Consider the following 115343-nt stretch of genomic DNA (forward strand, 5'->3'; position numbering starts at 1 on the left):
CTACGTGTTACTCACCCGTCCGCCGCTAACCATCAGGAGTGCAAGCACTCCATCAGGTCCGCTCGACTTGCATGTATTAGGCACGCCGCCAGCGTTCGTCCTGAGCCAGGATCAAACTCTCCAATAAGGATCGGAAGGAATCTCATACCCGAAGGTGATGAGGTGTTCCATCCTATGTTTGACTTGCTCATTTCTTAACTGACGAGAATTTGTTCAATTCTCTATTTCAACTCCCCACCAAAGTGGTTCGTTTTACTCACTCGTTGTTCAGTTTTCAAAGATCAACTTCTTTGTCTTTCGCCGAAAACTCATTTTCAGCGGCGACCTTTATAATATATCATGGTGCCCATCATTTCGTCAAGAACTTTTTTTGAAAACTTTTTTAATTCGACATTTTCTTAACCGAATTATCAAAGTCCCTTTCGAAGGGGCGAGTTATAATTTATCACAGAAACAGGTGGCTCGTCAACATGATTCGCCAATTTTTTTTCGACTTCTTGTAACAAACGTTCTGACACATTTTTGCATGACTGATACATCCTATTATCCACACTAACGTTAGATACTGTTTCCTGAGACGCTGTTTTATAACCGTTATATCCAATACTTCGGCACAAAAAAAGAAGGACTCGCGTCCTTCCTTAGTCGGTGTAGTACCGAATGGCTTCTGTTCCGTAAGACCGAACACCTCTCCACATCGGAACTTCCTTCACAAGCGATTGATAGACCAGCTTGCGCATCACGATCGGCAGTTCCTTGGATACAGGTGCCAGCTCAGGGTGGAGAATAAGCTCCTGTATCGTCCAGGGATTCCGTCGGCTTCTTAAAACGCGGAGCAGCAGCGCTGCTGAGCTCTCCAGCTTGGATATCATAGAGAATTCATAGGCCAGCAGGGCCAACTCCACTCGCTGGCCGAGCGTTTCCGTACTGACCGTAAGTTCTTCATATAATTTGCGGACGGGTGTATTCAATCCTGTAATCTGCTCCCAAACAGCCGATTCCGGATGAATTCCCCGCTCGATCAGTTCAAGCTGCCCCCAATGATGCAGGCCTTCTAATAGAGTATGGTAAGCATCCAGACCCCGCTCTTCCTTCAAGAGCATCTTGGCATCCATATACTTTTGCAAGAAGTGGGCAAATCCAATAAACAATTTTTGCTCCCGGAACGGTTCAGCAAACCTTAGGAAATCACGGCGCAGATTGGACAGGCGATCTTGGTCGTCTTTTATGATATCTCCTTCTAGGAAGCATTTGATCAATACTTTATGTGTGCCGCTCAGAAGCTCCCGATGCAAATCATCCAGCCCAATGCTTATCACCTGGCAGCGTTCCCCGCCTACAATAGAATGCTGGATGGGAGGCTCATCAGGTGTTCTGTCATACGCTACAACAATATTGACCTCAAAATCATAAACAAGCAATCCTTGCTGCCTTTTGTCCGAATTACGGTATGCTATCGCCCCTACAGCATCCTCATCAACCGTATTTCCATAATAAAAAGAAAAGTTGGTTAATTCCACGTTTCCCTCCATACATTCCTTGGCGAATTTCAGCCATTTCAGTTATAATGTAATTCTACATGTCCATGTAAGTTCCTTCTTTTAGGAGATAAGATCTTATGAAGGCGATAAACGAATATACCAGATTTCATTTCTCGGTTCACGTTATTTCATAAACAACTATTTGAATGACAGGAGTTTTCGAGCCATGATCTTTAAGAACGCAAAAATCAACGCCTTCCGCACTTGGGGATTGCTGCTGACGATGTTGGGTATGGGCCTTATGGTGCTTGGTACAGCCGGAATCGTATTCTTCGGCCAAGCAGGCAAAATATTTGCCGGAATCGGATTGGTGTTTGGCCTGATTATGATGCTGGGGAGTCTCGGCATTTACTTTTGGGCGGGTATGCTATCCACGAGTGCCGTCCAAATTCAGTGTCCGGAATGCAATAAATTGACCAAGATGTTGGGTAAAACCGACCGCTGCATGTTCTGCCATACGATTTTGACACTGGATCCAAGCCAGGCCAACATCACAGCAGAAGAGCTTGAAGCCCAGCAGACCAGATCCTAAAGTGATATGCAGAAACCTGCTACTCAATAGGATTTGCAACTCGTAGGACGATTAAACACAAAGAACCCGGTTATCCTCGTGATAACCGGGTTCTTTATTATGATATGAAAATAAGTTCTACTAATCCTTAATCATGTATGGTCTTCAGAACATGCCAGGTTTCCGGAATGGCAAAACTTCGGTTCCACGAAGCAATGCCGCCAAGCTTCAGCTTTTTGGCCATATTCACTCGGGATTGCAGAGAAGTGCCGTCCTCCATCCATATTTTCTTGATGGATTCTCCCTCAGTGAATTGGACATAATTCTGTCCTGTACCGGCATCAAGCGTACCTTTCACCTTCTGTTCCTTAAGCAAGGCCTGCAGCTTCTCCATGCCAATCGCTTTGGAGGACACCTTCGTCTCTCCCGCTTCGCTTGTTTCCGTCCAGACCCGTGTATATAGCGGTACGCCCAACACCAGCTTGGATGACGGTACCGCGTCCTCTTCCATGATTCGCCTTACCGACTGCTCGGCCCATGGCAGCGAGGATACGGATCCCGCTTTCGGACTCGCGGCCCAGTGCTCGTCATAAGCCATCACCATCATGTAATCAACCGTCTCTCCGAGTCGTTTCCGATCGAGAAAGAGCGACCACATCTCGCTGTTCGATTTTGGCGTAACATCGATAGAAACGATAAGCCCTCTGGCTTTGGCCAGCGGCTTCATCTCCCGGACGAACTGAACGACATGATCCTTATCTTTGGTATGAACATTTTCAAAGTCGATATTGATTCCGTCGAGTTTATATTGTTTGGCATAAGCCAGCATCTGCTCGATAATATGCGATCTTCTATCAAAAGTAGACAGCGCCTCGGTTGTCATATCCGGATCGAAGCTGTTGTCCATCAGACCCCAAACCTCCATGTTCCTGTTATGGGCCCAGCTTACATACTGCTGAACGGCTTTAGATTTGACCGTGCCTTCACCATCCACAATGCTGAACCAGGTCGGGCTGACCACATTGACACCGGGCAGTTCGCCAATGCTATCTGTGCTGGGATTTTTATTATAAACAGCTTCCCATGCCAGATTGACCGCCTTGTCCTTCCATTCCAGCTCGGCCCGCGAAGGAGTCTGCGCAAGCATCGGAATTTCCTTTACGTCCCCAAGTTTAACCTGCTCTTTGGGAACATATCCCGTATACCCGTTATCTGCCTGAACGAATAACCGCCCCGCTTCTTCACGCCATACGCGAAGCCGCTCACCGGCCGGCATGTCCAGTACAATCGGAGACTTCTTCTCCCCGCTCTCACGTAGAGCCACGGTTTCCTCAGGATTACCGGGTGCTGCTTCGGCAAGCTGAATCGAATCCCCCGCACGCATCAGAATAATGGCGCCTGTCGCCGAGTCTTCGTGAACGGTCACGCCATAATGCTGTTTGAGCGGCTTAATCGGAACATAGGCAATGCCGTCAATCAGCTTAGGTGCGTAGGGAATGGTAACCGCCTTGCCATTCAGCTCGCCCTTCGTGCTCTCCATCTTCATGCGGAATACGGATTCCGAAGTCGTTACAAGGACGGATTCTGTTTCTTCCTCATAACGAATGTTGGCATCCACGCTCTCCTGAATAACCGTTATCGGCAGCAGCAGCTCTTCACCGGAGCCCCGGGCAGGCTGTTCCTTTAGCTCTCCCTGAACAAAAATCGGCTTGTCCATTCCACGCCAATCCGGCACGGTATAGGTCTGGTTCGGAAATAATGTGGTGACAACCCACCAAGCGCCCGCCGCGATCAACAACAACCCCAGAAAGAAAGAGCCCCCTCTCGTGCGCCTCTTCTTTCCCCGATATCTTCTTCTTGCCAAACTACTCCCCCATTTCACTCTCGCTCATTACTAACTCCTTGACGCCGAATAGCGCCCTTAAAAATAAAAACGTGTGGAATGGTTCATTCCGCACGTTTATTTATAACAACCGGCGTCTATTGGCAGGACTTGCAGAGCCCATACAGCTCCATTCGTAGTCCCTTTACTTCAAACCCGGTGCTTTTCTCCGCTTGTATTCCAACATCTTCAAGGGACGGATAGCTGAAATCTTCAATTTTACCGCAACTCTGGCATATGACATGATGATGATCCGATACGTTAGCGTCGAAACGACTCGAGTTGTCCCCGTAGGTCAGCTCACGCACCATGCCGGCTTCAATAAACATTTTTAGATTGTTGTATACTGTGGCTACGCTCATACTAGGAAAATTAGGTTCTAGAGCCCGATAAATATCATCCGCTGTCGGATGGCCCATAGATTCCACCAGATACGTTAAAATTGCATGACGTTGCGGCGTGATACGGACACCGGTCGTTTTCAGTTGTTCCAGCGCATGCTGTACGGACGTTCCCATGGTTGCCCACCGCCTTTAAGTTTAACTGGTTTTTACAAAACCTATAACGTTCTTAGACTTCATTGTACGGCGTTTCTTGGAATGTTGTCAATCCGGCAGAGGCGTCCAGCCCCCGCTGTTCCGGCCTTCCTCCTGTTCCGGATAGCTTCGGAAGATGTTCAGATTACTGTTTCCCTCTATATGAATGGAATGTTCGCCTGTACCGGATTCGCCGGAAATGGTTTTCTGTTCAATTAGAAGATTGGGCAGCGTTGTCAGAATTCTGCCATAGCTAATCGTCCCTTCAAGCTTGTAATCACCCTCGAGCGGAACGTGAAGGTTCATCTCACCAACCGCACTATACACATTCCAATCGCCACCAATGCGGGATGACCGTATAGCCACTCCACCATTGAGGGATTCAGCGCTTAATTGCGACTCTGCCCCGCTGATCAGAATGTTGCCGTTTCTCGTCTGAACCCGGATATGATCGTTCGTTCGCTTTACCGTCATATTCCCCACTTGCGTGGTCAAATCCGTTTCGCCCGTAATGTCGACGGCCAGCATATTCCCCCGGTTAGTCGACATTTTAATATGACCGGTAACGCCGCGCGCCGTCATGTCGCCATTTAAGGTCTTGCCCGTAACATTTCCGTAAATCCGATCCATCGTAATGGGCCCGTTACCGCTCTCCAGCAAAATATTCTCAATCGCTTCCACGCGGTTTAGGGTTATGGCACCGTTCATCGTCCGTATCTCAAAATTGAATCGTCGATCATCCGGAACCGCGATGTTCACATTCATACGGGGCTGCCGTTTGCCCGATTCTCCATAGGCCTTCCCCTTGGACCGAATCGTAATCGTCTTGCCTTCCCCCACTTCGATCGTCGACTGCTCGGCGATCGCTTCGGCTAAACCGGGCTGCTCCTGATCGACCCATACTTCCGTCTCCACCTTGATATCGTCTACATCCTGCCTTGTGATGGAGATGTCCCCGTTTAAGTGATCGACGATGATTTTCTCGGTTTCAAGTTCAACGGGAATCTCCAGTATCGGCTTCTCGAACCGGTTACCTTCAGCTTCGCTGTAATCCACTCCCGCCGCCGTCAAATTCAGGCTCACCCGATTCCAGAGATGGAGAAAATGCTCCTGCTGGGAAATGACGAATACGGAGGCCGTAACAGCCACTGCCAGCAGAATCCCCCTCAAGTCAGGCCGAAACCGAAATTCTTTGCGTCTGCCCAAGAGACGCGACAGCGTGTACCTGACTATATATTCAACACCGAGCAGGATAAACAACAGCGGCCACCAGCGCTGGAGCATAAATATATAATCCGTGCCTCTCCACTCGTCCAACAGCAATAAAACGCCCGTGCATACAAGCAGCAAGGCGGCTGTATATCGTCCCACTCTAATTTTATGTTTCATCCGTCTCCTCCCCTCATCGGTTATCACCGTACCACTGTATGCGTTATAGGGATTTGCCCTTGTCTCTTCGGTGGCGGAGAGCTTCCCGGATCCCCGCCCATATCCCGATAACGATCAGCATGATAGCAGAGGCTTCCGCACCATAATCGCGGATTCCTGCCTGCAGCCAAGGCGGCTTCTGGTGAAACAAAATGAGCAGCGCCCCGGTAACAACCAACATGAGGCCAAAAGCGATTCCCCGCTCACCCCTGAACGGATGATTCCGTCCTGATCCGTCCTCGGAAGCAGCAGCCGCTGCCTCACCGCGTCTTTTTCGGGAAATAATATATTCCGCTGCCTGCAGCACGTCATACACGTTATAAAAATACCCCACCGGTATCAGAAGACCCAGAACGACAAGCAGCGGTACATTGATCTGCATTCCAATGGAAGAAAAATATAAAAGCGCCGATATGTCCAGCAGCAGCAACATTATAAATGTTATCCCCTTACGGTACATACCGAGGTACAAATGACCCAGACCCGGAATGAGAGCGGCTAATAGAAGTGCGTATAATTTCCGCTTTTTTCGCTGCAGCCCCGGGTGTCGCCTAACCTGGACCTGATGCCGTTTCTTCTTGCTGACTTGGGTTTGTGGTTCGGGTGTTGGATTCATAACCTTCTCGCCTCCTTCCAAACATCCTGGGACAGGCGTTGTTTTACGATGTTTTCTTTGATAGTACCCCAACAAGGAGCTGAAGTAACTGGCAAAAAACTGGATAGACCGTCCGCAGAAAGCTGGCAAAGCTACAAAAAAACGGCACCGCCGGTGGTTCAGCAGTAGCCGTTTGTTATGCTTCATTCCCTACCCTATTCAGCCGTTACCATCGTTACATGGCCGATTCCCCGCAACTGCCGGGTGATCTCCATCGGTTCGAATTTGCGATCGGTCAAGACCTGCAGCGAGATTTCGAGCCCTAATACCGCAGGCTGCAGCTCCCCGTATGCCGCACCGCTTCGTTCGTTAACGATAAGCTTCTTGATCACGAATTCCTGTTCCTCCAGAACAGCGGATATGTCATCCAAAATATTCGGCGTATTCGCTGCGTGGACAGTAATCAGATGCAGTTTGCTGCCGCGGATGTAACGCTGCTCCAGCTTATTGAAGACAACCAGATTAAGTAGAATTAGCACCGTCGATACGATCGAAGCAAAATAAAAGCCGGCCCCAATCGCTAACCCCACGGCCCCCACAACCCAGATGGACGCAGCAGTGGTTAGTCCGGTAATGGATTTACCTGTAAACAGAATGGTACCGGCACCCAAGAAACCGATCCCTGTAATGACGGCCGTTGCCAAGCGCGCTGGATCAATCCGAACGTTAATCTCGTCTACAAAATCGGAGAAACCGTAAATGGATAACAGCATAATAAGCGTAGAACCCAAACATACCAATATATGCGTGCGCAGCCCTGCAGCATGGTTCGAACGTTCCCGTTCAAAACCGATCAAGCCGCCAAGCAGCATAGCCAGCAGCAATCTTAATAAAATGGATACATTATCTATCACCCAAGGATTATTCAAAAGAACGATACTCCCCTCACGTCTGCTTCAGTCGCTTATGCTTTATCATTCATTGTATATGAAGATGGAACTCGGTCAATTCCACACCCGGAGCAACCTCAAAAGCGTGATTTTTAACAAACCCGAATTTCTCATACAAGGTTACCGCAGGCGTATTGCGCGTCCCTGTTGAGACTACGAACATGGGCGCCTCCTTATAGGATTCCAACACGTGGCGGATTAATGTCCCCGCGATCCCTTTGCGAAAATGACCCGGATGGACCATCATTCGTGATATGGTGACCTGCTCCTGTTCCGGCTCGACTGCGATTGCTCCGATAAGATCGCCTTCTTCATTAATATAACCAAAAAAGGTTTCCCCGCTCGAACGGATCGTATCGAAGGTATCCTGCAGCGGAGGGATTTCCGAGAATCCGATTAATTCAGCTTCCAAAGGGTACGCCATGTGCTGCAGACTCCATATCTGCTGGACGGTATCCCTATCCTCCAAAGATAATGCTCTTATCATATATTCATCCCCTGACCAAGTTATTATAAGAAAAACGTCTATCGACGTGCGCTCAAAAGAAGAAAGACCGCGTTAAGGGGTAGTCTTTCTTGCGATATCAGGCAGCAGACCCTCCGATGTTTATACTTTCCGATATCTTAAAAAGGAACTTGCCCCTGATGCGGGGCAAGCTCCCATTACCTAAAAAACAATTCGAAGAACATGGCGGATACACGTTGATTATCCGTTCAGCACCTCAACCAGCAGTTTGTTGGCCAGCGCAGGATTGGCTTTTCCCTTGCTCTCTTTCATCACTTGACCCACCAGGAAGCCGATCGCTTTCTGTTTACCTGCCTTGTAGTCCTCCACGGATTGCGGATTGTTTGCAACCACCTGCTCGACAATGCTCTTGATTGCTCCTTCATCGCTGATTTGGACAAGGCCCTTCTCCTCGACGATTTGCGCAGGCAGCTTGCCGCTCTCCAGCATCTCTTTGAAGACGGTTTTGGCGATTTTGCTGCTGATGGTTCCCTTCTCGATCAATCCGATCATCTCGCCCAGGCCTTGGCCCGTGATCTTCACTTCAGACAGCTCCAGATTGTTCGAATTCAAATAACCCAGCAAATCTCCCATGATCCAGTTCGAAACGGATTTAGCATCCTTCGTATAGTTCAAGCTGTCCTCGAAGAAGTCGGCGAGCAGCTTGGACGACGTGATGACCGCAGCATCATAATCCGGCAATCCATACTCCGAAGCATAACGTGCCTTACGGGCATCCGGAAGCTCCGGAATCGTTGCACGAACGGCCTCTTTCCACTCTTCGCTAATATGCACCGATACCAGATCCGGGTCCGGGAAATAACGGTAGTCGTGCGCCTGCTCCTTCCCGCGCATGGAGAAGGTTTTTGCCTGCGCTTCGTCCCAGCGGCGGGTTTCCTGTACGATCACGCCGCCCTCATCGAGAATTTCCGTTTGCCGGTACTGCTCATATTCCAAGCCGCGCTGTACGCCGCGGAAGGAGTTCATATTCTTCAGCTCGGCCTTCGTGCCGAGTTCCTTCTGTCCCCATGGACGAAGACTGATGTTAGCGTCGCAGCGAAGCGACCCCTCTTCCATCTTCACGTCCGATACGTCGCAGTATTGCATAATCGCACGCATTTTCTCCAAATAAGCTTTGGCTTCCTCCGGCGTCGAGATCTCAGGCTCAGACACAATCTCAACCAGCGGCGTTCCTACGCGGTTAAAGTCAACCAGCGAGGCATAACCGCCATCCACGTGCGTGAGTTTACCGGCATCCTCCTCCAGATGGAGCCGGGTTATCCCGATTCGCTTCGTCTTTCCGTCCACCTCAATATCGATCCAGCCGTTCTCACCGATCGGCTGATCGTACTGGGAAATCTGGTATGCTTTCGGGGAATCCGGGTAGAAGTAGTTCTTGCGGTCAAATTTGCTGACATCGCCGATGGTGCAGTTCAGCGCCATCGCAGCTTTCATGGCATATTCCACAGCCTGGCGGTTTAATACAGGCAGCACGCCGGGATGGCCCAGACAGATGGGACATGTATGTGTGTTCGGCGGGGCTCCAAACGCAGTGGAGCAGCCGCAAAATATTTTGGAATTCGTATGCAGCTCTACGTGCACTTCCAATCCGATAACCGTTTCATATTTTGATGTAGACATCGATTGTTTCCCTCCTTCTCTGCCGCCGGTTTACAGTTCAGGCCGCCGTTTGTGGTGTTCAGTATTTTGCTCATAGGCATGCGCGACGCGCAGTACGGTCGACTCATCAAAGGCTTTGCCGATAATTTGCATACCTACAGGCAGTCCGTCCGCGAACCCGCAAGGAATACTGACTGCCGGCACACCTGCCAAGCTGACAGGAATCGTCAGGATATCATTCAAATACATCGTCAGTGGATCGTCCACCTGAGCTCCGAGCTTGAAAGCCGTAGTCGGAGCTGTAGGTCCGATGATGACATCATATTGCTCGAATACTTTATCGAAGTCCTGCTTGATAAGTGTACGGGCTTTCTGTGCCTTCAAATAATAGGCGTCGTAATAACCCGAGCTAAGCGCATAGGTACCCAGCATGATGCGGCGTTTCACCTCATCGCCGAAGCCTTGGCTGCGGGACTCATGATACAGGTCGATCAGGCTGCCTGCATTGTCGGAACGAACGCCATAGCGCACGCCGTCAAAGCGGGCCAGGTTCGACGAGGCTTCCGAAGAAGCGAGCAAATAATATGTTGCTACCGCATAGTCGGTATGCGGGAGGGAAACTTCATCCCAGGTAGCGCCCAGCGCTTCGAGCACCTTCAGTGCGTTCAGGACGGTTTCCTTCACTTCAGCGTCAACGCCCTCGCCCAGGTATTCCTTAGGCACAGCAATGCGAAGACCGGTAACGTCTCCGGATAATGCGCTCAGATAGTCGGGCACGTCCACTTTGGCAGATGTCGAATCCATCGGATCGTAACCGGCAATGGCTTGCAGGACATAAGCGGAATCTTCCACATTTTTCGTCAAAGGTCCGATCTGATCCAGCGATGATGCAAAGGCAACAAGGCCGAAACGGGATACGAGGCCATAGGTTGGTTTCAGTCCCACGACACCGCAATAAGAGGCAGGCTGCCTGATGGAACCGCCTGTATCCGACCCCAGCGCAAAGTAAGCTTCACCTGCAGCTACGGCCGCAGCCGAGCCGCCGCTTGATCCGCCGGGTACCCGCTCTAAATCCCATGGGTTGCGCACGGGATAGAAGCTGGAATTCTCATTGGAGCCTCCCATTGCAAACTCGTCCATGTTCAGCTTGCCGATTGTCACCGTATCCGCTGCACGTAGCTTACCGACAACCGTTGCATCATAAACCGGTGTGAAATTGGACAAAAACTGACTAGCGCATGTGGTGCGAAGTCCTTCTGTCACGATATTATCCTTGATTCCGACAGGAAGCCCGAACAACAGTCCGCGCGTTCCCTCTGAAGCCAGCCTCTCATCCAAAGCCTTGGCGGATGAACGAGCGCCTTCTTCGTCCAAAGTAATAAATGCCTTCACCCGATCCTCACGTTCGGAAATACGAGTAAAAGCTTGGTCAACCAGATCGGTTACGGAAAGCTCCTTATTCTGCAGCTTATTATGTATCTCCGTTAACTTGTAATCAAACAGACTCAAGTGTGTATCCTCCCTTCAGGCTATTCCAATACAGCAGGTACTTTAATTTGATCGTCTTCTTCATCCGGTGCGTTAAGCAGCACCTTCTCGATAGGCAAGCTCTCGCGTACCTCGTCTTCTCTCATGACATTGCTGAGATGAAGCACGTGTGTAGTCGGCTCAACACCTTCTGTATCCAATTCATTTAACTTCTCGGCATATTGTAAAATCGCATTCAGTTGGCCGGTAAACATCTGCTCTTCTTCAGGCGTCAAATTCAAACGGGCCAGCTTCGCTACATGCTGAACATCCTTATCGGTAATGCTCATGGCTTTGCATCCTCCTTCATGCCCCTATCCAGTTAAAGGGGTAAAGTCTGTCACGACAACTTTTCTCATTATATTGTAGAAGCATGCAAGATTCAATCCAAACAGCTTGATGCTTGCTGCTTCGGAGCTACTTTTCCATTCCATCAAAAAAGAGTCGGCCTCAGCCGACTCTTCTAAATCCAAGCACGAAGATTCACTTGTTTGATGAAATCCGCCTGGGATATTGCTTCCTTGGTTTCTTCTTCCTCTTCAACACTTTCCAACTCGCCGTTCATCACTTGATGAAACAGCTTCTCATTATATGTCGACAGGGCGAAATCGATGAGCGCTTCCCGCTCGACCCGCTCAGCTTCCTGCTTCAACACGATTGATTCCAGCTCGACATCATCTGCCGGAACAAAAAAATTACGGTTGAGGCTCGGAATCCGAATGACGTAATCGAACGCATTGTCCGGATTTCGGTCATAGGCGATGATATAACCGTATTGACCGATTGGAAGATTCTGCTCAAAGGCGTCCGCAACGATTGTAATCTTTTCCCCTAAACGCAGCATCGTCTACCTCCTGAGTTGTCTATCCTTTTTTAAGAGATAAGAAAATATAAACTTCAGAGGCTTATCATCCTTATCTCGCAAGAAAAACTTCCGCTAAATACGGTCTCTCTTCTGATAACGTACGTCGATGACGTTTTTCTTGTCTTCATAGTCTACTAAAAAAAGATAGAGATGTCCATGTGATTCAGATAAAACCTGAATCTCCCATGAAAACTAGGATTGCGGGGACAGCGGACTCCTTCTAAGCAGCCTCGCGGCAACGATAATCGACACCGCCATAATCAGCATGGCAACGAGTATCGGTGACCACGCGCTGCTCCCTGCGCCAAGAATTCGCTCAGCGGCCATGCTGCTTAAACGACCCGGGCTCCATAGAACGCGGGAGGGCAGCAAACCGGATAAGAGCGAAAGTACGCCGGCAACTGCCAAGCTGATGAAGGCCGCAGCCGGCCCGCGAAGGACGGCACCGAGGGGCAGCACAAGCGTTACGATCCAGGCCAGCCATACAGCATATAAGCCCCCGCCGCTGGTAACCGATCCCCATTCCAAAGGACCGATGAGCTGATACGTGTAATATGCAGCACCGCCAAGTCCAATCGCAAAAGAAACGACCAGCAGCGTCATCAAGGCGGCCCATTTGGCAGACATCATGGGAATCGTGGATACCGAACGGGCGAGAACAAGCTCAGCCGTGCCGGTGGCTCGCTCCCCTGCTACCGTGTTCATTCCCGCCAGCACAAGCACCAGCAGGCCGATGGTGCTGAATTGGCTCAAGGTTGATGCCATAACATTCTCGGCGGACGGGACGGTAAATAATGCCGCCGCTTCCGGTGGCAATTCCCCGGCCATGGTCAGGATATCCGGCAAATAATAGGTGGAAACCGGCTGCATAATGCCAAGAAGCAGGAAGACTGCAGGCACCCAAATCCATTTATAGGTCCGGCTGGCCTCGAGCATTTCTTTTTGATAATAAATCCAGAACGACTTCATGAGCCCACCACCTTCATAAACATATCCTCGAGCGAAGACGTGCCTGCTTCAAAACGAAGCAGCTCGATTTCGTCATCGGCAAGCTCCTTGATTAAAGCAGCCCGTGCAACATCCATATCCGTCACCATCAGCTTGGCGCCGCGTTTGCCGAGTTCGATCTCATGCACATAAGGACGGTTCACAAGACTGTCGAGCCAAGCAACCTCCCGCTCCCCCGGTTCAACCTCAATCGATAGGACCGGCTGGCGATATTTCGTGCGAAGTTCGCTAAGCGCCCCTTTCTCCGCAATTTCCCCGTCTACCATCAGTACCATGTCATCGCAGATTTCCTCCGCATCGTGAAGCACATGGGTTGAGAACAGAACGGTGACTTCCCCGCGCAAGCGGCCCAGCAGGTCCATAACCTCACGACGCCCGATCGGATCAAGCGCCGATACCGGCTCGTCCAGCATGATCAGCTCAGGCTTATGCACCAGCGCTTGAGCAATGCCAAGCCGCTGCTTCATTCCGCCGGAGTAACCGGATATTCGGCGTTTGGCCGCCTGCTCCAGGCCAACCATTTCGATGACTTCCCGACTTCGCTTATTAGCCTCTCGTCCAGATAATCCCGACAGCTTGGCGCTGAAAGACAAGTACTCCATGCCCGACATCCAGCTGTAAAACTTCGGATACTGAGGCAAGTAACCGATCCGGTGACGCCAGCCGTTCGTTTGCGTATCGGCTGAACCATATCGGATCTCACCCCGGGTTGGAGGTATTAATCCGGCCAGCATCCGCAGTGTAGTTGTTTTGCCGGCACCATTAGGACCAAGCAGGGCCGTACAGCTTCCTCGCTGCAATTCAAATGAAATGCCCTTAACCGGCGTGATGCTTCCTATGCTTTTCGTCAATTCATGAATGCTTAAAATTTTTTCCGTCAAGCTTCCCGCCTCCCTGCAACAAAATAAGCAACGCTGCCAAGAAGGTTACCCAGCAGTATAATCAACACCCATACCCATCTCGGTCCACGTATGTTTGCTGGCTCTGCCCGAAACAAAGATATCAGCCCCGTTACTGCGAGAATGGCTTGCAGTGCAAGAATCGGCCAGATCAATCCCCAATTAATTTCCATAATAATCCCCCATGTTCCGTATATAATGAAGAAACTTAAGACTTGCGGTCATCTTTGTGGATGACGAATATCCAGTAAAAGAGCAGCGGCATCGGCATTGTCGTAGACCCCCATATCCCCCAAAACCAAGCCATCTTGCCAAGCCCCCGCTTCCTCGCATCCAAGAAAAGCCATGTCCCTTGAATCAGCACAAGCACAACGGCAAGGATGATCACTCCCAGCGGACTCTCGTTAACTTCATTCATCAGATCCCCTTCTTTCCGGCAGATCTCAGACTCTTGGAAAATACAAGAACGGAAATCCCGGCAACCATGCCGAACCCGTGAATAAACAGTAGGATCTTCGGCGCCGCCAAGGCAGCCATCAATCCGCCACCAACGATAAAGAGTGAAATCAGAAGAAAGAGCAGCAATTCGTATTTCATCCGCCGCCGCTTGCGCTCCAAAGTATGAACGGCCAGCGTATGCAATCCTTCCAGGGATGGGGATGGCGCATCCTCAAACAATTGATCCACCCGCTCCATTTCTTTGGTAAATCCTTCAATCCATATTTCGTCCTCATGCTCAGGTCCTTTGACCATCGTCACCCATCTCCTTTCGCAGCTGTTTGATACCATAGGCTGTTCGTGATTTCACCGTTCCTTCGGGAATACCAAGCATCGTTCCGATTTCATCATAGCTATAGCCGTAATAATGCTTCAGCAGGATGGCAATCCGGTGATCCTCAGATAAGCGGGATAATCCATTCAGCATATCCGTCCAATCCTCTCCCCGCCGCTCCATCTGCCAGCGCATCCGCCTTGCCGATTGAACGGCTTCCTGCTCCAGCCATTTCTTCTCCCGTTTCTTTCGCCGGGTGCTATCGATGAACAACCGGGTAGCAATGGTAATCATCCAGGAGGAGAAAGACGAAGTCCCGTTATAACGGTTCATATTCTCCATGCATCGAACAATGGTATCCTGTGCAGTATCCTCTGCAACCATCGGGTCCATCGTCACCTTTAGCAAATATTTATAAAGATAGGAATAATGCTGCTTGAACAGCAGCGCCATAGCCGCTGCATCTCCTAATTGCGCTTGTTGTATCAAACCCTCTTCATCAGGGATCATGAAAAAATCATCACCTTCTTTCGCATTCCAACCTTAATACGATTAACAACAGCCAATCGTTCAAATGGAGTTTTATATTTATCCTGTACCGAATGATATCAATTATTAAAACCTATCATGACGGTAAGAAATTCATCGATATCTGTAAAAAACTCAAAAAAAAGCAGCCGACTAAAAATTCGGCTGCCCTCTCCAATAGAAAGAATCCATTCAGTTCATGATGAGGGTGTCATGTTCGCATGTCGATCTATTGATTAAATCGTATAACCTGCAGCCGATGATGCCATGGCTGCTGCGCGATCCCTTCATCCTTCACCAGCCTGTCCCAGACAACGGAGGATATTTCCGTCTGAATCTGCCGGTGGAACTCCGGTTGTCGATCAATCGCTTCGCTTCTTGTTACACTCCCGTTCAACAGCGATAGATGATCTTTCCTCACTGGCGCTTCCCCCTAATCACGTCCATGCCAAAAAACTCCCCATAAAATAAAAGAACGCAAACCGGGATGAATTCCACAGTCTGCGTGCTTCGCAAGGGTAACAATTAATTAACCGTATTGTATCAATGTTGTCCAGGTTTGTCCAGACAAAGTTTCCCGATTTATGTCGGAAGCTATCTTATCGTCTGGCAGGAACGTAAGGATTCCGCTGCTTTTCATAACCGATGGTTGTTCGAGGACCATGGCCGGAATACACAACGACCTCATCCGGGAAGGTATACAGCGTATTTTGAATGGAATTAATCAAATCACGTTCACGGCCTCCAGGAAAGTCCGTTCGCCCAACCCCGAGACGGAACAGCACATCGCCGGAAAACAGATCATTTCCACACTTGAAGCTTACGCTTCCCGGGGAATGTCCCGGTGTATGAAAGACGCTGAAGGTATGTCCGATGAGCTGCAGCTCAAGTCCATCCGCCAAATCGTACTCAGCCGGCTCGGTGGACAGCGGTTCCGTTACCTGCGGCCACATCATCGAGCCGTTAAGCTTCGGATTGGTCAGCCATTCACTCTCCAGGGTGTGCAGGTAAACAGGACAGCCCTTCAGCTTGCGGATCTCCTCAACGCCCCCCATGTGGTCAAAATGCGCATGGGTCAGCAGGATGACTTCAATCTCCAAATCGGCTATTCGCTTCACAAGCGGCCCCGGGTTCATGCCAGGGTCGATAATGATCGCTTTGCCTTCAACAGGTCCTGTCAGTAAATACGCATTCGTCTGTAGCGGTCCTAAATTAAAGGTTTCAATATGAAGTGTCATGATTAGAACCCTGACATCAGTTCACGCAATTCCTTAATGATGGCAGCGTGGAACTCATACCCTTCCCCGTAGGCTTGAAGAATGCTTTGCCGCGTGACGGCAAGATTGTCCTGATAGTCCGACGCTTCGCGATCCGGATTGTTCTGCTTGAACTCAATCATAAACTTCTGAACATGCGCCGGACGCGGTCCCCACGTGCCGAGAACATGTCCCCCGGTATCCGAAATGATAACAACCGGAATGGAACGGGCACCCATGGTCAGGAACTGATCCATGACGTCCAGATTCTCTTCCATAATCAGCACTTCCGTCTCAATTCCCGCGGTCTCCATCGCGCGAAATATGACAGGGATATTGCGCGCAACATCGCCGCACCAATCCGCTGCCAGAATGAGGACCCGCAGATCATCCCTGAAATTGAGGCTTTCAAAAAACTCTTTATCCTCTTCACTCTCCCAGACAAACTGTTCATATCCTGCCTTGAACGTCTCCTGGTTCTTCTGCATGCCGTCCATAAATCGCTGTGGAGATATGCCTGTCCCCAAATGATTTGCCATATTCATACTCATTCGTTATTTCGACCTCGCTTTCGATGATTTTATCCATTTTATCAAAAAATAAAGAATCATGACGGCCAATGCCCCCAGCAGAATTTCCTGCACGTATGGCCCTGCCTTCTCGTCAATATGCTCCCATTGATCGCCCAGAAGCAATCCGAGGTATAAGAATAATGCCGTCCATGGGATAACGGCTAGGGTGGTCAGCAGCGTAAACCTTCCCACAGGCATCTTGGATATGCCTGCCGGTATGGAAATCGCATGCCGTACCACCGGTACAAACCGTGCCGTAAATATAACGCCGGTACCATACTTGCCGAACCATTCTTCAGCGTAATCGATATGCTTCTTCTTAATCAATATGTACTTCCCGTACTTCTCCAAAAAGGGCCTGCCTCCGTAACGGCCGATCCAATAAATAAACAACTGTGCGAGCACACCGCCAACGGTACCAAAAATCATGGCTCCGATAAAGTTAACTTCACCTAGGGATACCAGATAACCGCCATAGGCAAGTACGATCTCGCTTGGAATGACCTCCACCATTAAACCTATCATGATTCCAAAATAGCCCAGCTGCTGGATCCATTCAAACAATCTGGCTACAGCCTCGTATAAGAATTCCACGCTTGTCCCCCGCTTTCTTCCTGCGTTGATTTCTTATACTAGCCTATTCTAACACAGCTCAGGACATGCCTTCTACTGCGCCCAATTATAGGCGGCACAGTGACTTTCGCCCGTTTCGGGACATATGGTGAAGCAAAGGAGTGAGTTACGCATGCATTCTCCCCATGCCAAACAACCGGGCAGCAAGCCCCCCTCCCCGCGCGGTATACGGCGGGCCTGCAGCAAAGAATTATACCGCACGACCAAACGTCTCAAGCTGTACCTTCCTCCGGAATCCTTGAAGCAGGGCGAAGAATTGTATTACCGGAAGGTGATCGGCAATTTGATCTGGATCCACGAAAACTACAGTAATAAGAAGCTTTTGTGCGACTGGTGGGAAAAGGAAGTCTGCGGCGAACTGGCCGAGCTATGGGAGGTTCCGGAACGTCAGTTGGCCTCGGCCTTCCGGGATGCCTTCGGCGGATAACACTGCGCTTCCTTGTACTAGCAACTATCCTGAACGGGCAGGCACGCGATAAGCCGCTATAGATAGCGACACACGATTCACGTTAGCGGCGGGCGGGGATATCTGCCTGTTCAGGCTGCCTTGCCGCGTGCTTTCGTGTTCCCCCATTCAACGTTTTTTCCAATCGTGTGGTTTGCCTTACCGCAAGTATAGACAGATCGAATTCCCGGTCATTCCGATGAGAATCCATCTCATGAAGATTTGCCGCAAGGGAACGATAGCGCTTCAAGATATTCAACCCGGTCCGGGCCGCTTTAACCGATCTGACGGATTCACCTGCCGTCCGGTGCCAATCTGCGAGGGAAGCCAGCTTCAGCACGGCTCGGGTTTGTTTGACATCATTGAACCGATCCTGATCGATGGCCGCTAGATACCAAGCTGCTGCTTCTTCCGATTGGCCTCGGAGCGAGTAAGCCTCTGCCAGCTTCCAGCTCAGCTCCGGGTGATTCGGTGCATACACCATACTTCGCTTCAGCAGCGGGATTCGCTGGCTTGGGGGAAGCCAATCCGCCAGGCTCAATGCTGCCTCCGTGTTGGCGGGGTTCCACTTTAACGAGGATTGGAGGAGCGCTGTTTGCGCTCCCGGCGGTTCCGAAGCGGCCCTTCGCTCTTTGACCTCGCTGATGCCCAGCGCAGCAGCGAGAAGAACCCAGCCCGCGAGCAGAATGATCGCCGTAACCCGGAGCAGTGACAGCGACTGTAACGGCGGATATTCCCGCTTCGTTTTATAAACAGCTAGCCGCTTCCTCCCTATTTTGAACCGTTTGCGTCTTTGAGTTGTATGAGGTCCGTTTTGCACTTCCCGACCAGAAGGAGTCGTAGCGAAGCCCATTACCTTAAGCCACAACAGCAGCAGCCATACCAGCCCAAAGCTCCAGTCAAAATCCACAGCCGCGTGCACGATCAGCACAAGGACAGCGGGCATGAGCCGGGAGCTCACAGTTATAAGCCTTGCCACCATAAAGCTAACCAGAGCAAGGACAAGCAGCAGCCCGATCACTCCCGTATTCAGCAGGATATCCATATATCCGCTGTGCACCTCGGCACCCACGTAGGGCTGGGACTGAATGGCAAGGTAGGACTGCCGCCACGTCTCCCCTCCCCGTCCCAGCCACAGCGACGACCGGGCCAGCTGCCATGCGTCGCTGTATAGGAGGCGGCGCGCGCTCAGCGTTGCCGAGCCGCCAAGTGTCCGATCCTGCACCTGATGCAGGATCAACGCTCCGGCTGCGGCAGCCAGCAGTGCCGCAGCTCCCAGGGCCCCTGGCGCGGCATACCGCCGCCGCGGGCCCCCGCTGTGCCGCCAGCGGCACAGCAGCAGGCCGGCGAGGACGCCGCCGGCCCAAAGCCCGGCCAGCCACAGCAGGCCGGGCAGCACCTCTGGAGCCAGCTTGGCATCAGCCAGCTGGCGGTACAGCAGCGCCGCGCTCGCCAATGGCGCGGCGGCGGCCACCAGGAGCGGCGCGAAGGCACGCCGCTCCTTAGCGAAGCCGGCCGCGCACGCGAGTGCGGCCGCGAGCCAGGCGCCGCGCGACTCCGTCAGGAGCAGCGCGGCAGTGTAGGGCAGCAGCGGCAGCAGGGCAGCCGCTGCGCGGAGCGTGCCCGTCCGGGACCGCAGGACGGGCGGCAGCGCGAACAGCCGCTCCAGCAGGAAGGCGGCCATCACGGCCCCGAACGTGTTCGGGTACTGAAGCAGGCCGCCAAGCCTCGCGCCGGACGCGCTGATGTCCGCATCCGCCGTATGATAGATCCCATACGGCAGCTCCAAAAGCCCATATACGGCAAGCAAAGCGCTGCCGCACAGCACAGCGCCCAACAGATGCCAGCCTATTTGCATCAATCGTAAGCCGTCACCTGTACGGCTTATACGCCAGGCAACAGCTGTAAAAGAGGCATAACTTCCCCACAGGATGATCTCCTTCATCGTGCCTTCCAGTGAGAGCGGTCGCCCGATCCCATGAAGCACGTACATGAGAATCATGCCGCAGATGCACCCCAATACCACTCGCAACCCTTTATCTAAATTAACCAAGCCCAATATCGTGCCCGTGCCAGGAATTCCCCGGCCTTGGATTCCATCATGCCGTTTAGCTGCCATCATAAGCAGCAGAAGCATCCCAAACCCTGCTCCGACCCCATAGACATCCCCGTCAAAAAACATCCCGCTCCGGATACCTGCCACAAAGACAAGTGCAATCAGCATCATCCCGCAAATACGATGCAGGGTCCTCCATGCCATGAACCAGCGCCCCCGTTCCGATGCATAACCATTCATCCCCGGCTGCTCCTTACAGGGCATCCGTCCTTCGTGGCCAAACCATCTATTAGCATTGTGGGCAAGGACATACGTTGTTATTCTTGTAGCAGCGGCGGGGAACTCATCGGCGCTATAAGGCCGCTTGACCCCCGAAGTTTATACTTTCTGACTATCTAAAAAAGCGATGAAAATGCAGTCGCACTTTCATCGCTTTTTCCGGAATCCGCATGATGTGATTTTACGTATCCGGCAGCAAGTCCTTGCACGCCCGTTCCAGATATGGCGAGGCGCTTAAAAAATCGCGGAACGCGGTATATTCCTGCTACAGCTTATCCCGATCTCCCGCAGAACCGCTAACCGCCCGGATCAATATATTCTTCGGAGTATGTTCCATATCAATAAACTCCAGCAGCTGCGTCTTGTAACCCATCAGATCGAGGAGCTTGGCTCGAATGGCGTCCGTGGCAAGGGCCGAGAAGCGTTCCTTCAATATACCGTGGGACAGCAGCGGCTCCATAACAGGGCTTTGGACTTGGGAGAACAGCTCATGCTGGCAGCAAGGCACCGACAGAATGACTGAAGCGCCCCAACGGACCGCTTTTTCCAGCGCAGCGTCTGTTGCCGTATCGCATGCATGCAGCGTGACCACCATATCCACCTGCTCCAGTTCGTCATATTCCGCAATGTCCCCGACAAGAAACTGCAATTGAGTGTAGTTCAGTTTTTTCGCCAGCATACTGCAGTGTTCGATGACATCCGCCTTGAGATCCAAACCGACAATATTCAGCTTTCTGCGCGCAGTTACCGCCAAATAGTGATATAAAGCGAAGGTCAGATAGGATTTGCCGCAGCCAAAATCAACGATCGTCAGTGGACGGCCCTCCGGCAGATGGGGAAGCACATCCTCAACCATCTCCAAAAACCGGTTGATCTGTTTGAACTTATCGTATCGGCGGGCAAATACTTTGCCCTCTTCACTCATGATGCCGAGTTCCACCAGAAACGGAACAGGCTCTCCCTCTTCAAGGATATATGTCTTTTTCCGGTTATGGGACAAATCCGTTTTTGTCTTGGAGGGGGATTTGGTCAGAATCGAAACCTTGTATTTCTTCGAGATCAGAACCTGATAGTCCGCTTCCGGCGTATACATCATCGCTTGCCGGAATACATTCTCGAACATGTCAACCAGCACGGCCTCCGCCTCATCGGCCGGCACGTTCTGATGGGTGACTTTGGTTCCGGAATAATAGGCAAACTGATAGTGCAGCTTGTTCTTGAGCTCTACGGGCTTAACCGTTACTTTGCTGTAGGTCATGCCTTCCCGCTTGCGGAGCTGGCTTAGCGTAGCCGTGATCAATGATCCTTCTTCCATGATGTTGTGAATCAATTTTCTTAATGCATCCAAAAGGTACATCTCGCTTTCTTTATATGATAGACAGGTTAATCCCGCTTAGGTCAACGACTTGTCGCCGTTCACCGCTTCATGCGGAAAACGACGCTTAAGCTCATCCATTCCTTCATGGACTTCCTCCAGCGGAAGCCCGCCCTTCGCCAAATCCTCAGGCAGCTTCAGCTGCAATCTTTGATAGAACTGCACAGCTTCGCCATATTCCATCTTGCCATTATCCAGCAGTTGGTAGAGGGTGTTCTCCGCTTCTGCGTACATCCCCTGCTGCTCCGTATACGCATAGTAATCCCGCATCGCTGTTTCTGGCCATGCATACGACCTTAAACGTTCTCTCACCATACCGATCCGTTCCGTCAACCCGATCAGCTTCAAATCCGCTCCTTGCAGGGCCGACTTCAAATATAGCTGAAAGACCTTGGTATAGAGCATAACGGCTTCTTCTTCACGCTCCAACTCAAGCAACAGGGACGCTTCCTCTTCCATTAGCCTGGCGGCGCTTTGCAGCTTGTCCGCTTCCAGATAACCGTGACTGCGAAATAGCTGCTCAATATCGGCAGCGGACAATGAGCGAAGCAGGTCTGAATTCAACCGGAACTGCCGTTTGAAGAGCTCATCAATCTCCCATAGCGCTTCTGTGTGCTTCCGCTCCTGCTTAAGCGAAAACACCTTGGCAATCATCTGTGTCATATCCTCAATTAGCCGCACGAGATAATCCCTGCGAAACATACGCGCACCCCCAACCTGCATCCATGACAGATGCAGCATATTCCTGATCTTCATCTTTACTATACTGCGTTCAGCTGCCAAGAAACCAAGAAGGAATGCCGGGGCAGCCTTTAGCGAATCATCCTTTACAAGGGAGAAATTTGCCGGTTCAAACCCAAACGGGATCACGATTAAATTGTAGGCTATCCGGGGCCGGAATTCCAGTTCCCGGCCTCCCCCTCCCATTCTCGCTCTGCTTCGGCCGGCCATGCATACGAGGTATGGCGCGTCTGGGCACAAAATAAATAAACGGATATCCCGCTAGGAGGTATCCGTTCATTATAAACTATTGAAAGATTCTCATGCGTTATTCATTCGTAAGCCGTCCCATAAAAGAAGTGATGACCTCGCCGAGCTTCTCCGGCGTCTCCATCATACTCATATGTCCTGCGCCCTCGATTACATATTGAGTCACGTTGTCATGGTCTGTCGTAAAGGTACGCTCTGCCGGAATCAACCCGTCCTTCTCTCCTGCTACCAGCAGGATAGGCAGCGTGGACGCGGAGAGCACATCGCGTCGGTCCGGACGCTCACGCATCGCCAGCGCCGCTCCGATTGCTCCCTGAGGTGGCGTTAGATAGCCTATCTCCTTCGCCCGCTGAATACATTCCGGCTTGTTATCCTTCGTATCCGGAGCGAATAAGCCGGGCACCAATCCGTCAACAAAAGCCGTAATGCCCTCCCCTTGGATGGTGCTGACCGCCTGCACCCTCTTCTCCTTCGCTTCGTCCGAATCCGGGTAGCCTGTTGAATGAATCAGGCCGAAGGCGTTCAAACGAGAAGCGTAACGCTGGGCAAAGGAGAGCGCGATATATCCTCCAAGGGAATGACCGAGTAACGCTGCCTTCGGAATGTCGAGCTCATCCATCAATAACAGTACATCGTCTGCCATCTGTTCAATGGTATACGATCCCATCGGTGCATCAGATCGCCCGTGACCACGGAGATCCGGTACAATGACTCTGAAGCCTTGAAGAAATGGCAGTACCTGTTCCCAGTAGGCGGAGCTTCCGCAGAAACCGTGAAGCAGAATGATCGGCTCACCTTGTCCCTGATCAACATAACAAATCGTGCTGCCGTTGCATTGTACTTTTTCCATAGCGATACCCTTCTTTCTATTCAGCGGATGCCATGTGATAGACACCCATTATTTTATAAAGAATGATCTATTATTAAACAAAAACAACCCCGGCTGAAACGCCATGTCTTACGGCCTGAGGCCAAAGGCAATAGCGGCTTGCTTCGCTATCTGCTCCGCCATCCCCATGACTTGGTATAGGGACGTCACTTGGAGAGTCCAATACGGCTTCGGTCCATGGACGTTCACAACCGCTGCCACGCTATAATCTCCCACTGCCGGAAGCCTCCCGCCGACGGACTGGGCAGGCGTCAGTGGACCCTCGCAGGTAAAGAAATATCCGACTGACGAGGATTGTCCCAAGCATGCATCAATGGCAATAATCGACTTATCCTCAGGTATGCCTTGAAGTCTTGCCTCAAGATTAAAAGCGTCACACGGTTCGGGCAGCGTCCCGATCACATGCGGGAAACCGTATTCCGATAGCCGGCTTCCTGTCAGCGGTCCGAGTGCATCTCCTGTGGAACGGTCAGTGCCAATACATAAAAATACGATGCTATCCAGCGCATGCCGCTGCGAAATCGTCCGAAAAAAATCCGCCAGTTCATGCCCCGACATTTTAGCTTTTACAGCCTGTACGCCTGGCGTCTTGCCGGCTTGTTCGCTCATGACGGACCTCCTCCTTGATTACATCGCTTAAAACCTTGCTTTTTACAGCCTAAAAACCTTTTTTTCCTGATTTTAACCTATCTCTGTCTCCGATGGCAAAAACATTGGTCGAGCCGCATGGTAACATGGTACAATACAGGGATGAAAATCGTAAATCCGCCTATGAGAGGATGGTGTTAATCCATGGATTTGAGTGAAAAATCACAAGCTAATGTCGAGTATATGATTGAACAGATTAAAACCAAGCTTCGGATGGCTACCGGTGCTGCCATGCAAGCCTCCGCCTTCTCGGTTAACCAATATGATGATATTTATGATTTGTACGATATGGTCATGAATAAGCAAAACCTGAGTATATCGGAAGTGGAAGCAGTTGTATCGGAGCTCGGGCAGCTGCGCGGAAACCAGTAGATTATCATTAGCCCTTTTATAGCAAAGCCCCCGGAACTTCGCTGATCCAAGCGATGTTCCGGGGGCTTTGTTGTCCTTCTCTACGGCATATCGATCATCACCACTTCCGAGGTCCCCTCACTTGAGTTCCCTCGAAATGTCAGCTCGTGACGCCGCTGTATCCTGGCCGCGTCACCCGCAGTAATATTAAACATGCCGTCTTCCGACGATATTTCGACTTGACCGCTAATGACGTACAGGTGCATTCTCCGATCCCCTGCCAGGCTGTACGTCAGTTCTTGTCCAGTCTCCAGTATGGTACTGTACATCACAACATCCAGCGATTGGGGCAAGCTTGATTCACCATGGCCCGACCCGATGATCGGAAGCATCTGGTTCAACCGCTGTTCCTTTGTAAAATCGCTTTGATGGTGACTGGTCTCAAGGTCTGGCTCCGCAGGTAGAAACCACATTTCCAGATAGCGTACGTCCTCGGAAGACGAGGCATTCTTCTCTGCATGGTACACGCCGGAGCCTGTATTCACGACATGAATCGAACCGGAAGTCAGCTCCATTTCTTTCCCTGTATCATCTTCATACGTTAACGTGCCTTCCAGCACCAAATGGACAATGATCAAATCATGATGAAACCTTCGATCAAAACCCTCCATCGGTTTAAGCACATATTCATTATGTGCCAGCAAGCTTCCAAAATGCTCGTTATGCGGATCTGTATAATCACCAAAAGAAAAGCTGAATTCACTATGAATACCGTCTTTATGGGTAGTATGTCTTTCCGCTGCCGTCATGATCTTAATCATGGCCGGTCACCTCCGCCTTTTTTACTATTCAATACCCCGGCGGTTTCCGGTCTAATCAGTCATGCTTAAGCACGGTTCAGCATAAACGCGGTTTCCACCCTGCCTACTTTCAGGCCCTCATCGTTGCACAAATCTTTGGGATACGCGGATTTCAAGCGATCGATGGTTGTTTTGTTGCTATACCCGATTTGCTCCAATATGGACTCCGCTACCCAGCCCCATTCTTCTTCTGATCCATCTGCAATTTTGAACGAAATGCCGAGCCGCTCCTTCTTCAGACCTAAGCAGTACACGCCTTTAAAGCCTCCTTTGGCCACAATATTATCGTCTTCCAGGAGAAGGGTGTCCACCTTTTGATTTCCTGCCACCATATAGGGAGATGCGTGCATGGCCTCCGTGATTCGGATGACCGCCCTTTTTGTTGGCTCATCCTCGATAAGGTCCGGGGATGCAAGCTTCATATAGGCTGTAGCCAAAGCGCGAAGCGGCATGGCGAATACCGGCAGGCCGCAACCGTCCGTTCCCAATCGGATATCAGAGGGAGCCAGTCCCGACAAATAGGAGACCGTCTGAAGGATCTCCTGCTGCAGTGGATGTTCAGGCTGATCGTATCCGAGCAGCGGATACCCTTTCATCTGACAATAGGCCAACATGCCATAATGCTTCCCGGAGCAATTATGGAACCATTTGCTCTTGTCTCTCTGTGCTCGCAGAAGAGTCTCCTTATTTTCCTCATCCAGCGGCCAGCACGACGCGCAAACCATATAAGCTTCACTAATATTGACCTTGCGGGCAAAGCCTTCCAATACTTCGATATGAGCCGGCTCCGCCCGATGCGAAGCCGTCATGATCGCGATTTCCTTATCCGTCAGCCCATAATGGTCAGCAAGCCCGCCCCGGATGGAGGGGATTGCCTGCATCGGCTTGGCCGAAGAACGCGTAAATGCGACATATTCCGGATCTCCCGCGTATGCCTGTATGCTTCCTTGTTCATTAACAATACATATATGTCCATTGTGGACGCACTCCAAAATGTCCGCCCGATATTCCTTCACTAATACAGTATCCATGTTAAATAACTCCTTCTATAACCGTCTGTGACCATATGCCTGCCTTAAAAACCTGTGTATATCTGGTACCAATAATCCTCGATCATTCGGGGATTGTTGCAAATCTGTATTCAGTATAGTACAAAAATCTGCAAATAACAGCAGGCGATCATTCCGTAGGGGACGGACACTTCATTTTATCTCCCGTTTAACGTTGTCCTGTTTCACCATGTGGCCTTAGGTTTAATTACGAGATAAGCAAGCCCACTCGAAAAACATTGCTCTTTAAAAAGGAGGCGATCGTATGTGGGGAATCATCATCAGCATCGTAATGGCAATCATCATCGGGATCATCGGGGATGCGCTGGTTGGTCATGAAATGCCGGGCGGAATTATCGGGTCCATGATCGCTGGTTTCGTAGGCGCATGGCTCGGACCATGGCTCTTCGGAGCATGGGGGCCTGTCATCGGCGGATTTGCCATTGTGCCCGCGATCATCGGTACAGCTATCTTCGTATTCTTGCTCGGTCTTGCTGCCAAGCTATTTAGACGTACAGCCTGATTCTCGTGTCTATATTCTTTTTATATTAACTAAAAGGAGTGAAAGTTATGAATCACACAGAACAAGAACATCCAGTACAAAGCGGTTCCACATTCTTCAAAGGTGCTTTCATCGGTGCCCTGGTAGGAACGGCGGCAGCTCTGTTGTTCGCTCCAAAGCCAGGCCGCGAACTGCGCGGGGATTTGTCCGAGAAACTGAGCATGGTAACGGATAAAACGAAGGAAGTTGCTTATACCGTAGGCGATAAAGCTTCTGAGCTTGCGAAAACCGTGGGCACCAAAGCCTCCGATGTGATGGCCACCGTGAATGAAGGCCGCCAAAGCATTATGTCCAGCGTCAAGGAAGCATCGGCAGACGTGTCCAGCGAGGTTTCAAATGCTTCCAAAGACGTAAAGGATAAAGCGATGGACACTTCTTCCGATGTCAGCCGTGAAATGAAATCGACAACGAATGTTTAATTCGTGAGGTCACGAATAGCCAGCTGACACAGCTGGCTATTTTTGTGCCAGATCGTGACAGTCAGCTTGTAAGCATCATTGGATTGATATGTGAAATGAAACGGCGTTTCTGCCTGGAAAGCGGGGAGATCTTATGAGTAAAGCGAACCCATATCATAGCGGCTCCAGTTTCTCGACCCGGAGCGGCGATCGTTCGAGACAACGCGATGAGCCACGAATGGAATCCGAAACAAGCGAGGAAAGGCGCTCCCGGGAGGCGGATGATATCCAGGAGCATCCCTTTGAACTGCGTCACGAAGTGAAGAAACTGAACACCCGTCTGGACAAAATTGCCACCACCCTGGAGAAGTCCGAAATGAAGGACATGATCGAGAATTACATGAATCCCAAGAAACGCATCATCGCCAACCTCACAGCCGGACTATCCCGGGGACTAGGCTTAACCCTTGGCACGGCACTTGTGCTGGGTCTTCTGGGTTACATTCTCAGCTTCTTTGTCAACGTACCGATGATTGGGGACTTCATCTCGGATTTGCAAGGATATATTGATCAATCCCGATCCTAGGGTATCTTTAACGCATGCAAACGCCCGGTGCCTGTAAAGGTCACCGGGCGTTGTGATCATTGTTGCTGCCATTCATGGATCACCATTATGCCTCAAAGATTTTTATTGCTGGACTTTACTTGAAGCAGGTCTCCCGTCCATCCCTTCGCACGCATCCAAAGATACATGCCTCCAGTCCACAGCAGGGTACAACCGCTGACTACCGTAAATCCCCAGAACGTCTTAATGGCGGGCAAATTTTCAAAGTTCATCCCCCATATGGCTCCGACCACGGTTGCCGGTGTAAGCACGACCGTAAAAATCGTCAATGTCTTCATAATTTCATTACCGCGGAACGCGGAGATTGCATCGTCTATCGAAACCAGCGTATCGATTTCGCGCTCATAATGATGAATCAGCTTCTCCATTCTTTCCACTCGATGTAGAAGCTGTTGAAACGAGCGACTGCTATCCAGCTCGCCATGATACCCTTCCTTTGCTGCAGCGATCAGCTCCTGAAAAGGAATAAACAGATTGCTCCACTCCAACAGCTCAAACCGGGACGTCAGAATGCTGTCCATTAAAGACCTCCGGTTGCGGGTACGCATATCGCTTTCGACAAGACGCAGGTTATGCTCGAATTGATCCATTCCCGCATGGTAATAATGCAAAATGGCCCGAGCCAGCACAAACATGCCGTCGACGGGCTTTTGGCATTGATGAAGCATGGAAGCTCTTTCGGACTTAGCCATCACGCTTCGGGTATGGTCATCCAAATTGATGGTGATCAGCACTTGGTCGTCCGTATAGAAATAGAACTGTTCCGACTTGTAATGATCGGCATCATCCGTTACCTTATAAAGCATGGTTCCCATAATGACCGGCTCCACCCCATCCTTGAATCGGACGGATAAATAGTTTCGTTCCTTTAACGTCGACGCCTGATCGAACCATTCGGCTGTATAAGGATAGCGCGTCCGAAGCTCGCCGATCCAGGAGGATTGCCAGTTATCCGTTCGAACATCGTACCACTTCCATCCCCCCGCAAAAGTATAAACATCCTGACCTTCCATCCTATCCGGCCCCAGCATGTTTTACTGCCACTCCCTTCTGTAAATACAAAATCGCAAGGTTCCAAAAAGGCACGCTTTCCCGTAATGGAGGAAGCGTGCCTTATGTTGCTATACGTCTGTTACTGTTACTACGAGGCTTGTCCATATCAGTAAGAAGAATTGGACATGATCTGCTTCAGTTTTTCCGTTGCCCGCTTCTGTATACGCGACACACTCATTTGCGACACGCCTAACCTCTGAGCGATTGCTCTCTGGGACTGTCCCTCCTGAAATGCCAGCAATAGCACCTTCTGCTCTTGTTCCTTCAACTGGCTCATCGCCTGCTGAAGATCCATGCGCTTCTCAACGGAATCAAAATCATTCACATCCGAACTGATTAGCTCTCCAAGCGTCGCTCCGGTTTCTTCCTGGGATAAAGGGGAATCCAATGATACATAATGATAGCATTCACGTCCGGCCAACACTTCGACCGTTTCCTCAACGGAAAGATCCAAGTAGGATGCGATCTCATTCACATCGGGAGATCTCTCCAGCTTCACCATTAATTCATCAATCGCCTGCTGAACCAAGGCACCCTTTTCCTTGATCCGCCTTGGCACTTGAATGTACCATGATTTATCGCGGAGAAAGTTTTTCATATGACCGATCATGCTTTTCATGGCATAGGGCTCAAATGGAATCCCCAGGCTGATGTCATATTGCTGCAGAAGACGAATTAATGCCATTTGGCCAACCTGATACAAATCCTCGTACAGGTCGGGCCGATTCCGGGCAATCTTGCCTGCCGCCATTTTGACCATCGGTTCATATTTCTTAATCAGCACCGTTGCGATATCGTTATCCTTCGTTTGCTGATATTGTTCAATTAAATGAACAGCTTCATCTCTGGACTCTTGGGGAGTCGCTTTATCACTCATACGGGCTCCTCGCTTCTTGCGAGACGCTTCGTCAGCGTAACCTCGGTTCCCTTTCCAGCCTGGTTTGTCACGCTTACCTCATCCATAAGCGCCTCCATCAGGTAGAAGCCTAGTCCTCCGATTTGGACCTCGCTGAGATCTTTATCATGAAGTGTACGGTTGCCAACCGCCCCCATACTGTCGAAACTCTCCCCTTCGTCTCGGACCGTGATGGATAGCGAATCGCTGGTCACTTGAAATAAAACCTCTACCATTCCGCCTTCCTGACTATAAGCATACAAGACCGAGTTATTACAGGCCTCCGACACCGCAACCTTCATATCTTCAATCTCTTCATAGGAAAAGCCCATCTTGGAAGCTATTCCATACAGATTCAGTCTTACAATATCCACGTATTCAGCACTGGCAGGCAAATTAAGCGTTACTCTTTGAACATCTGAATTCATTCTTTTCGATCCTTTCCTATTGGGAATTCTTCTTACGACTGAAAGAACTTCGCAATACCCGTCATATCGAACAGCTTTTGAATTTGCGGCGGAACTTCCTCGACTGCAAAGCGTGCTTCCATGCCATGTCTGGCTTTCAGTATCGACAGAAGAATACCAATACCCGTACTATCAATATATGTCATGTCCTTCATGTTGACGATCAAGTCTACTTCGGAATTGCCGACAAGAGGCTCCATCACTAATCGAAAATCAGGAGCGACGGACAAATCAAGTTCACCGCTCAGAAATACCGTGCATACGCCCTCGTTCATCTGGGTCTTAGCATTGAACTTATCATTCGTTTTTGTATTCATAGACACTCTCTCCCAATCATTTGTTTTCCCTTTACATAACCCGTTATCTCGCTTGTTGAAACAGGTTAAAGAGGGTTATGGGCACGCTAATATATGGGAATCGGTTTCAGTACTAACCGTTGATGATGCGAACAGGGCTTGCGGGCATATCCCATCCTTCCGGTTCTACCGGTACATACCGCGATATCAGGTGCTTCACACAGCTGATTTTTACCGGCTTGCTGATATATTCATTCATGCCTGCGTCAAAGCAGCGCTTCTGAATCCCGTCCATCACATTCGCCGTCATCGCAACCAGAACGGGAGCCTCAGTTTCCGGCTTCATCTGGCGGATCAGTCGCGCCGCCTCAAGACCATCCATTACCGGCATCTGCAAATCCATGAAGATCATGTCGTAGACTTTAGGACCTGCAACCATCTCAACTGCCTGTCTGCCGTCCTCCGCCATATCCGCTTTCATCCCCATCTTTTCCAGCATACTGTCCATCAGTTTTCGATTAATCGGATGATCGTCCACGATCAGGATGTTCGGTTGCCTCTCCCCATGCACACGATATTTTGCCGAACGATCCTCTTCCCGGAGTCGTTGATGCTCTTCCTCATGTGTATGAACGCAGATCGTAAATACGAAAGTGGCTCCCTTGCCTTCCTTGGACTCCACCGCGATCTCTCCGCCCATCATCTGTACGAGCGATTTACAGATTGCCAGCCCCAGTCCTGTTCCACCGTACCGCCTTGTCATTGAGGAATCCAACTGAGAGAACGGCTTGAACAACCGATCGATTTTTTCGGATGAGATGCCAATTCCCGTATCCTTCACCGTGAATTCAAGGGTTAATCGGTCTTCTTCAGCTTGGGCAAGCGAGACAATCAAATACACACCACCCTCATTTGTAAACTTCACGGCATTGGATACCAGATTCACCAATACTTGACGAAGGCGTCCCATATCACCGAATACGATCGCAGGAATTTGATCCTCAATGTAATACGTAAGCTCCAGATTCTTCTTGGAGGCTTCTCCGGAGAACAAACCAAACACTTCCTGAACGCAGGACTTGAGATCAAACGGATATTCCTCCAGTTCCATTTTGCCTGATTCCATCTTGGAGAAATCCAGAATGTCATTAATGATGTTAACCAAGGCATCCGCACTGTTTCGGATAATGGCTGCATATTCCCGCTGCTCATCCTGAAGATCGCTGTCCATCAGCAAATCAATCATCCCGATGACGCCATTCATCGGCGTACGGATCTCATGACTCATCATCGCCAGAAATTCCGTTTTGGCTTTGGCGGCAATCTCCGCTTCTTCCTTGGCCAGCACAAGCTCTTGATTAATTTTTTCAAGCTCCTGGGTCTTCTGATGCAATTGCATGGACTGAATCTTCAGCCTGTTATTGGTCCGGTACATATCGACAAAACCCTCGATCTTGGACTTCAAGATTTGAGGGATAAAAGGTTTAACCATATAGTCGATTGCCCCTGCGGAGTATCCTGCAAAAAGATGCTCCGCGTCCTTGCTGTTCGCGGAAATGAATATAATCGGAATATCCTTCGTCTTGTCTCTCGCCTTGATCAGCCTTGCTGTTTCGATACCGTCCATGCCGGGCATTTGTACATCAAGAACAATCACGGCAAAATCATACTTCAAGAGATATCGTAAAGCCTCTTCCCCCGAAGTAGCTTTAATTAGCGTGTATTGTTCGCTGTCCAGAACAGCTTCGAGCGCAAGTAAGTTTTCAGGGCGGTCATCTACCAACAGAATATGAATCGGTTCGTGAAACCCCATGAGATCCTCCTACAAAACTCTATTTAATCTTCCGGTATATTTTCTCCACCCGGTCCAGCGTCTCATAAGCTTCACTATAATTCGTAAAGTGTATGGACTCTTTAGAACCCAGTACGAGAATACCAAAATGGCTTAGACTCTCGTGAAATAATCCGTGTACGTGATCCCTCAGCTGATCATTAAAATAAATCATGACGTTCCGGCAAAAAATCACATTAAACTCGTTAAAGGAACGGTCTGTTGCCAAATTATGCTCGGCAAATATCATGTTTTTCTTCAAAAACGGTTGGAAAATAACCGAATTGTACTTCGCTGTATAATATTCAGAGAACGAGCGGGTACCGCCCGCCTCCATATAATTCTTGGTATACTGCTTCATGAGTTTAATGTCGAATACGCCTTCCTTGGCCTGCTGGAGCGAACGCGAATTCATGTCCGTCGCATAAATCCGGGACTTCTCATACAATCCCTCTTCATGAAGCAAAATGGCCATGGAATACACTTCTTCTCCGGTCGAACAGCCTGCATGCCAAATCCGTATATAAGGATACGTACGAAGCAATGGAACTACAGACTGCCTGAATGTCAGGAATAGCTTCGGATCCCTGAACATTTCCGTAACCGGAATCGATAGATTATATATAAGCCGCTCAAAACAAGAACGGTCGTGAAGCACTTTATCCTGTAGGGCTGATATGGTGGACACGCCCTCGGCATGAACATGATGCCAGATTCTCCGCCTCAATGAGGGAATGGCGTAATTGCGAAAATCGTAACCATAGAATCGATGAATACCTTCCAAAAGAAGCTCAATCTCGATCTGTTCCAGCTCACGTTCGCTTTCCTCTGTTAACAACAGTTGTTCTGATTCCATATGGTCACTAGATGACATCACGCTTGCACCGCTTTCCCCGTGTTTATTTGCTACTTGTACTTTACCCACAAAAGCGGCTTACGAATACAACCAAACCCTCATAAGCGAAAGAAGTTGCTCCGTTTGTATCGGTTTCTTCATATAATCGGAAGCTCCCGCTTCAATACATTTTGCACGATCCTCTTTCATGGCTTTGGCTGTCAGGGCAATAATCGGCAGTTTCTCGAATTCCGGCATTTCGCGTAAACGCCGCATCGCCTCATAACCGTCCATCTCCGGCATCATCATATCCATTAACACCAGATCAAATTCCGGATGATCCTGAAGCAGCTCGATGGCTTCCCTGCCGTTTTCCGCAAAGGTAACTTCCATATTGTAACCCTCCAGCACGCTGGAGAGAGCAAACACGTTGCGGATATCATCGTCCACCAGCAGAATCTTCTTGCCTTCAAACAGCTCTTCCTTATTGTGCAGCTTCTGCAGGATTTTGCGTTTATCTTCCGGCAAATCAGCCTCGACCCGATGGAGGAACAGCGTCGTTTCATCCAGAAGCCGCTCTGGCGATTTCACGTCTTTGATGATGATTGACTCCGCATATTTGCGAAGCTGCATCTCTTCCTTCGAATCCAGGTCCTTGCCTGTATAAATAATGATCGGCAGATCCACCAGGTTCTCGTCATCGCGGATCTGATCCAGCAGCTCAAAGCCTGTCATATCCGTCAGCATCAGATCCAGCACCATACAATCATAGCGCTGTTTGCGAAGCTCACTGAGTGCTTCGGCGCCTGTGGATGCCGCCGTAATCGATACATCGTCATGACCAATCAATTCAATGATCGAATTCCGCTGAATGTCGTCATCCTCAACAATCAGGAGATGTTTCATCGATTTTTCCGCATAGGATTCGATATGCGTAAACGCGTCCTCCAGCGCTTCTCTCGATGACGGCTTCTTCAAGTAAGCGATCGCACCCATCATTAATCCTTGCTTCACTTCATCCACGACGGAAATGACATGCACTGGAATGTGGCGCGTAACCGCAGAGCTCTTCAGCTCGCCCATGACAGACCAGCCGTCAATAACCGGAAGCTGGATATCCAGGATAATGGCATCCGGTTTGTACGACTTGGCCATCTCCAGACCGATATCCCCCTGCAATGCAACCAAGGCCTTGAAGCCGCGGCCTCTGGCCATATCCAGAAGAATTCTGGCAAACTTCACGTCATCCTCAATGATAAGCAAGACTTTATCTGTCGGTCCGAGCTGATTGCGATCGTCATCCACTTGTACGGATGGCTGAACCTCTTTTGTAATCATCTTCGCTTTCGGTACGATCAGATTACTCTCCGGTGGTGCCTCAATTGCTGCAGCTGCTTCCTGTGTACCTTCTACCAGATCCGGATGACTGGCTGGCAGGAAGAGCGTGAAACAGCTTCCCTTACCTTCTTCCGATTCAACCAGAATGCCCCCGCCCAGCAGACGGGAAAGCTCGCGGCTGATGGATAAACCAAGCCCGGTTCCCCCGTATTTTCGGCTAGTTGTGCCGTCTACCTGCTGGAAGGCTTCAAAGATCAGATCCGTTTTATCCGCCGGGATGCCGATTCCGGTATCCCTGACAGCAAAGGCTACATAATCCGTTTCGGCATTCAGATAAAGCGGAAGCTTCTCCTTGTCGGCCTTTTCCACATGCAGCTCGACGGAGCCGCTGTTGGTAAACTTGAAGGCATTCGACAACAGATTGCGAAGAATTTGCTTCACGCGATGGCTGTCCGTGACAATGCTCTGCGGAATATCTTCACTGATATGCACACCCAGGTCAATATGCTTGCGTGATGCCACGGCGGCAAAGTTCTGCTCCACGAAGGCTTCAATATCCGGAAGCTGAACGTCCTCATAATGGATCTCCATTTTCCCGGCATCCACTTTGGACAGATCTAGAATCTCATCAATCATTTTGAGCAGATCGGAGCCCGACATGTATATGGTCTGTGCATATTCAATCTGTTTATTGCTCAGATTTCCATCCTTATTCTCCGACAACAGCTGTGATAATATCAGCAGACTGTTTAGCGGGGTCCGCAGCTCGTGAGACATATTAGCCATGAACTCCGACTTATACTTCGTTGTAATCGAAAGCTGCTTCGCTTGCTGCTCAAGCTGCATTCTCGCCTTCTCGATCTCATCGTTCTTCTCTTCCACTTCCTGCACCTGTTCCTCAAGCGCACGCGTCTTGGCAACAAGCTCGGTATTGTAATGCTCCAACTCTTCCTGCTGGCGCTGCAGCAAGTCTTCGGAACGCTTGAGGGCATTGGTTTGCTCCTCCAGATTTTCGTTGGTGCGGCGAAGCTCTTCTTGCTGAGTCTGCAGCTCTTCCGATTGAACCTGAAGTTCTTCGGTCATGGCCTGCGATTCGCGCAGCAGCTGCTCTACCCGCAGACGACCTGTAATATTGTTCAGAATGATGCCAAGCGATTGACTCAGCTGAGATAAAAGCTGCTCCTGCAGTGATGTTGTTTCTTCAAAGGCTGCCAACTCAACAACACCCAACACTTCATTCTCAAACAGAATCGGATAGATCATGACCGATATCGGCTTCGATGATCCCCAAGCGGATTCCACATTCATGTAATCCTCCGGCGCGCTTTTCAGTACAATCGGTTTCTTGTCGAGCGCAGCTTGACCTACAAGCCCTTCCCCGATCATGAAGGAAATCTTCGGCTCTTCGCCGCCTTCATGGGCGTAAGAACCTTTCATCTCCAACTTATTCGGATGTTTGTCTTCTTGACGAATATAGATCGCTCCATAATGAGCACCTAAAATCGGCGTAAATTCGCTGATAAACCGCTGACCGACTTCCTCCAGGGAATTGATCCCCTCCAGCAGCTCCGTGACTCTGGCCATATTCGAGTTGAGCCAGGACTGATCACGCTGCGCCTGGAGATAGGTTTCCTCGATGCGCTGCTTCTCGATAATATCTTCGGACAGGTCTTTAAATACCCGGGCCACATCGCCAAACTCATCCTTGGACGTAACTTTAATACGACGGATCGCCTTCAATCTGCCTTCTCCAAAGCTCTTCAACATCATGGAGACTACGTTGATGCCTCGGGTAATGCTTGGAAGAATCCATAGAATGACCAGCATTCCTAATAACAAACCGCCAGCCATGATATAGATAAACATTTGGACAGAGCGGTCATATGCTGCTTTCGCTGCTGTTATATCATCATTGATCTTCTGGTTCTCGTAACTGCTAAGCTCGTTCAAACTCGTCAGCATCTCTTCCTGGACAGCTTGTCCGGTCGAATTACGAAGCAGGTTAGCTTCCGTTGCGTTGCTCTTTGCCAGCAGCTCCAGTGTCTTATTTTGATAAACGATATATTGATTCACCGCACGCTCAATCCGAACTAACAATTGCTGCTCTTCCGCGGCATTTGCACTTTCTTTGATCGCTTTAAAATACGTTTGAGCTCGTGCTGTCATCGTTTCCAGTTCCTGTTCGGACACAGCATACGTAGACTGATCATTGCTCAAGATCATGTTCGTAAGCTCCCGAGCCATATCGTTGACTTCTCCGCGCATTGCGCTGGAGTTTCGTACCTTTTGGTAGCGATCCTGATAGATCTGGTTCAACTGGTCGTTCATATAACTGATTCGGTCATAACCAATCAAGGTCAGAACCAGCATGAGCGCCAGCAAAGTCGTAAAACCAATAACTAACTTGCTCCTAAGCTTCATTGATTGGTTTCCTCTCCTTTTTTAAGAGATATCCAAACCAGGCATTTATCGTCCTCTCGCTCCTGCGATGGATCATCCACAAAATATTGCTTCTTCATCTCATCTTCTCTCCAATGATGACGGCCTCCCAAATGCTCCTTCAGATAATCCAGCTTCTCGTCATGACCGCCCTCCACCAGTTCGAGCAGGCCGTCCGTATACATAACCAAATGTCCTTCACCTTCATATTGAAAGCTTCTTGGCTCCATGTCTTCGATCCGGTCAAACAATCCCACCGGGCAGCAGCCTTGATCCAGGGTCATCACATCCCCGCTCTCTTGAAAGAAGAGAGCCGGCGGATGCCCTGCGTTGACGTAGTCCACCCGCTTTAAACGGGTATCCACAACAAGATAGATCGCTGTAAAATAGTACTGTATCAGCTGTTCGCCGAGGTTTAACTGATTGAACCTGCGGTTCAATTCCTGAACCACCTTCTCCGGTTCGACATAAGTCGTCACCGTGTCCTTCAGAACCGAAGCGATGAACATACAAAATAGGGACGAAGTAATCCCGTGTCCCATCATATCCAGCAGAATCACGCCATAACGGCCATCACCAAGCGGGTACCATGCGTACAAATCTCCCGCAAGCTCTGCCGAGGGCTGGTACAGCGCATGAATCTCAAGCTGATCATCTTCGATTGGTGAGCTCAATACGGCATTCTGAACCATGGCCGCAAGCTTCAATTCGGCCTGGACCCGCTGTTCCCTCTCAATATGCCAGTCTTTCTCATGCTTCAACCGGAGCGCCAGGCGTATGCGTGCCATCAGCTCTACCTTGTTGATCGGTTTCGTTACGTAATCGGCGGCACCGGCATCCAGCGCTTCGGCCAGCTTCTTGGAATCCCCGACGGCGGTAACCATAATGATCGGTATATCTTTCAAATGCTCGTATTGCTGAACTATACGGCATGCTTCTATTCCATCCATCTCGGGCATCATCATATCAAGCAGGATCAGATCGATGTCCGATCTCCGGGGATGGAGTTCTTGGCTGCGATCGCCGATCCCCAGATGCTCCAGCATTTCCAGGGCTGAAGATGCAGATAGAGTGTTCTGGTAATTTTCCTTCTTTAAGATTTCTCGGATAATAATGACGTTAGTCGGATTGTCATCTACGATTAATATTCTCATTGCCCTCTCCCTTAACGTTTCGGATTATACGATAGAAATCCTTTTCCTACTATTATACTATAATAGCCCTCTGATCAATTGCCATAGAAAAAGGTTCTAAATCTTGAATCTTCCACTTTTACTAGGTATATGGAACATTCTTTTAAAACATAGATAAGGAATGAGACGTCAAAAGTCTCATTCCTTATCTATGTTTTAAGTCCTATAACGCCTACCATCGATGCTGTCATAAAGCTGAACTTTCGTTGCTATATCATCAATCTTTTTTAGCGATAACAAGTACTTTGCCTAGATCCAGCTGTTTCTCATAGAATCCAGCCTCGGCCTCCGTGAAGCCTAGCGATACAATCTTGGCGCGGAGCTCATCGCCGCGGGACCGGAACAAATTCGCAAAGGCGTCAAACACGCCTTCTTCCTTGATGCCCACGTTATTGGCATCGGATGCATCCACGATCCGGCTTGTCTTGTCCGAATCATGAGCCAATACATAAATCCGATCATGATCGTAACCGGACTGCCGCAGGTTCTGAACCTCCTGAACCGCTTGTGTACCATTCTCAACGACTTTGGCATATGACTTCGTATTGGTAAATTCCATTGTGAAAACCTCCCCTAATAGTGTAAAACCTTGATTTAGGTTATAGTCCATTTGTTATTAACCTTATTTCTTAAGGTTGAAACAAATTCAGTCGCTATAATCGAAAAATAAATCAATTCCTGCAATTTCGCCGGAGTCCCGGTCAATAAATACCTTAAGCGCTTGATGGTTCTCAAGGTACACATCCCCGTCCTCCGCTTTAAAATACGGCTTACCCAGAGATGCCCTAATTTGATCGTTTGTCATACCTATACGCTGGTCTTCAACCTGAAAGGATACGGCAGATGGCTTCACATGAACATATTCCGTGTAACCGTTGCGGACCCCAACCTCCATATCTTTGTAATCCAGCTTGGTAATTCCGGTCAGCTCTTCATGCTCAATTCTAGCCGGCGTTCCCAGCTTGCGAATGACATCGTACTTGTTATCCGTTAGCGAAATCCCGTTTAAAGTTCCATAGCTCTCCGTAGAGTTGTCGCTGGTTTGTGCTTGTCCAACATCCGAAGCGGCATGAATTATAGGCGGTGGCGACATCCCGGCAGAAGGCTGCGGCTCTGCCACGGCACCCCCACCTCCGGAGTAAATCAAGAGCCCTACCATCAACAGTGCGACATTCCACATGCGACCTCCTCCTTTCTTCAGCTGTCGGAGCTATACCCGGGTTTAGCTTTCTTACGTTTATCTGGCTTTTTGGCGACGGAAGCTGTTCCACAGACCAACCGCTGTATCCACGTAGGCTAACCAGTTCCGACCGCGTGACTTTTCTTCTGCTTCGGTATTCTGATATACCGCATCATAGGATTGGAACGTACGATCCTGAGCCGTCAAAGGCACTTCCGTACGGGCAGGCTGCTCTTTCTTCTGCTCCATCCGGGATTGCTTAAAACGGCTAACCATGCCGGAGGATACCTGCTTCACCGCATAGGTGACCTCGCTTAAAGCTTCTCCCAGATTCTTGACGGTATCCAGCACCGGATCGATCTGTTTCATCTTATGCTGAACGTCCACCGTAATATCGTTCGTATTCCGGATGGTCTGCTTCACTTCATAAGTTAATTCGTCCACCGTCTTTTGAACATCCTGAAGGGTTTCGGTTACCTTTTCGAGCGATTGTGTCGCAGCCTTTAATGTCTTGATTAAAAAGAAAACCAGAACCGCAAATGCTACGGCAATAATGGCAACACTGATTTGGGTTAGCATACGTTGTCCCTCACTTTCAAGTATGTTGGTTTCGGATACGCAATAGTTACCCTATCCCCCAGTACACGAAACAAAGAGATCCCTGCCAATAATGCCATTGTCCTACAGCTTGTTTCATCCCCTGCCGCCCCGGTTAAAGAACACTACGAAGGGCGCTGTTGGCAACGGCTAAGCGGCTCCCTACCGAGCTTCAAATTGGATATGTGCCGTTTCTTGGAGCATCATGAGACTACATGCCTATATCCAATAAAATCGATGAAGAAAGCAGGGTGAATAGGATGTTAAAATGGTCCGTAATTTTTCTAGTTGTTGCACTGATTGCAGGGATCTTTGGCTTCTTCGGCATCGTTGAGGCTGCTGCCAGCATTGCGAAGGTGCTGTTCTTCATCTTCGTTGTCCTGTTTGTGATCTCTCTCTTTACCGGACGCAGACGAAGTATGTGACGCTGTCGCATACTAAAGCCCATGCATTGAATATACACAGAGGAAATGAAAAAAAGGGTGCCCTCCGTTTGATCAACGGATAGGACACCCCTTTTTTTGCGCTGCGCAAAATCGGATCGGGTTATACGTTCGTTGCTGCAGCCTCCTGATTTTCTGAGGTTTTCGGCTCTTCGGCCGGCTTGGTCTTCTTGATAAAGAAAGCCAGGATGAAGGAAGCGACGCTGATCCATGTCGCAATAACAAAGGCATAGTTAATGCCATAAATGGTTGCTTCATTCCCCAGCTTAAGCAGGTCGGCCTGATTCTTGGGATCAAATAACCCCGATTGCATCAGAGCTTCCCCTTTGCTCTCTGCCTGGGTCGACATGACGGTAACTAGAATTGCCGTTCCGATTGAGCCGGAAACCATGCGCAGTGTATTGGACATAGCCGTACCATGAGCGTTCAAGCTCCGCGGGAGCTGATTAAGTCCCGCCGTCTGGATCGGCATCATGAGCATCGACATCCCGAACATCCGGGCCGTATAGATGACCATGATGTGGCTGTAAGACATGGTTTCGGTCAAATTACTGAACTCCCACGTCGTAATGACCGTAATCGCCAGGCCGATAACAGCCAGCCATCTTGCACCAACCTTATCGAAGATCGCTCCCGTAATCGGTGACATGATCCCCATCAGAATGGCGCCGGGAAGCATGAGAAGTCCTGATTCCACCGGCGTGAATCCACGAATCTGCTGAAGATAAATAGGCAGCAGGATCATGCCGGCATACATCGCCATCGTGACAATGACATTGATAAGGGTAGTTAGCGTAAACATATTGTATTTGAATATCCGGAATTCCAGCATCGGATTGTCGGTCTTCATCTCCCGCCATACAAACAGGATGAGGGCAATCGTGCCGACTGCTAGGGTCGTAACAACCGGCGTGCTGGACCAACCGTCATTCCCGGCATCACTGAAGCCGTACAGCAACCCGCCAAAGCCCAGGGTGGACAAAATGATGGCGATCATGTCCAGCTTCGGCCGGCTGACCTCGGTAACATTTTTCAGGAAGAATACCCCGATTAGCGTAGCAATGATCGAGAAAGGCAGGATCATGTAGAACAGGACACGCCAATCATAGTGCTCCACAATATATCCAGAAAGCGTAGGTCCGATGGCAGGAGCAAATATCATGGCGATCCCCATCATCCCCATCGCCTTCCCGCGATTCTCAATAGGGAATATGTTCAGAAATACTACGGTCATAAGCGGCATCAAAATGCCTGCACCGGCAGCCTGAACGAGGCGTCCGGTAAGCAGTAACGCGAAGTTGGGGCTGACCGCGCACAGCAAGGTGCCAATCGTAAACAGCGTCATTGCACTGATGAACAGCTGCCTTGTCGAGAAACGCGCGATCAGATAAGCGGTAACGGGAATTAAGACCCCGTTCACCAGCATAAAGCCCGTGGTCAGCCACTGGGCTACGGTCGGTTTAATGTTCAAATTCTCCATGATGCTCGGCAGAGCAACATTCATCAATGTCTGGTTAAGAATAGCGACAAAAGCGCCAATCATAAGTGCAGCAATGATAGGTCCTTTCTTAACAGGCTCGCCGGGGCGAGCAATGGTATGGGTACTCATGTGCAGTCTTCACTCTCTTTCTAAGTAAAATCATACGTTTAGCATGTTTGTTCTATGTGGACATCTGACCTTGGATGTGCTCAACATTCGTCAAAATTTTGCTGTACAGGACACTCAACTGCTTAACCTCTTCGTCCGTTAGAAAGCCATATAACAAATCGCTTAACTCGGCACGTTTATTGGCCAGCTGCTCGATCAGATTACTCCCGAGCGGCGTAATCTCCAAATGAATGACCCTTCGGTCGGCTGTATCCCTTGTTCGGCGCGCGAATCCGCCCTCGATCAATTTATCGGATATGCCCGTAACCGCACCGCATGTCACATGAATGGAATCGGCCAAGTCCGACAATCTCAATGCACCCTGTTCGTGAAGCATCTCCAAGGCGGTATACTGCGTTCTGCCTAGTTTAGGAAACCCTTCCTTCTGCCACTCATGGTGCACAGTTCGAACCATCTTCTTAAATAGCATCTCCAACTCCAGAATTTCATTCCGCATGGACATGTATTTTTTACACTCCTTTAAAAGGTCCAGCACTTCTTCAATAGAGACCAACCGACTTCGTCTCTATATACTTTAGTACTAAAACATTTATTTCTAAACATTTACTGATTATAGTGGGGGATAATTATTGTGTCAATGTTTACATATATATTTTTTTCATAGTTTTTTTCTGAAAATAACGACTTTTCTCTTGAAAAACACAAAAAAAGACCCAGACTTGGTTTCCTTGTCTGAGTCTTTAGCCGATTCCCTTGCTTTACTTAAACAGCGACGGAATGGACATCCAATCCATCGTAAAGTTCAATTCCAAGCCGTCGGACAGAAACTTCACATTCTTCACAGTTACCAGATCCGGTAAATAGTCCTTGAGCGAAATTTGTATCGGCTCCAGCTGGAACATATTCAAAGGGATCTCAACTCCCCGAATCGTTGTTGATTCATGCGTCAGGTGAAGATGGCTTCCCTCGGCAGACATCTGAAAGCGCAGCACTGCACCAAAGGGAAGAACCCCCCATTGCCCATTCATATGGGCTGTCATTGTGGTGCCATTCATCACGAAATCAGCACCTGTAATATCGACGCCCAGGTCATGGGTGCTCATATATTTTACCATGTTCTTCTTGCTGAGTTCCCCGACTTCTTCCGTGCTCAGCAGCATGCGGGTATCCCGATTTGACACCATGGTCATCAACTTGTCCTTGAAATCAACGGATCGGTAGCGCATATCCAGCGATTGCGTAGGATAAACAAACCAGACCAACGCACCGATAATCACAAGCAGAAGGACAAATATACCCAGCAGGAAACGTCCGGCTCTTTTTTTTCGACGTACCATCTAAAGTCCCTCCTCCCATAGGATATCCCTGCGACAACAAGGCTTTTCCCATCTCCAAAGTATATAGGAATCCTTGAAACTTGTCACGATTTGAGAAAGGTACCCAACTTTCTTGATTCAAAACATCCAAATCGTGGTTATTACGATAGTGTGTTAAAATAGTATATTAAAATCATACTTCGGTCCCAAGGAGGAATTATTCCATGAAAAAAACTCTAAGTATTACTGCAGCCCTAGCACTCACCCTGTCCCTGACCGCCGTAGCAAGCGCAGATCCGATTAGCGGGACGGTATCCGAGACTTCTGGGCCGGCTCCCATCTCGACGGAAGAGCCTATTATCAAACCGGAAGAAGTAGTACTGGTGCCTACACCTATGATCGAGATTGCAGAAAGAACCTACTTCTATAACGCTCCAAACGGCGAAAAGCTTGGTGCCTTGGCTCCGCAAAAAATCGACACAACCGGCAATCGAACGGGTGTCGTGCTTGGCGGGGAATGGGTGGAAGTTTATACATGGCTCGGTAAAGCTTGGATTTATGTACATTAATCATGTATGACTGCCGGACTTCATGATTCTTCATGTATCCATGCAGGTTAAATGGCAGGTCAAGATGAACTTGACCTGCCATTTGTATTCGTACCCATCGGTTATCCCCTAGGACGATTCCTTAGGCTCCACGTGAATATGGACGCTCATAATATTGTGAATCTTCTCCATCTGTTCTTCGATACGGTCACTGATCTGATGACCCTCCAGAACACTGATATCCGGGTCTACCTCGATGACAACATCCACCAGTACATGATTGCCGTGAATTCGGGCTTTCATGTCCTTAATCCCCTCGACACCGGGCGTACGGGCAATCGTACTACGCAAGTCCGACAAACGATTTTCATCAAAACCGTCCGTTAAACTATAGGTGCAATCCCTGAATATTTCCCAAGCTGTTTTGCAAATAATGACACCAACCGCTATCGCTGCTACGGTATCCAGCCAGGGCAGGCCGAATTGTGCGCCAATAATACCAACAGCTGCCCCCACACTAACGAGTGCGTCCGATAAGTTATCCTTGGCTGCAGCCATGAGTGCCTGGTTATCGATTCGCTGCGCGAGGTTCCGATTGTACCTGTACACGCCAAGCATCGCCACGGCACAGACACCGGCTACGCCGGCAGACCATAAATTCGGGATTTCCTTGGAACCTTCAAAAAATGAACGAACGGCTTCAACCAGCACTTGGATACCAACGACCGCCATGATAAATGAAGCAACCAAAGCCGCAATCGTCTCCGCTCTTAAATGCCCGTACGCATGATCGGAATCCGGCGGTTTCTGGGAAATTCGCAGTCCGATCAATACGGCGAGCGATGCCACGATATCCGTCAGGTTGTTAAAACCGTCGGCAAGCAAAGCACTGGATGCGAATAAGTATCCACAAAATATCTTGAACGAGGATAACACGAGGTAGGCGGCAATGCTGATCCAGGCCCCGCGTTCCCCTTGTTTGATGTTATCATAGGCATTCACTTTATTACGTCTCTCCTTTGCTTGTCTTTCGCAGCCGTCAAACGATATCCATCATTATCCATATTTAATCCTAGCAAAGGTCATTCGTGTGGGTCTAGAGAAACATAATTGCTTCGGTCAAAGAACCATGGACGTAGAAAATAGTATTAATCATTGTTACCCTTGCCGGGCGATTTAAAAACGAATAAAATGAGGACAAGCGAACACGAAGAGGAGGGTGATACTATGCCCGAGAATAATGAATCACGTAAAGTGAATTTAGCCGATGCAATCCGGCAAAAGCTGGAACAGAAAAAACAGCAGAATGCGTCCGCGAATAAGCCCGGACAATTCCAAGCCGGTTCAGCGCAAAAAATGAAAAGCCAAAACAACAAAAAACCAAACAACCAGCGTCGTCGTACCGGCGGTTCGTAGAAGAGCCCGTTTCGTGCATAACGCAAAAAATGCTGCACCTCCCATACTTGGAAGGTGCAGCATTTTTTAAATGGATCGGGCGAGATGAAAGCTCACGCCCTCATCCTTCGCCATATCCTATTTTCTTAAGCTTCAACCGGGTACATGCTATCGCGAAGTGCCTTGATCTCTTCACTCTCAAGATACTCGTCATAACTCATGCTGCGGTCGATGATGCCATTAGGCGTAATCTCGATAATTCGGTTGGCAATCGTCTGAATGAACTGATGGTCATGCGAGGTGAATAGAATCGTTCCGTCAAAATCGATCAGACCATTGTTGAGTGCCGTAATAGATTCCAGATCCAGGTGGTTCGTCGGCTCATCGAAGATTAGCACGTTCGCGCCGTTCAGCATCATTTTGGCCAGCATGCAGCGAACCTTCTCGCCCCCGGACAGTACGCTTGCTTTCTTCAGCGCTTCCTCGCCCGAGAACAGCATGCGGCCAAGGAATCCGCGCAAGAATGTCTCATCTTGATCCTTGGAATATTGGCGCAGCCATTCCACGAGGTTGATATCAACACCGTCAAAATAGGCAGAGTTGTCTTTTGGGAAATACGCCTGGGTTGTTGTTACCCCCCAGCTGTATTCACCGGCATCCGCCTCGGTTTCACCGGTTATGATCTGGAACAGCGTCGTTTTCGGCATCCCATTCGGTCCAACAAATGCGATTTTGTCGCCTTTGTTTACAACAAAGCTGACATTATCCAGCACTTTTTCCCCATCCATCGACTTGGTGATGCCATCAATCGTAAGCAGCTGCTTGCCCGCCTCGCGTTCAGGTTTAAAATGAAGGAACGGATATTTACGGTTCGAAGGACGAAGATCCTCCAACGTAATTTTGTCGAGCTGTTTCTTACGGGAAGTCGCCTGCTTCGATTTGGAAGCATTCGCCGAGAAGCGTTGAATAAATGCCTGCAATTCCTTGATCTTCTCTTCCTTCTTCTTGTTGGCATCCCGCTGAAGTTCAAGCGCCAGCTTGCTGGATTCATACCAGAAGTCGTAGTTGCCGACATACAGCTGAATTTTACCGAAATCGATATCCGCAATATGCGTACACACCTTGTTCAGGAAGTGACGGTCATGGGATACCACAATAACGGTGCCTTCATAATCCATAAGGAAGTTCTCAAGCCACTGAATCGATTCCAGGTCCAAGTGGTTGGTAGGCTCATCCAGCAGCAGGTTATGCGGACGGCCAAACAAGGCCTGCGCCAAGAGAACTCGTACCTTCTCGTTACCGCTCAGCTCAGACATCTTCTTATCGTGCAGCTCACGTGGAATACCGAGACCGATCAGGAGCGCTGCCGCATCCGGCTCTGCATCCCACCCGTTCAGCTCTGCGAATTCGCCTTCCAGCTCACCCGCACGCATGCCGTCTTCTTCGGAGAAATCGGATTTCGCATACAGCGCATCCTTCTCTTTCATGATGTTATACAGCCGGGCATGACCCATTATAACCGTCTCCAGGACGGGATACTGATCGTATTCATAGTGGTTCTGCTTCAGAACCGCCATCCGCTCATTCGGTGTCATATGAACCTCGCCTTGATTCGGTTCAATCTCACCGGAGAGGATTTTCAGAAATGTAGACTTACCCGCCCCGTTGGCGCCGATGAGGCCGTAGCAGTTGCCCGGGGTGAATTTTATATTGACATCTTCAAATAGTGCTCGTTTGCCATAGCGGAGCGTTACGCCGCTTGTACTGATCATTAAGCATTACCATCCTTTATCACTATTGGTTTCAGCACATTATAGCATAAGTACGACAGTTATCGAAGCTTCTGGATGATATAAAACGGTTTTAAACAAATATAACCGCCTGCATGCGCCTTTTCTCAAGTATACAGAACCCGACGATCAAAGCCTCTATTTCTAGTTTAATAGAAAAGAGGCTATTCTATTAATGAAAGAAACCAGTCGGATCAGGTCCCCCTCTCATACGTTATATTATTCTGATATGAAAGGAGGGGCCATTATGGGCAACCAGCTTTGCAATCGCCTGGCTCGGATCATTGGGGGCACAGCAAGCGTCACCAATGGAGTATGCGTCGTCTCCACGCTGCGGAGGCTAAACGTGAAAATATTGGGACGCCGCAGCCGTTCTCCTTTGACACTGCCTTTCGCGTTATCCTTTGAATCCAAAGACTCCCGTGGCCGCACGTTGAATCTGGGGGAAACCGTTATCCTGGAAAAAGAAATCAATCCGTTCGCGGCGGAACTGCTGAAGCGCGGCATAAAAGTAACCGCCATTCATAACCATTGGCTTTTCCAGAGCAATCCATTCAAATATATCCACTGGGAATCGATTGACGATCCCGTGCAGTTCGCTGAGAAAAGCGCTGCTGCCGCAAGAGCGGTCGGCATTCTGCCAAAACGCTGACGTTTAGAAGCAACTGAAAATGGGCCCGAAAGGTTATGAACAACCTTTCGGGCCTCTTTTGGCATTCTATGGTGTATGGTGTATGGTGTATGGTGATGGAAATCGCTTGCACGTTTCGGTTATGATGTCACGCTTCTTCGCTCAGGCTGAACCTTGAAGGTCTCTCCGTACTTTAATACGCGAATTCGCTCCTTGGCGATCCCCAGCCGCTCGCGTTCCGCCTCCATCCGATCCAGCGCTTCTCTGGCCGTGTCGTCTGCCAGCTTGAAGGTGCCGTAATGCATCGGGATCATCGTCTCGGCCTTCACATCCTGGAACGCCTGCAGGGCCTCTTCCGGATTGACGTGCTGCGATGTCATGAACCATTCCGGCTCATATGCCCCGATGGGCATCAGCGCAAGGTGAATGTTGAAGCGTTCTCCGATCAGCTTAAAGCCTTCGAAATAACCGCTGTCTCCGGCAAAATACAAATTCGGTGGAAGCAGGCGGGTGCCATCCTCCGATACAGGTTCGTTATTGCATGATGATTCATCGGAAGAAGCCGAATCCACCTTCGCATCCTGCAGGACAGGCTCCATTACGAACCCTCCCCAATGGGATGTATTCGTGTCAAACGGCGTGCGCCGAGTCCAATGCTGTGTCGGCACAAAGGAGAATTTCACGCCCTTGATGGTTGTGGATTCCCACCACTGCAGTTCGATCACGCGGCGAAAGCCTTTGTTGATCATTTTGCGACGCAGACCAACGGGTACAATGATCGTGGTGTCCGCACGGTACAGCTTACGGATCGAGGCAACATGCATATGATCATAATGGGAATGCGAGATCAGAATGACATCGATCGGGGGGATCTCATGAATGGGAAGCCCTGGTTCTCCAAGACGCTTATTAAATCCCATTCTCCGCGCCCATACGGGATCAGTCACGATGTTCAAGCCTTCATATTGGATGAAGAACGTAGCGTGCCCGATCCAGGTAACGGAGGTTTCGTGCCGGTTGCTATGCAAATACTGAAGATCCGGCGTCAGGTTCGGAATGCAGTAAGAATAATCCTTCTTCTTCTGACGACGTTCGTCGCGCCACTGCTTGAATTGTTTAAGTGTTTTATCCGTGCTGACGTTATCGATATTGTTATAGCGAATTTTTGGCATGCAGCCTCCTCCTTCCATTACCCTGTATTTTACCCTGTATTGACCTCTTCGCTCAACTTTGCGCTTGTTGTTCTTTTTACACCGAACGTTTCGTGGCGAAACAACCCGGAATTGCCTTTATCCAGAATCAATCCGATGGATCCTTATACTTGACGACGTAGATCGCCATAAAGGCTACAGCAGCCAGTACGGTGAGCAGCGGTGCTATGAAAATGGCGAAGTCCTCCACTTGCCTCACCCCTTCTTCGCGGATTTGCCGCGAATGTAGTTTGCATCGAACAGAAACAATCGCATCAGCAGGATCAGGGAAGGAACCAATACGCAGAAACCCAGGATAAATGCGGTAATCAATGCGATCGCCATCGTATCATTGGTTATGCTCTCATGAATATGGATGTAATCATAGAGAATATACGGCAGATGCGAGCGTCCATATCCGTACCAAGCAAAGGCAAATTGGAGCATGACCATAATAAAAGCGATGCCGAGCCGGATTCGTTTCCATACGAGGTACACCGCAATGACAAAGCAGATGAACGACGCGATAAACATCCATGCGATATCCAGCATCTGCCCAAAATGCACCGGATTCTGATGGTTAATCTGGAAAAACGCGAACACCGAAGCCAGGATCGTCGGACCGCTCCATCCCAGCGCATAACCCCGGACCACGCCGAACGCTACCTCATCCCCCGCACGCTGCGCGTAATAGGACAGGAACATCGCCGAGATGTACAGAACGCTCACAAGCGCAAGCAGGATGACCGACCACGTGTACGGATTCGTGAAGAACGTATACCAATGAAGCTCTACCTTCCCGTTATCCATATAGATAATGCCGCCTTCCGAGATGGCCAATATCGTCGACAACGCTGCAGGGATGAGCAGTCCCGTTGCCCCGTAGAGCCCCATATACACGATATTGTTCCCGGTCTGGCTGCCATACGTGTGATAGGCGTAGTAAGCGCCGCGGATCGCCAGCAGCACAAGGGCCAAGCTGCCCGGCACAAGCAAGGCGGTGCCATAATAATACGCAGCATCCGGAAAGAATCCGACAAGTCCGACCACAAAAAAGATCAGGAATACGTTGGTTACTTCCCAGACGGGAGATAAATACCGCTGGATGATGTTATGAATCTTGTTCTCGTGTCCGGTGAGCACGCTGTAATAGCTGAAAAATCCGGCACCAAAATCAATCGAGGCCACCAGCAAATAGCCAAACAGAAATGTCCACAGCACGGTTATTGCCACCATTGCATAGCTCATTTGCGGTCTCCCCCTTCGATTTCGAGTCCCAGCAGCCGGATTTCCTCTTCCGCGCTTTTATTCCGGAACAATTGGCTTAACACGCGAATCGCGGATACGGATAGCACCAGATACAGGATTATAAACAGCACCAGCATCCAGCCGACGCTTGTTGAAGTGGTTGCCGCATCCGATACCTTCATGTATCCCCGCACAATCCACGGCTGCCTTCCGATCTCGGCAAGGAACCAGCCCAGCCATATGGCTGACATCGATAGAGGCCCCAAAGCCAATATACTGAGCAGCAGCCATTTTGGATAAGGCCTTTTGCCAGGAAGTTTCTTTCGGAACATATACAGGAGCGGAATCAGAACGATCACGGCGCCGCTGGTCACCTTTAGATCAAAAAAATAATGCACCGACATCGGCGGTCTCTCATTCTCCGGAAACTCATTCAGTCCAATGACCTCCGTGCTGGGACTGTTTCCCGCCAATATGCTTAGCGCGTACGGAATCTTCAATGCATACTTAATCTCGTTATTCTCATCCAGAAAGCCGCCGTAAATGAGCGGGGCTTGCCTCATCGTTTCAAAATGCCACTCGGCCGCCGCCAGCTTCTCGGGCTGGTATTTAGCCAGAAATTTGCCGGAGAAGTCTCCGATCATCACGGTGGCCACAGCAAAAACAAAGGTCGACACGACGGTGAGCTTCAGCGCTTTCTTAAAGTAGATGTGCTTGCTTCCCCGCAATATACTGAAAGCGGCTATGCTGGCCAGCGCAGCGGCGCTTGTCGTAAAAGCTGACGCCAGCACATGGCTCACCTTGGTCGGCGTCGCCGGATTGAACATGGCCACGAACGGATTCACATTCGTAAATACCCCATCCACCAGCTCGAAGCCCTGGGGCTGATTCATAAACGCATTCATGCTCGTGATAAAAAACACTGACGCGGAGGAGCCGATCGCCACGGGAATAAGCAGCAGCAGATGGGTCCATTTATTTTTGAATCGATCCCATGTATAAAGATAAATGCCTAGAAAGATCGCCTCCACAAAAAAAGCAAAGGTCTCCATGAACAGCGGCAGCGCAATGGCTTTACCGGCGAGGCGCATAAAGGTGGGCCATAACAAGCTGAGCTGCAGGCCGATGGCGGTACCTGTCACGACGCCGACGGCCACCGTAATCACATATCCCCGCGCCCAGCGCCGGGCAAGCAGCGTATAATGGTTGTCCCCTGTCCGAATCCCCCTCCATTCCGCCAGAGCCAGCATAATCGGAATCCCAACGCCGATGGTTGCCAGAACAATATGCACAAACAGGGTCAAGCCGGTCAGGATCCGGCTCATCAGTACGGGATCCAGTGAAGACATCAGGTTCACTCCTCGGTTTCTTTATCCAAAATGTTCCATATAGCGCAGATACCCTTTCACGGCACCGTATAGCATAATGGCCGCAACAATAAAGCATAGAATCGCAAGCTTTCGCTCCTGCTTCCTGTGCATCCGTTAGCCTACCCTCCTTCAGAGGTTGTAAAAAAGTCCGCTTTTGATACGAAAACCTCTATCGAGGCCACTTCAAGGATGAGCGACCGCGATGCTTAGGTAGGTTTTCTTGCGATATAGATTTTTCATCAGTTCCACTGATAACTCATAAATTCTATATCTAACACGAAGCGGATCAGGAAGCCGCTCGGCATCGAATCTTGGGGGCGGCCCTCTAACATGTGATTCTTTGAAAACCCAAATGCTTTACAATCCCATCATTATCAGTTTTACAAACCTTTCCTCTTTTTATCCAAAGTCCGGTCATTTTGTTTGAATCCTTGCCATGATGTTTTTTCCGGCATGGAAAAGAGGTACAATAAGAGGATAAGGAGGCGAGATAAACCCATGAAAATTACATTTATTGAACCAACCCCGAGCCCGAACTCCATGATGCTTCGTCTTGACGAAACGCTGGAGCCCGGGATTCGAAGAACATATACACTGGATAACGAACGGTCGGCTCCCCCCTGGATCAGGCAGCTGCTCCATATCCCGGGCGTAAAGAGCGTTTTTCATACCCTTGATTTCATCGCGCTCGACCGCAAAGGCAACGCTGATTGGCCTTCCATTCTGGGCGCCGTTCAGGAAATATTCGGTCAGGAGGGGCTTGCCGCCGGACTCCAAGAAAATGCGGAAGATTTTGCTTTTGGAGAGGCTCAAGTGTTCGTCCAGTATTTTCGAAATATACCGATGCAAATCCGTGTCAAAAGCGGGAATCAGGAAGAACGCATCGGTCTGTCAGAGCGCTTCGCCAAAGCGGTGGCCGCCGTCGGAACCACGACACTCATCAAGGAGCGCAAGCTCAAGGAGTACGGCGTGCGCTACGGCCAGCTAGCCGACATCGCCCGTGACGTAGAGCAGGAGCTTGAAGCTGCCTTCCCGCAGGAGCGCCTTGATAAGGTCGTTGCCCAAGCGATTGCCCACGGTGCCAGCGACGAGGATTTCGTCGAGCAGCGCCGGAAGCTGACCGATGAGGAAACCGAAGCCGCGCTGCAGGATGAGGACTGGCGCGTCCGTTATGCCGCGCTGGATGCACTGGAGCCAACGGAGAAACACATTCCGCTTCTCCGCCAAGCCCTTCGGGATCCGAAGATGCAGATCCGCCGGCTCGTCGTTGTGTACTTGGGCGATCTGCGCACCCCTGAAGCGATGGAGCTCCTGTATGAAGCCATGCGCGACGAAACACCGGCCGTTCGCCGTACCGCAGGCGATACGCTGTCCGATATCGGCGATGCTGCCGCTACCCCGGTCATGATCGAATCGCTCAAAGACAGCAGCAAGATCGTACGCTGGCGTGCAGCCCGCTTCCTGTATGAAGTAGGCACCGAAGAAGCCCGCTCCGCTCTGATGGAGGCTGCCAATGATCCGGAATTCGAGGTTAGTCTGCAGGCACGAATGGCACTGGAGCGCATCGAATCCGGCGAAGAAGCAGCCGGAACCGTATGGCAGCAAATGGCCAAACGGAATCAATCGTAATTGCATCTGCGGAACTACCTTAGAACCGTAAAATTTAACCATTGCTTCTAACATGGAATGTGATTTATACTAGGACTCTCTTGTTAGAATTGAATATACAGATAGCCTCATCATTCCAAGATGAGGTAGAGGTTGCAGACATGATCAGTAGTTGTGCCGAGGCGAAGAGAAGCCGGTGAAGCACATTGAAAGGCATGAATGCCGAAGTGCAGGGTATACTCTTGTATCCTGTGCTGGGGCCGTTGTCGAAAGAGACGGAACTGTCACGGGGATTTCCCCGTGTTGTGCTATCTTCATGGAGGGTATGATGCGGATACGATAAAGACCGCAGGTATAGGACCTGCGGTCTTTTTGTTCTAACAGGGTATATTGTAAATATCATTTCTTAATGTATAGAAGGAGTGTTCGATCTTGAATCGCAAAAAAGCACCGGCTGCTTCGCTCAAGCAGAGCTTTAAAGCCCGTCATATGACAATGATCGCCCTTGGCGGATCGATCGGTACCGGCCTCTTCCTGGCAAGCGGAACGGCCATCGCCTCTGCCGGCCCAGGCGGAGCGCTCATCGCCTATGCCGCGGTTGGCCTCATGGTTTACTTTCTGATGACCAGCCTCGGCGAACTCGCTACGTATCTTCCGGATTCCGGCTCATTCAGCACCTACGCCTCCCGGTTTGTCAGCCCCGCCTTCGGATTTGCCGTCGGCTGGAACTTCTGGTACAACTGGGCCGTTACCATCGCCGCCGAACTCGCAGCGGCGACGGTTATTATTAAATTCTGGTTCCCCGACAGCCCGTCATTTCTGTGGAGTCTTCTGTTCCTGGCGATTATGTTCGGCTTAAACTTTCTATCGGCCAAAGGATACGGCGAATCGGAATATTGGTTTGCTATCATTAAGGTGGCAACCGTCATTATCTTCCTCATCATCGGGGTCATGATGATCTTTGGTATTCTTGGCGGTGAAGCCGTTGGATTCACTAACTTTAGTCTAGGCGACGGGCCGGTACACGGCGGGTTCTTCGCGCTAGTCGGTGTGTTTATGGCTGCAGGCTTCTCCTTCCAGGGAACCGAGCTGATCGGGGTCGCGGCCGGCGAGAGCGAAAATCCGAGAAAACACGTCCCTAAAGCCATCCGTCAGGTGTTCTGGCGCATCCTGATCTTCTATGTTTTCGCTATTTTTGTCATCGGCATGCTGATCCCTTACACCCATCCGAGCTTGCTTCAATCCGGGGTCGACAATATCGGTGTCAGCCCATTCACCTTGGTGTTTGAGAAAGCCGGCCTTGCGTTTGCGGCTTCCGTAATGAATGCGGTCATTCTCAGCTCCGTGCTGTCGGCAGGCAACTCGGGGATGTATGCCTCAACCCGTGTCCTGTATGCCATGGCGAAGCAAGGAATGGCTCCGAGATGGCTGAGCCGGCTGAACAGCCGCGGCGTACCGGTTGCGGCTCTAATCGTAACCTCTGCCGTAGGCATGCTGGCCTTCCTGGCCTCCTTCTTCGGCGATGGCGTAGTCTATGTATGGCTCCTGAATGCCTCCGGAATGTGCGGATTCATTAACTGGCTGGCCATTGCCGTGAGTCATTATCGCTTCCGCAAAGCTTATGTCGCCCAAGGAAAAGACCTGAAGGAGCTGCCGTTCCGTGCACGCTGGTTCCCCTTCGGTCCCATCTTCGCCTTCCTGCTCTGTCTTGTTGCCATTATCGGTCAAGGCAATTTCAGCGGGGAGATCGATTGGTTAACGATCATTGCCACTTATGTCAGCATTCCGTTGTTCCTCTCCATCTGGTTCGGCTACCGCTTGATTAAGAAGAGCCGCATCGTACCATTGGACGAGTGCGATTTGAGCACGAACGTTAAATAAGTTAAACCGGACATACCAAAAGCAGCTTCCCTCCCATACTTGGGAACAGAAGCTGCTTTTTTGGGATACGGACTTATTACCAAATGATCTGCACTCTAAGATCACCTGTGTTCTCAAACGCATGATGATAGTATTTGATAGAGCCGAGATTGCTCTTCATCTGCACTTGCTGGAGCACATTTACAAGCTCTCGCTCGCTGCCGTCAAACCGGAACACCAACTTCTGGCTGCCTTCAGCCTTTGCAGCTTTAACCAGGGGTTGGAGCTGTGCGTAGGAGCTGACGATGGAACGGGCATCATAGAGCTGATATTCCAAATCCCGCTTCAATTGTTCGTATACTTCGGCTCTCGAACGATCCTTCGCAGCTAGCCCGGCCAGCGTGTTGCGGTAAAGCGTGCTCGCCTTCGGATAGGATTTCACCCAGGTATGATCGCGGCCCATCTGTTCATCCGTCCGGAGATAGTACGTATAGGATACCTCGTTGTCGCGATCCGGCACGGGATCGTTCCACGTCGTGTCCAGATGGTACCATTTGCCGTCCAGAAGAACCAGATTCCAGGCATGAAGCTGGCCCTTCGGATTATCGGAGGCATAAGCCGTGCCCTCTACGATTTTGTTCTGGATCCCTGCTCCCTTCAGCAGTTTATGTGTTAACAGGGAATAGCCCTGGCATACCGTGCTTCCGGTGTAGAGTCCGTCATAGGCCGTATATTTTGTAAGTGTGGTATCATACTTCAAGTTCCGGACAACCCAATCGTGGATCGCTTTCACCTTCTCATGATCATTCATGCCCGGCTTGATGATCCGCTTCAAAATGCTGTCGGCATTCTGGTTCACGTAGTTCGTCTGCTCCGCAGTCTCGCGGTAACTCAACCGAACGGTAACATTGGCGGAACTGGATGTCCCACGATAGTCGTAGCTATAGCTAGCGATGGTGTAGTGAATATAAGGATCACTGGCCATCGCCTGATCAAGTGCATCTTTAAGCTGCGATTTCAGCGATTGGGTCTCTCCCTGGTAAACAAAACGCACCGTCGATTGCCTGTCGCTCATCGCTGTCAGCAGCTTCTGTTGAATCCCATCGACCGACTTCACGACCGCTTTGTTGGAGGTGGCATAGACATCACTGAGATTAGCTGGTTCAGGTACTGCTGCAACGGTTACCGCCAAAGACCCTATGAACAGTAATTTAACGATTGTTCCTCGGCTTCGTTTCATCGGTACACCCGCCCTTCATCTTCCTCATCCGTATGCACCATTATTGTAACACATAACATCAGGGCTTATGGGTTCTAGTTTTGTCGACCGGGCACGAATATCAAATGCTACCAATAAAATGAGGACAGGAAAGAATCGCTGCGTCCCGCCAGCTTCGACATGCGGACGAGTACCTCTGCAGCTTCCGCTCGCGTCACCTCACGCTCCGGCAAGAACTTGCCATCGACAGCCGGGAGAAGCCCTAGCTTGAGGGCGATCAAAGCTGCGCCTTTGTTAGTAATGGCGTCCGCATCCGATATTCCCTGCACATCAGTTGGCAGGATAAAGGCTTTGGACAGCTTCTCGTAATTCAGAATACGGGTCAGCGAGCTTGCCAATTCATCCCTTGTCAGCTTGCGGTCCAGCTGCAGCGGGCTGTCCGGATCATAAGGAATCCAGTTCTGCCCGATCAGCACCTGAATGGCCTGATAATACGGATGATCCGGCTGCAAACCCGCGTATGGATCCATGGTAGATCTTCCATACACCTGCTCGTAGGACGGACTCACCGATGCCGCCACCAGCTGATACCATTCGCCAAGGGTAATTTGGCGATCCGGGTATACCTTTCCGTCCTTGTCCGGAACCAACACCCGATATTGCACCAGCTCCTTAAGAGCCGCTTCCGCATCATGCCCCGCCGCATCGGTAACCGCCGGAATATCCTTGCGGCTCATTTCAGGCGTAATATCGCGCCATTCTCCGTTCTTGGCATCCAGCGGTACCGCAATGCCGCCATAAACCGCCTTTTTGTGTGTCGGATAATAAATCAGCTTAATGAAAGGCTTCATAATCTCATTACCGTTCATTGCGTAACCGCCGTAGTAACCATATTTCAGCTTCAGCTCAATCTCTTCCAGATATTTAGCTTTTGCCTGTTCCGCACTGACGGCCGGCTTTGCGTCCGTTGGCAGCTTGGACAGAACAGCTTCGGAATTCACACTAAAGCCCTGGATTTGCCCGTCGGCCTCAATCGTGAGGTTCAGGGAATCACCCATGACGCGAATATCACCAACATAGCGCTGAAATGAAAATTGATAATTAAGGGTTTTAGTGTCTTTGCCCATTTTATCAACGGATGTCAGCTTCCATTCCGCGGCAGCATTCGGCACCAGCCTGCTTACCGTCTCGAATGCGAGATTCTGCGCAGCCTGCTTCGAAATCGGGCTCTTCACTTCCGGAGCACCGGTTCGGTCAAAACGATATCGGTTGTAGGAGTAAATTTGTCCGGTCTTGGCGTCCACCTCTGCGGATACCATCTCCCCTCCGCCCATGGCGGAAAGATGGTTCTCGCCCCATCTTATATTCCACGTCTTGATCTCATTATTGTTCCATCGGGTACCCAGTGACTTGGATTCTGTCTTCAAGCCGGACGGGAGTTTGATCTGCGATTCCACCCATCTGGCTGCTGCATCTCCGCCAGCAAATGGAGCCGTGATTGGCTTGAAAATCTCTTTGGACGACGGAATCGTGCCGTTCTCAATCGAGGTATACTCACTTTCTTCCCCCGAAAAACTAATGAACTTGCCTGTATTGGCATCCATTGAATTCGCTGATTGATCATTAGGTATGTAACCTAAGAAATAATTGCCTTTGGCGTTGTTATATAAATGATCAGGTACATAAGCCAAGGAGACCTGGAACTGATCCTCAAACAATTTACGAATGGAGGCCTCATTCAATTTCGGTGTGGATGAAGGAAACTCTTCATTGACTTGATTGCGGGAATAGTTAATGGTATTGCCCTGTCCGTCCAGCGTGATCGAAATGCTGTTCACATCCGATTCAATTCCGTTCACCGAGGTCTGGAAATAAAAATCAAACCGCGGCGGACTGAACAGCGCCGTCTGCATCCCGAGATAAGCCTCATTCTCCTTAAGCTCGCTGGCCTTCAGATCCGATACATGGCTGCCGATCCATTTCAGCGCCTTCTCCTTGGCTGCTTCACGGGTTATCAGCGGTTTGTCACTACCATGGTTCAACAAGGAACGAGGGATATAAATGTTAATAAGTTCACCCGTGACCGCATTGACCTGGGCATTAAAGCCGGAGCTTGTGTTCCCTTTGGTCAATTCCATTTGCAGATCCCAAGCAAGCGCGCTCGATCTCATGCCATCATTCTCCAAGAACTGCACATTCGATACTTTCACGTTCTTTAGCTCCGGGAAAGCCTTCTTGATGATGTCTTCCGCCTGCTTGGACGAAATTTTTGCACCCTTTGGTATTTCGTTATCCGTTACACCTTCCGAACCGGTGTTATCGCTGCTAGTCACGGCAGTTACCGTATCAGTTACAGCGACTCCGCTGCCCGGAACGGAATTGTCTCCCCACACCGGCTGCGCCAAACATAACATAGCTGTAGCCGTAACCGCGCACACGGTCTTTTTTACCCTTACCTTCTTCTTACCTGATGGATTCACTTGATTCGCTCCCTTCCATTACTTGAACCTAACCATGCCTTACTTACACATGATGATATCCTTAACAAGTGACTATACACGGCAGCAATGACATAACCAAGCTACCTAAATAATACCATAACTTGTCTATATATTCCTTATGTAGTAAGCTTCGAAAACATAACCAACATGATTAAGGATGAACAAAGTGTAACTATTTCGATCCGCTTCTTACGAAGGGGAACACCCTATTGAACACACGCTAGCCAAGCTGGGCAGCTTCAACAAAAGCCGCGGTACGACGCCTGATCTCCTCCTTATTTCCGGACGCGAGCGCATCCTTCGGGAGCAGCGCGCTGCCTAAACCTACCGCAACTGCACCTGCATTAAAATAATCCGCAAGATTATCCAGCGTAACGCCGCCCGTGGCAAGCAGCGGAATGTGACTTAGCGGGCCCTGAAGCTCCCGGATAAATGACAAGCCCAGGCTGGCCATGGGAAACAGCTTCACGATCTCGGCGCCGGCTGCGTACGCCGCAACGATCTCCGTCGGCGTCATCGCCCCAGGCCATACATCAATTCCTTGCTCCAAAGCATATTCGATAACGGAAAGATCCGTGTTCGGCGAGATCAGAAATTGCGCTCCGGCGGAGACCGCCTCCTTCGCCATCTCCACATCAAGCACGGTTCCCGCCCCTATATATACGGCGCCATCATACCGAGTACGCCAATCCTGGATCATATGTAAAGCGTCTTTCGTATTCATCGTCACTTCCATGAACCGAATTCCGCCTTGGGTCAACCCTTCTCCTACGAAGTCCGCCTGTTCTCTCGTAATGCCCCGCACGATGGCAACGATTTTCTCGCGTTTGAGCTCAGGTGTCAGTTTCATTGTCTTCCCCCCATTTCTATTTACACTTCCGGCACGTTCCTAAATCGCATGGCTGCAATTTCAACCTGCTTCAAGTATATGCGGTCCACCGCGTTCACGCAAAAAAAGCAGGCCGGGAAACCTGTATTCCCGACCTGCTCTTCTATAGGGTTATCCCCGGAATCCGGACAGCTCAGCGCCTAGTTCACGCGTTGCTCCATATACGCTTTGATAGAGTCCAAACAATTGGTCATAAGCTTGAACTGCCTGCGGATTGGGAGAATACGAGCGTGCCGGCCGCAAAAACGCCTTGGCGCAGTCCTGAAGGCTTGGGAACCAGCCGCAGCCGTAGGCTGCGAGCATCGCCGCGCCCATAGCCGGGCCCTGTTCACTTTCCAGCTTCACGATTTCAGCGTTGAACACGTCCGCCTGCATTTGCAGCCACGTTTCGTTCTTGGCGCCGCCCCCGATGGAAATGACGCGGTCGATCCGCTTGCCGGATGAGCGAAGGATATCGATGGATTCACGGAGAGAGAACGTGATTCCCTCGAGTACCGAACGTGCAAAGTGAGGCAGCTTATGTCCCGCGTCCATTCCGATAAAACTGCCGCGAATGGTAGCATCCGGATGCGGCGTGCGTTCACCAACGATATACGGCGTGAACAGCAGACCTCCACTGCCAACCGGGATGCTTCCGATATCGCTTAACAGCGCGTCAAAGGAGACATCCGGCGCAAAGGTATCCTTGAACCAGGTCAGGCTGTATCCCGCAGCCAGGGTCACGCCCATGATATAGTAAGCATCTTTCTCGCCATGATTAAAGAAATGGACCTTGCCTTCAAAATCCACCTCGCGACGCTCCTCATAGGAGAGTACCACGCCCGATGTACCAATGCTGCACATCGTCTGCCCTTCTTCGAGAATGCCTGCGCCGATGGCGCCGCAGGCGTTGTCCGCACCGCCAGCAAATACCTTCGTATTTGGCAGCAGAGCGGCTTGCTCGGCGATCTCAGGGAGCAAGGTGCCGCACTGATCGAAGGATTCGACCAGCGGCGGGCATAGGGTGTGCGGCAGCTGGAAGACATCCAAAATGTCGGTGCTCCAAGACTTGCCCGCCACATCCAGCAGCAGCGTTCCGGCTGCATCGGAATAGTCCATTGCGTATTGCCCGGTCAGGCGGAAACGCACATAATCCTTAGGCAGCAGGAACAAGGCAGCCTGTTCGAGCAGCTCCGGTTCAAACTCCTGTACCCATAGAATCTTGGGCAGAGTGAACCCTTCCAGCGCGCGATTGCGTGCAATCCCTAGCAGCTTCTCCTGCAGAGTCTCCTCGATTCGACGGCATTGCGCCGTTGTGCGCGTGTCATTCCACAGGATGGCCGGCCGCAGCACTGCACCCTCACCGTCTACCAAGACCAGACCATGCATCTGGCCGGAGAAGCTTAACCCCTCAACCTCGGATGGGTCAATGTTGTTTCTGCTCATTAATTCCCGTAACGACAATACCGTTTTGTCGACCCAATCCTCCGGTCGCTGCTCGCTGTAACCCGGCTTCGGCTGGCTCAGCGGATACGACTCCGAATGCTCGGCGACAACCTTGCCGCTTGGGTCCACCAGCACGGTCTTCACAGCACTGGTCCCCAAATCAACTCCGATAACGTAACTCATCTATATCCTCCTTCGTCTCCTCATGAACCGAACATGAAAACATCGTTGGCACTTCCCCCGGCGCACGATGCGTGATCCGAGGTATGCTTGGATGGCTGTCGACCATAGCTCGCTATAGTTTCCTGATTGAAATAAGTACACCGGCTTCCCTGGAGGGAGCCGGTGAAGGTTTGGATTTCATGGTACAAGCGCTAAAGAGAGTATCGATTAATTTGCAAGAATGTACTGATTCAGAATCGCTTTCAGCATTTCTTGACGTCCGGATTCGTTCTTGCGCGGGGACTCGTTGTTCAGCGCGTACTCTGCAAGGGAAGCCAGTGTAGCTTTGCCGGATACGACGTCTGCGCCAATGCCTTCGTTAAAGCTGCTGTAGCGCTTCGCGATGAAGTCCTCGAATACGCGGTCTTCGATCAGCTTCGCTGCCACTTTCAAGCCTTTTGCGTAAGTGTCCATACCCGCGATGTGCGCATGGAACAGATCTTCCGGCTCGAAGGACGGACGGCGAACCTTCGCATCGAAGTTCACGCCGCCGCGGCCGAGGCCGCCGTTCATCAGCACTTCGTAGAGCGTCAATGTCGCGTCATAGATGTTAACCGGGAATTCGTCCGTATCCCATCCGATGAGCATATCGCCTTGGTTCGCATCGAGGGAACCGAGCATGCCGTTGATGCGTGCTACGCGAAGCTCATGTTCGAAGGTATGACCAGCCAGCGTGGCATGGTTGGCTTCGAGATTCAATTTAAAGTGCTTGTCGAGACCGTATTTCTGCAGGAATGCAATTGTTGTAGCCGCATCAAAGTCATATTGGTGCTTGGTTGGCTCCTTCGGTTTAGGCTCGATCAGGAATTGGGCATCAAAGCCGATTTCTTTCGCATAATCCACCGCCATATGGAACAGACGCGCCAGGTTATCCAGTTCAAGGCCCATATCCGTGTTGAGCAGGGTCTCATAACCTTCGCGGCCTCCCCAGAACACGTAGTTCTCTGCGCCGAGGCGTTTGCCGACTTCAAGGCCTTTCTTCACTTGGGCTGCCGCATGAGCGTATACGTCCGCGTTGCATGTAGTGCCCGCACCATGCATGAAGCGTGGGTTCGTGAACATGTTCGCCGTGTTCCAGAGCAATTTTTTGCCTGTGGATTTCATGTGGTCTTCAATCGAATCCACAATCGTATCGATGTTGCTGTAGAACTCGCGCAGGCTGCTGCCTTCCGGCGCAATGTCCACATCGTGGAAGCAGAAATACGGAAGATTCATTTTCTCCATGAACTCAAAGCCTGCCTCAACGCGTGCCTTGGCGAGGTCCATGCCGGAGTAGTTGCCCCAAGGGCGAACCGCAGTGTCAGCGCCGAACGGATCCGAACCGCCCGCAGTCAATGTATGCCAGTAAGCCATGGCGAAACGGAGATGCTCTTCCATCGTTTTGCCGGCTACTACTTCTGTCGGATTATAAAATTTAAAAGCATAAGGGTTCGTTGATTGGCTGCCTTCGTACTCGACTTTGCTAATGTTGTTAAAATAGGCCATGAATAAATCCTCCTATACCTTGTTAAGGTGTGGTTAACGCTTACAAGGTTATCCTAACACAGGATTTCTACTTTGTCTATTGGTTAAACAAAGTTATTGTTTTACAACTTTTTCAAAACCGGTGACACCTGCTGTTAGGATTATTTATACAAAAGATCAACACATCTCTGTTTAGCTCACTGCCTAGATTTCCTGCAAATTCATATTTAAATGTTATGACGATGGAAACCACCGGACAAAAGATTAACGCACACCCGGGCAGCGTTACGGGCTGTTGCAATTTCCGGACTTTGCCCCTAGACTATGAGCATATCAAGTCTCCAAAACTTATCATGATCAGGAAGCAAGACTAAAAGGATGAATACACATGGCGAATATTACCGGTGACCAGGCTCTGGTCAAAAAAATAAATACTTCGATTATTCTCGATACGATACGTCAGCACGCCCCTGTCTCCCGAGCGAAAGTCTCCAAGCTAACCGGACTGAACAAGGCTACTGTCTCCAATCTCGTACAGGAGCTGTACAGCAACCACCTGGTCCAGGAGATCGGACCCGGCGAATCCAGCGGCGGCAGGAAGCCGCAGCTGCTGCTGTTTAACGGACAAGCCGGTTATGCCGTCGGCGTGGAGCTGCGCGTCAAGCAAATGACCGCCGTGCTTACAGATCTGGAAGGCAAGATCCTTGCCGAAGAAGATACCGCCCTTGAAGGACATGACGTGGAGTCGGTGACGCGGCTGATGGTTGGTCTGATTCATGGCCTGATGCGGCAGGCCCCTCCCTCCCCGTACGGGATCATCGGGATCGGCGTAGGCGTCCCTGGGATGGTGGACGGTGATGGCACCGTCCTTTTCGCTCCCAACCTGGGATGGGACATGGTGCCGCTGCAGAAGCAGCTAGAGGACGAGCTCGGACTTCCCGTAACCATCGACAATGAAGCAAACGCGGGTGCCCAGGGCGAGCTGCGCTTCGGAGCTGGCCGGGATGCCCGCCATCTCCTCTATATCAGTGCCGGCAGCGGTATCGGCTCCGGCATCATCATCAATGGTGAGCTCTATAAGGGCGCCCGCGGATACGCTGGCGAGAGCGGCCATATGTCCATCGAAGCCGATGGACTGGAATGCACCTGCGGCAACCGCGGCTGCTGGGAGCTCTATGCCTCGGAGAAATCTTACGACAGCAAGGGTGCCGCTCTCCCGTCCAGGCGCACATCCGAGCTGATCAACCATGCAGCGCGTGGCCATGAAGAGACCATCCGGCATTTTGAAGAGCTTGGACGTTATCTCGGTGTCGGCATTACTAATCTTGTCAACGGATTCAATCCACAATCCGTCATTATCGGCGGTCCGCTGTCCGACGCGCGGGCTTGGATTGAAGATACGCTGCGACAGGTCGTTGCCCAGCGCACGCTCCCCTACCACCGTGAGCTGATGGAGATCCGGTTTGCCGAGCTGGGCAGCCGCTCCACCCTGATCGGCGCGGCTTACTCCGCCATCTCGCAGTTTCTGGGGCCAATACGAGTCTCCATGCCGATTCATTAAAATTGACGATATTTTGTCGTAATTAAGACCCTGCATATTAAGGAAAATCCCGCGATTTTCCGCTATAATTAATCTCGTCCTGTAATTTAAATCACGGTTCTCCACGTGGAGATGCCGTGTGATCGTTATACTAAAGGGAGAGGAAACGCTCAAATGACCTATGTAAGCACTGCGGAAATATCGCCGGAAATGTTTGTGACCGTATTGCTGTTTCTCCTAGTTATCGCACCTTTGTTCAGTCTCGCCATCATGCGTTTTTTTCAAGGCAAGAAAAAAGCCGGCTTCATTCTCATCGGCTCCGGCGTGGCAGCTTACGTCGTATTCCAGATCATCATGAGTCTGTTTTTTAGCAAGTGAACACGATCTGAGCGTACGTTTGGCAGCATATCTCGGCAACAAAAAAGCTCCTTCCCGGAAATCGGGGAAGGAGCTTTTTATCATAAGCAAGCAATTGGCTTGCCATCATGCTGATTAGATTAAGCTTCGGGGTTCAACGCTTTGTTGAACTGGAGCTTATTCATGCCAAGAATACGGTGCTCGCCGATGATGGTGAGCGGTACTGCGCGAACGCCCATATCCCATACTTGCTGCGCGAATTCGTCGTTTTGCTCGATGTTTCGCTCTTCAAATTCGATGCCTTGATCGGACAAGAAGCCTTTTACTTGCTTGCAGTGCGGGCAGTTGTTCGAAGTATATACAATCACATTTTCCATGTTTGATCAGTCTCCTCTACTCATGATTAGGCTCTGCTTAAAGCCCGTTCGATCTCTATCTATCAGTTTACAACACAACAGCGTTGTGTTCCAAGCTCTCGATATATTTCTCCGCATCCATAGCTGCCATACAGCCGCTTCCTGCTGCGGTGATCGCTTGTCTGTAACGGGTATCCTGCACGTCGCCGCAAGCAAATACGCCTTGGATATTCGTTTCGGATGTTCCCGGGGTCGTTACGATATAACCGTTCGGATCCGTCGTAATGTTTCCGCCGAGGAAACCGGTGTTCGGATGATGACCGATCGCCACGAATACGCCGCTGACTGTGATCGTCTCCTCTTCGCCAGTTTCATTATTGAGCACCTTGATCCCTTTAACGCCTGTCTCGTCCGCGATGACTTCCTGCGGCGTGCGGTTCAGTGCCCATTCGATCTTCTCGTTAGCACGGGCGCGATCCTGCATGATTTTCGATGCACGAAGCTCCTCCCGACGGTGTACCAACGTCACTTTGGATGCAAAGCGGGTCAGGAAGTTCGCTTCCTCCAGCGCGGAATCGCCGCCGCCGACAACAACGATCTCTTTGCCGCGGAAGAAGAATCCGTCGCATGTTGCGCAGGTACTTACGCCGCGTCCTACATTATCCTGTTCTCCCGGAATGCCGAGATATTTGGCCGTTGCGCCCGTAGAGATAATCAACGTTTCGGCAACTACCTCGCCCATACCGTCTACGTCCAGCTTGAACGGACGCTCTCCGAATTCCACGCTGTTCACCCAGCCTGTACGAAATTCTGCGCCAAAACGTTCAGCCTGCTGACGCATATTGTCCATCAGCTCAGGACCCATGATGCCTTCGGGGAAACCAGGGAAATTCTCCACTTCGGTTGTGGTGGTCAGCTGTCCGCCAGGTTGCGGACCTTCAATGACGAGCGGGCTCAGGTTTGCGCGAGCCAGATAGATTGCAGCCGTAAGGCCGGCAGGGCCTGTGCCTATAATAACGGATTTGTACATATCGTTTCCCTCCTATATATGGAACGCTTAATTATAATCATTATAAATTAATATTAATTATGGTTATATCGGTGCCGTCTGTCAATATGTCACATCACACCCCCTCCGAAAATATTGTTAATCCATTCTTCATAAATCGAAATGAAAATCAATATTTTGGGGAAATGAACTTCGTTCTCCCAAGAAGGCGGCGATCTTTCCGGCCTGGAAACGTTTACTTCGAAAACAATCGTACGTGGAGAGGGGGTTATATGAATCTAATGGCACCCCAAGGCTCTCCCACTCTTTTAACGAAAGGAAGATGAATATTTGATGAAAAAAAGAACAACCCTTGGCAGCGAGTCCTTGCATGCCCAACCTAGCAGCGCAGAGCTTGGGAGAAATCGAGATCGTCCACGGCCGTTGAGAGTTAACAAACAAGAATCCCCCTCTTCTCACGATTGAAAAGAAGGGGACTTTTTATCATTACAGTAGCATGGATTAGCGATGACCGATCGATTAACGGTTAGTGCGCAGCAGACGAAGCCCGTTCAGTATAACCAGAATGGTGCTTCCTTCGTGACCGATGACACCCAGCGGCAGCGCAACGCCTTGAATGAAATTGGCTGCAATCAGCGTCAAAATCACGGTGATGGCAAAGATCATATTTTGCTTCACGATACGCTGAACCCGGCGTGCCACCTTGACGGTGCCGGCAATTTCATCGATGTTGTCATTCATAAGCACCGCGTCCGCTACCTCCAGCGCCGTTCCGCTTCCCGAAACGCCCATGCCGATGCCGACGGTCGCGGTAGCCAGTGCCGGTGCATCGTTCACTCCGTCCCCAACCATGACCACATGGCCATAACGGGCGCGAAGCTCCTTAATATGTGTAACTTTATCTTCCGGCAGCAAATCGGAGAACACCATGTCCACGCCGCTTTCCTTCGCAATCACGTCCGCCGTCGCCTTGCGGTCTCCCGTCAGCATCGCTACCTTGATACCCAGCTGCTGCAGCCGCTTAACAGCCATTGCCGCTTGTGGCCGGACCGCATCCTGCAGAGCGATCATGCCCGCGATACGGTCTCCCTTCAGGATAACGGAAACCGTCTTGCCTTCGGATTCCAGCGTGTTCCGGATAGACAGCCAGTGCTGGCGATTCTCTTCAAGCGCGGTCAACTCATGTTGCGCGGAAGCTGCACCTGAATGCTGATCTATAGTCGGATGATCCAAAATATCGCTTTTTCCTATTTTCCAAGTGATTCCTTCCACTTCCGCCTGCATACCCCAACCAGTTATGGACTGTCCGTTCTCTACCTGCTGAAGCGCGGCCCCCTCTTTCTCAGCCGATTGGACAATCGCCAAGGCCAGAGGATGCTTCGACATTCTTTCGATAGAAGCACTGATGCCAAGCAGTTCATGCCGATCCCAGCCCTCGCCTGCGATAAAATCCGTAACCACTGGCGTACCGAGCGTCAAGGTACCTGTCTTATCAAAAGCGACAACCGCCGTGCGCGCCATATTCTCAATATGGGCGCCGCCTTTGAACAATACGCCTTTTCTGGCGCGATTGGAAATCGCCGACAGCATCGCAGGCATGATGGAAGATACCAGCGCACAAGGGGACGCTACTACGAGAAACACCATCGCTTTATAGAAGGTGGTATCCCAATCCCATCCCAGGACGGGAGTAGCCAGAACAATCAGGGCCACGGTCGCAATGACAACGACACGGGCATAAATCGATTCGAACCGCTTGATGAACCGCTGCGATTCCGGTACTTCGTTCTCCGCTTCTTCCACCAGCTTGATGATCTTGGCAAACAACGTGGATTCCGCCGACTGGGTAACCTCAATGTACAATACGCCTTCCCCGTTCAAGGTTCCGGTGAACACTTCATCCCCAACGGACTTATCGACCGGTATAGATTCGCCGGTAATCGAAGACTGGTTCACAGAGGAGCTGCCGCGATAAATTTTGCCGTCTGCCGGAATAAGCTCGCCCGGCTTTACCAGAATCAGATCGCCGATCTCCAGTTTGTTGATGGATACCGATACCATCTCTCCCTTCTCAATGCGAAGGGCCGTTTCCGGCTGCAGCTCCATCAAGGACGAGATATCCTTGCGGCTTCTCTCCATGGTATAACTCTCAAGCGCGCCGCTGAGGGCAAAGATGAAGATCAGCATCGCGCCTTCATTCCAGTACCCGATCGCTGCAGCTCCCATAGCGGCAGCAATCATCAGCAGATTCACATCCAGATCGCGCTCCTTCAGAAGGGTCTCCACACCTTCTTTCGCTTTCACCCATCCGCCGACGGCATAGGATATCACATACAACACAACGGAGAGCGGCTCAGACCATTGGCTGGTCAGCCAAGCCACCAGCATCAGCAGGCCGCTGCCCAGCGCAGCCACGACCTCCGCGTTGCTCAGCAGACTGCGTATATCCCACTTCCCAGGCTGCCGCGGCTCACGAGGATCGGCTCCATTTTCTATTGTCGATATGCGTCCAGTCGTCGTTTGATTTTGTATCCATTGCATAACCAATCACCTTCCTAGTTGAGAATGAGATCCATTATTACTACCCTTAAAATGACACATGCTGCCCCGGCTTCGCCGGAGCAGCATGCTAAATGAGAATGAGAATCATTTTTGAACTTATACAATTTATTTTCCTTCGTACAACTTTATAAGTATCATACTCACTTCATCCTCATTTGTAAACCATATTTTTCACATTTTTTAAATACTGAAGAGTACCTATTGGCGTCCCCTGTTATTGAATATGAACCTCTACACGTAAAAAAGCCCTTGCGTTCTCTCCGCAAGGACTTCTCTTTAATCCATCGCCTATTTTGTTAAGCGCTCACATTCCATCACTCGACAATCGTCGAACATCTGCGGCGCATCTCCAGCCTCGCACCGGTTATTCGAATGGCTGCAATCTCTGAGGACTGACAGCACACCTCGTGTATGCCCTGTCGGTAAACCATCCGCAAATCCGTGGTAGCCACCCCATTGATCCGGAGCGTTAATTGCGGCTTCGTTCGCTTAATTCGATGGATCATCTCGGAGAAAGCCGTGACCCTGTGTCCTGCCTCATCCGACGATCCGGAATTCTCCGTCCCCTCCGAATCGAATACAATCACATCGGCCAAACGGGCAATTTCCGCTGCCGTTGCTGGATTCATCCCTTCTCTGAGAAGCGCCCCATAACGAATACGCACAAAACGTCTTTGATCCATAAGGGTCTGCTCTGCCACTTCTTCGATAAAATTATGGATCGATATAAAGTCATCCGCGTGCGCCGGACGTACAGCCAGGAGCTCTAATTGGCAATCTACGCCTTCCTCGCTGCACTGCTCCATAGCCCGGAACAAGGACTCCAGCTGAGCATCCTGCGCTTCACGCAACTCCATCGTGTTGGAAAGCCGGGCATCGTGCAGCAAGCTGACCGCACACCTAGCTCCATCCGCCGCCTGAAACACCGACACCCAATAGGTCATCCACAGCATGATAAGTCTCCGCCTCAACAGAGCGCTCTTCTCTGCGCTCCGGGAATTCAACCATGCCGTGTAAACCTCCTGCAGCAGGCCATGCTGCACAGCATCCTCCCCGCGTATCAGCCCGATTCCCTGAGCACCTTGGCTGATATCTCGTGCAATGGATTCAGGGTCTGCGGATCGGCTCATGACTTTCAGTCTTCGGTTCCTGTCACTCCACCCCAGCAGTCGGGTCAAGGAAGGTCTGTCCGTGCCGCTATGCCGAATCCCGGAAACCCTGAGGGCTTCTTCAATATCCTCAGGCGATGCCAATAACAGCAATACCTCCTCATGGGTCACTCCTCCTGCCATTGCAAAATGCTTCAGCAGATCCGTCTCGGGAGAAATCTCGTTTGCCCCAATCTCTTCAACTCCGATGAACTCTTGATCTTCCAATCGACGCTCTCCCAATTCACTGCGTGCTCCCCATTGCCTTTCCGTCATGGTTATCCTTCTACTCCCTTTCACCTTGAATTGGATAAACGCCTCCTTACAGAATATTATGAAACAATTGGAAATATACAGCCCACGGAATAAACACCGGCTGAAAATAACAAGACGGAACAAACCAAGCACCCTGCTCTCCTTATACCGGATAACTGCGCGAGGGTACGGATGCCTTTCTGTTTATCCTCATTTCAAGAACTGAATAAAACCTATACAATGAAGGAATGAATCCATCCCGGAAAAAGGAGCGCAGAGCATGAGAACCGATTATGACCATTGGGAACCGATCAGCGTATCGGATGCCGTCAGAATTTTTGCTGAAATCCCTGCTCATTGGTATATCGCCGGAGGCTGGGCACTGGATTTATATTTGGGGGAGCAGACCAGGGAACACGGCGATATCGATATCCTGATCCTGCGCGAAGAGCAGGCCGCCATTTACGCAGCATTAGCCAAAGAATGGACACTGTACAAAGCGGATCAAGGGACCTTATCCCTCTGGGAGGAAGGCGAATATTTGCACTCGGTTGGCGATGTATGGGTAAGCCGGAATGACGAAGCCCCATTTTCATTCCAGATTATGCTGGTGGAGACCGAACAGGACAACTGGATTTATCGCAGAGAACCGTCCATTCGAAGACCACTCGAAGATATATCCTTAAAAACAGACCAAGGAATCCCCTATCTGAAACCGGAGATACAACTCCTGTATAAAGGGGGAAGCAAGAATATCCGTGAAAAAGACGAACGGGATTTCAGGAAGGTCCTGCCCTTCCTCGATCGACAGGCTGCAGGATGGCTTACCCAAGCGCTGCGGACGCAGTTTCCGTCAGGTCATCCATGGCTCGACAGCATTGATACAACCCCGTAGGCCTTGCGACAACAAAAAAAGAGCACCTTCCTCCATATACAGGAAAGTGCTCTGAGTTTATTTGAAATCCATCAGTCAGCCTTTACTCCTGACTTGCCGCGATGGCTTGACCCAGATCGTACAAGATATCATCGATAGACTCGGTCCCGATCGACAGACGCAGCAATTCCGGATTGACACCCGCCGTAAGCTGCTCATCTTCCGTCAGCTGCTGATGCGTTGTGCTGGCCGGATGAATGATCAGTGACTTGGAATCCCCGACGTTGGCCAAGTGAGAGAACAGCTTCACATTCTCGATCACCTTCTGACCTGCCGCTGCCCCGCCTTTGATACCGAAGGTCAGGATAGCGCCTTGTCCCTTCGGCAGGTACTTCTTCGCCAGCTCATGCGAAGGGTGACTCGGCAGCCCTGCATAGCTCACCCATTCCACCGCCTCGTGACTCTCCAAGTACTTGGCAACCTTCAGCGCATTCTCGCTATGGCGCTCCACCCGGAGATGCAGCGTTTCCAGTCCTTGCAGGAGCAGCCAGGAATTGAACGGGGACAGCGATGCGCCGATATCCCGCAGCAGCTGCACGCGCGCTTTAATGATATAAGCGATCGGGCCTACTGCCTCTGTATATACTACGCCGTGATAGCTTGGATCCGGCTGCGTCAATCCTGGGAACTTGTCATTAGCCGTCCAGTCGAATTTACCGCTATCGACAATAACCCCGCCGATGGAAGTGCCGTGGCCGCCGATGAATTTGGTCGCGGAATGAACGACGATATCCGCTCCATATTCAATCGGGCGCAGCAGATACGGGCTAGGGAACGTATTGTCAACGATAAGCGGAATGCCGCTCTCGTGCGCGATGGCCGCAACGGCTTCCACGTCCAGCACATTCCCCTGCGGATTGCCGATCGTTTCGGCAAACACAGCCTTCGTCTTGTCATTGATCGCTTTGCGGAAATTCTCAGGATCCGTGGAATCCACGAAATGCACCTTGATCCCCAGCTTCGCGAGCGTATTGGAAAATAAATTATAAGTACCGCCATACAAACTCGAGGAAGAAACAATTTCATCACCTGCGCCCGCAATGTTCAGAATGGAGAAGGTGATGGCTGCCTGCCCGGAAGATGTCGCCAGTGCGCCGGCACCGCCCTCGAGCGCTGCAATCCGCTTCTCAAACACATCCGTGGTCGGGTTCATAATACGCGTGTAGATGTTGCCGAATTCTTTAAGCGCAAACAGATTCGCCGCATGCTCACTGTCTTTGAACCCGTAGGAAGTCGTCTGATACAGAGGGACAGCGCGGGATAATGTGGTCGGATCAAGCTCCTGACCGGCATGAACCGCTAAGGTTTCAATGGAAAATTGGCGTTCTTCTGACATGGGTGTTTCCTCCCTTTTCTTCATATGGAAAGTATGATGATTTCATAATTTCTCCCATTCTCTCATACTTTCCCTCGTTTGAAAAGAGAGATAACCCACTAAATTTATCGGAATATTTATTATAAATTCTTCTGCACGCACCCGTAAGTCTCCCTTACTCCTTATCCTCCTTATACACTCTGCCCCATCCATATCCGGCTTCCGGGGACGTATCCTCCGGCATGCCCGGCAAGATTAAACCGCCGTCTATACGGAGGTTAATGCCGGTAATATAGGATGCTGCATCCGAGCAGAGCCAAGCAATCGCTTCCCCGATGTCCGACGGCGTGCCGAGCCTTCCCAGCGGGATTTTTCTGCCCAGCGGCTCGTCCTCTGCCGATTGGTCCGGCTTGTGAACGGTTGCCCCCGGTGCCACGCAGTTTACGCGGATGCCATGCGGAGCCCACTCGAGCGCCAACGATTGCGCGGCACGTATAAGCGCTGCCTTCATGCCGCCATATATGCTGTCCTTGGGATAGGCCCTCTCTCCCCGGGAGGACGTGATGAAGATGATATTGCCCGGAATTCCCTGGGCGATCATCTCCCGAACCGTATATTTGCTAAGCAGCATCGGCGCTCGAAAATCGAGATGAACCGTCATGTCCAGCGCGTCCTCTTCAATCTCCGTCAGCTCGTCATATAGGCCGATCCCCGCATTGTTCACCAACAGATCGATCCGGCCAAACTCCTCTATCGTCTTTCGTATCGTATTCTCCGCTTCGCTGCGAACGGTCAAATCGCTCTGAATAATAAGCGGCTCCTTGCCGTAGGTATGGCCGATGTCCTCCGCTACATCCACGATTCCTTCTTTGCTCGAATTGTAGGTCATCGCCAGCCGGTAGCCTTTTTCAGCCAGCACCTTGGCAATGCCTCGTCCGATTCCCGCGCCAGCGCCCGTTACCAGCGCCACCTTCTCCGTTCCCTGTTTACTTACGGTTCCCATGATTTCTCGCTCCCTTCCGAATTCATCCTTTCATGCCACAGTCGCCTGCCGCCGTTCAACGATGACGCGCACCGTGCCTACCCTTCCTTACCCTGTTCTGAAACGGATGATTGGCTTTCGATAGATAAAGTTGGATGATCGGGCGTTCATATGGTAAATATTTGAATCCATGCCGAGGTTTAATACGTAGTGTATGTTAATATGGCTTTCCATATACGATAAACCAAAGGAGCGTGTACGAATGAGTTCTGAGATGTGGATTATTGCGAGCGTTCTGGTCGCCGCATTCCTGATCATGATTCCCGTACAGTACCGGTATATTGCAGCGTTAAAGGAAGATCCCCGAAGGCAAGGTGTCGATCAGGAAACGTATTACAATAAGATGTCGTTTCAAGAAGAACAGCTCCACTACAATACGCAGGTCTTGTTTTTACCTTCCACCATGGTTGCTTCGTGGATATATAATTGGAGGCATAAGAGCGGAAAAATGACCAAGTAAGCGGCTTTAAACGGATGAAAACGCAAAAATCATCGCCCGAATGAAGGCGATGATTTTTCATGATCCAAGCTATACTCAGCCGCGTCTAGCTAAGGCGTTCATATGTAGGAAAAAGGTATCCTCCAGCGTAGGCGCCTTCTCCACAAATTCGGGACCCGGCTGCTTTTTCCCCATCAGCCTTACTCTCATGTGATGTTCCGTCATTTGAAAATGAATCAGCAGCTCCTGCGGTATCCGCTCGAAGGCTTCCAGATCGATCTCGCCTTCCCAGACGCTGGAGGCCACATTCAGCTTCCACTGGGTCGGTGAACCGATATACCGGATGCGACCGCGGTGTATCCATATCACGGTATCCGCCGCCTCTTCCCATTCGTTCAGCTCGTGGGCGGCCACGATCACCATTCTGCCCCTGGCGTACTTGGTCAGGTACGTGATAAGGAATTTGCGTTCCTCGGCGTCCATACCGTTTAACGGCTCATCGAGGAATAGAAAAGAAGGAGAAGCCAGCAGCGCCTGTACGACGGCAATGCGCCGCTGCACCCCTTGCGACAAATTCTTGACCTTGCTCTTGCGAAAAGGCTCCAGCCGAAAGTCCGCCATCAGCCTGTCAATGGCCTCCGGGTTATAGACGCCCTTTAATTCCGCCATATAGGTCAGCAGCTTGCCGACCTTCATATCTCCATACAGCTCGATATCCGCCGGAACATAACCGATTTGGCTGCGGATTAGCGGCAAATGATCCCCTGCCCTGCGCCCGCTGTACAAGATCTCGCCTGCATCGGGCGCCTGCAGCGTGGTCAGCAGCTCGATCAGGGTGGTTTTTCCGGCGCCGTTCGCCCCGACGATGAGGTTCAGGCCGGATTGAATCTCCGCTTTGTCGATTTCAAGCCGGTACGTACCCGCCTGTCGTTCCAGTCCTTCCAGCCTAATCATTGGCCATTCTCCAGGCTCCGTTCAGCTTCAAACTGCGTCCGTAGGAAGAGACGAGCAGAATCACTCCGATAACAAGCAATGCCATGTCCGTCATCATTTTACCGCTCATCGAAACGCCGTGATCCACGATTTGTCCTTGAATCACGATCCACATGCCGTAGACCAGGACGGCCGAGATCAGTGAGACGACCATGCCTTTGCGAAACAGCATATACATCGCAGCTCCTCCCGTCACCAGCAGAATCCCCATCCACTCCAGGATAAAGGGTCCGAATAAAAAGCGGGAGGTTTCCGCCTGGATGGATCGCAGCCCGAGCGCGAGGGTACTCAGCAAGGCCATTCCGATGACGATACCGGTCACTAGCAGCAGGCGGGTATACAACACAAGAGCCGGCGGGTATGGGGTCAAGGTCTCCACGGCCCGCATCCCTTTATCCCAGGTTCGGCTGCTGAACAGCATCGATACAATCAGCAGCAGCGGGGTAATCAACGGAAAAATGCCGCCGGGCAATCCGGCAAACTGATCCAATGGATACTCCGGATCGATCAGCAGAACCAACATGCAGAATACCGCGCCTGCCGTGAGCAGAATGGATCTTTGATTCAATCGGATCTGGCTCCGGAGAATCTGTTTTAATGAGGGCGGGTCGACCTGCGGATTAAAATCCAGCTTGGGGGACTCGGGCTCAATCCTGAGCTGATTGAACTCTCCCTGAAGAGACGCAATGAGCTGCGCCGTCTCATCCGGTGACGGCGATGGAAGAGCAGCGCGTCTAAGCGGGCCGCGAAGCTCGTCTTCGAGTCTTCTCAATTCATTATCGAATGGATGATCCATGGAGATACACCTCACTTTCTTTTACTTTGCTCTGCGAATCCGGCTCTTCCGACTTGGAGCGGTTCCGTACCTGTTCCTGGGGACTCCTCTCCCGCGTCCTTCGGGACGAATGAACGGGTACCAAATCGGAATGCTCCATGGACAATGTTTTCTTCAGCTTTCTCAAGCCGTTATATAAATGCGTTTTCACCGTGCTTAAGGGGAGGTCGACCAGGTCGGCGATTTCCTGCAGCTTCAGATCATGAAAGAATCGAAGAGATATGACTTCCTGTTGTATATCGGGCAGGCTCTCCAGAGATGCTGCAATCTCAAGCGAGGTTTCCTGCCTTTCCACGAGTTCCTCCGCGCCGGGTGCAGGGTCGTATGCATCCGGCATCTCCTCACCCGCCAGACCTTCCGACCTGTAGGATGCGCTTTTCCAATAATCCTTGCACATATTCAGAGCCACGCGATAAAGCCAGGAGCGAACATGTTCCAGCGTGCCGTGCTGCTTCAGATGCCGAATGAGCCGGATAAACGTTTCCTGAACGATATCCTGGGCTTTTTGCCTGTCGGCCAGCCTCTGGGTCGTATAACTGAGCAGCGGACCATGGTACCTCGTCACCAGCATTTCAAAAGCTTCCTGGTCGCCGGCAGCCATGCGTTCGGACAGCTGCTGATCGGAAATCATGCCTTCCCCCCCTTTCTATGTGCATTCTAATCTTCCCATTATATCTATTTCTCAATTATAACCGACCGTGTGCATGTGCATAGTCGTCATTATTTGACATTCAACATGGCATCCCATTTCTGCTGCCACTCTTTGTACGTAATCGGGCTCTCCGGATTTAAGTACGAATTCCGTTCGGTGCTCGGGAGCATCAGCCCTTGCTGGTAAAAATGAACCAGCAGCTCTTTGACCTGCTCCCCTCTGCCTTCTTCCAACGCCCTTCTGACTTGCTGAGCCATACTTATCCCTATTTTGTTTTGAGGATCATCGCCGTCCCCATTCCGGTAAAGGAGCTGCTGTACCGATCTAAGGCTTCCATAATCCTCTCTCAGCTGTTTATCGCTAAGCCCTTTCTCTTCCACATAATACACATACCAGAAAAGACTGCTGATCTTTCCGCGCACATCTCGTTCCGGATGTTCAAAATAATAATTAAGCCCATCCTGGTTGCCAAACAAAATCGAGTTCATCCATTCGCCCGACAAGTTTGAGTAGTTATATGTGTACTGGTTCGAGGACAGAATCAGACGATGGTCCACCCGGGGATAATCAAAACCTTGACCTAAATATAAGATCTTGTCGACGTTGCTGTTGAACGCGGGTACCCACTTGGAGAAATAGTCATATTTTTTTTGCATATCCCGCAGCATCATCACGGATGCCTTCTCCATATATGGCGTTGTCACGACGGTAATCGGGAGATCATTCCGGCGGATTTCCTTCCAGAAACGACCTCCGTACAGGGAGATGTTCTGCTCGATCCCCCTATCCTCAAACCGCTGGTAGCCGGGCCTCCGTTCCAGCTCCTGCATCCCCGTATACAAGGGAACCGGATAACCTTCCACCTCCAGCTTCATCTCACCGAAAGAATAACGCATCCGGCCGAATTCCCAGCCCAAATAAACATATTTCGGAGGACGGTCTTCGTTATCACTCTTTAAATATACATGCTGATAACCGGGAAGCGGATACCACGCGATAAATCCATCCAGTTTAACTTCGGGTCCCACACTGTAAACCGAAAATTCCTCACGGGAGTACCCGGCCATAAAGTCCATGACTTTGCCCCTATATTCCAGCTCGGCCTGAATGTCTCCTCCCTTGGCATCGCCGACCATCCTTACCGATAGCCGATCTCCCTGTCTGCGATAAGGAGCGTCAATACCTTGAAGTTGGACACGCTCAAGCTTGAACATCCGGTTCAGGGTTAACGGAAGCTGCCTCATGCCCGATAATTCGGAGGCGGGTATCGTTAGCTTTGCCATCACGCGAAGTTCATCGTTTGGCAGCCGCTTCAGTTTGATATCATAAGAAGAAACATGATAAAAGGATCCAGCTTCAGGATCATCGATATAAGAAACCGTAGGGTCTTCAAGCTTCGCATCAATTTGGGCATATCGTTCCGCCCATAGCGTGCCGTAAGGTACCGCTGCAGCTGCCGTCAATACGACAGCCCCGAGCACCGCGAGCCATCCCGCTTTCAGCAGCATCGTAGGGCGTTTGCGGTTTAACAAGAACAAACACACCGTTAGCAGCAGGAACGTGAAGGCAAGCACGAACCACCGGGAACTCATTAAATCTTCGCCAAACAGGTCGTACCCCCAATTCTCATATTCAAACCGATTGGATTGAAGGAAGAATTGATTGAGGTGAAACACTTGGGCCGGCATCCATCTTAATTCGCTGATAATATAAATTTCCATGAAAAACGTTCCGAACATCCATGCACAGAAACCAATCAAATAAACGATCCGATTCGGAATGCTTGCCCCGAGAAGCATGGCGAGCGCGAGTGTCACCATGTAGGAAACCTCATACTGGACAGCAAATTGCATGGTATGCATCATCGCAATATGACCGGCGATTCCTTGGCTAACCGACAGGATATAAAATATAACCGACGTCGACAATGTGAACAGGGAAAAGTACAACAAACTGACCACATATTTCGACGACAACAAGGTAAAGAAAGATACAGGCAAGCTGTGATTCCATTCAAAGGATCGACGGCGGACATCCCGGCGAATGGACAAGATGCCGATTAACATAGCCGGACCCAGGGTCATCGTATGACCCAGCATGTGGAAGGAATAAGCCGCCGTGTACAGATTATGGTTCGGCCCGTTGCCGCTCGCCGCCTGCAGCATCATAATGATGAACAGAATCGCATAGATGATCGGAAGCGAGGCAAACAAAGGGTTGCCGAACAAAAGCCGAAGCTCAAGAAGACTGTGCCTCCACCATTTATGCATGGCGATCCCTCCGCAGCAGGCTTAGATACCCATCCTCCAGGGTCGGATCCGCGGGAAACGCCCCTGCAACCGGAGCCGCTTGACCGATAAACCGGCAGAGGACGCCTTCCGGAACGGTTCGGGTAGACACGACGGACATGGGATCAATCAAGGCAAATTCGTCCGGGCTCATCACCGCTTCCCATACTTGGCCCTTCCCGCAAGCCTGCAGTTCAGTCAGGCTGCCGTTCATGGCCAATCTCCCCTTGTTCATGACTGCGATACGCCGGCAGTTGCTTTCGATATCGGCGACGATATGGGTGGATAGCAGGACCGTCCGGTCGATGCTAAAGCGGGTTAACACATTCCGGAACCTGACACGCTCCTGGGGATCCAGCCCGGATGTCGGTTCGTCAACGATCAAGATATCAGGCGATCCCAATAATGCTTGGGCAATACCCAGCCTCTGCTTCATTCCCCCGGAATAAGTGCGAACTTTTTTATCAGCCTTTCCCTGGAGATTCACCATCTCGAGCAGCCTGGAGATTTCCTTCTGCCTGGCACTCCGTTCCGTGATCCCTTTCATAGCCGCCACATAATCCAGATAATCCCGGCCGGTCAGCTGCGGATAAATGTGAAAATGCTGCGGCAAATACCCGATCATCTGCCGGATCTCCTCCGGCCGTCCAATCGATATCCCGTTCACTCTCACCTGCCCGGAGGTCGGCGTCAATAAGGTTGCCAGAATGCGCATCAGCGTGGTTTTGCCGGCGCCGTTGGGGCCTAGCAGACCCGTCATACCTTTATCCAATTGTAGAGAAACATCCAAGAGCGCCCAAGCGCCCTTGCGATAGGTTTTTGATAGATGCTCAATGGTAATCATTCTAGAATCCTTTCACCATTAACGATTATGGCATAAGCCGCGCGGTTTACGTTACTTGGAACGAACCATCGTCTCAAAAAGTTTGGCATTTCCAATCTTTTGACGCCAATTCATATATAAGGTACAAAAAAGCCCGTGATCCTTAAAGCGGATTGCGGGCATGATCTATATTCACCTGACGTCAGGCTCTTATTCAGTTATTATAACATGCAAAGATGGGGTTCATCCGTAAACCTTCAGGCCGTAAATATTTCATGTCCCAAAAAATTAACGGGATGGATCATTCACAGGCTTATTTCACCGATCGTTACCGATGAGCCTCATATTGGTTGGCACGACTGATCGCCTGGATCGATTGGATGTCCTGCGGCGATAACTCTTCCTTATTTCCCGCCGCCAAGTTATGCCGCAGCTGTTCAAGCGAGCTTGCACCAGGGATGGTGCAGGCAACTGCGGCATGGGCCAAAGCATATCGAATAGCCAGATGGGATAGATCCGTGTCACCGCCAACCTCTTCAAGCTCCTTGAGTACATCAAGCAGCTCATTTTTGCTGTAATCCAGATAGCCCTTCTCGGCTTTGGCTTGCCCACGGTCCGACAATATGCCGCGGGCAACGGGTCCCCGTGCAATGACGGATATTCCGTTCTCGGCAAGCAGATCGAGCACCGCTTCCTCCGGTCGCCGGTCCAGAATGCTGTACTGGCTCATGACGCTGACGATATTGGATTTCGCAACATACTCGCGGATGACGTTCGGCCGGATGGACGAAATGCCATAGTATCGAATCCACCCTTCCCGCTTCAGCTCTTCAAAAGCTTCAATCGTCTCGTCAATAGGATCATCTAACGTCCCCCCATGAAGCTGATACAGATCGATATAATCCGTACCCAATCTGCGGAGGCTGTCCTTAACGGCGGATTTGATGTATTGCTTGGAAGGATCCCATACCCAGCCATCCTGTCCCGGTACACGACGGTTGCCGACTTTGGTAGCGATGATCACATCCTCGCGCCGGCCTTGAACCGCTTGGCCTACCAGTTCCTCGTTACGGCCTTCGTCGTACAGATCCGCTGTGTCCAGAAAATTCACGCCCCGGTCCAGCGCTTCATGGATAAGCTTCACGGCTTGTCCCTTATCCGTACCCAGTGACATACAGCCCAGCCCGATTTCGCTTACATACAATTCCGAAGATCCCAGCTGATTGGTTCTCATGCTTGATCCCCTCCTCTTCCCTATAATGAATAAGGTTCTACTTCTTTACTTACCCTAAAATATCGATCCAGATCTTCAAGGCCGTAACCGCAATGAGAAGTGCCAAGGCGTATCGCAGCAGTCGGACGTTCATCTTGCGACTGATGATGGCGCCGATGGGGGCACCCATCAAGCTTCCGGCGACCGCGAACAAGGACGGCCAGATCGGAATGTCGCCAGAGGCGATTTTGCCGACAACGCCCCCGACCGCGGACAGAAAGACGATCGCGAGTGATGATGCGATGGTGATCCGCGTCGGTATCTTAAGGATCGTCAGCATGATGGGGATCAGGATAAAGGCGCCTCCAGCGCCGACAATCCCCGCAATACCGCCAACGATAAAGGCGGCTCCCATTGCAATCCCCGAGTGATAAGTCACCTCGCTAACCGACCTGTTTTCCATGGTTGCCCGGGTCGGCACAATCATCAATAACACAGCGATAACCGCCAGAAAACCGTAGATCACGTTAATCGTACCGCTGGTCATCAGCATCGAGGACAGACTCCCGATCAAACTGCCAACCAGGGTGCTGATCCCCATCTGAATGACCAATGGCTTGTGAAAGTACGACTCACCGCCGCGCGAACTCATCCGGTTGGTGATCATGCCTGACAATGAGGCGAAAAATACCTGCAGCATGCTGATGGACGCCACTTCCTTGGAGGTAAAGGCCTCCAGTCCAAACCAGGAAGGAACGTATAGCAGCAAGGGAAAGTTAATGATCGCTCCGCCAATTCCCAGCAGTCCTGAGAAAAAAGAACCGATGATACCTATAAAGATCATGACTACAAGCTGCACTATCAAGGTGATCGATCTCCAATTCAATTTAATATCGTAACGGCGCACATTGCTATTGAATGTGCCCCGTTGTTGATTTATAATAAACCCAAGTATTTATATCGGAAATAAAGGAGGTGTGTGGTGGCCATGTTGAATAAGCTGAAATTCCTTTTTCAGGACCGTTGCCCTGACTGCGAGCAGAAGCTGATTTCCAGGCAGGAAGACATGGCTACGATCAAGCATTGCCCGGATCACCACTACACCGAAGAAATATATAATCAGCTGGGAGTTACGATTGTTTATCATCCCAGCAAAGATAACAGTTAAACTTGGTTAACTCTTGTTAGCAATTATGCGCAGAAGTCTTTTGCACTTTATTCCGTTCCCTCTGCCCATTCCCGTCCGGCCAGCCTGACGAGAAGCAGAACCGCGATCTCGGCAATCATCACAACGAGCGAGCATACAAAAATCACAGGGATCATATCGCCTGAATCCAGATTTAAGATGAACGGGTAGGCGATAAGCCATAGCAGCTGCGCTGCCATAAACAAGTGCCCCCGGAAGCGCGCCTTATGATCCAATCCGGATTCGGCGTCTGTGAAATTGGCTTGGATGCCTCGGCAGATTCCGAAAATCAATACCATATGCAAGCAGACGGCAGGCAGTTGAATCAGCTGCCCCTTCACCGATTGCATAGGCAGGCTCCCCCCCACCTCAGGAAACCAGAATAATGAAAGAACCGACCAGATCAGCAGCAGCCAGGCTGACAGATGCCCTGCCCTAAAATATCCGTTTAATGCCTGAAGCCGCCATAATCCCGAAGCCATCAGCAGGTATCCCAGCATGTCCGGTAATACATCCACAAATTCGATCTTAAGGTCGACCAGTACAAAGAGCAGCCCCCACACGATGCGATAACAAGCGCTCCTCATGACCCCTTCCTGCTTTCCCGGACAAATTTCGTCATTTCTTGTTCCGTCGGACTTGGTTGATAAGGAATCAGCGTGTCTTCATACCATCTCCGCCCGCGTTCCTCTATAAAGGTGCTTCTCAATATCAACTGATATACCTGCATACTCTTCTTAAGCGATGGCATATCAAATTGATGGCTGATTCTAATGGAATCCCCTTTATTAATCTTAAGTGGAAGCTGAATCTCGTCGATAGGTTCACCTCTTAACTCGATGTGCGCTTCCGAAGGCTGCGACTGGTAACTAGTACCCGGTATTAGTCCGGAAATGTCGGCATGGATTCGAAGATCCCCTCCGTCTGCGATATCCAGCAATTTAGAAGAGAACGCCGTTAATTGAAGGTTCCGCTTCACGACGGCAGATTCGTAGCCCGAGTTATCGGAAGAGGATCCGCCGGACGTCCACGATATCGGATGTTGTTCTTCCTGATCATATACGCCGGGCCATATGTAAATCTCCCCGATATCCACTTGTTCCGAGGTTCCATCGGAATATAGGGCGGTAATCTCTCGAACGAGAACCGGTTCCTTTAGCTGCTCTTCTTCTGGCGCTTCTTCCTCAGGAGCGGGTTTATTTAAGTTCACCATCATTTTGCCTAAGTATTGCCTCTGATACTCTGCATACTTGGGGTATGGCGTTACGATCTGTTCGGGATAACCTTCGATCCGGATGGAGCTTAACGTCTTATCTGCCCGTTTGTCCTCTACGTAATACAAGTCAAATACGCGGCCTCCCCCTTCCCTTGTTTCCACATGATGCTCAAGGAATACGGTTCTTCCCAGTTGGTTGGCTTCATAATACCAGACATTCCCGACCCAGCTGCAGGCTACGAACAGGATGGCGAGAACGTAATACCATTTCTTGCTCATGGCCCCTCCTTATGTATCATGCGATTGTTCCATATTATTTAACTATATTAACACGTAAATAGATGAAGAGGGTTTGATTAGCGTTAATTTTTCATATGCTTCTGGCGGAGGAAGCCCATGAATTTGAAATAAGGTTACGCCATCATGGACAGACTATTTGAAGCCACCCTAAAATCAAGGAAGGTGTTCATGATGAATCCATCGATCGAAGAGGTCACCCGTTGGCTTCAATCCAAAAGCAATCACACTCTGCACATATCCAAGCAAGAAGAAAAGGATCAGGATCAGATTAAAATACAGCTGGAGCGTTTTGAACACCAGCAGCATCAAGAGCAGTCCATCGACGGTTATGGAGACCGCCATGCGCTCCTGCTGCACGGCCCCGGCGTTGTCATCACGGCCGGCCATGAAGCGCCGCTGCCAAGCGATGCCTTCGTCATTGGACTGGACGGGTTAACGGCTGCGGACATCCAGGACCATCAAGTGGTGCTCACTACGGATCGGAGTACCTATTCCATCACGACAACCTAAGGAGCAGCCGGAATGAAACAGCAAGAACCGCCAGAGTTGTACAGCTCTGACGGTTCTTTTGGCTTTATTCGCTTTATGCTGGATCTATATTGTACATAACGCTTGCGCTCGGGGCACAGTTGATCCCCCTTTGCTTGAGTCAACAGCTTACACTCGCTCGAATCTCCACATAAAGCTCTGGAAATCGCCATGCATCGCGGGAATGGCCAATCCGGCGTTTATCAGTCGGTCTCCGCCGTAGATGTTCCCATCCTCCACGCACCGATAATCCCCTTCCGGATCCAGCCCTGCCGTGCGCAGCCACACAATCGGTTCATTCGCCTCGCTTAAGATGCGGAAGTAATACAGCACTGCTTCCGAGCGATCCTCGGAGACGATGGTCCAGGCTGCTTCGTTCCCTTCGAACGGATTCCGAAGGCGATAGAAATCCCCGAACTGCACCAGATGCCGAATCTCCTTGTACAGTTTCACCTGCTCGCGGACCTCTTCCTTTTCCTGCTCACTGAAGGCCGTCAGGTCAAGCTCATATCCGAAATTGCCCGACATCGCTGCATGGCCTCTCGTACGCAGCGAAGTATTCCGAAACACCTGATGATTCGGAACGGCGGACACATGGGCTCCCATGGAGCTAAGAGGATACACAAGGCTCGTTCCGTATTGAATCTTCAATCGGCTGACGGCATCGGAGTTATCGCTTGTCCACGTCTGCGGCATGTAATACAGCATCCCCGGATCATAACGTCCGCCACCGCCGGAGCAGCTCTCAAACAAAATATGCGGGAACTCGGTCGTCAGCTGCTCCATCACCCGATACAACCCCAGCATATAACGATGGGCCGTTTCCCGCTGGCGCTCAGGCGGCAGCGCAGCCGACCCGATCTCCGTCATATTCCGGTTCATGTCCCATTTCACATAGGTAATCGGCGCACTTTGCAGGATGCTCCGAAGCATATCGGCCACCGCATCGCCTACTTCCTCACGGGAGAAGTCCAGGATCAGCTGCTGTCTTCCTTCCGTTCGCCGGCGTCCCTCCACATGCAGGCACCAGTCCGGATGCTGACGGTACAGATCGCTGTCCGGCGAAATCATCTCCGGCTCAAACCACAAGCCGAACTGCATATCCAGATTGCGGACCCGCTTCACGAGATCCTCAAGGCCCTCCGGCAGCTTGTTTTTGTCAACGACCCAATCCCCAAGGGAAGTCGTATCATCATTTCGCTTGCCGAACCATCCGTCATCCAGCACGAACAGCTCGATACCGAGATCCCTTCCGGCGCTGGCGATCTGCTCGATTTTATCCGCATTAAAGTTAAAGTAGGTCGCTTCCCAGTTGTTAACCAGCACCGGGCGCGTAGCATCCCGGAATTGCCCCCGGCTCAGCCTTGTACGGTACATCTTATGATAGCGTCTGGACATGCCGCCGAGGCCCTCTGCCGAGAAGACCATTACCGCTTCCGGCGTCTGGAACGACTGTCCCGGCTCCAGCATCCAGGAAAAATCGAATGGATTCAATCCCATCGTGACCCGGGCTGTTTCGTATTGATCCACCTCAACCTGCGCGGAGAAGCTGCCGCTGTATACAAGGCTGAAGCCGTACACCTCACCATGCTCTTCGCCGGCGCCTTCGGACAGCAGCGCAAGGAACGGATTATGGTTATGGCTGCTTGACCCCCTGCGGCTCTCAATTCCCTGCATGCCGGGAGATAATCTTCTGCGCTGCACATGGCGCTCTCTCGCCCATGCCCCATGAAGATGCAAAAGATCATAACGGCTATGATTCATATCCACGCTGGCGCTCATGGCCCGCAGCAGGGTGATGTTCTCCTTGCTGTCATTACGGAAGGACACGGAACGCGTGATGGCGTCGAACGCATGCATGACCGTATAAGACAAATAAATCGTCAAGCCGCTTGCCCGATCAAGCAGTTCCAACTCCAGCGTATCCGCCTCGGCATCCTGTTCCGTGTATACGGCAGGCAAGCCTTCCAGCTTCGGTTTGCCGCTGTATATCCGGTGACGGACATATTCAGCTTCGGTGACCGTAGTCCCGTTAGCCAGCTGTACCTGATACGCAGGCTGCCGGAAATCGCCGCTGCCGTAGCCCGGATATTCCTGAGGCAAGCTGTCCAGGGAAAAGGAAGCGTCCTCGCGAAACGGCGTGGGCGAAAAGGATGCTCTTCCCCGGCGCTCCAGTAAATTGCCGACGCGGTTATCGCGAATCCGGCGCCCCCAATAGGCATGCGCCGGATAAACGCCCCGCACAAGCTCAATCACGTAACTTGACCGATCGCTTTGGAGATGGAACACTCCCAGATCTTCATGAAAATGTATACTCACTGCTTTTTGCCCCCTAACAAGGTCCGAGTTAAATCTCCATGGTCCTTCTTAAGACCTTACGGCGGCCGTCCTTTCCAGAATCATGACGTCCCTTCCCGGAATCGTAACATGGCCTGAAATCTGCCGGCTGCCCAGGAGATCGAATTGATTGGCAGAACCTGCATCAAACGTCATCTCTTCGGCATTGTGGTTCATGATGAACAAGTAGGAGTTCCCCTCCTTCACCCGCTCTACCACCTCTACTCCGGCTGGTGTTTCAAGCAGCGGCTTCACGCCCTGTTCTTCGCACAGATTGGCGAGAAATCCCTGCAGGAACTGCGAATCCGGACTGCTCGCCACATAATAGGCCTGACCTTCGCCAAAGACATTCTTCGTGAGAACAGGCGTGCCTTTATAGAAGTCGGATCCGTACTCCGCCAGAACCTCCGCTGTCTCCGCATGGATGATGTCACACAAAATTCCACATGGATAACTTCCACGCAGCGACCCCCAATCCTGCTTCATGTTGATCTGATTTTGCTGTCCGGGAAGCAGGGCATCGATCTCCTCGGCCCAGATGCCAGTCACCTTGCGCAGCTCGCCGGGATGACCTCCCAGGGTCACCAGATCGTTCTCATTGACGATGCCGCTGAAGAAGGTCGTCACAAAGGTTCCGCCCCTGGACACAAACCGCTCTACTCGCTGGGCAACGCCAGGCTTAACCATATACATCACCGGGGCAATCACCACATCGTACTTGCTCAAGTCCTCCTCAACGCTGATGATATCCGTCTGGATATTCAGCTGGTACAGCGCATCATAATACTTATGAACCTCATCCACGTAATTCAGCGCTTTGGAAGGTCCGCTTGACAGTTCTAGCGCCCAACGATTCTCCCAATCATACATAATCGCTACCTTGGCGTCCGAACGGGAATCGAGCAGCTTGTCTCCGATCTGCAGCAGCTCTTGCCCCAGCTCCGCGCATTCCCGGAAGACCCGGGTATGCTCATGTCCCACATGCTCGATCAATGCGCCATGGAATTTCTCGCATGCCCCGACGGAACGGCGGAGCTGGAAGAACATGACCGTATCCGCGCCATGCGCTACGGCCTGATAACTCCACAGCCTCATTACGCCGGGACGCTTAGCGGAATTGTAGGGCGACCAGTTCTGAACGCTCGGAGTCTGCTCCATCAGCATGAACGGCTGTCCGCTTTTCAGCCCGCGCATCAGATTATGCGACATCGCCGTAAAGCTTACCGGCGTATCGATCGCGGGATAGTTGTCCCAGGATACCACATCCATGTGCTTCGCCCACTCGAAGTAATCCAGCTCCGGATAAAATCCCATCAGATTGGTCGTGACCGGAATATCCGGCGTAATTTTCTTCAGCTCATCTCTTTCCAGTCGGTAACATTGCAGCAAGCTGTCGGACTGGAAACGGCGGTAATCCAGCGATATCCCTTGGAAGAAGGTTCGGTTTCCGCCGAATTCCTCGCTGAGCGCATTCGGTACCACAATCTCGTCCCACTCGTAAAAGGTATGGCCCCAGAAGCCGGTATTCCATGCGGCATTCAGCTTGTCGAGCGACCCGTAGCGCTCCTTCAGCCAGACGCGGAACTGTAACTCACAGTTGTCGCAATAACAATACCCGCCGTACTCATTCGAGACGTGCCAGATGACCAGTGCCGGATGATCCTTGTAACGCTCAGCCAGCTTACGCGCCATCAGCACCGAATATTTGCGATATGTCGGGCTGTTCGGACATGAATTATGGCGACCGCCGAATTTGCGTTTGCGCCCATCGTAGTCAACACGCAGGATGTCCGGGCATTTCTTGGCCATCCAGGCCGGATGCGCCCCCGTGCTTGTTGCCAAGCAGACATGAACCTGCTCCTCTGCCAAGCGGTCCATAATTTCATCAAGCCACGTGAAATCGTAGCTGTCCTCATCGCGCTGCGTTTTAGCCCAGGAGAATACATTGAGGGTCGCCACGTCAACACCGGCCAGCTCGAACATCCGCAGGTCCTCTTCCATCGTTGCCTTATCCCATTGCTCGGGGTTATAGTCCCCGCCATACCATATTTTGGGTAAACGTTGATTAATCATCAAATTGCCTCCTTCATCCTTCTTCTAGCTAGGAAAATCGTAACTATCGTAATTTGAATCTTAAAGAAAAGAGGCACCATCCCAAGTCTTGTCGGACAGGGATCATACCTCTTATGATGATTCGCTAACTTGGATTAGAGTGCTGCTCCTTACTTTTTCAGACTATCCCAGGATGTCTGCATATCCTCAAGCATCTTGTTCGCATCGGATTTGCCGGCGAAGAAGGCCTGCATCGCACCGGAGAATTCCTGTGCTACACCGTCAGGGAACTTCGCGGATTGTCTTGGCAGTACTTTTCCAGCCTGCACATACTCCCACACAGCCGAGCCCAAGTCACCCATATCCTCAGGCGTTGCTTCGATGGTCTTCAAGGCCGGAATGAATTTGAATTTTTTGACGATGTATTCTTTACCGATATCGGATGTAACAAACCAGTTCAGGAAAATCTTTGCTTCTTCCTTCGACGCGGAATCCTTGTTGATGACCAAGTTTGCAGGTACGCCTACGTTCAGCTTGTCATTCAGCTCCGCATTGTCGCCAAGCGGCATCGGCAGGTAGCCAAGATTCAGGTCCGGATTGATGGCATCAATCTCGGTCTGGGCCCAGTTGCCGTTCTGCATCATGGCTGCTTTGCCGGTAGCCAGCAGGGAGATGGCCGTATTGTAATCGGTGGTCAGCGGGTTTTTGTTCCCGTGATCCAATGTCAGCTGCATCAGCTTGGCCCACTCTTCGAACTTCGCATTGCCCGCGAATTTTTGCGTGCCGTCGTTCAAGCCCTGGATAAAGGCATTCGGATCCTCCTGCTGGGCAAACGCCGGGTTAATGCCTTGGTTACCGATCAACCACCATTCCTGATAAGCGTTAGCAAAAGGGGTTATGCCTGCCGCTTCCAGCTTCTTCGCGGCATCTTCCAGTTGGGCATAGGTTTTAGGAAGCTCGGTAATGCCCGCCTGCTCAAACAAATCTTTATTGTAGATGTAACCCCATCCTTCAAGGTTCATCGGCATACCGTATACTTTACCGTCTTTGGTCATCGGCTCTTTCGCCATGTCCACCAGATCGTTCACCCAAGGCTGATCGGACAGATCCTCCAGGCGGTCAATCCACATCTCCATCTCGGCGTCGCCGCCATTGGAGAAAATATCTGGCGCATCGTTGGATGCAAATTTCGTTTTCAGAGCAGCACCATAGTCTGCACCGCCGCCCACGGTTTGAATATCCAGCTTGATGTTCGGATACTCCTTCTCGAATTCAACCTTGAGTTCATTCAAGCCGTCTACGATCTCGGTTTTGAATTGAAAAATCTTAACGGTCTTCACTTCGCCGGAAGCTCCATCCGAGCTTCCGCCCTGGCCTTCCTCCGACTTGCCGCCGCAGGCCGCAAGCAGCAGCGAGAAAGCCAGCAGCATCACGAGTGATAATTTCATTTTGTTCATCTTTACTACCCCCTAGAATTGTTTATATATAAAGATGGAATAACCGATTTGGGAGAAGCCGGGCTGCCTTTACCCCTTAACGGAGCCGGCAGCAACGCCTTCAACAATGTACTTCTGTAACGACAGGAAGAAGATGATGATCGGCGTAATGCCCAGCACGAGCGCCGGCAGCGCCATATCCCATTGCTTCGAATACTGCCCGAAGAAGGCAAAGGTCGCAAGCGGAATCGTCCGCAGTTCCGGACTTTGCAGAATCAAGGACGGCAGCAGGTAGTCGTTCCATACCCACAGACAGTTCAAGATGATGACCGTCACCATCATAGGTTTCAGCATCGGCAAAACGATCCGGGCAAATACTCTGAACGGAGAAGCTCCGTCGACCGTGGCGGCCTCTTCGATTTCAAGCGGAATGCCTTTCACGAATCCGTGGAACAGGAATACCGACAACGGGATGCCGAGTCCCAGATAACTGAGAATCAAGCCCACGATGCTGTTGTTAACGCCCAGGAAGTTAATGACCTGCAGCAATGGAATCATAATGGATTGGAACGGAATGACCATGGCCGATACGAACAGCATGAACACGATTTGATTGAATCTCGTATTGGACCGAACCATTCGGTAAGCCGCCATCGCACTCAGCATGGCGATGATTAAATTACTGATAACCGTGATGATGACGGAATTCGCGAATGCTTCCGGGAAGCGGGTCATTTCCCAAGCCTTGCTGTAGTTGTCAAAATGAAAGGCGGTTGGCCAGTTGGCCGCGTCGACCATAATATCGCCCAGCGATTTGACCGAGTTCACCAGCAGGAAGTAAAAGGGCGCCAGGAAGATCAGCGCTATAATGACCATCACAATCTGCAATACGATCGTGGAAGCCGACATAGGAGGTTTCTTCGATCTCATTTAAGCTTCAACCTCCTTCTGCTTCGTTAATCGGACTTGAATGAGCGTGATGACGGCAACGACCAGGAAGAAGATCAGGGACTTGGCCGTCCCGAGTCCATACCGGTTGTTCAGGAATGCCTCATTGTACACGTTCATGGCCAGTGATTCCGTGGAGCGGTATGGCCCGCCCTTCGTGAGGGACAGGTTCAGGTCGAACATTTTGAAGGACCAGGATATTGCCAGGAATAAACATACGGTGACCGCCGGCATGATGAGTGGAACGATGATGCTCTTAAGCACTTGAAACCGGTTCGCTCCATCAATCTCGGCAGCTTCCATGACTTCCTTGGACACATTCGTAATGGACGCGATGTAGATGACCATCAGATAGCCTGACGATTGCCATACAAAGACCATGACAATGCCCCAGAAGCCGGTCACTTCGTCTCCCAGCCACGGAAGATTAAAGAACGGAATCCCCGTAGCTTCGCCAACGGTGGCAAAGCCCTTTATGAAGATGAACTGCCAGATGAAGCCCAGCAGCAATCCTCCGATCACGTTCGGCATGAAGAAAATCGTCCGCAGCCAGTTGCGCGCCCTAATATTTTTCGTTAAGAAGTAGGCCAGGAAAAAACCGACCAGATTCGTTAGAAGCACGCCAACGATCGTAAACTTGGTGGTAAACCAGAAGGACTGTGCGAATGCGCTGTCATTTGTGAAAATCTGTTTGAAATTGTCCAGCCCGACCCATTCGACATTCCCCGAGACACCATTCCAGTTGGTAAACGAGTAATACATCCCCATCACAAATGGGATAATGATCGTAATACCGAAAAACAGCAGCGCGGGTCCGATATAAACCAACTGCTGCGTCAAGGCAGCCGTTCTCTTGCTGTTCATGTAAATCCCCCTCCGCTTGTCCTATCGTTTCTCTATCCATTTCTCTATGATTTAATTATGCTAAGATGAAGACCCTGGGACTACCACAGGATGTGAACTAAATGGTATAGAAAATTGATCGGCGGTGAATTTATTGAACTGGAATTGGAACAGCATTCGCACAAAATTGATTACCTTTATGATCATGGCCACCATCATTCCGACCACCATCTCCATGATCATCAGCTATGTCATGACCACCAACTCGCTCAAGGAACGGGCCGTTGTTGAAAATATGAACCTTCTCTATCAGGGACGGTTGAATTTGGAGAGCTATTTGGAAGACATGAACCGTAATTCCCTTACGGTTTATTCGGATCCGGATTTTTTCCGCAGCCTTTATTATAGTCATGAGAACATCAATGCCAGCGGCAGGCAGTCCGCCACGCTGCAGTCCATTCAAAAAGCCATCAGCGGCTCCAGACAGGTCTATCTTTATGTCGACGGCAAAAGAGAGGCCACATTGTTCGCCCAGGATATCGCCAGAAAAACAAGTGACGTCAACCTCTATCCCGAAATTCCCGATCTTAGTACCGATACGGTGGTCTTGCAGCCGCCCCATCCCCTGCACACGTATGGCTTTCAGTTAGCTTATCCCTACGAGGCCGATAAACAAGTATTCACGATGTACCGGGTCATAGAACGCGTCCCTTCTACCGAGCGATTAGGCATTCTCGCCATCGATATGGATATGAACTTCCTGAGCCGGATCAGCAATCAGCTGTTCCAGCCCGAACATGAGCAGCTGTATATTACGAATGAAGCCGGTTATATCATGTATGCCGGCCATGACGAGAGGCTTGGACAGCAGCTTCAAACGGAATGGTACGACACCATCAAGCAGTCCGGCAAGAAGGAAGGCCATTTCGAGTATAACAACAAAATCTATCTGTATAACAATATCAAAACATCGATCAGCGACTGGACGATGATTAAGGAGATTCCTTCCTCCTATATTCTGAGCAGCGCGGACAAAGCAGCCTTCGTCAATATTTTGCTGATCGGCGTGTCCCTTATTCTCATCATCGCCGCCACGATCTGGATTTCGGTCTATATCACGGCGCCGATCCGGGAATTGGTGGGCCTTATGAGCCAAGTCAAAAGCGGACGAATGACTGTGGATATCTCCTCTAACCGCAAAGACGAAATCGGAACCCTTCACCGCAGGTTTGGCAGCATGATGGATACGATCAACAACCTCATCTTGCAGGAATACAAGCTGAAGCTGGCGAACCGGACCAACCAGCTCCGGGCGCTGCAGGCTCAGGTGAACCCGCATTTTATGAACAATGCGCTGCAAACCATCGGCACCCTTGCGCTAGAGCATGGCATGAAGAGGATTTACTCCCTGATCTCCGCTCTTGCCCGGATGATGAGATACAGCATGTACAATACGGACAAGCCGGTCACCTTGGCTACGGAGCTCGATCATATCAAGGATTACGCTGAGCTGCAGAAGGAACGATTTGAGAATCAGTTCGACTTCCGTTACGATGTGGATGAGTCGACTTTGCAGGTGTTGATCCCGAAAATGCTGGTTCAGCCGCTGATCGAGAACTTTTTCAAGCATGGCATGAACCCCTTGGCGGAAAACAATTACATCGCGCTAAAAAGTAAGCGCCTGTCGGCCTCCATCGTGCAGATCACGGTTGAGGACAACGGAAACGGAATGCAGGATGAGCCCTTTCAAACTATGCAGGAGCATTTGCTTCGGATGGAAGAGATGGATCTGGAACAGCTTCAGGTTCTTTCCGAAATGGACACGGAAGACAGCAGCGGGATCGGACTTATCAACATCATGACAAGGCTGAGACTGTATTATCGCGGAAAATCCAAGTTCAGCATCGAAAACAACAAGCCGCATGGCTTTCGAGTTGTACTGACTATAAATGTGGAAGGTGAAACGGATGAAGGCATTGATCGTGGATGACGAGTCACGCGTGCGTAAAGCCATACGACTGCTGGTCCAATGGGAGACGCACGGGATTACCGATATTGAGGAAGCCGCCAATGGCCTTGAGGCGATGGAGCTGATTCCGGCGTTCCGACCGAGCCTCGTGCTCATGGATATGCTGATGCCGCTCAAAAACGGCGTGGATCTCATGGAATGGATTCATAAAAATTACCCGGATATCAAATTCATTGTTATCAGCGGGCATGACGACTTCGAATTCGTACGCAACACCATCTGGTACAGCGGCACGGATTATATCCTGAAGCCCATTGAGGAAGCCGTTATCAACCAAGCGGTAGCCAAGGCGACGGCCGCCTGGAAAGCCGAGGAACGGGAGCGCCTTGCGGCGCGGCAGCAGCATGTTCAGGTGAACGAGTACCGGCCGGTCTATTCCGAGAAGCTGTTATCCAGCCTTATCGATGACAAAAGCGCCCATTCCCAGGTGGTCCATCGCCTCAAGGATGAAGGCATCGTACCGGAGCATGCGCAGACGATACGACTGGCCGTCATGCAAATGGACAAGTCAGACCACGCGCTTTATAGCCGCTTTGGCCATCATCAGGATTTGCTCATGTTTGCCCTGCTCAATATTTGCAATGAATTTCTGCAAAAGGACCGGATCGGGATCGCCTTCCGTCACTTTGGTTCACCTCACCAACTGGTTATTTTGCTGTGGGATCAACTTGCCACACTTGCCACGCTGCTACAAGAGATCAATAACGGGATGCACCGCACCTTGTCGCGCCACATGCATTTTGGCGTGAGTCCCGACGGTCAATACCCGGCAGACATTCCGGAATTGTATGCCCGAAGCTCGTCTGCCCTGCATCAGCGCGATTTATTGGTGCTTAATCACTTTATCCATGATACAGAGGAGCAGCGCCGATCGGGTGTTGACCATCATAAAGGCGTGCAATTCAGCGGGTATGAGGATCCCTGGAAGCTCGCCATACTTAGCGGCCAGCCCGCTCCCATAACCGAAGCCGTAGAGTCATTCATCGCAGCTATTCGGAAAAGCGGCGTTCTCACGCCGGAGCTTCTGGAGCGTTGGGACCGCGATATCGAAAGATTCGCCAATCACGTCATTCATGAAACCGCTAACCCGTCGTCTGAGGCTTTGTTGAAATTGTACAAAGAGGAAAGCGCCACCATCGAGCGGCCAAGCCCGGACAAGTATGTGTGCTCGCTGTCCGAGTGGCAGCAGTATTGGATTGAATTAATGAGCCTGCTGGCCTCGGCTGTCCAGTCTCAGAAGCAAACGGGTCAGGACCTGATCCATGACATTACGGCGTTTATCGAGCAAAATTATCAGAACGACGTGTCGCTGTATGATATTGCAAACCGATTTCACGTAAGCCGTGAGTACATTTCGCGCAAATTTAAGCAAAGGCACGGCATTAACATCCCGGAACATCTGAACCGCATCCGCATCTCCAAGGCCAAAATCCTGCTGCAAAATCCGGGCTTGAAAATGGCAGCGATTTCCGAAATGGTCGGCTTCAAGAACGAGAAATATTTCAGTCTTGTCTTTAAGAAGCAAGAGGGCATTTCGCCGAAGGAATTCCGCAAGCTGCATGAGCAGGAAGCGTAGACTGGGCAGCGGTTTGCCGCTAAAGGCAAGCCGCCTGTGTTGGGCATATAAAATAAAGCAGAGAGAGCATGGGAATCCCCTGCTTTCTCTGCTTTTTTATGTGTGCCCTTAGAGCGATTAATGCCTTCGCAGAAACTTCATGCACTCCTTCTACCCCTGCTGCTTCTCCAAGATCATGACTCCGCGTGCCGGCACTTCGCAGGAATCTCGATGCTCCTCTCCTGTCAGCAGGTCAACGTAGGTCTCCCCTGCCAATGGCACGAGTTTGCTCTCCGGCATGTGATTAAGTACAAAGGTGAACTCCACGCCCTCCTTCACGCGTTTTGTCACCTCAACGCCTTCCGGAGCCTTCAGGACGGGCTCAATGCCATGGTCATTGCATATCGTTTGCATCAGGTCCTTCAGGAATTGAGGCTCCGGACTTGTGGCCACATACCAGGCCTTCCCCTGCCCGAAGGAATTCACGGTTAACGATGGCATCCCCTGATAGTAATCGGAGCCGTATTCGGCAACGACTTCCGCTCCTTCAGCATGGATCACGTCGCAAAGAATGCCGCAGTCGTAGGTGCCCTCCAGTTGTCCCTTCCGACCTCGCAGCACCATCTGATTCTGCTGGCCCGGAAGCAGCGCATCAATCTCCTCGGCCCAAACTCCCATCACCTTGCGCAGCTCGCCCGGATAACCGCCCAGCGTCACCAGATCATTCTCGTTCACGATCCCGCTGAAGAAGGTCGTCACAAAGGTTCCGCCTTGCGACACAAAGGCCTCCACGCGCTCTGCAAACCCCTGCTTTGCCATATACATCACAGGTGCGATGACAACGTCATACTTCCGGAAGTCCTCTTCCACGCTGATCATATCGGTCTGAATATGCAGCTGGTGCAGAGCATCATAATATTTATGGACCTCATTCACGTAATTAAGGGCAACGGTCGGACCGCTCGACAGGTCAATGCCCCATCGATTCTCCCAGTCGTAGATGATCGCGACTTTGGCGTCGGAACGGGCATCCAGGATTCGGTCCCCCAGCTGCTGCAGCTCCTTGCCCAGCTCCGCGCACTCGCGGAATACGCGGGTATGTTCATGTCCTACATGTTCAATGACCGCTCCGTGATATTTCTCGCAGGCTCCGATCGAACGGCGCAGCTGGAAGAACATCACCGTATCCGCGCCATGGGCGACCGCTTGGTAGCTCCACAACCGCATAACCCCAGGTCGCTTGGCCGAGTTGTACGGCTGCCAGTTCTGGACGCTTGGCGTCTGCTCCATGAGCATAAAAGGCTGCCCGCCCTTAAGTCCCCGCATCAAGGCATGCGCCATGGCCGTATAGCTATATGGCGTATCCAGAGACGGGTAGTTGTCCCAGGATACAACATCCATCTCTTTGGCCCATTTGAAGTAATCCAGCTCGGGATAGAAGCCCATCAGATTCGTGGTCACCGGAATATCTGGTGTGATTCGCTTCAATTCATCCCGCTCCAGCTTATAGCAGTCCAGCAGGCTGTCCGACTGGAAACGGCGGTAATCCAGGGATATGCCTTGGAAATTGGTCCGATTACCGGACCACTCCTCGCTTAATGCGTTAGGTACGACAATGTCTTCCCAGTCGTAGAAGGTATGTCCCCAGAAGCGGGTATTCCATGCCTTGTTCACGGCATCCAGCATGCCGTAGCGCTGCTCAAGCCAAGTCCGGAATGCCGCGGCGCAATTATCGCAGTAACAGTATCCGCCGTATTCGTTCGATACGTGCCAGATCAGGACGGCAGGATGATCCTTATAACGTTCCGCCAGCTTGCCGGCCATGGCTTTGGCGTATTTACGGTAAGTGGGGCTGTTCGGGCAGGAGTTATGACGACCTCCGAATTTGCGTTTACGTCCCTCGTAGTCGACGCGCAGCACATCCGGGTATTTACGGGCCATCCAGGCCGGATGGGCCCCTGTGCTGGTTGCCAGACAGATATATACCCCGTTCCGGTACAGCCGTTCGATCGTCTCGTCCAGCCAGGCAAAATCGTACGTATCCTCATTCGGCTGACTCAAAGCCCAGGAGAATACATTGACGGTGGCCACATCGATGCCCGCCAGCTTAAACATGCGGTCATCTTCCTTCCACGCTTCTGCATCCCATTGCTCGGGATTATAATCGCCGCCATACCACATTTTGGGTAACTTTTCGTTAATCATTTAGGGTTCAGCTCCTTTAGCTTTTTAATTCCGAATCCAGTTCGCCATCAACAAAGCATTCTACACTGTATGATCAATCGTGTTCGCGGCTGCCTTCGGAAGTCGCTGGCGTGATCAGGTATATCGCTCCGCTGACCGTTTCAAATGAGCCCTGCTCATCCATCGTCACCGCACTTCCGTCTTCCCTTTTAACGGCGAGAGGCACGGAACAGCTAATTCTACAGACTCGGCCATGCGTAGAGATTACGCGCGCAGACGTTAGGATGCCTTCGCTCCATTCCATGTCCACAATAAACCCGCCGCGAGCCTTTAATCCTCTTACGGCTCCTGCTGCCCACGCTTTCGGCAGCGCCGGCAGCAGCTGAATAGTGCCCAAGTGGCTCTGGAGCAGCATTTCCACAAGTCCGGCCGTGCCTCCAAAATTCGCATCGATCTGGAAGGGAGGATGGTCTCCAAGCAGATTAGAATGCATGGAACGGGAAATCAGCGTCCGGACATAATCATACGCCTTGTCCGGCAGCTGTAGCCGGGCAAACAGGTTGATCAGCCATACGCAGCTCCACCCCGTGTGCCCTCCTCCATGGTCGATCCGCGACATCAGCGTACGATAAGCGGCTTCCGCAAGCTGCGGCGTATCCTGAAGGGTAATGTCGGAGCCGGGGTACAGCCCATACAAATGCGATACGTGCCGATGTCCGGGCTCCGCTTCCGGGTAAGGCTCACTCCATTCCATGAGTTTGCCCTCGGCATCAATGGCGTAAGGCAGCAGCCTCGCTGCCGCTGCCCTCCACTCCTCCCGCAGCTCAGCATCCTGGTCCAGCAGCTGTGATGCTTCAATACAATTCTGGAATATATCCCGGATGATGGCCATGTCCATAGTGGAGCCTGCCGACACGCTGCAAGGCAGGCCTTCCGCGGTAAGAAACTGGTTCTCCGGCGATGTCGATGGGCTGGTCACCAGATGCCCTTTCCCGTCTTCAATAAGCCAATCCAGGCAAAACAATGCCGCATCCCTCATCAGCGGATAAGCCGTTTCCCGCAAATATTCGAGATCCGGTTGGAATTGGTAATGCTCCCATAGATGCCGGCACAGCCATGCGCCGCCCATTGGCCAGAAAGCCCACATGGCCCTGCCATCGCTCGGGCTGGCCATTCGCCATAGATCCACGTTATGGTGAGCAACCCATCCACGGGCGCCGTAATGAATCTTCGCCGTCCGGGCACCACTTACACTAAGCTCCCGGATCATCTGGATCAGCGGCTCATGACACTCGCCCAGATGCGTCGTCTCTGCGGGCCAGTAGTTCATCTCAGTATTGATATTCGTTGTATAATCGCTGTTCCATGGCGGCTGTACATGCGGGTTCCATATGCCCTGCAGATGTGCTGGCTGTGTACCTGGCCGAGAGCTGGCAATGAGCAAATACCTTCCGAATTGAAACATCAGCGCCTCGAGAGCAGCATCCTTCCGTCCTTCCCGGTACGCTTCCATCCGCTCATCGGTGGCTAAAGCTTCTATGGAACGTCCATTCTCTGAACGGCCAAGCTGAAGCTCCACGCGTCTGAACAAGGCTTGATGGTCCTGGACATGCCGTGAACGCAATTCTTCAAAACCACGCCGCCTCGCGCCCTGAAGCCTCTCTCTGCATATACCGGACGGATCGGTTCCTCCAGAACCCGGAGCTCGATCGAAGCCTTCAAAATTCGTGGCAGCCGCAATCAGCAGCGTGACGGAGCCAGCGCCGTTGATGCGTATACCGCTGTCATCCACCGTAACCTGCCCGCTATCCGTTAAGGCCAGCAGCCGCATTTCATACCGTATGCCAAGCCCGTCTTCATAGAGCACCGCCCCGGGGTGATCACCTCTGTAATTCTCAGCAATATGGGTGGGAGCGTGTCCATACAACACCAAGGATCCGTCTTCTGCACTGCGGGTATCATGCCGCAGCGGTGAACGAAGCCCGATCTCCAATTGGATGGTTCCGGCGTTCGTGCTCGTATAACGAATAACCGCTACCTGATCAGGCGCACTGATGAATACTTCCCTGCTGAAGCGACCATCGGAGCCGCCGGCTCGAAAGTGAGTAGATGCAATCCCTGTATCCAAATCCAGTTCGCGCCTATAGTCCGTCCAATCATCCCCAATTCCGCTCTGACTGATAACCAAATCTCCTAAAGGCAAAAAGGACTCCGTGTTTCTGCCGACCATCTTGCCCTCAATCAACTGTTCGGCTTCGGTATACTTTCCGAACGCAATCAGCTCTCTTGCCGATGCCAAATGCCGAAGAGCCTCATAATTATTCGTGTCCCGGGGAAATCCGGACCAAAGTGTATCTTCATTCCATTGAATGCGTTCTTCCTGTACGCCCCCGAACACCATGGCGCCAAGACGGCCGTTTCCAATCGGAAGCGCTTCTTCCCACTTGGCCGCGGGCTTCCGATACCACAATGTTGAGGCCTGCTGCTGTACTGAATTCAGTGTAATCCCCCCTTATTCCAATTTGATAAAGGTCTTCTCGAAAAACACCTTAAATCCTTCATCTTAGGTTGTATTTATTCGAATAACTTAAGGCCCGCCGCTAGCAGCAACTGCCTTGAATATCGGCAAAAGGGGCCGCATACAGCCGGCCCCTTCTATTCGCCTCTATCCTAATTATTCCAGAGTTCCACGCGTTCGCGTACCAATTGGGTGTATTCCTGCTCCATCTTCTCGGCGCCGGCATCATTCAGTTCTTTGATGAACTGATCATACAGCGCATCAAACTTCGCCGGATCGGCAAGAATGACTTCCGGAATCCGCTTCCGGGTAATCTCTTCCACCTTTTTATAGGTGATATTGATGTTGGAGTCGCTCGGTACCGGAATGTTGTAAGCAACGCCCCACGGCTTTACTTCAAATTCCTCTTGTTTCGGCCACAGGTCTTTCCACATTTCCGCGCCGTACGCTTTTAGCGTTTCCTTCGCGGATGGCGTATAGTTCTCTATGATCGTCTCCGGGAAATTCGTTGTGTAATAGTTGTCCGTCGAATCCTTCACGCCGTCGCCGTAACGAGGGAACATGGCGTTGTACAAGCCGATTCCTGTTTCCTTGGTGAAGTTGGCGTTGTCATAGGTTTTGCGCTCTTGGACGTCCTCAGGAATAACGCGCTTGCCGTCCACCACGTTGTAATGTTCGCCTTCGATACCCCAATTCATCAAAACTTGCCCTTCTTCGGAAGCCAGATAATCCAGGAACTTGATGATTCGAACCGGATCCTTGGCGGATGTCGTAATGCCTACGCCCCATCCGGCGACGTAACCCGTGTCTTGGAACGTTGCATCCTTCGTCGACTCATCCAGCTGGATCGGGAATCTCGCATAGGTGCGGTTTTCCTTGCCGGAAGTTCTCAGTGCATTCGTTGCATTGCCGAAGCCCCACTCCTGATCAATGACGCCAAGGACGCGGCCGGAGGAAATTTTAGCTTCGTATTGGTCTGTCTTCTGCACGAACGTTTCTTTATCCAACAAGCCCTCGGCGTTCATATGATTCAGCCAGCGGAAGTATTCCTTCTCTTCCGGCCGCTTGTAATGAAGCTTCGCCTCGGTTGTTTCCGGGTCGATATAATACTCGCCGTCATCCGATACGCCTGTCGCGATAAACGCCGGGTTCGTTACCGAGATCATGATTCTCCATCCGTCCGCATTCAACGTCAGCGGAATCGTCGGCTGGCCGTCAATGGTCGGGTGTTTCTCGGCATACTCTTTCAGCGCTTTCTCATAATCCTTCACCGTTTTCAGTTCAGGGTAACCGAGTTCTTTCAGCACTTCATGCTGGATCTGGAACGTGCCGCCGGCATCAAGGGCCTGATGGTCCACCGCTGCAAGTGTCGGGAGGACATAGATGGCCTCATCCTCATTGCTCCATTTCAGACGGCTCATATATTCTCCATACACCTTTTTGATATTCGGCGCATGCTCTTCGATCAGATCTGTCAGATCAATAAACGCTCCGGAATCCACAAACAGATTGGCGTCACCCTTGGCAAATACCAAGTCCGGATATTCCCCGCTCGCCACCATCAGCGGGAGCTTCTGATTGGAGCCGTCCACCGCGTATTCGGCCTGGATCGTAATGCCGGTTTTCTCAGTCAGCTTCTTGCCGACCGCATCCTGCATGTTGGCCCAGTTTGCATTGGAATCCGCGCTGTAATACGTCATGGTCATCGGCTCGAGCTTCTCTTCCTGCTGCGTATCGTTGCCGCCGCTGCCTTCTTCGCCGCCGTTTGCGCTATTGTTGCTGTCGCCGTTACCGCATGCCGCCAGAACGAATGTGGCCATCATCATGATCGCGAGCAGCAGCGACAATCTCTTCTTATGTTTCATTGCTATACCCCCTAAATCGATTTTTAATCATCTATCGTATAACAGGACATGCTGCCTGCTGATACCATACTTGCGCTTAGCTTTTTACGGCTCCAAGCGTCATGCCTTTCACAAAATACCGCTGCAGGAACGGATAGACGAGCAATATGGGAACCGTAACCACAATCGTGATCGCCATTTTGATCGATTCCGGCGACACCTGCTTCACGATTTCGGCCATGTTCTGCCCCGACATCATGCCGCTGGTTTGTCCCTGCGTGCTCTGCAGCACCTTCATCAGCTCGAATTGAAGCGTCGTGAGATGGGGTGCGTTGCCGTTATAGAGATACGTATCGAACCATGAGTTCCACTGCCCGACAGCCAGGAATAAGGCGATGGTAGCCAGTACGGGCTTACAGAGCGGAAGAATGATTTTGTAATAGATCGTGAAATCGTTGGCCCCGTCAAGCTTAGCCGATTCCTGCAGCGAATATGGCAGGCTGTCGATGAAAGACCGGATAACGAATACGTTAAACGCGCTTACCATGCCCGGAATGATGTAGACCAGAAACGAATTCATCATGTTCAGGTCGCGGATCAGAATGAACACTGGAATCATTCCGCCGGAGAAGTACATCGTCAGCGCAAGAAAGGTCGACATGAACTTTCTTCCCTGAAAGTCCACCCTGCTGAGGACGTAGCCCAGCATAGTGCCGCTTAACAAGCCCAAGAATGTTCCTGCCAGCGTACGGAGAATCGTAATTTTGGCCCCTGTAATCAAACCGTCGTATTTGAAGATCTGCACGTAATTCTCAAGCGTAAACTCCCGCGGCCAGAGATAGATCCCCCCGCGTACTGTATCTACGGAATCGTTCAATGATATCGCAAGAACATTCAGGAACGGATACAGAGTAACGATCATGACCAGTGTCATAAAAGTAAAGTTACCAATATCAAACACGCGGTCGGAGAGCGTGGGCTTGAATGCTGTTTTGGTTCGTGCCATGCTGCTTCCCTCCCCTACATAATCGATTGCTTCGTGAATTTTTTGAATACGCCGTTAGCGAGCAGCAACAAGAGGATACTCACAATGGAGTTGAACATCCCGATGGCCGTACCGAATGAGAAACGACCCATCCCAAGGCCATAATTCAACGCATACAGATCCAGCACCTGGGAATAATCCACCACCAGCGGGTTACCCAGCAAGAACTGCTTCTCGAAGCCGATGCTGATCAGATGTCCGATGGACATGATCATTAGAATTGCAATCGTAGGGGCGATGCTTGGCAGCGTAATATGCCATATTTGGCGAAGTCGGCTCGCGCCGTCAACCTTGGCTGCTTCGAATTGCTCCTGATCAATGCCTGAAATCGCTGCCAAATAAATGATTGCGCTCCAGCCCATTTCCTTCCATATATCGGAGCCCGTTACGATGTACCAGAACAGGTTCCCCTGAGCCATGAACTGTATGGGCTGATCAATGAACCCCAGCCACATCAGCAGCTGATTGACAGCGCCTCCATCTGTGGACAGCATTTTGGTCACGATACCGGCAACCACGACCCAGGACACAAAATGCGGCAGATAAGATATCGTCTGTACGGTCCTCTTGAATACGCTTCCACGAAGCTCATTCAACAAGACTGCGAATAGGATCGGAATCGTGAACCCAACGATCAATCCCATGAAACTCATGGCGAGTGTATTCCGCAACACCAGATAAAACTTATCGTCCGCGAAAAGTGCTGCGAAATGGTCCAGGCCCACCCATTTTTGTTCGAATATCCCTTTGCCTGGCTTGTAATTCTGGAATGCCATCAACCAGCCCCACACCGGCAAGTAGCTGAAAATGAATACTATGACGATGAATGGAAGCGACATTCCGTACAGTACTTTCTGCTCTTTGAAAGTGGCCCAAAAGCCTTTCTTTTTCTTTGCGGCAGGTTGGATGCTACCTTCTGTCTTTGTTACCGCTTTCAAACCAACCCCTCCTCTCTTGTATATCCTGATGATAAACCAAGCTGGGGCAGGGAAGTACCCGAAGGATTGGCTTAAAAATCATATAAAAATTAGACATTAACGGTGGGTGGAAAAATGCGAAAGACCTTTATGCCGCTCCGTGTCCGGATCGTATCTCCGATCGCTGTTAAATCCGGGAAACTTCGGATGGTAGGGTAAGGTTGTTTCCCGGCTTTAAAGGCGACCGCTGTCGCTTCTCCGATACGATTCCGGCCCCTCCGCTCTATGCTTCGCAGCATTTGAATTCCCCGATAATGCCTTGGGAAGGAAAGGGGGAAAACAAAAAGACGCGTACCTTAGTCGCGTCTAAAGGGCACGATATGAAAGTATTTATGTTTAGTCTGGTTGTAAGTGAGAATGTGGCGACTGATTACAAGTCCAGCTCCTTACGGAAATTGGATGGAGAGGTACCGACGTATTTTTTAAACTTGCTATGAAAATAGTCGACATTCGTATACCCGACCTTCTCCGCAACCTGATACACCTTCATGCCCTGCTTCAAAAAATCCTTGGCTTTGTCGATCCGGACCTTATCGAGATACGTATTGAAGTATTCTCCGGTTGTATTTTTGAACATCTTCCCCAAGTAGGCGCTGTTGTAATTAAATACGGAGGCCAGTGTTTCCAGTTTAAGATTCTCATTGTAATTACGCTGAATCAGATCCATGATCCGCTTCATCTCCTGATCCCGTCCGCCATTGCCCGCCTGCCAGATCAGCTCCTCCAGGAATTGGGACGAATGGCGGCACAAATCATAGGCTGTGCGCTGGCGGAATATCGCCGCAATCCGATCCGAGTATTCCTTCGTGCGGGACTGCAGCACGGTATGATGCTGCATCAGCTTGTTGTGGACCCCGGTCAGAAGCTCCACGAAGGCGCTTTTCATCCTTTCCTCCGTATAATCTTCATTCACCATGGCATACGCTGCAGCATGCAGCAGCTTCCGCTGCACCTCCACATTACCCACATCTACGGCGTAATAGAGCTGTTCCATCAGCTGCTCCGGATCATGGGGCTGCCGTTCTTCATCCGTTATGCTGCCGGCAAACCGCTCGGATTCAGGGAATAACAACTCGCCGGGAGCATAGAAGAAGCGTTCGCGAATCCGTTCCTTGGCACAACGGTACGAATCCGCCACATCTTCCAAACGGTGGACCTGACGGCCCAAAGAGGCCGTTATCGCCGTGCCAGCCCGACTTGCGGCTTCCTCCACCATATGCAGCAATTCTTTACGCCCACCTGCCGTCAAGACCGGCGTGTGCATTAGGACGCCGAGCTGTCCATGCATGGAAAAGACCGCGCCGTGGCCGTTCTCTTCAAAAGCTTCGATCAGCTGGTTTTTCAACCGATCATCGGCCCCCTCAACGGATTCATCGTAGCCGTTATGATGAACAAGCAGCACTTGGTAGTGGTTCCATAACAGTCCTGATCGCTCGGCCATCTTCCGCAAAGCTGCCGGATCGGGATTGCCCTCCGGGTTGAACCATGTCTGAATGAACTGCTCGCGGCTCATATCCGAGGCTGCCCTATTCAGTGCCTTCCTCTCCTGTTCCTGCTCGATGGCTTCTTTAATCTGCAGCAAATACATGCTCAACTCGTCCTCATCCACCGGTTTCAAAAGGTATCCGTCCACGCGGTGGGACATCGCCCGCTTGGCATAATCAAAATCGGCATATCCGCTCAGGATGAGCAGATGAATCTCGGAATCCAGGCTTCGGATGGCTTCGATCAGCTGCAATCCGTCCATTCCCGGCATTCGGATATCAATCAACATCAAATCCGGGTTGTACATCCCGTGCTTCTCCAACGCTTCGCTTCCGTTCGCTGCGGTTCCAACAACCTGGTACCCAAGCTCGGTCCATGGCACAATGCTCTTCAGCCCTTCGCGCAGCTTGGGTTCGTCATCCACGATTAATACTTTCATCATCGCTCTCTCCTCCTGTCGGGATACTGAATTCGATACGTGTTCCTATGCCCGGCTCGCTGTAAATGATCAGACCTGCATCAGGGCCGTAGGTAAGCTGCAGACGGACATGAACATTCCGGAGCCCGATCCGTCCTCCGTCCTTCTCATCGGTATCGTTCAAATAACCGTAGATCATCTGCAATCTCTCCAGGGTTATGCCCGCCCCATTATCCTCGGTAATCACGAGCAATTTCCCTTCACTTGCCGAGACCCTCACCCTGATGAAAGTGCCCTCTTCTTTGTGATCCATCCCATGTATGACCGCATTTTCCACAAGCGGCTGTATGATCAGCGGCGGGATTCTTACCCGATCGGCTTCGGAATCCACCAGAAGTTCATATTTCAGACGATCCTCATAGCGGAACTTCTGAATATCCAGATAACACTGCACCATTTCGATCTCGTCTTTTATCGTTGTTTTTCCGCTGCCGATCTCAAGATTGCTTCGCATCATTTTACCGAGCAGCCGCACAATCCGGGCGATTTCGTCCTCACCCTTGAGATGTGCTTCCATGCGAATAGACTCTAAGGCATTAAACAAAAAGTGCGGATTGATCTGACTGGCCATCATTTTGAATTTAATTTCGTTCTGCTTCTGTTCCATTAACCTTTTCTGTTCATTGGACTCCTGCACTTCGTTCATCAGGTCGTTAATGTTACCCACCATGGAGTTGAATTGGCGGGATAACTGACCGATCTCATCCTTGCCGTCAATTTGCATGGCAACGCCGAGGTTACCGGTACCTAACTTCGTAATATGCTTGCTGAGACGCAGCAGCCGGTTAGAGATCAATGAAGAGAAGCTATAGATCAGAAGAACGGCCAGCAGCAGGCTGATGATGATGACCGACATCGCCAGCTTGCTGATCCGATTGGCGTCCGCCACGATGCTATCAATTGAAAATATGGAAATAATGCGCAGGCCGTTAACCCCGGATTCCGTATTTAACGGTTCAATCAGTACCTTGGAGGCTTCGTCATGGATAACCGATTCATAGCTTCCGCTCGCATTGTATACAACCCCGCTGGTATCTTGAATCTCGGCTAGCGTTTTCCCGTACAGCTCCGGACGGTTAGCGGCGACAATATTGTTCTTGCTGTCCACAATAATGGTATCAAACGTTTCCTGGCTGAGGATCGTGTTCAGCATACCCGTATTGACATTGATCACAAGCACGCCACGATTGTCTTTGCTTCCAAGATCAACCCCCTTGATTAAGCTGAGGTATACCTTCTGATCGCGTTCATCCATAATATAATCCCAGTAAATGACGCCGATATCATCCTCGGCTCGCTGATACCATTCCGTTCTCTTGATCTCCTCCTCGGGATAAAGAAACTCCCAATTGTTCAGCATGGTGGAGTTCTCGCTATAGAAACGGATATTCGATATTTCCTTGTACATCCGTATCGCCTGCTGTAAATCAGGATACTCCCTGTAAGCCACGAATACGTCGTATACGCTTTCATATTGCCGGCTGGCAAGATTTCTCAGACGCTCGTCGTAGGATAGCCGATAGGATAAATCGTCTGCCACGTTGATGACTTCGGTTGACCGTTTCTTGACCCGGTCCACGTTCTGGTAAGCTTGCTCCAACGCATTGTTGAAAGCAAATTTGCGGAGCTCGCCCGTAAGGAATATCCCCACGATGGCTACCGGTACAAAGACCACGACAACAAAAGACAATATCAATTTGTTGCGGATTTTCATGTCATTCACAAGTTGAATGAAATAGGATAACATCGGACCGTCTTCGCTCCTGTCCTTTAATCTTCGGCAAGCCCTTTAAAAGAAAACGGTTACAACCATTCGTGAATAAACCTGCCGCAGGCCTATTATATCAGCACAGCCGTCCTTTCACGGCCAGCTAAAATATGGAAGAAGCCCGACTCCAGCATAATGCTGGTCCGGGCTTATCTTCGCTATGCTTTTTTCCTTATATCGAGCAGGTGTACCCAGAGCTTACCCTTCCAGAGTTGCCGTGAAATTCACCGCTTGTTGTCCGGCTTCCACTTGAATGCTGCCTTCTTGCAGGCTCACTCCCGAGCCCTCTACAGATGAGACGGCTCCGGTGTCATGCAGCTTCACGAAGAATGGCTTACCGCTGCCTTCCACCGTAAAGTCGATCCGGCTGCCCGCACGGACCGCCCGCACAATCAGCTCGCTTTCCCCGTTCATGTTGCGAACGGTGACCGAAGCTTCGCTGCCGTCCTCCAATGCATACAAGCCAAGCTCAACTCCGTCGGCATAGTCATATTCCGGACGGGTGTCGTTTGCGCCCAAAGCCAGGAACGAGTTGCCGCGTACAAACAAAGGTAATCCGAGGAAATCGTACGTTTCCTTGCGCCAGGTTCCGCCATCCACCGTTTCTCCGGTTAACAGATGCGTCCAGCGGCCCTTCGGAAGATAGTACTTCACGTCGCCGTTCTCGCTGAACACCGGTGCCACAAGCAGGGAATCTCCCAGCATGTATTGACGATCCAGCATTTCAACGGCCGGGTCTTCAGGGAATTCCAGGAACATGGCGCGCATGCTTGGCACCCCTTGCTCCGATGCCTGTACGGCGGTATGGAACAGATAAGGCATCAGACGGCTCTTCAGCTTCGTGAAGAAGCGCGTAACGTCCACAGCTTCTTCGTCATAAGACCACGGCACCCGGTAAGAGCTGCTGCCGTGCAGACGGCTGTGGCTGGACAGCAAGCCAAATGCCAGCCAGCGTTTAAACACATGCGCCGGAGCCGTATTTTCGAAGCCGCCAATATCATGGCTCCAGAAGCCGAAGCCGCCGAGACCGAGGGACAAGCCGCCGCGCAGGCTCTCCGCCATCGATTCATAATCCGCATAGCAATCGCCGCCCCAGTGAACAGGGAACTGCTGTCCGCCTACGGTTGCGGAGCGTGCGAATACCGCCGCCTGATTCTTCCCGAATTTCTCCACCAGCACATCAAAGACCACTTTGTTATAGAGCTGGGTGTAGTAGTTATGCATTTTATGAGGATCGGAGCCGTCAAAATACACAACGTCCGTCGGAATGCGCTCGCCGAAATCCGTCTTGAAGCTATCAACGCCCATATCTGCCAGCTCGCGCAGGTATCCTGCATACCATTCGCATGCGTCCGGATTCGTGAAGTCCACCAGCGCCATACCCGGCTGCCACAGATTCCACTGCCACACATCGCCATTCGCTTTCTTCACCAGATAGCCTTTTTCACGGCCTTCCTCAAAGAGACGCGAGCGCTGCGCGATATATGGATTGATCCATACGCAGATTTTCAAGCCTTTTTCTTTCAAACGCTTCAGCATGCCTTCGGGATCCGGGAACACCTCTTCATCCCATTGGAAGTCCGTCCAGTTGAGCCCCTTCATCCAGAAGCAGTCAAAGTGGAACACTTCCAGCGGGATATCGCGTTCCAGCATACCGTCAACAAAGGAGTTGACGGTCGCTTCGTCATACTGGGTTGTAAAGGAGGTCGAAAGCCACAATCCGAAGGTCCATGCCGGCGGCAGTGCCGGTTTGCCTGTCAGGTTCGTGTATTTGTCCAGCACGCCTTTCGGATCAGGCCCGTCAATAACAAAGTACTCCAATGACTCGCCTGGCACGCTGAACTGCACCTTCTTCACTTTCTCCGAAGCCACTTCAAAGGATACGAGGTCCGGTTGGTTGACAAACACGCCATAGCCTTTGTTCGTCAGATAGAACGGAATATTTTTATAGGCTTGCTCGGAGCTTGTACCGCCATCCTGATTCCAAATATCCACGACCTGGCCGTTCTTCACAAACGAAGTGAATCGTTCGCCAAGCCCGTATACCCACTCGCCTACGCCAAGATCCAGCTCTTCGCGCATGTAGGTCTGTCCGCCATCTTCCACGATATGTGCCATGGATTTGGCTCTGCTGCCGGTTATGCGTTCTTCTCCTCTATAGAAGTGAACCGACCACTCCGGACCTTTCTTGATCACGACGCTCAAATTGCCGCTGCGAAGAACCGCTTCCTGATCGTTCTCTTCAATGACCGTATGGTCACCTTCCTGTTTGTACAACTCGAATGCAGGTCCTCTATCTCTTACGCCCGCATAGTGAACCAGCTTTACGCCGATGACGCCGGGTGCCGGAGAATGAAATTGCACGGTGATCAGCTGGGCGTTAATCGTTGCTCCTCTGCCCGGAATCGGGGCCGTGGAGGCATAGGCTGTCAACGTATCTCCTTTTACCGCAAAATCATAAGCCTGAACCGCTCCCGAAACGGAATATCCTTCCCGGATAAGCCAATTGCCGTCTGTAAATTTCATTTTTTAATCCGCCTTTCTATATTATGAAAATTGAACTTTAAGATGAAGCGTTATAATATCATTATACTGATCTATTTTAAGCCGATCTAACAGTATTCCATTGTTTTATAGCACAATTTTGATATAAGATGACATCATTCAAGCGGCAATTCATTCCAAGGAGGTACATCATGGATCAATCCTTTCGCCAGTCCTTAAAAGAAAGCACTGTTCACGGGAATGAACGCTTCCCGTTTGGTGCCTACTGGTATCAATTTGCCCCCGGGGCCCATGTGGTAGACTCCCATTGGCATAAGGAAGCGGAAATTTTCCACGTGCTGGAAGGCGAGGTTCTGTTTCAGATCGACTCGGAATACATCCCTGTCCGGGCGGGTGAAGCAATATTTATCGATGGAGGAGATCTCCATACCGGTCATGCCCGGGGCGATCAAGGATGCAGCTTCTGCGCCATGGTGTTCGATCCCGGCATGCTTGCCAGCAGCAGCTACGATCTTGTACAAGAAGGAATGATTGTTCCCTTTCAGGAGCGAAGAGCCACCTTTCCGAGATGGATGACATCCGAGACCGATGAGCAGCTGCTTCAGCATATAAAGGAAATGACACAGCTGTCGAAGCATAAACCTGCCGGTTATGAGGTCGCTATTAAGGGACATCTGCTTCTCATGTTGTTTCAGGCCGCATCCTCTGGCCGAATGGTCAACAGGAGCAGGAGCGAAGCAGCGGACATGGTGAGAACGGAACGATTGAAGAAAGTCATTCTCTACATCCAGAATCATTATCACCGTCCTATCCGGCTGAGTGAGCTGGCTGATCTGATCCCGATGAGCGAAGGCCAGTTCTGCCGTTTCTTTAAATCCATGACCGGGCAAACGCCCGTGGATTATATGAATTCCTATCGCGTTCGCCAGGCTGCTGAACTCCTTCGTCAGCCAGACAATAAAATATCCGACATCGCACTCGATGTCGGATTCGGGCATATCAGTTATTTTGTTCGGGTCTTCCGTAAGATCATGGACTGCACGCCTTCGGAGTATCGGAAAAAATTATAATTTCGGCAGGCTTGGTATGATCTGATTGCAATCTCCCGGAAGCGGCAGGTTTCGGCATACGTACTGGCCCGCACTGTTCTCATTCGCTGCACCTGACGGGGCGGGCTGATGAACACGCTGTTTCCATAGCTGCCACAGCATGAATCCATCATTCGCCCTTCCCTTATTTTTCATATAGTTCACCATCGTTTCTACATTATAATAGGGTGTTGCAATATTATTCTGACCGTTCATCATGTCGGCATCGTATACCGTGCCCGGCGCGGCATTCAGTTGCAGGACGGCCCCGCCGGATCCCTCCGGCGCAATTTGCATGCCCATGTTGATAGGTCCATTGTATATTGCCTTATACGATTCATAACCTTCACGCGGATCGTAATAAATACCGCCATCGTAGGACATCAGATTGATGAAGTCGATCTTGCCGCCATGATCCTTAACTACGCGGTACATGGTACCGCCAAAAGGAGATCCCCATTGGACCTTGCCTTCCTCAAACGGCGTTCCTTTCACGTAATAAGCGCCCGTAGACCAACCGGCGATGGAAATCTGCAGATTCGCGTTTCTTGCATGGATTTCATTATAGAGACTTGTAATAATACCCGCGATCTCTCCATCCTTGGTGCAGCTGAACTGGGAGGCTGTTCCTTTGTTGCAGCTGCTGCCGCTGGATTCCCAGTCAATGTCGACTCCGGCAGCGCCAAGATCGAGAGCCAAATCCACAATGTTCTTGGCATTGAATCTGGACCACTGTGAACCTTGGCTGTATGACCAGCCTCCTACCGAGAGGAACGCTTTCGTTCCGCGTGCTCTCAGTCCGGCGATGTTGTTGCGCAGATCCTGGGACTGCTGGGCGGTAAATTTACGCTGGCCATTCGGCGTCGTGGCTCCTTCCACGAATTCCAAGCCCGCAACGGCTTGATCAAACGCATAGGACCCTTGAATATACGTGGTATCCGGCCTAACGAATGCAAGATTGAGATGGGTGATGTAATTGGGAATGCTCACGGTCGTCAGATCGTAAATACTGGTGTTCCAAGAACTCGCATAAGCGACATACATACGGTCACCAGGCAGCGGAGGATCTACAGGAGGGTCTACTGGCGGATCCACGGGGGGATCGACGGGCGGTGTCCCGGGAGTGCAATTTCCAAGGTCCTCCCATACACCCCACGGACCCGTCGTTCCAGGCACCTCGCCCTGTGTCCACCATTTCGCTTTCCAGGCATGACCGTTGAAGGATACGATATTCCCCCCGCCATATACGGCAGAACTGCTCCATGCAGGCTCTATACAGGCCTCAGCGGCTTGAGCCTTGTGCACAGGGAACATACCAAGCACCAGCACGGCGATGAATCCGAGAATCCATCCTCTCATCGTTCTGGACCACCTTGTCATTCATCAAGCAACTCCTTCGCCAATGGATTTTGTACATTAAAGCGGTTTCAAAGCTGGTGAAAGCCTCGTACCTTGCACACCTCCTAACGCATATAAATGAAATGATATGACGCACTTTAAGTGTAACTTGGTCATTTTTTGTACAACAAGGATAAGATTTACTTATTCAGGGGCAAAATCCTATACCCTGGCCAATCAGCACTTTTACGCAAAAAAAGCTGTCACACTGCGGATTACCGCGAATGAGGCAGCTCTTAAATAGAAAGCATGGTTAACCCAGACTCCGATTTAGGGTATGATGATAGCAACGTGTTATTTCTTATCGTTGATTGATCTCTTTGTGCCGCCTTGCAAACGGACATTTCGATAGTGACTCCGTGTTATCCCGCAAAAAATATTGCTTCCATTCATAGTTATCCTCCGCCCCGTAGAGTTTTAAGTCAGGGTGCGGTGGTACGGGATCATATTGGGCCAATCGCTGACGAATCAATCCCTTGGTGTGCTCTGCTTGCCTTGTTCGGGCATTGAACTGCTTCAGAACCCAACGAGGCGTAAAAGCAAGCATCATGTAGGGAAAGGATCTGCTTTGGCGAAGCTCATGCGCCGGTGTAGCGCAATAAACAAAATAAGGCTCGCCTGCAAAACAAAATTCCCATAGATGATCCGTCGGTTCCTCCGGCAGATCCGCCGGCCAAGGTTCCGTATCATATTCGGTTGTTCGGCTTAAAAGCTGCCAGAACAAGCGCTCATAATACTGGGTGCCTTCCAGGCTATCGCTGCCATGCTCCGTATCGATCATGACGACAAGTGAAGTATAAGGCCCAAAGTCCCTGGATCCGAGCCCGAACTCGCGCAGCAGAGCAGCCAGCTGTTCCGCCGCAGCCTGTGATTCACCCTGATGAATAAAGCCGTATCTAAAATGATTCAGTGCATGTCCTTGCACAGCCGGAATGCAGGGGAATTTGGCGTAACGGTCCGTCATTTTCTCGGTCAGCTTGGTTATCGCTTTCCGCTGCCATTCCTCATGCAATCCATGGGCAGCATCCATATGATCCAACCTCAATAAACCGCTCATTACCAGTCCTCCTCTTCTACAGCATATAAGAGTGAGTAAAAATAGGTGACTGTCACGAGCGAAATGCACATGAATTTCGAAAAGCGTTTCCCAAAAGCTTGAACTTTCTGATATCTTAGGTAGAGAAGAAATTAAAATGACCAGGCTTATGCCTTAATTACCATAGAGAGGATTCTTTCACATTATGTCTAAACCCCTGCTAACAGATAAGATTCAAACTGCCAAACCCGCCAAAAAACCGAGGCCTTCCGCTCCACCCGTGCGCATCTTTGCGCTGGGGGGACTTGGCGAGATCGGCAAGAACATGTACGGTGTGGAATTCAAAAATGAGATCATTATCATCGATGCCGGCCTGAAATTCCCGGATGCCGAAATGAGCGGCGTCGATTACATTATTCCGGACATTCGTTATTTACTTGATAACAAACATAAAGTAAAGGGTATGTTCCTGACCCATGGTCATGAAGATCACATCGGGGCTATTCCCTATGTGCTTCGTCAAATCCAGATGCCGATCTATGGCGGGGCGCTGACTATCGGCCTGGTTCGTGCGAAGCTGGAAGAGCACCGCCTGCTTGATCAGAGTGATCTGCGCGTCTTCCATGAAGACGAAACGATTGCATTCCGTCATCTTTCCGTTCATTTCTTCAGAACCACCCACAGCATTCCGGATGCCTTCGGGGTCGTAGTGGAAACACCGTACGGGCCGATCGTACATACCGGAGACTTTAAATTTGATTTTACGCCGGAGGACAAGCCTGCCAATCTGCATAAAATTCTGCATATCGGCGCACGGGGCGTCCTGGCCCTGATGGCTGACAGCACCAATAGCGAGCGGGACGGGTTTACCCCTTCGGAACGCACCGTCGGCGATTCTATCCTGCGTCTGTTCCGGGAATGTCCCGGACGGATCCTGTTTGCTACCTTTGCATCGAACGTTCATCGTTTGCAGCAGGTTGTTGAAGCTGCCATCCGGACAGGCCGCAAAATCGCCATCGTCGGCCGCAGCATGGAGAAGGTGTTTGTGATCGGTCAGGAGCTTGGTTATATTCGCGTACCGGACGGCATGATGATTGATGTAAAAGCCGTTAACCGTTATCGCGACGACCAGGTGCTGATTATTTGTACAGGCAGTCAGGGCGAACCTAATGCGGCGCTGACACGCATCGCTTCGGGTGCCCACCGTTCGATCCAGATTCATCCGGAGGACACCGTTATTTTCTCGTCTTCACCGATTCCTGGGAATACCCAGAACGTCAACCGCAGTATCGATCTCTTGATGCGGGCAGGAGCGGAGGTTAAATACGGCTCCATTCTCGATATCCACACTTCGGGTCACGGCTGTCGCGAAGATTTGAAGCTTATGATCAGCAGCTTGCGTCCCAAATATTTTGTGCCGATCCACGGGGAATACCGGATGATGCTGAATCATCGTCACCTCGCCGTGCAGGTTGGGGTTCCTGACAGCAACGTTTACTTGATGAACATCGGGAATACGCTTTCCCTATTCCGCAACTATGCGCGTAAAGGGCGGAACATCCCCTCCGGAGATGTCTACATCAACAATGGTGAGCTGCGTACCCATGAGAAGGAATTGCTCGAGGAACGGGTACAGCTCGCTCACGATGGCGTTGTCATTGTCGCTATCACCATTCATCGCGAGACCCGCAAGCTGCTCTCCGGGCCGGAGCTTATTACCCGCGGGTTTGTGTATATGCAGGACTCCAAGCCTCTTCTGCGCCGGGCTGAAGCGATGCTGCGCAAGCAGCTGAACAAAGCCGGTGAACAGCGTGAATAC

The 115343-nt window shown here is 50.9% G+C and carries 104 protein-coding genes, 1 rRNA gene, 1 pseudogene and 1 riboswitch (1 of these 107 running past the window's edge); of the genes and pseudogenes, 22 read left to right on the forward strand and 84 right to left on the reverse strand.

All coding sequences use genetic code 11. The annotated features are described in order from the left end of the window. Both AK95_RS08695 and AK95_RS08700 read right to left on the reverse strand, forming a co-directional pair. Positions 1-127: ribosomal RNA gene (locus tag AK95_RS08695) — 16S ribosomal RNA — on the reverse strand; the annotation flags it as partial. 514 nt (positions 128-641) lie between these two features. Continuing rightward, entirely contained in the window at positions 642-1520 is an 879-nt protein-coding gene (locus AK95_RS08700; protein ID WP_071219577.1) for a nucleotidyltransferase-like protein, read from the reverse strand. A 187-nt stretch (positions 1521-1707) separates the two neighbouring features. Here AK95_RS08700 and AK95_RS08705 point away from each other — a divergent pair, with 187 nt between their 5' ends. Further along, entirely contained in the window at positions 1708-2073 is a 366-nt protein-coding gene (locus AK95_RS08705) for a YgzB family protein (RefSeq protein ID WP_071219578.1), read from the forward strand. 127 nt (positions 2074-2200) lie between these two features. Here AK95_RS08705 and AK95_RS08710 read toward each other — a convergent pair whose 3' ends face one another. The 20 genes from AK95_RS08710 to uptA form a co-directional block, all read right to left on the reverse strand. Beyond that, positions 2201-3916: a glycosyl hydrolase family 18 protein gene (locus AK95_RS08710; RefSeq protein ID WP_071219579.1), complete on the reverse strand. Its 1716-nt coding sequence runs from the start codon at positions 3914-3916 to the stop codon at positions 2201-2203. 116 nt (positions 3917-4032) lie between these two features. Then, entirely contained in the window at positions 4033-4452 is a 420-nt protein-coding gene (gene perR / locus AK95_RS08715) for a peroxide-responsive transcriptional repressor PerR (RefSeq protein ID WP_071219580.1), read from the reverse strand. An 87-nt stretch (positions 4453-4539) separates the two neighbouring features. Beyond that, positions 4540-5859: a DUF4097 family beta strand repeat-containing protein gene (locus AK95_RS08720; protein WP_071219581.1), complete on the reverse strand. Its 1320-nt coding sequence runs from the start codon at positions 5857-5859 to the stop codon at positions 4540-4542. 43 nt (positions 5860-5902) lie between these two features. Beyond that, a complete protein-coding gene (locus AK95_RS08725) occupies positions 5903-6514 on the reverse strand; it encodes a hypothetical protein (protein ID WP_071219582.1) in 612 nt (203 codons plus the stop codon). Positions 6515-6708: 194 nt separating this feature from the next. Continuing rightward, complete coding sequence (locus AK95_RS08730; protein WP_071219583.1) at positions 6709-7422, reverse strand: MgtC/SapB family protein; 714 nt, start codon at positions 7420-7422, stop codon at positions 6709-6711. A gap of 49 nt (positions 7423-7471) precedes the next feature. Then, positions 7472-7930, reverse strand: coding sequence for a GNAT family N-acetyltransferase (locus tag AK95_RS08735; RefSeq protein WP_071219584.1), 459 nt, complete (start codon positions 7928-7930; stop codon positions 7472-7474). 219 nt (positions 7931-8149) lie between these two features. Beyond that, positions 8150-9589: an Asp-tRNA(Asn)/Glu-tRNA(Gln) amidotransferase subunit GatB gene (gene gatB / locus AK95_RS08740; protein WP_071219585.1), complete on the reverse strand. Its 1440-nt coding sequence runs from the start codon at positions 9587-9589 to the stop codon at positions 8150-8152. A 30-nt stretch (positions 9590-9619) separates the two neighbouring features. Next, positions 9620-11077, reverse strand: a complete 1458-nt coding sequence (gene gatA / locus AK95_RS08745; protein WP_071219586.1) for an Asp-tRNA(Asn)/Glu-tRNA(Gln) amidotransferase subunit GatA — start codon at positions 11075-11077, stop codon at positions 9620-9622. A gap of 20 nt (positions 11078-11097) precedes the next feature. Then, entirely contained in the window at positions 11098-11385 is a 288-nt protein-coding gene (gene gatC, locus AK95_RS08750; RefSeq protein ID WP_071219587.1) for an Asp-tRNA(Asn)/Glu-tRNA(Gln) amidotransferase subunit GatC, read from the reverse strand. Positions 11386-11558: 173 nt separating this feature from the next. Next, the gene (locus tag AK95_RS08755; protein WP_071219588.1) at positions 11559-11939 is read right to left on the reverse strand and encodes an ATPase; all 381 of its coding nucleotides are present in this window, start codon (positions 11937-11939) and stop codon (positions 11559-11561) included. A gap of 213 nt (positions 11940-12152) precedes the next feature. Next, positions 12153-12929 (reverse strand): ABC transporter permease subunit, encoded by a 777-nt coding sequence (locus tag AK95_RS08760; protein ID WP_071219589.1) that lies wholly within the window; start codon positions 12927-12929, stop codon positions 12153-12155. Then, positions 12926-13849, reverse strand: coding sequence for an ABC transporter ATP-binding protein (locus tag AK95_RS08765; protein WP_071219590.1), 924 nt, complete (start codon positions 13847-13849; stop codon positions 12926-12928). The genes AK95_RS08760 and AK95_RS08765 overlap by 4 nt, the downstream gene beginning before the upstream one ends. Then, complete coding sequence (locus tag AK95_RS08770) at positions 13846-14040, reverse strand: PLDc N-terminal domain-containing protein (protein ID WP_071219591.1); 195 nt, start codon at positions 14038-14040, stop codon at positions 13846-13848. Before AK95_RS08770 ends, AK95_RS08765 begins: the two co-directional genes overlap by 4 nt. Positions 14041-14075: 35 nt before the next feature. After that, positions 14076-14285, reverse strand: coding sequence for a hypothetical protein (locus AK95_RS08775; protein ID WP_071219592.1), 210 nt, complete (start codon positions 14283-14285; stop codon positions 14076-14078). Beyond that, complete coding sequence (locus tag AK95_RS08780) at positions 14285-14620, reverse strand: YxlC family protein (RefSeq protein WP_071219593.1); 336 nt, start codon at positions 14618-14620, stop codon at positions 14285-14287. Before AK95_RS08780 ends, AK95_RS08775 begins: the two co-directional genes overlap by 1 nt. Continuing rightward, positions 14604-15149, reverse strand: coding sequence for an RNA polymerase sigma factor SigY (gene sigY / locus AK95_RS08785; protein WP_071219594.1), 546 nt, complete (start codon positions 15147-15149; stop codon positions 14604-14606). The genes AK95_RS08780 and sigY overlap by 17 nt, the downstream gene beginning before the upstream one ends. Before the next feature lie 247 nt (positions 15150-15396). Further along, a complete protein-coding gene (locus AK95_RS08790; RefSeq protein WP_071219595.1) occupies positions 15397-15588 on the reverse strand; it encodes a hypothetical protein in 192 nt (63 codons plus the stop codon). A 178-nt stretch (positions 15589-15766) separates the two neighbouring features. Next, on the reverse strand, positions 15767-16405 hold the full coding sequence (locus AK95_RS08795; RefSeq protein ID WP_071219596.1) for an MBL fold metallo-hydrolase: 639 nt from the start codon (positions 16403-16405) through the stop codon (positions 15767-15769). A gap of 2 nt (positions 16406-16407) precedes the next feature. After that, positions 16408-16974: a thioredoxin family protein gene (locus AK95_RS08800; protein ID WP_071219597.1), complete on the reverse strand. Its 567-nt coding sequence runs from the start codon at positions 16972-16974 to the stop codon at positions 16408-16410. Positions 16975-16977: 3 nt separating this feature from the next. Next, positions 16978-17589, reverse strand: coding sequence for an undecaprenyl phosphate transporter UptA (gene uptA / locus AK95_RS08805; RefSeq protein ID WP_071219598.1), 612 nt, complete (start codon positions 17587-17589; stop codon positions 16978-16980). A gap of 151 nt (positions 17590-17740) precedes the next feature. Between uptA and AK95_RS08810 the strand changes: the two genes are divergently transcribed. After that, the gene (locus AK95_RS08810; RefSeq protein WP_071219599.1) at positions 17741-18055 is read left to right on the forward strand and encodes a hypothetical protein; all 315 of its coding nucleotides are present in this window, start codon (positions 17741-17743) and stop codon (positions 18053-18055) included. 82 nt (positions 18056-18137) lie between these two features. Here AK95_RS08810 and AK95_RS08815 read toward each other — a convergent pair whose 3' ends face one another. The 5 genes and pseudogenes from AK95_RS08815 to yyaC form a co-directional block, all read right to left on the reverse strand. Beyond that, complete coding sequence (locus AK95_RS08815) at positions 18138-20369, reverse strand: O-antigen ligase family protein (protein ID WP_235613065.1); 2232 nt, start codon at positions 20367-20369, stop codon at positions 18138-18140. Between the two features lie 220 nt (positions 20370-20589). After that, positions 20590-21765: pseudogene (locus tag AK95_RS08820) on the reverse strand (class I SAM-dependent methyltransferase). 36 nt (positions 21766-21801) lie between these two features. Further along, positions 21802-22710: a DUF6483 family protein gene (locus AK95_RS08825; protein ID WP_235613067.1), complete on the reverse strand. Its 909-nt coding sequence runs from the start codon at positions 22708-22710 to the stop codon at positions 21802-21804. Positions 22711-22831: 121 nt separating this feature from the next. Then, positions 22832-23623: an alpha/beta fold hydrolase gene (locus tag AK95_RS08830; RefSeq protein WP_071219600.1), complete on the reverse strand. Its 792-nt coding sequence runs from the start codon at positions 23621-23623 to the stop codon at positions 22832-22834. 108 nt (positions 23624-23731) lie between these two features. After that, entirely contained in the window at positions 23732-24271 is a 540-nt protein-coding gene (yyaC, locus tag AK95_RS08835) for a spore protease YyaC (RefSeq protein ID WP_071219601.1), read from the reverse strand. A gap of 183 nt (positions 24272-24454) precedes the next feature. On the opposite strand from yyaC, the gene AK95_RS08840 reads away from it, so the two are divergent. Further along, positions 24455-24682, forward strand: coding sequence for a DUF1128 domain-containing protein (locus AK95_RS08840; protein WP_015737472.1), 228 nt, complete (start codon positions 24455-24457; stop codon positions 24680-24682). 80 nt (positions 24683-24762) lie between these two features. On the opposite strand, the gene AK95_RS08845 is transcribed toward AK95_RS08840, so the two are convergent. Further along, positions 24763-25482, reverse strand: coding sequence for a pirin family protein (locus AK95_RS08845; protein WP_071219602.1), 720 nt, complete (start codon positions 25480-25482; stop codon positions 24763-24765). Between the two features lie 65 nt (positions 25483-25547). Then, on the reverse strand, positions 25548-26552 hold the full coding sequence (locus AK95_RS08850) for an asparaginase (RefSeq protein WP_071219603.1): 1005 nt from the start codon (positions 26550-26552) through the stop codon (positions 25548-25550). 283 nt (positions 26553-26835) lie between these two features. Here AK95_RS08850 and AK95_RS08855 point away from each other — a divergent pair, with 283 nt between their 5' ends. From AK95_RS08855 to AK95_RS08865, 3 genes are all read left to right on the forward strand, one after another. Beyond that, complete coding sequence (locus AK95_RS08855; protein ID WP_071219604.1) at positions 26836-27093, forward strand: GlsB/YeaQ/YmgE family stress response membrane protein; 258 nt, start codon at positions 26836-26838, stop codon at positions 27091-27093. A 47-nt stretch (positions 27094-27140) separates the two neighbouring features. After that, positions 27141-27551 (forward strand): YtxH domain-containing protein, encoded by a 411-nt coding sequence (locus AK95_RS08860; RefSeq protein ID WP_071219605.1) that lies wholly within the window; start codon positions 27141-27143, stop codon positions 27549-27551. Positions 27552-27684: 133 nt separating this feature from the next. Continuing rightward, a complete protein-coding gene (locus AK95_RS08865; protein ID WP_071219606.1) occupies positions 27685-28116 on the forward strand; it encodes a DUF5665 domain-containing protein in 432 nt (143 codons plus the stop codon). Between the two features lie 92 nt (positions 28117-28208). Here the strand turns inward: AK95_RS08865 and AK95_RS08870 are convergent, their stop codons facing one another. The 11 genes from AK95_RS08870 to AK95_RS08920 all read right to left on the reverse strand — a co-directional run bounded on the left by AK95_RS08870 (position 28209) and on the right by AK95_RS08920 (position 40261). Next, on the reverse strand, positions 28209-29186 hold the full coding sequence (locus AK95_RS08870) for a magnesium transporter CorA family protein (protein ID WP_071219607.1): 978 nt from the start codon (positions 29184-29186) through the stop codon (positions 28209-28211). A 128-nt stretch (positions 29187-29314) separates the two neighbouring features. Beyond that, the gene (locus tag AK95_RS08875; RefSeq protein ID WP_009594120.1) at positions 29315-30085 is read right to left on the reverse strand and encodes a sigma-70 family RNA polymerase sigma factor; all 771 of its coding nucleotides are present in this window, start codon (positions 30083-30085) and stop codon (positions 29315-29317) included. Continuing rightward, complete coding sequence (gene rsbW, locus AK95_RS08880; protein WP_071219608.1) at positions 30082-30531, reverse strand: anti-sigma B factor RsbW; 450 nt, start codon at positions 30529-30531, stop codon at positions 30082-30084. Before rsbW ends, AK95_RS08875 begins: the two co-directional genes overlap by 4 nt. Positions 30532-30563: 32 nt before the next feature. Continuing rightward, entirely contained in the window at positions 30564-30887 is a 324-nt protein-coding gene (locus AK95_RS08885; protein WP_009594079.1) for an STAS domain-containing protein, read from the reverse strand. 112 nt (positions 30888-30999) lie between these two features. Further along, positions 31000-32679, reverse strand: coding sequence for a response regulator (locus tag AK95_RS08890; protein WP_071219609.1), 1680 nt, complete (start codon positions 32677-32679; stop codon positions 31000-31002). Positions 32680-32698: 19 nt separating this feature from the next. Then, positions 32699-33571 (reverse strand): CheR family methyltransferase, encoded by an 873-nt coding sequence (locus AK95_RS08895; RefSeq protein ID WP_071219610.1) that lies wholly within the window; start codon positions 33569-33571, stop codon positions 32699-32701. Positions 33572-33631: 60 nt separating this feature from the next. After that, positions 33632-37291: a response regulator gene (locus AK95_RS08900; protein ID WP_071219611.1), complete on the reverse strand. Its 3660-nt coding sequence runs from the start codon at positions 37289-37291 to the stop codon at positions 33632-33634. Then, positions 37288-38463: a PP2C family protein-serine/threonine phosphatase gene (locus AK95_RS08905; protein WP_071219612.1), complete on the reverse strand. Its 1176-nt coding sequence runs from the start codon at positions 38461-38463 to the stop codon at positions 37288-37290. The genes AK95_RS08900 and AK95_RS08905 overlap by 4 nt, the downstream gene beginning before the upstream one ends. Before the next feature lie 256 nt (positions 38464-38719). After that, positions 38720-39061 (reverse strand): YflT domain-containing protein, encoded by a 342-nt coding sequence (locus AK95_RS08910; RefSeq protein ID WP_071219613.1) that lies wholly within the window; start codon positions 39059-39061, stop codon positions 38720-38722. Positions 39062-39148: 87 nt separating this feature from the next. Then, positions 39149-39682 carry a hypothetical protein gene (locus tag AK95_RS08915; RefSeq protein ID WP_071219614.1) on the reverse strand — a complete coding sequence of 178 codons (534 nt, stop codon included), beginning with the start codon at positions 39680-39682 and terminating at the stop codon, positions 39149-39151. Positions 39683-39739: 57 nt separating this feature from the next. Further along, positions 39740-40261, reverse strand: coding sequence for a DUF948 domain-containing protein (locus AK95_RS08920; protein WP_071219615.1), 522 nt, complete (start codon positions 40259-40261; stop codon positions 39740-39742). Positions 40262-40539: 278 nt separating this feature from the next. On the opposite strand from AK95_RS08920, the gene AK95_RS08925 reads away from it, so the two are divergent. Continuing rightward, the gene (locus AK95_RS08925) at positions 40540-40704 is read left to right on the forward strand and encodes a DUF1328 domain-containing protein (RefSeq protein ID WP_006212708.1); all 165 of its coding nucleotides are present in this window, start codon (positions 40540-40542) and stop codon (positions 40702-40704) included. Positions 40705-40825: 121 nt separating this feature from the next. Here AK95_RS08925 and AK95_RS08930 read toward each other — a convergent pair whose 3' ends face one another. The 3 genes from AK95_RS08930 to AK95_RS08940 all read right to left on the reverse strand — a co-directional run bounded on the left by AK95_RS08930 (position 40826) and on the right by AK95_RS08940 (position 43668). Then, on the reverse strand, positions 40826-42331 hold the full coding sequence (locus tag AK95_RS08930) for a DHA2 family efflux MFS transporter permease subunit (protein WP_071219617.1): 1506 nt from the start codon (positions 42329-42331) through the stop codon (positions 40826-40828). 52 nt (positions 42332-42383) lie between these two features. Then, on the reverse strand, positions 42384-42833 hold the full coding sequence (locus AK95_RS08935; protein ID WP_071219618.1) for a MarR family transcriptional regulator: 450 nt from the start codon (positions 42831-42833) through the stop codon (positions 42384-42386). Between the two features lie 256 nt (positions 42834-43089). Next, positions 43090-43668 (reverse strand): hypothetical protein, encoded by a 579-nt coding sequence (locus tag AK95_RS08940; RefSeq protein ID WP_071219619.1) that lies wholly within the window; start codon positions 43666-43668, stop codon positions 43090-43092. Between the two features lie 203 nt (positions 43669-43871). Between AK95_RS08940 and AK95_RS08945 the strand changes: the two genes are divergently transcribed. Beyond that, complete coding sequence (locus AK95_RS08945; protein WP_071219620.1) at positions 43872-44216, forward strand: hypothetical protein; 345 nt, start codon at positions 43872-43874, stop codon at positions 44214-44216. Positions 44217-44324: 108 nt separating this feature from the next. Here the strand turns inward: AK95_RS08945 and AK95_RS08950 are convergent, their stop codons facing one another. Then, positions 44325-45197 carry a cation diffusion facilitator family transporter gene (locus AK95_RS08950; RefSeq protein WP_071219621.1) on the reverse strand — a complete coding sequence of 291 codons (873 nt, stop codon included), beginning with the start codon at positions 45195-45197 and terminating at the stop codon, positions 44325-44327. A 225-nt stretch (positions 45198-45422) separates the two neighbouring features. Here AK95_RS08950 and AK95_RS08955 point away from each other — a divergent pair, with 225 nt between their 5' ends. Then, positions 45423-45611 carry a hypothetical protein gene (locus AK95_RS08955; protein WP_071219622.1) on the forward strand — a complete coding sequence of 63 codons (189 nt, stop codon included), beginning with the start codon at positions 45423-45425 and terminating at the stop codon, positions 45609-45611. A 125-nt stretch (positions 45612-45736) separates the two neighbouring features. Here the strand turns inward: AK95_RS08955 and AK95_RS08960 are convergent, their stop codons facing one another. Further along, complete coding sequence (locus tag AK95_RS08960) at positions 45737-47362, reverse strand: ABC-F family ATP-binding cassette domain-containing protein (protein ID WP_071219623.1); 1626 nt, start codon at positions 47360-47362, stop codon at positions 45737-45739. 265 nt (positions 47363-47627) lie between these two features. On the opposite strand from AK95_RS08960, the gene AK95_RS08965 reads away from it, so the two are divergent. Next, entirely contained in the window at positions 47628-48032 is a 405-nt protein-coding gene (locus AK95_RS08965) for a DUF1259 domain-containing protein (RefSeq protein WP_071219624.1), read from the forward strand. A 119-nt stretch (positions 48033-48151) separates the two neighbouring features. Here the strand turns inward: AK95_RS08965 and AK95_RS08970 are convergent, their stop codons facing one another. The 4 genes from AK95_RS08970 to AK95_RS08980 all read right to left on the reverse strand — a co-directional run bounded on the left by AK95_RS08970 (position 48152) and on the right by AK95_RS08980 (position 51798). Continuing rightward, complete coding sequence (locus AK95_RS08970; RefSeq protein ID WP_071219625.1) at positions 48152-49183, reverse strand: MBL fold metallo-hydrolase; 1032 nt, start codon at positions 49181-49183, stop codon at positions 48152-48154. A gap of 127 nt (positions 49184-49310) precedes the next feature. Continuing rightward, positions 49311-49412: a cytochrome bd oxidase small subunit CydS family protein gene (gene cydS, locus AK95_RS35300; RefSeq protein ID WP_422759654.1), complete on the reverse strand. Its 102-nt coding sequence runs from the start codon at positions 49410-49412 to the stop codon at positions 49311-49313. Positions 49413-49417: 5 nt separating this feature from the next. After that, on the reverse strand, positions 49418-50449 hold the full coding sequence (locus tag AK95_RS08975) for a cytochrome d ubiquinol oxidase subunit II (protein WP_071219626.1): 1032 nt from the start codon (positions 50447-50449) through the stop codon (positions 49418-49420). Then, positions 50446-51798 carry a cytochrome ubiquinol oxidase subunit I gene (locus AK95_RS08980; RefSeq protein WP_071219627.1) on the reverse strand — a complete coding sequence of 451 codons (1353 nt, stop codon included), beginning with the start codon at positions 51796-51798 and terminating at the stop codon, positions 50446-50448. Before AK95_RS08980 ends, AK95_RS08975 begins: the two co-directional genes overlap by 4 nt. Positions 51799-52317: 519 nt before the next feature. On the opposite strand from AK95_RS08980, the gene AK95_RS08985 reads away from it, so the two are divergent. Together AK95_RS08985 and AK95_RS08990 are read left to right on the forward strand one after the other, a co-directional pair. Continuing rightward, positions 52318-53448: a virulence factor gene (locus AK95_RS08985; protein WP_071219628.1), complete on the forward strand. Its 1131-nt coding sequence runs from the start codon at positions 52318-52320 to the stop codon at positions 53446-53448. A 118-nt stretch (positions 53449-53566) separates the two neighbouring features. After that, positions 53567-53746, forward strand: a riboswitch (Lysine riboswitch). A gap of 170 nt (positions 53747-53916) precedes the next feature. Then, a complete protein-coding gene (locus tag AK95_RS08990) occupies positions 53917-55308 on the forward strand; it encodes an amino acid permease (protein ID WP_235613073.1) in 1392 nt (463 codons plus the stop codon). Positions 55309-55384: 76 nt separating this feature from the next. Here AK95_RS08990 and AK95_RS08995 read toward each other — a convergent pair whose 3' ends face one another. The 5 genes from AK95_RS08995 to xylA all read right to left on the reverse strand — a co-directional run bounded on the left by AK95_RS08995 (position 55385) and on the right by xylA (position 63028). After that, positions 55385-56527, reverse strand: a complete 1143-nt coding sequence (locus AK95_RS08995) for a transglutaminase domain-containing protein (protein WP_071219630.1) — start codon at positions 56525-56527, stop codon at positions 55385-55387. A gap of 107 nt (positions 56528-56634) precedes the next feature. Continuing rightward, entirely contained in the window at positions 56635-58986 is a 2352-nt protein-coding gene (locus AK95_RS09000) for a YcdB/YcdC domain-containing protein (RefSeq protein ID WP_071219631.1), read from the reverse strand. A gap of 241 nt (positions 58987-59227) precedes the next feature. After that, positions 59228-59857: a bifunctional 4-hydroxy-2-oxoglutarate aldolase/2-dehydro-3-deoxy-phosphogluconate aldolase gene (locus tag AK95_RS09005; RefSeq protein WP_071219632.1), complete on the reverse strand. Its 630-nt coding sequence runs from the start codon at positions 59855-59857 to the stop codon at positions 59228-59230. 150 nt (positions 59858-60007) lie between these two features. After that, entirely contained in the window at positions 60008-61504 is a 1497-nt protein-coding gene (gene xylB / locus AK95_RS09010; protein ID WP_071219633.1) for a xylulokinase, read from the reverse strand. Positions 61505-61711: 207 nt separating this feature from the next. After that, entirely contained in the window at positions 61712-63028 is a 1317-nt protein-coding gene (gene xylA, locus AK95_RS09015) for a xylose isomerase (RefSeq protein WP_071219634.1), read from the reverse strand. 367 nt (positions 63029-63395) lie between these two features. Here xylA and AK95_RS09020 point away from each other — a divergent pair, with 367 nt between their 5' ends. Further along, positions 63396-64568 (forward strand): ROK family protein, encoded by a 1173-nt coding sequence (locus tag AK95_RS09020; protein ID WP_071219635.1) that lies wholly within the window; start codon positions 63396-63398, stop codon positions 64566-64568. Between the two features lie 153 nt (positions 64569-64721). Further along, positions 64722-64925 (forward strand): hypothetical protein, encoded by a 204-nt coding sequence (locus AK95_RS09025; protein WP_071219636.1) that lies wholly within the window; start codon positions 64722-64724, stop codon positions 64923-64925. 119 nt (positions 64926-65044) lie between these two features. On the opposite strand, the gene AK95_RS09030 is transcribed toward AK95_RS09025, so the two are convergent. From AK95_RS09030 to AK95_RS09050, 4 genes are all read right to left on the reverse strand, one after another. Further along, positions 65045-65281: a glutaredoxin family protein gene (locus AK95_RS09030; protein ID WP_006212730.1), complete on the reverse strand. Its 237-nt coding sequence runs from the start codon at positions 65279-65281 to the stop codon at positions 65045-65047. Positions 65282-65348: 67 nt separating this feature from the next. Beyond that, a complete protein-coding gene (trxB, locus tag AK95_RS09035; protein ID WP_071219637.1) occupies positions 65349-66290 on the reverse strand; it encodes a thioredoxin-disulfide reductase in 942 nt (313 codons plus the stop codon). A gap of 498 nt (positions 66291-66788) precedes the next feature. Then, positions 66789-68810, reverse strand: a complete 2022-nt coding sequence (locus tag AK95_RS09045) for a heavy metal translocating P-type ATPase (protein ID WP_071219639.1) — start codon at positions 68808-68810, stop codon at positions 66789-66791. 335 nt (positions 68811-69145) lie between these two features. Further along, positions 69146-70255 (reverse strand): PEP-utilizing enzyme, TIM barrel domain protein, encoded by a 1110-nt coding sequence (locus tag AK95_RS09050; protein WP_071219640.1) that lies wholly within the window; start codon positions 70253-70255, stop codon positions 69146-69148. 259 nt (positions 70256-70514) lie between these two features. On the opposite strand from AK95_RS09050, the gene AK95_RS09055 reads away from it, so the two are divergent. Continuing rightward, a complete protein-coding gene (locus tag AK95_RS09055; RefSeq protein ID WP_071219641.1) occupies positions 70515-71129 on the forward strand; it encodes a nucleotidyltransferase domain-containing protein in 615 nt (204 codons plus the stop codon). Between the two features lie 82 nt (positions 71130-71211). On the opposite strand, the gene AK95_RS09060 is transcribed toward AK95_RS09055, so the two are convergent. Together AK95_RS09060 and AK95_RS09065 are read right to left on the reverse strand one after the other, a co-directional pair. Next, the gene (locus AK95_RS09060; protein ID WP_071219642.1) at positions 71212-72504 is read right to left on the reverse strand and encodes a homocysteine synthase; all 1293 of its coding nucleotides are present in this window, start codon (positions 72502-72504) and stop codon (positions 71212-71214) included. Positions 72505-72658: 154 nt separating this feature from the next. Then, a complete protein-coding gene (locus AK95_RS09065) occupies positions 72659-73486 on the reverse strand; it encodes an SDR family NAD(P)-dependent oxidoreductase (RefSeq protein WP_071219644.1) in 828 nt (275 codons plus the stop codon). A gap of 241 nt (positions 73487-73727) precedes the next feature. Here AK95_RS09065 and AK95_RS09070 point away from each other — a divergent pair, with 241 nt between their 5' ends. Next, positions 73728-73985, forward strand: coding sequence for a DUF3949 domain-containing protein (locus tag AK95_RS09070; RefSeq protein ID WP_071219645.1), 258 nt, complete (start codon positions 73728-73730; stop codon positions 73983-73985). Positions 73986-74060: 75 nt separating this feature from the next. On the opposite strand, the gene AK95_RS09075 is transcribed toward AK95_RS09070, so the two are convergent. The 7 genes from AK95_RS09075 to AK95_RS09105 form a co-directional block, all read right to left on the reverse strand. Continuing rightward, positions 74061-74918, reverse strand: coding sequence for an ATP-binding cassette domain-containing protein (locus tag AK95_RS09075; RefSeq protein WP_071219646.1), 858 nt, complete (start codon positions 74916-74918; stop codon positions 74061-74063). Beyond that, positions 74911-75753 (reverse strand): hypothetical protein, encoded by an 843-nt coding sequence (locus AK95_RS09080; protein ID WP_071219647.1) that lies wholly within the window; start codon positions 75751-75753, stop codon positions 74911-74913. The genes AK95_RS09075 and AK95_RS09080 overlap by 8 nt, the downstream gene beginning before the upstream one ends. Beyond that, complete coding sequence (locus AK95_RS09085; protein ID WP_071219648.1) at positions 75734-76423, reverse strand: RNA polymerase sigma factor; 690 nt, start codon at positions 76421-76423, stop codon at positions 75734-75736. The genes AK95_RS09080 and AK95_RS09085 overlap by 20 nt, the downstream gene beginning before the upstream one ends. Before the next feature lie 89 nt (positions 76424-76512). Beyond that, a complete protein-coding gene (locus AK95_RS09090; RefSeq protein ID WP_071219650.1) occupies positions 76513-78714 on the reverse strand; it encodes an ABC transporter permease in 2202 nt (733 codons plus the stop codon). Further along, positions 78707-79576, reverse strand: coding sequence for an ABC transporter ATP-binding protein (locus AK95_RS09095; RefSeq protein ID WP_071219652.1), 870 nt, complete (start codon positions 79574-79576; stop codon positions 78707-78709). Before AK95_RS09095 ends, AK95_RS09090 begins: the two co-directional genes overlap by 8 nt. Before the next feature lie 307 nt (positions 79577-79883). After that, positions 79884-80789 (reverse strand): aldo/keto reductase, encoded by a 906-nt coding sequence (locus AK95_RS09100; RefSeq protein ID WP_071219654.1) that lies wholly within the window; start codon positions 80787-80789, stop codon positions 79884-79886. 49 nt (positions 80790-80838) lie between these two features. Then, complete coding sequence (locus tag AK95_RS09105) at positions 80839-81633, reverse strand: sulfite exporter TauE/SafE family protein (RefSeq protein WP_083397571.1); 795 nt, start codon at positions 81631-81633, stop codon at positions 80839-80841. Positions 81634-81756: 123 nt separating this feature from the next. Between AK95_RS09105 and AK95_RS09110 the strand changes: the two genes are divergently transcribed. Continuing rightward, complete coding sequence (locus AK95_RS09110) at positions 81757-81936, forward strand: hypothetical protein (protein WP_071219655.1); 180 nt, start codon at positions 81757-81759, stop codon at positions 81934-81936. A gap of 47 nt (positions 81937-81983) precedes the next feature. On the opposite strand, the gene AK95_RS09115 is transcribed toward AK95_RS09110, so the two are convergent. After that, positions 81984-82541, reverse strand: coding sequence for a hypothetical protein (locus AK95_RS09115; protein WP_071219656.1), 558 nt, complete (start codon positions 82539-82541; stop codon positions 81984-81986). After that, positions 82538-83449 (reverse strand): hypothetical protein, encoded by a 912-nt coding sequence (locus AK95_RS09120; RefSeq protein WP_071219658.1) that lies wholly within the window; start codon positions 83447-83449, stop codon positions 82538-82540. The genes AK95_RS09115 and AK95_RS09120 overlap by 4 nt, the downstream gene beginning before the upstream one ends. A gap of 189 nt (positions 83450-83638) precedes the next feature. Here AK95_RS09120 and ymzB point away from each other — a divergent pair, with 189 nt between their 5' ends. Beyond that, positions 83639-83980: a protein YmzB gene (ymzB, locus tag AK95_RS09125; RefSeq protein ID WP_071219659.1), complete on the forward strand. Its 342-nt coding sequence runs from the start codon at positions 83639-83641 to the stop codon at positions 83978-83980. A 147-nt stretch (positions 83981-84127) separates the two neighbouring features. On the opposite strand, the gene AK95_RS09130 is transcribed toward ymzB, so the two are convergent. The 5 genes from AK95_RS09130 to AK95_RS09150 form a co-directional block, all read right to left on the reverse strand. Then, the gene (locus tag AK95_RS09130) at positions 84128-86317 is read right to left on the reverse strand and encodes an alpha-galactosidase (protein ID WP_071219661.1); all 2190 of its coding nucleotides are present in this window, start codon (positions 86315-86317) and stop codon (positions 84128-84130) included. A gap of 48 nt (positions 86318-86365) precedes the next feature. Beyond that, positions 86366-88408, reverse strand: coding sequence for a beta-galactosidase (locus AK95_RS09135; protein ID WP_071219662.1), 2043 nt, complete (start codon positions 88406-88408; stop codon positions 86366-86368). Positions 88409-88557: 149 nt separating this feature from the next. Beyond that, positions 88558-89844 (reverse strand): ABC transporter substrate-binding protein, encoded by a 1287-nt coding sequence (locus AK95_RS09140; protein WP_071219664.1) that lies wholly within the window; start codon positions 89842-89844, stop codon positions 88558-88560. 69 nt (positions 89845-89913) lie between these two features. Continuing rightward, complete coding sequence (locus AK95_RS09145) at positions 89914-90753, reverse strand: carbohydrate ABC transporter permease (RefSeq protein ID WP_071219665.1); 840 nt, start codon at positions 90751-90753, stop codon at positions 89914-89916. Next, positions 90754-91635, reverse strand: a complete 882-nt coding sequence (locus AK95_RS09150; protein WP_071219666.1) for a carbohydrate ABC transporter permease — start codon at positions 91633-91635, stop codon at positions 90754-90756. It lies immediately after the preceding gene. Positions 91636-91759: 124 nt separating this feature from the next. Between AK95_RS09150 and AK95_RS09155 the strand changes: the two genes are divergently transcribed. Together AK95_RS09155 and AK95_RS09160 are read left to right on the forward strand one after the other, a co-directional pair. Next, positions 91760-93604, forward strand: coding sequence for a cache domain-containing sensor histidine kinase (locus tag AK95_RS09155; protein WP_235613069.1), 1845 nt, complete (start codon positions 91760-91762; stop codon positions 93602-93604). After that, a complete protein-coding gene (locus AK95_RS09160) occupies positions 93582-95219 on the forward strand; it encodes a response regulator transcription factor (RefSeq protein ID WP_071219667.1) in 1638 nt (545 codons plus the stop codon). Before AK95_RS09155 ends, AK95_RS09160 begins: the two co-directional genes overlap by 23 nt. A gap of 150 nt (positions 95220-95369) precedes the next feature. On the opposite strand, the gene AK95_RS09165 is transcribed toward AK95_RS09160, so the two are convergent. The 8 genes from AK95_RS09165 to yicI all read right to left on the reverse strand — a co-directional run bounded on the left by AK95_RS09165 (position 95370) and on the right by yicI (position 110023). After that, positions 95370-97403, reverse strand: a complete 2034-nt coding sequence (locus AK95_RS09165; RefSeq protein ID WP_071219668.1) for a beta-galactosidase — start codon at positions 97401-97403, stop codon at positions 95370-95372. A 73-nt stretch (positions 97404-97476) separates the two neighbouring features. Next, complete coding sequence (locus AK95_RS09170) at positions 97477-99852, reverse strand: glycoside hydrolase family 95 protein (RefSeq protein ID WP_235613070.1); 2376 nt, start codon at positions 99850-99852, stop codon at positions 97477-97479. A gap of 200 nt (positions 99853-100052) precedes the next feature. After that, the gene (locus AK95_RS09175; protein WP_071219670.1) at positions 100053-101765 is read right to left on the reverse strand and encodes an ABC transporter substrate-binding protein; all 1713 of its coding nucleotides are present in this window, start codon (positions 101763-101765) and stop codon (positions 100053-100055) included. Positions 101766-101841: 76 nt separating this feature from the next. Next, entirely contained in the window at positions 101842-102750 is a 909-nt protein-coding gene (locus AK95_RS09180; RefSeq protein ID WP_071219671.1) for a carbohydrate ABC transporter permease, read from the reverse strand. A gap of 14 nt (positions 102751-102764) precedes the next feature. Continuing rightward, positions 102765-103727, reverse strand: coding sequence for an ABC transporter permease (locus AK95_RS09185; protein ID WP_071219672.1), 963 nt, complete (start codon positions 103725-103727; stop codon positions 102765-102767). Between the two features lie 409 nt (positions 103728-104136). Then, the gene (locus AK95_RS09195; protein ID WP_071219675.1) at positions 104137-105693 is read right to left on the reverse strand and encodes a response regulator transcription factor; all 1557 of its coding nucleotides are present in this window, start codon (positions 105691-105693) and stop codon (positions 104137-104139) included. Next, on the reverse strand, positions 105668-107476 hold the full coding sequence (locus AK95_RS09200; protein WP_071219676.1) for a sensor histidine kinase: 1809 nt from the start codon (positions 107474-107476) through the stop codon (positions 105668-105670). Before AK95_RS09200 ends, AK95_RS09195 begins: the two co-directional genes overlap by 26 nt. A gap of 219 nt (positions 107477-107695) precedes the next feature. After that, complete coding sequence (yicI, locus tag AK95_RS09205) at positions 107696-110023, reverse strand: alpha-xylosidase (protein WP_071219677.1); 2328 nt, start codon at positions 110021-110023, stop codon at positions 107696-107698. A gap of 170 nt (positions 110024-110193) precedes the next feature. On the opposite strand from yicI, the gene AK95_RS09210 reads away from it, so the two are divergent. Beyond that, on the forward strand, positions 110194-111072 hold the full coding sequence (locus tag AK95_RS09210; protein WP_071219679.1) for a helix-turn-helix transcriptional regulator: 879 nt from the start codon (positions 110194-110196) through the stop codon (positions 111070-111072). Here the strand turns inward: AK95_RS09210 and AK95_RS09215 are convergent. Together AK95_RS09215 and AK95_RS09220 are read right to left on the reverse strand one after the other, a co-directional pair. Next, entirely contained in the window at positions 111067-112449 is a 1383-nt protein-coding gene (locus tag AK95_RS09215; RefSeq protein ID WP_235613071.1) for a glycosyl hydrolase family 18 protein, read from the reverse strand. The two genes, AK95_RS09210 and AK95_RS09215, sit on opposite strands and share 6 nt — an antisense overlap. Positions 112450-112789: 340 nt before the next feature. Beyond that, entirely contained in the window at positions 112790-113545 is a 756-nt protein-coding gene (locus tag AK95_RS09220; protein WP_071219681.1) for a YqcI/YcgG family protein, read from the reverse strand. A gap of 184 nt (positions 113546-113729) precedes the next feature. Between AK95_RS09220 and rnjA the strand changes: the two genes are divergently transcribed. Beyond that, a protein-coding gene (gene rnjA, locus AK95_RS09225; RefSeq protein WP_071219682.1) for a ribonuclease J1 crosses the window boundary here: on the forward strand, positions 113730-115343 show its 5' portion. Its footprint extends 105 nt past the window's final position; the window shows 1614 of its 1719 coding nt (coding positions 1-1614); it begins with the start codon at positions 113730-113732; the stop codon falls past the right edge of the window.

The sequence above is a fragment of the Paenibacillus sp. LC231 genome (assembly GCF_001860525.1).
Taxonomy (GTDB): domain Bacteria; phylum Bacillota; class Bacilli; order Paenibacillales; family Paenibacillaceae; genus Paenibacillus_AQ.

What these genes read in the sequence shown, in the direction of transcription:
- AK95_RS08955 (WP_071219622.1), top strand. Translation starts at nt 45,423, where the DNA reads ATGCCCGAGAATAATGAATCACGTAAAGTGAATTTAGCCGATGCAATC.
- AK95_RS08890 (WP_071219609.1), bottom strand. Translation starts at nt 32,679, where the DNA reads ATGGGGTTTCACGAACCGATTCATATTCTGTTGGTAGATGACCGCCCT.
- AK95_RS08800 (WP_071219597.1), bottom strand. Translation starts at nt 16,974, where the DNA reads ATGAGTATGAATATGGCAAATCATTTGGGGACAGGCATATCTCCACAG.
- AK95_RS09110 (WP_071219655.1), top strand. Translation starts at nt 81,757, where the DNA reads ATGTTGAATAAGCTGAAATTCCTTTTTCAGGACCGTTGCCCTGACTGC.
- AK95_RS09060 (WP_071219642.1), bottom strand. Translation starts at nt 72,504, where the DNA reads ATGTCAGAAGAACGCCAATTTTCCATTGAAACCTTAGCGGTTCATGCC.
- AK95_RS08905 (WP_071219612.1), bottom strand. Translation starts at nt 38,463, where the DNA reads ATGAGAATATTAATCGTAGATGACAATCCGACTAACGTCATTATTATC.
- AK95_RS08775 (WP_071219592.1), bottom strand. Translation starts at nt 14,285, where the DNA reads ATGAATGAAGTTAACGAGAGTCCGCTGGGAGTGATCATCCTTGCCGTT.
- AK95_RS08900 (WP_071219611.1), bottom strand. Translation starts at nt 37,291, where the DNA reads ATGAAGCTTAGGAGCAAGTTAGTTATTGGTTTTACGACTTTGCTGGCG.
- AK95_RS09165 (WP_071219668.1), bottom strand. Translation starts at nt 97,403, where the DNA reads ATGATTAACGAAAAGTTACCCAAAATGTGGTATGGCGGCGATTATAAT.
- AK95_RS08960 (WP_071219623.1), bottom strand. Translation starts at nt 47,362, where the DNA reads ATGATCAGTACAAGCGGCGTAACGCTCCGCTATGGCAAACGAGCACTA.
- AK95_RS08845 (WP_071219602.1), bottom strand. Translation starts at nt 25,482, where the DNA reads ATGATTAAGATCATGACGGCAGCGGAAAGACATACTACCCATAAAGAC.
- AK95_RS09005 (WP_071219632.1), bottom strand. Translation starts at nt 59,857, where the DNA reads ATGAAACTGACACCTGAGCTCAAACGCGAGAAAATCGTTGCCATCGTG.
- AK95_RS09050 (WP_071219640.1), bottom strand. Translation starts at nt 70,255, where the DNA reads ATGACGGAAAGGCAATGGGGAGCACGCAGTGAATTGGGAGAGCGTCGA.
- AK95_RS08865 (WP_071219606.1), top strand. Translation starts at nt 27,685, where the DNA reads ATGAGTAAAGCGAACCCATATCATAGCGGCTCCAGTTTCTCGACCCGG.
- AK95_RS09195 (WP_071219675.1), bottom strand. Translation starts at nt 105,693, where the DNA reads ATGATGAAAGTATTAATCGTGGATGACGAACCCAAGCTGCGCGAAGGG.
- AK95_RS08870 (WP_071219607.1), bottom strand. Translation starts at nt 29,186, where the DNA reads ATGCTGGGGCCGGATAGGATGGAAGGTCAGGATGTTTATACTTTTGCG.
- rsbW (WP_071219608.1), bottom strand. Translation starts at nt 30,531, where the DNA reads ATGAATTCAGATGTTCAAAGAGTAACGCTTAATTTGCCTGCCAGTGCT.
- trxB (WP_071219637.1), bottom strand. Translation starts at nt 66,290, where the DNA reads ATGTACAAATCCGTTATTATAGGCACAGGCCCTGCCGGCCTTACGGCT.
- AK95_RS09200 (WP_071219676.1), bottom strand. Translation starts at nt 107,476, where the DNA reads ATGTTATCCTATTTCATTCAACTTGTGAATGACATGAAAATCCGCAAC.
- AK95_RS08920 (WP_071219615.1), bottom strand. Translation starts at nt 40,261, where the DNA reads ATGCTAACCCAAATCAGTGTTGCCATTATTGCCGTAGCATTTGCGGTT.
- AK95_RS09135 (WP_071219662.1), bottom strand. Translation starts at nt 88,408, where the DNA reads ATGATTAATCAACGTTTACCCAAAATATGGTATGGCGGGGACTATAAC.
- AK95_RS08760 (WP_071219589.1), bottom strand. Translation starts at nt 12,929, where the DNA reads ATGAAGTCGTTCTGGATTTATTATCAAAAAGAAATGCTCGAGGCCAGC.
- AK95_RS09120 (WP_071219658.1), bottom strand. Translation starts at nt 83,449, where the DNA reads ATGAGCAAGAAATGGTATTACGTTCTCGCCATCCTGTTCGTAGCCTGC.
- AK95_RS08815 (WP_235613065.1), bottom strand. Translation starts at nt 20,369, where the DNA reads ATGAATGGTTATGCATCGGAACGGGGGCGCTGGTTCATGGCATGGAGG.
- AK95_RS09140 (WP_071219664.1), bottom strand. Translation starts at nt 89,844, where the DNA reads ATGAACAAAATGAAATTATCACTCGTGATGCTGCTGGCTTTCTCGCTG.
- AK95_RS08855 (WP_071219604.1), top strand. Translation starts at nt 26,836, where the DNA reads ATGTGGGGAATCATCATCAGCATCGTAATGGCAATCATCATCGGGATC.
- AK95_RS08975 (WP_071219626.1), bottom strand. Translation starts at nt 50,449, where the DNA reads ATGAGCTATGCAATGGTGGCAATAACCGTGCTGTGGACATTTCTGTTT.
- AK95_RS09210 (WP_071219679.1), top strand. Translation starts at nt 110,194, where the DNA reads ATGGATCAATCCTTTCGCCAGTCCTTAAAAGAAAGCACTGTTCACGGG.
- AK95_RS08705 (WP_071219578.1), top strand. Translation starts at nt 1,708, where the DNA reads ATGATCTTTAAGAACGCAAAAATCAACGCCTTCCGCACTTGGGGATTG.
- AK95_RS08875 (WP_009594120.1), bottom strand. Translation starts at nt 30,085, where the DNA reads ATGAGTGATAAAGCGACTCCCCAAGAGTCCAGAGATGAAGCTGTTCAT.
- AK95_RS09075 (WP_071219646.1), bottom strand. Translation starts at nt 74,918, where the DNA reads ATGATTAGGCTGGAAGGACTGGAACGACAGGCGGGTACGTACCGGCTT.
- AK95_RS08995 (WP_071219630.1), bottom strand. Translation starts at nt 56,527, where the DNA reads ATGAAACGAAGCCGAGGAACAATCGTTAAATTACTGTTCATAGGGTCT.
- AK95_RS08935 (WP_071219618.1), bottom strand. Translation starts at nt 42,833, where the DNA reads ATGTCCATGCGGAATGAAATTCTGGAGTTGGAGATGCTATTTAAGAAG.
- AK95_RS09095 (WP_071219652.1), bottom strand. Translation starts at nt 79,576, where the DNA reads ATGATTACCATTGAGCATCTATCAAAAACCTATCGCAAGGGCGCTTGG.
- AK95_RS08910 (WP_071219613.1), bottom strand. Translation starts at nt 39,061, where the DNA reads ATGGAATTTACCAATACGAAGTCATATGCCAAAGTCGTTGAGAATGGT.
- AK95_RS08885 (WP_009594079.1), bottom strand. Translation starts at nt 30,887, where the DNA reads ATGAATACAAAAACGAATGATAAGTTCAATGCTAAGACCCAGATGAAC.
- AK95_RS08945 (WP_071219620.1), top strand. Translation starts at nt 43,872, where the DNA reads ATGAAAAAAACTCTAAGTATTACTGCAGCCCTAGCACTCACCCTGTCC.
- AK95_RS08980 (WP_071219627.1), bottom strand. Translation starts at nt 51,798, where the DNA reads ATGTCTTCACTGGATCCCGTACTGATGAGCCGGATCCTGACCGGCTTG.
- AK95_RS08810 (WP_071219599.1), top strand. Translation starts at nt 17,741, where the DNA reads ATGCATTCTCCCCATGCCAAACAACCGGGCAGCAAGCCCCCCTCCCCG.
- AK95_RS08850 (WP_071219603.1), bottom strand. Translation starts at nt 26,552, where the DNA reads ATGGATACTGTATTAGTGAAGGAATATCGGGCGGACATTTTGGAGTGC.
- AK95_RS08895 (WP_071219610.1), bottom strand. Translation starts at nt 33,571, where the DNA reads ATGTCATCTAGTGACCATATGGAATCAGAACAACTGTTGTTAACAGAG.
- AK95_RS09090 (WP_071219650.1), bottom strand. Translation starts at nt 78,714, where the DNA reads ATGCATAAATGGTGGAGGCACAGTCTTCTTGAGCTTCGGCTTTTGTTC.
- AK95_RS08780 (WP_071219593.1), bottom strand. Translation starts at nt 14,620, where the DNA reads ATGGTCAAAGGACCTGAGCATGAGGACGAAATATGGATTGAAGGATTT.
- gatB (WP_071219585.1), bottom strand. Translation starts at nt 9,589, where the DNA reads ATGTCTACATCAAAATATGAAACGGTTATCGGATTGGAAGTGCACGTA.
- perR (WP_071219580.1), bottom strand. Translation starts at nt 4,452, where the DNA reads ATGGGAACGTCCGTACAGCATGCGCTGGAACAACTGAAAACGACCGGT.
- gatC (WP_071219587.1), bottom strand. Translation starts at nt 11,385, where the DNA reads ATGAGCATTACCGATAAGGATGTTCAGCATGTAGCGAAGCTGGCCCGT.
- AK95_RS08725 (WP_071219582.1), bottom strand. Translation starts at nt 6,514, where the DNA reads ATGAATCCAACACCCGAACCACAAACCCAAGTCAGCAAGAAGAAACGG.
- xylB (WP_071219633.1), bottom strand. Translation starts at nt 61,504, where the DNA reads ATGAGTTACGTTATCGGAGTTGATTTGGGGACCAGTGCTGTGAAGACC.
- AK95_RS09145 (WP_071219665.1), bottom strand. Translation starts at nt 90,753, where the DNA reads ATGAGATCGAAGAAACCTCCTATGTCGGCTTCCACGATCGTATTGCAG.
- AK95_RS08985 (WP_071219628.1), top strand. Translation starts at nt 52,318, where the DNA reads ATGAAAATTACATTTATTGAACCAACCCCGAGCCCGAACTCCATGATG.
- AK95_RS08795 (WP_071219596.1), bottom strand. Translation starts at nt 16,405, where the DNA reads ATGACACTTCATATTGAAACCTTTAATTTAGGACCGCTACAGACGAAT.
- AK95_RS08720 (WP_071219581.1), bottom strand. Translation starts at nt 5,859, where the DNA reads ATGAAACATAAAATTAGAGTGGGACGATATACAGCCGCCTTGCTGCTT.
- AK95_RS08840 (WP_015737472.1), top strand. Translation starts at nt 24,455, where the DNA reads ATGGATTTGAGTGAAAAATCACAAGCTAATGTCGAGTATATGATTGAA.
- AK95_RS09150 (WP_071219666.1), bottom strand. Translation starts at nt 91,635, where the DNA reads ATGAACAGCAAGAGAACGGCTGCCTTGACGCAGCAGTTGGTTTATATC.
- AK95_RS08990 (WP_235613073.1), top strand. Translation starts at nt 53,917, where the DNA reads ATGACAATGATCGCCCTTGGCGGATCGATCGGTACCGGCCTCTTCCTG.
- sigY (WP_071219594.1), bottom strand. Translation starts at nt 15,149, where the DNA reads ATGATCCCTGATGAAGAGGGTTTGATACAACAAGCGCAATTAGGAGAT.
- AK95_RS08940 (WP_071219619.1), bottom strand. Translation starts at nt 43,668, where the DNA reads ATGGTACGTCGAAAAAAAAGAGCCGGACGTTTCCTGCTGGGTATATTT.
- AK95_RS09115 (WP_071219656.1), bottom strand. Translation starts at nt 82,541, where the DNA reads ATGAGGAGCGCTTGTTATCGCATCGTGTGGGGGCTGCTCTTTGTACTG.
- AK95_RS09045 (WP_071219639.1), bottom strand. Translation starts at nt 68,810, where the DNA reads ATGCAATGGATACAAAATCAAACGACGACTGGACGCATATCGACAATA.
- AK95_RS08825 (WP_235613067.1), bottom strand. Translation starts at nt 22,710, where the DNA reads ATGGGAGGGGGAGGCCGGGAACTGGAATTCCGGCCCCGGATAGCCTAC.
- AK95_RS08860 (WP_071219605.1), top strand. Translation starts at nt 27,141, where the DNA reads ATGAATCACACAGAACAAGAACATCCAGTACAAAGCGGTTCCACATTC.
- AK95_RS08930 (WP_071219617.1), bottom strand. Translation starts at nt 42,331, where the DNA reads ATGAGTACCCATACCATTGCTCGCCCCGGCGAGCCTGTTAAGAAAGGA.
- AK95_RS08770 (WP_071219591.1), bottom strand. Translation starts at nt 14,040, where the DNA reads ATGGAAATTAATTGGGGATTGATCTGGCCGATTCTTGCACTGCAAGCC.
- yyaC (WP_071219601.1), bottom strand. Translation starts at nt 24,271, where the DNA reads ATGAGCGAACAAGCCGGCAAGACGCCAGGCGTACAGGCTGTAAAAGCT.
- AK95_RS08965 (WP_071219624.1), top strand. Translation starts at nt 47,628, where the DNA reads ATGGGCAACCAGCTTTGCAATCGCCTGGCTCGGATCATTGGGGGCACA.
- AK95_RS09070 (WP_071219645.1), top strand. Translation starts at nt 73,728, where the DNA reads ATGAGTTCTGAGATGTGGATTATTGCGAGCGTTCTGGTCGCCGCATTC.
- AK95_RS09055 (WP_071219641.1), top strand. Translation starts at nt 70,515, where the DNA reads ATGAGAACCGATTATGACCATTGGGAACCGATCAGCGTATCGGATGCC.
- AK95_RS08915 (WP_071219614.1), bottom strand. Translation starts at nt 39,682, where the DNA reads ATGTGGAATGTCGCACTGTTGATGGTAGGGCTCTTGATTTACTCCGGA.
- AK95_RS09215 (WP_235613071.1), bottom strand. Translation starts at nt 112,449, where the DNA reads ATGAGAGGATGGATTCTCGGATTCATCGCCGTGCTGGTGCTTGGTATG.
- AK95_RS08735 (WP_071219584.1), bottom strand. Translation starts at nt 7,930, where the DNA reads ATGATAAGAGCATTATCTTTGGAGGATAGGGATACCGTCCAGCAGATA.
- AK95_RS09030 (WP_006212730.1), bottom strand. Translation starts at nt 65,281, where the DNA reads ATGGAAAATGTGATTGTATATACTTCGAACAACTGCCCGCACTGCAAG.
- AK95_RS09065 (WP_071219644.1), bottom strand. Translation starts at nt 73,486, where the DNA reads ATGGGAACCGTAAGTAAACAGGGAACGGAGAAGGTGGCGCTGGTAACG.
- AK95_RS09025 (WP_071219636.1), top strand. Translation starts at nt 64,722, where the DNA reads ATGACCTATGTAAGCACTGCGGAAATATCGCCGGAAATGTTTGTGACC.
- ymzB (WP_071219659.1), top strand. Translation starts at nt 83,639, where the DNA reads ATGATGAATCCATCGATCGAAGAGGTCACCCGTTGGCTTCAATCCAAA.
- AK95_RS08970 (WP_071219625.1), bottom strand. Translation starts at nt 49,183, where the DNA reads ATGCCAAAAATTCGCTATAACAATATCGATAACGTCAGCACGGATAAA.
- AK95_RS08925 (WP_006212708.1), top strand. Translation starts at nt 40,540, where the DNA reads ATGTTAAAATGGTCCGTAATTTTTCTAGTTGTTGCACTGATTGCAGGG.
- AK95_RS09100 (WP_071219654.1), bottom strand. Translation starts at nt 80,789, where the DNA reads ATGAGAACCAATCAGCTGGGATCTTCGGAATTGTATGTAAGCGAAATC.
- AK95_RS09160 (WP_071219667.1), top strand. Translation starts at nt 93,582, where the DNA reads ATGAAGGCATTGATCGTGGATGACGAGTCACGCGTGCGTAAAGCCATA.
- AK95_RS09080 (WP_071219647.1), bottom strand. Translation starts at nt 75,753, where the DNA reads ATGGATCATCCATTCGATAATGAATTGAGAAGACTCGAAGACGAGCTT.
- AK95_RS09220 (WP_071219681.1), bottom strand. Translation starts at nt 113,545, where the DNA reads ATGAGCGGTTTATTGAGGTTGGATCATATGGATGCTGCCCATGGATTG.
- AK95_RS08830 (WP_071219600.1), bottom strand. Translation starts at nt 23,623, where the DNA reads ATGGAAAAAGTACAATGCAACGGCAGCACGATTTGTTATGTTGATCAG.
- AK95_RS09175 (WP_071219670.1), bottom strand. Translation starts at nt 101,765, where the DNA reads ATGAAACATAAGAAGAGATTGTCGCTGCTGCTCGCGATCATGATGATG.
- AK95_RS09020 (WP_071219635.1), top strand. Translation starts at nt 63,396, where the DNA reads ATGGCGAATATTACCGGTGACCAGGCTCTGGTCAAAAAAATAAATACT.
- AK95_RS08755 (WP_071219588.1), bottom strand. Translation starts at nt 11,939, where the DNA reads ATGCTGCGTTTAGGGGAAAAGATTACAATCGTTGCGGACGCCTTTGAG.
- AK95_RS09085 (WP_071219648.1), bottom strand. Translation starts at nt 76,423, where the DNA reads ATGATTTCCGATCAGCAGCTGTCCGAACGCATGGCTGCCGGCGACCAG.
- xylA (WP_071219634.1), bottom strand. Translation starts at nt 63,028, where the DNA reads ATGGCCTATTTTAACAACATTAGCAAAGTCGAGTACGAAGGCAGCCAA.
- yicI (WP_071219677.1), bottom strand. Translation starts at nt 110,023, where the DNA reads ATGAAATTTACAGACGGCAATTGGCTTATCCGGGAAGGATATTCCGTT.
- AK95_RS09180 (WP_071219671.1), bottom strand. Translation starts at nt 102,750, where the DNA reads ATGGCACGAACCAAAACAGCATTCAAGCCCACGCTCTCCGACCGCGTG.